At 63.9% G+C, this 95,243-nt stretch carries 76 protein-coding genes and 1 pseudogene; 55 read left to right on the top strand and 22 right to left on the bottom strand.

Features of this window, described 5'->3' with window-relative positions:
• The 9 genes and pseudogenes from H290_RS31325 to H290_RS0125490 form a co-directional block, all read right to left on the bottom strand.
• Positions 1-212, bottom strand: a pseudogene (locus H290_RS31325) (hypothetical protein); the annotation flags it as partial.
• Positions 213-221: 9 nt separating this feature from the next.
• Positions 222-857 (bottom strand): hypothetical protein, encoded by a 636-nt coding sequence (locus tag H290_RS0125525; RefSeq protein WP_020109699.1) that lies wholly within the window; start codon positions 855-857, stop codon positions 222-224.
• Positions 858-921: 64 nt separating this feature from the next.
• The gene (locus tag H290_RS0125520; protein WP_028463695.1) at positions 922-3,162 is read right to left on the bottom strand and encodes a hypothetical protein; all 2,241 of its coding nucleotides are present in this window, start codon (positions 3,160-3,162) and stop codon (positions 922-924) included.
• Positions 3,163-3,186: 24 nt separating this feature from the next.
• Positions 3,187-3,519 (bottom strand): hypothetical protein, encoded by a 333-nt coding sequence (locus H290_RS31320; protein WP_155977058.1) that lies wholly within the window; start codon positions 3,517-3,519, stop codon positions 3,187-3,189.
• Positions 3,520-3,624: 105 nt separating this feature from the next.
• Positions 3,625-4,632, bottom strand: a complete 1,008-nt coding sequence (locus H290_RS0125510; protein WP_020109696.1) for an LLM class flavin-dependent oxidoreductase — start codon at positions 4,630-4,632, stop codon at positions 3,625-3,627.
• Positions 4,629-5,051, bottom strand: a complete 423-nt coding sequence (locus H290_RS0125505; RefSeq protein ID WP_020109695.1) for a carboxymuconolactone decarboxylase family protein — start codon at positions 5,049-5,051, stop codon at positions 4,629-4,631. The genes H290_RS0125510 and H290_RS0125505 overlap by 4 nt, the downstream gene beginning before the upstream one ends.
• Positions 5,048-5,995 (bottom strand): NAD(P)-dependent oxidoreductase, encoded by a 948-nt coding sequence (locus tag H290_RS0125500; protein ID WP_020109694.1) that lies wholly within the window; start codon positions 5,993-5,995, stop codon positions 5,048-5,050. Before H290_RS0125500 ends, H290_RS0125505 begins: the two co-directional genes overlap by 4 nt.
• On the bottom strand, positions 5,992-6,729 hold the full coding sequence (locus tag H290_RS0125495) for an SDR family oxidoreductase (RefSeq protein ID WP_020109693.1): 738 nt from the start codon (positions 6,727-6,729) through the stop codon (positions 5,992-5,994). The genes H290_RS0125500 and H290_RS0125495 overlap by 4 nt, the downstream gene beginning before the upstream one ends.
• A gap of 12 nt (positions 6,730-6,741) precedes the next feature.
• Positions 6,742-8,208, bottom strand: coding sequence for an aldehyde dehydrogenase (locus tag H290_RS0125490; RefSeq protein WP_020109692.1), 1,467 nt, complete (start codon positions 8,206-8,208; stop codon positions 6,742-6,744).
• Positions 8,209-8,274: 66 nt separating this feature from the next.
• Here H290_RS0125490 and H290_RS0125485 point away from each other — a divergent pair, with 66 nt between their 5' ends.
• The 19 genes from H290_RS0125485 to H290_RS0125400 all read left to right on the top strand — a co-directional run bounded on the left by H290_RS0125485 (position 8,275) and on the right by H290_RS0125400 (position 26,945).
• Complete coding sequence (locus H290_RS0125485) at positions 8,275-8,865, top strand: TetR/AcrR family transcriptional regulator (RefSeq protein ID WP_020109691.1); 591 nt, start codon at positions 8,275-8,277, stop codon at positions 8,863-8,865.
• Complete coding sequence (locus H290_RS0125480) at positions 8,862-10,079, top strand: cytochrome P450 (protein WP_020109690.1); 1,218 nt, start codon at positions 8,862-8,864, stop codon at positions 10,077-10,079. Before H290_RS0125485 ends, H290_RS0125480 begins: the two co-directional genes overlap by 4 nt.
• A complete protein-coding gene (locus tag H290_RS0125475; RefSeq protein ID WP_020109689.1) occupies positions 10,079-10,873 on the top strand; it encodes an SDR family oxidoreductase in 795 nt (264 codons plus the stop codon). The genes H290_RS0125480 and H290_RS0125475 overlap by 1 nt, the downstream gene beginning before the upstream one ends.
• Positions 10,870-12,222 (top strand): cytochrome P450, encoded by a 1,353-nt coding sequence (locus H290_RS0125470; RefSeq protein WP_020109688.1) that lies wholly within the window; start codon positions 10,870-10,872, stop codon positions 12,220-12,222. Before H290_RS0125475 ends, H290_RS0125470 begins: the two co-directional genes overlap by 4 nt.
• Positions 12,223-12,251: 29 nt before the next feature.
• Positions 12,252-12,443 (top strand): ferredoxin, encoded by a 192-nt coding sequence (locus H290_RS30980; protein WP_081631718.1) that lies wholly within the window; start codon positions 12,252-12,254, stop codon positions 12,441-12,443.
• A 15-nt stretch (positions 12,444-12,458) separates the two neighbouring features.
• Positions 12,459-13,010 carry a hypothetical protein gene (locus H290_RS0125465; RefSeq protein WP_020109686.1) on the top strand — a complete coding sequence of 184 codons (552 nt, stop codon included), beginning with the start codon at positions 12,459-12,461 and terminating at the stop codon, positions 13,008-13,010.
• Positions 13,004-14,275, top strand: a complete 1,272-nt coding sequence (locus H290_RS0125460; RefSeq protein WP_020109685.1) for a hypothetical protein — start codon at positions 13,004-13,006, stop codon at positions 14,273-14,275. The genes H290_RS0125465 and H290_RS0125460 overlap by 7 nt, the downstream gene beginning before the upstream one ends.
• Complete coding sequence (locus tag H290_RS0125455) at positions 14,272-15,144, top strand: SDR family NAD(P)-dependent oxidoreductase (protein ID WP_020109684.1); 873 nt, start codon at positions 14,272-14,274, stop codon at positions 15,142-15,144. Before H290_RS0125460 ends, H290_RS0125455 begins: the two co-directional genes overlap by 4 nt.
• A gap of 34 nt (positions 15,145-15,178) precedes the next feature.
• A complete protein-coding gene (locus H290_RS30440; RefSeq protein ID WP_020109683.1) occupies positions 15,179-16,060 on the top strand; it encodes a PaaI family thioesterase in 882 nt (293 codons plus the stop codon).
• Positions 16,061-16,351: 291 nt separating this feature from the next.
• Positions 16,352-17,125 (top strand): TIGR03084 family metal-binding protein, encoded by a 774-nt coding sequence (locus tag H290_RS0125445; protein WP_020109682.1) that lies wholly within the window; start codon positions 16,352-16,354, stop codon positions 17,123-17,125.
• Entirely contained in the window at positions 17,122-18,828 is a 1,707-nt protein-coding gene (locus H290_RS0125440) for an acyclic terpene utilization AtuA family protein (RefSeq protein WP_020109681.1), read from the top strand. The genes H290_RS0125445 and H290_RS0125440 overlap by 4 nt, the downstream gene beginning before the upstream one ends.
• The gene (locus H290_RS0125435) at positions 18,829-19,992 is read left to right on the top strand and encodes an acyl-CoA dehydrogenase family protein (protein WP_020109680.1); all 1,164 of its coding nucleotides are present in this window, start codon (positions 18,829-18,831) and stop codon (positions 19,990-19,992) included.
• A gap of 32 nt (positions 19,993-20,024) precedes the next feature.
• Positions 20,025-21,560: an acyl-CoA carboxylase subunit beta gene (locus H290_RS0125430; RefSeq protein WP_051122205.1), complete on the top strand. Its 1,536-nt coding sequence runs from the start codon at positions 20,025-20,027 to the stop codon at positions 21,558-21,560.
• Positions 21,561-21,566: 6 nt separating this feature from the next.
• Positions 21,567-23,537 (top strand): biotin carboxylase N-terminal domain-containing protein, encoded by a 1,971-nt coding sequence (locus H290_RS0125425; RefSeq protein ID WP_020109678.1) that lies wholly within the window; start codon positions 21,567-21,569, stop codon positions 23,535-23,537.
• Between the two features lie 13 nt (positions 23,538-23,550).
• Positions 23,551-24,708, top strand: a complete 1,158-nt coding sequence (locus H290_RS0125420) for an acyl-CoA dehydrogenase family protein (RefSeq protein ID WP_028463693.1) — start codon at positions 23,551-23,553, stop codon at positions 24,706-24,708.
• A 14-nt stretch (positions 24,709-24,722) separates the two neighbouring features.
• Positions 24,723-25,481: an enoyl-CoA hydratase family protein gene (locus tag H290_RS0125415; RefSeq protein WP_028463692.1), complete on the top strand. Its 759-nt coding sequence runs from the start codon at positions 24,723-24,725 to the stop codon at positions 25,479-25,481.
• On the top strand, positions 25,478-26,080 hold the full coding sequence (locus H290_RS0125410; protein WP_020109675.1) for a TetR/AcrR family transcriptional regulator: 603 nt from the start codon (positions 25,478-25,480) through the stop codon (positions 26,078-26,080). Before H290_RS0125415 ends, H290_RS0125410 begins: the two co-directional genes overlap by 4 nt.
• Before the next feature lie 96 nt (positions 26,081-26,176).
• On the top strand, positions 26,177-26,635 hold the full coding sequence (locus H290_RS0125405; RefSeq protein ID WP_020109674.1) for a hypothetical protein: 459 nt from the start codon (positions 26,177-26,179) through the stop codon (positions 26,633-26,635).
• Positions 26,622-26,945 (top strand): metalloregulator ArsR/SmtB family transcription factor, encoded by a 324-nt coding sequence (locus H290_RS0125400; RefSeq protein ID WP_020109673.1) that lies wholly within the window; start codon positions 26,622-26,624, stop codon positions 26,943-26,945. The genes H290_RS0125405 and H290_RS0125400 overlap by 14 nt, the downstream gene beginning before the upstream one ends.
• Here the strand turns inward: H290_RS0125400 and H290_RS0125395 are convergent.
• Positions 26,920-27,141: a hypothetical protein gene (locus H290_RS0125395; protein WP_020109672.1), complete on the bottom strand. Its 222-nt coding sequence runs from the start codon at positions 27,139-27,141 to the stop codon at positions 26,920-26,922. The two genes, H290_RS0125400 and H290_RS0125395, sit on opposite strands and share 26 nt — an antisense overlap.
• Here H290_RS0125395 and H290_RS0125390 point away from each other — a divergent pair.
• Positions 27,140-27,949: a crotonase/enoyl-CoA hydratase family protein gene (locus H290_RS0125390; RefSeq protein WP_020109671.1), complete on the top strand. Its 810-nt coding sequence runs from the start codon at positions 27,140-27,142 to the stop codon at positions 27,947-27,949. The genes H290_RS0125395 and H290_RS0125390 overlap by 2 nt on opposite strands.
• Positions 27,950-28,024: 75 nt before the next feature.
• Here H290_RS0125390 and H290_RS0125385 read toward each other — a convergent pair whose 3' ends face one another.
• The 3 genes from H290_RS0125385 to H290_RS0125375 form a co-directional block, all read right to left on the bottom strand.
• Complete coding sequence (locus H290_RS0125385) at positions 28,025-29,137, bottom strand: NDMA-dependent alcohol dehydrogenase (protein ID WP_020109670.1); 1,113 nt, start codon at positions 29,135-29,137, stop codon at positions 28,025-28,027.
• A 48-nt stretch (positions 29,138-29,185) separates the two neighbouring features.
• Positions 29,186-30,697, bottom strand: coding sequence for an aldehyde dehydrogenase family protein (locus H290_RS0125380; RefSeq protein WP_028463691.1), 1,512 nt, complete (start codon positions 30,695-30,697; stop codon positions 29,186-29,188).
• Positions 30,698-30,875: 178 nt separating this feature from the next.
• Complete coding sequence (locus H290_RS0125375; protein WP_231373833.1) at positions 30,876-32,519, bottom strand: sigma-54-dependent Fis family transcriptional regulator; 1,644 nt, start codon at positions 32,517-32,519, stop codon at positions 30,876-30,878.
• A 186-nt stretch (positions 32,520-32,705) separates the two neighbouring features.
• On the opposite strand from H290_RS0125375, the gene H290_RS0125365 reads away from it, so the two are divergent.
• Positions 32,706-34,394, top strand: a complete 1,689-nt coding sequence (locus H290_RS0125365; protein WP_020109666.1) for a SulP family inorganic anion transporter — start codon at positions 32,706-32,708, stop codon at positions 34,392-34,394.
• A 16-nt stretch (positions 34,395-34,410) separates the two neighbouring features.
• Here the strand turns inward: H290_RS0125365 and H290_RS0125360 are convergent, their stop codons facing one another.
• Complete coding sequence (locus tag H290_RS0125360; protein WP_020109665.1) at positions 34,411-35,997, bottom strand: MFS transporter; 1,587 nt, start codon at positions 35,995-35,997, stop codon at positions 34,411-34,413.
• A gap of 553 nt (positions 35,998-36,550) precedes the next feature.
• Here H290_RS0125360 and rpsL point away from each other — a divergent pair.
• The 7 genes from rpsL to H290_RS0125325 all read left to right on the top strand — a co-directional run bounded on the left by rpsL (position 36,551) and on the right by H290_RS0125325 (position 43,276).
• Entirely contained in the window at positions 36,551-36,925 is a 375-nt protein-coding gene (rpsL, locus tag H290_RS0125355; protein ID WP_023956148.1) for a 30S ribosomal protein S12, read from the top strand.
• Entirely contained in the window at positions 36,925-37,395 is a 471-nt protein-coding gene (gene rpsG, locus H290_RS0125350; RefSeq protein WP_020109663.1) for a 30S ribosomal protein S7, read from the top strand. The genes rpsL and rpsG overlap by 1 nt, the downstream gene beginning before the upstream one ends.
• 47 nt (positions 37,396-37,442) lie before the next feature.
• A complete protein-coding gene (fusA, locus tag H290_RS0125345) occupies positions 37,443-39,548 on the top strand; it encodes an elongation factor G (protein ID WP_020109662.1) in 2,106 nt (701 codons plus the stop codon).
• 157 nt (positions 39,549-39,705) lie between these two features.
• Entirely contained in the window at positions 39,706-40,896 is a 1,191-nt protein-coding gene (tuf, locus tag H290_RS0125340) for an elongation factor Tu (protein ID WP_028463690.1), read from the top strand.
• 142 nt (positions 40,897-41,038) lie between these two features.
• Complete coding sequence (locus tag H290_RS0125335) at positions 41,039-41,890, top strand: hypothetical protein (RefSeq protein WP_051122201.1); 852 nt, start codon at positions 41,039-41,041, stop codon at positions 41,888-41,890.
• A 175-nt stretch (positions 41,891-42,065) separates the two neighbouring features.
• Positions 42,066-42,686 carry a ClpP family protease gene (locus H290_RS0125330; RefSeq protein ID WP_020109659.1) on the top strand — a complete coding sequence of 207 codons (621 nt, stop codon included), beginning with the start codon at positions 42,066-42,068 and terminating at the stop codon, positions 42,684-42,686.
• On the top strand, positions 42,683-43,276 hold the full coding sequence (locus H290_RS0125325; RefSeq protein ID WP_020109658.1) for a ClpP family protease: 594 nt from the start codon (positions 42,683-42,685) through the stop codon (positions 43,274-43,276). The genes H290_RS0125330 and H290_RS0125325 overlap by 4 nt, the downstream gene beginning before the upstream one ends.
• Positions 43,277-43,380: 104 nt before the next feature.
• Here H290_RS0125325 and H290_RS0125320 read toward each other — a convergent pair whose 3' ends face one another.
• A complete protein-coding gene (locus tag H290_RS0125320) occupies positions 43,381-43,764 on the bottom strand; it encodes a helix-turn-helix domain-containing protein (RefSeq protein ID WP_020109657.1) in 384 nt (127 codons plus the stop codon).
• Positions 43,765-43,891: 127 nt separating this feature from the next.
• Here H290_RS0125320 and H290_RS0125315 point away from each other — a divergent pair, with 127 nt between their 5' ends.
• The 12 genes from H290_RS0125315 (at position 43,892) to H290_RS0125260 (ending at position 55,210) form a co-directional block, all read left to right on the top strand.
• Positions 43,892-45,727: an amidohydrolase family protein gene (locus tag H290_RS0125315; protein ID WP_020109656.1), complete on the top strand. Its 1,836-nt coding sequence runs from the start codon at positions 43,892-43,894 to the stop codon at positions 45,725-45,727.
• Positions 45,724-46,344 carry a TetR/AcrR family transcriptional regulator gene (locus H290_RS0125310; protein WP_020109655.1) on the top strand — a complete coding sequence of 207 codons (621 nt, stop codon included), beginning with the start codon at positions 45,724-45,726 and terminating at the stop codon, positions 46,342-46,344. Before H290_RS0125315 ends, H290_RS0125310 begins: the two co-directional genes overlap by 4 nt.
• A gap of 6 nt (positions 46,345-46,350) precedes the next feature.
• Entirely contained in the window at positions 46,351-47,307 is a 957-nt protein-coding gene (locus H290_RS0125305; RefSeq protein ID WP_020109654.1) for an o-succinylbenzoate synthase, read from the top strand.
• 78 nt (positions 47,308-47,385) lie between these two features.
• The gene (locus tag H290_RS0125300; RefSeq protein ID WP_020109653.1) at positions 47,386-48,723 is read left to right on the top strand and encodes a cytochrome P450; all 1,338 of its coding nucleotides are present in this window, start codon (positions 47,386-47,388) and stop codon (positions 48,721-48,723) included.
• Positions 48,723-49,349, top strand: coding sequence for a TetR/AcrR family transcriptional regulator (locus H290_RS0125295; RefSeq protein WP_020109652.1), 627 nt, complete (start codon positions 48,723-48,725; stop codon positions 49,347-49,349). Before H290_RS0125300 ends, H290_RS0125295 begins: the two co-directional genes overlap by 1 nt.
• 8 nt (positions 49,350-49,357) lie before the next feature.
• Entirely contained in the window at positions 49,358-50,986 is a 1,629-nt protein-coding gene (locus tag H290_RS0125290) for an AMP-binding protein (protein ID WP_020109651.1), read from the top strand.
• Positions 50,987-50,990: 4 nt separating this feature from the next.
• Positions 50,991-51,617, top strand: coding sequence for a hypothetical protein (locus tag H290_RS0125285; RefSeq protein WP_155977054.1), 627 nt, complete (start codon positions 50,991-50,993; stop codon positions 51,615-51,617).
• Positions 51,614-52,081, top strand: a complete 468-nt coding sequence (locus tag H290_RS0125280) for a hypothetical protein (RefSeq protein WP_020109649.1) — start codon at positions 51,614-51,616, stop codon at positions 52,079-52,081. The genes H290_RS0125285 and H290_RS0125280 overlap by 4 nt, the downstream gene beginning before the upstream one ends.
• Positions 52,078-52,695, top strand: a complete 618-nt coding sequence (locus H290_RS0125275) for a hypothetical protein (RefSeq protein WP_155977052.1) — start codon at positions 52,078-52,080, stop codon at positions 52,693-52,695. The genes H290_RS0125280 and H290_RS0125275 overlap by 4 nt, the downstream gene beginning before the upstream one ends.
• Positions 52,692-53,219: a hypothetical protein gene (locus tag H290_RS29740; RefSeq protein WP_020109647.1), complete on the top strand. Its 528-nt coding sequence runs from the start codon at positions 52,692-52,694 to the stop codon at positions 53,217-53,219. Before H290_RS0125275 ends, H290_RS29740 begins: the two co-directional genes overlap by 4 nt.
• 42 nt (positions 53,220-53,261) lie before the next feature.
• Positions 53,262-54,467, top strand: coding sequence for an NAD(P)/FAD-dependent oxidoreductase (locus tag H290_RS0125265; protein WP_196809627.1), 1,206 nt, complete (start codon positions 53,262-53,264; stop codon positions 54,465-54,467).
• Positions 54,467-55,210, top strand: a complete 744-nt coding sequence (locus tag H290_RS0125260; RefSeq protein ID WP_020109645.1) for a DNA alkylation repair protein — start codon at positions 54,467-54,469, stop codon at positions 55,208-55,210. Before H290_RS0125265 ends, H290_RS0125260 begins: the two co-directional genes overlap by 1 nt.
• 6 nt (positions 55,211-55,216) lie before the next feature.
• Here H290_RS0125260 and H290_RS0125255 read toward each other — a convergent pair whose 3' ends face one another.
• From H290_RS0125255 to H290_RS0125240, 3 genes are all read right to left on the bottom strand, one after another.
• Positions 55,217-56,266: a ferredoxin--NADP reductase gene (locus H290_RS0125255; protein WP_020109644.1), complete on the bottom strand. Its 1,050-nt coding sequence runs from the start codon at positions 56,264-56,266 to the stop codon at positions 55,217-55,219.
• 53 nt (positions 56,267-56,319) lie between these two features.
• Positions 56,320-56,937 carry a mycofactocin system transcriptional regulator gene (gene mftR / locus H290_RS0125250; RefSeq protein ID WP_020109643.1) on the bottom strand — a complete coding sequence of 206 codons (618 nt, stop codon included), beginning with the start codon at positions 56,935-56,937 and terminating at the stop codon, positions 56,320-56,322.
• A 79-nt stretch (positions 56,938-57,016) separates the two neighbouring features.
• Positions 57,017-57,928, bottom strand: a complete 912-nt coding sequence (locus tag H290_RS0125240) for an alpha/beta fold hydrolase (RefSeq protein ID WP_020109642.1) — start codon at positions 57,926-57,928, stop codon at positions 57,017-57,019.
• A 231-nt stretch (positions 57,929-58,159) separates the two neighbouring features.
• On the opposite strand from H290_RS0125240, the gene H290_RS0125235 reads away from it, so the two are divergent.
• From H290_RS0125235 to H290_RS0125210, 6 genes are all read left to right on the top strand, one after another.
• On the top strand, positions 58,160-59,302 hold the full coding sequence (locus H290_RS0125235) for an acyl-CoA dehydrogenase family protein (protein WP_028463686.1): 1,143 nt from the start codon (positions 58,160-58,162) through the stop codon (positions 59,300-59,302).
• A 129-nt stretch (positions 59,303-59,431) separates the two neighbouring features.
• Positions 59,432-59,545, top strand: a complete 114-nt coding sequence (gene mftA / locus H290_RS30975) for a mycofactocin precursor MftA (RefSeq protein WP_020109640.1) — start codon at positions 59,432-59,434, stop codon at positions 59,543-59,545.
• Position 59,546: 1 nt separating this feature from the next.
• Positions 59,547-59,855, top strand: a complete 309-nt coding sequence (mftB, locus tag H290_RS0125225) for a mycofactocin biosynthesis chaperone MftB (RefSeq protein ID WP_028463685.1) — start codon at positions 59,547-59,549, stop codon at positions 59,853-59,855.
• Positions 59,856-59,943: 88 nt separating this feature from the next.
• Positions 59,944-61,158, top strand: a complete 1,215-nt coding sequence (gene mftC, locus H290_RS0125220; RefSeq protein ID WP_028463684.1) for a mycofactocin radical SAM maturase — start codon at positions 59,944-59,946, stop codon at positions 61,156-61,158.
• A gap of 130 nt (positions 61,159-61,288) precedes the next feature.
• Positions 61,289-62,473, top strand: coding sequence for a pre-mycofactocin synthase MftD (gene mftD / locus H290_RS0125215; protein WP_020109637.1), 1,185 nt, complete (start codon positions 61,289-61,291; stop codon positions 62,471-62,473).
• Between the two features lie 128 nt (positions 62,474-62,601).
• A complete protein-coding gene (locus H290_RS0125210) occupies positions 62,602-63,405 on the top strand; it encodes a mycofactocin-coupled SDR family oxidoreductase (RefSeq protein WP_020109636.1) in 804 nt (267 codons plus the stop codon).
• 81 nt (positions 63,406-63,486) lie between these two features.
• On the opposite strand, the gene H290_RS0125205 is transcribed toward H290_RS0125210, so the two are convergent.
• Positions 63,487-64,578 (bottom strand): CaiB/BaiF CoA-transferase family protein, encoded by a 1,092-nt coding sequence (locus tag H290_RS0125205; protein ID WP_028463683.1) that lies wholly within the window; start codon positions 64,576-64,578, stop codon positions 63,487-63,489.
• Between the two features lie 153 nt (positions 64,579-64,731).
• Here H290_RS0125205 and mftE point away from each other — a divergent pair, with 153 nt between their 5' ends.
• The 4 genes from mftE to H290_RS0125185 are packed head-to-tail and all read left to right on the top strand — an operon-like array spanning position 64,732 to position 68,762.
• Complete coding sequence (gene mftE, locus H290_RS0125200) at positions 64,732-65,463, top strand: mycofactocin biosynthesis peptidyl-dipeptidase MftE (protein ID WP_028463682.1); 732 nt, start codon at positions 64,732-64,734, stop codon at positions 65,461-65,463.
• Positions 65,460-66,950: a mycofactocin biosynthesis glycosyltransferase MftF gene (mftF, locus tag H290_RS0125195; RefSeq protein WP_020109633.1), complete on the top strand. Its 1,491-nt coding sequence runs from the start codon at positions 65,460-65,462 to the stop codon at positions 66,948-66,950. The genes mftE and mftF overlap by 4 nt, the downstream gene beginning before the upstream one ends.
• Positions 66,947-68,287 (top strand): mycofactocin system GMC family oxidoreductase MftG, encoded by a 1,341-nt coding sequence (gene mftG / locus H290_RS0125190; protein WP_231373832.1) that lies wholly within the window; start codon positions 66,947-66,949, stop codon positions 68,285-68,287. The genes mftF and mftG overlap by 4 nt, the downstream gene beginning before the upstream one ends.
• A gap of 49 nt (positions 68,288-68,336) precedes the next feature.
• Positions 68,337-68,762: a PPOX class F420-dependent oxidoreductase gene (locus tag H290_RS0125185; RefSeq protein WP_020109631.1), complete on the top strand. Its 426-nt coding sequence runs from the start codon at positions 68,337-68,339 to the stop codon at positions 68,760-68,762.
• Between the two features lie 18 nt (positions 68,763-68,780).
• Here the strand turns inward: H290_RS0125185 and H290_RS32105 are convergent, their stop codons facing one another.
• From H290_RS32105 to H290_RS0125170, 3 genes are read right to left on the bottom strand one after another with little or no spacing between them, the layout of a single operon-like run.
• Entirely contained in the window at positions 68,781-70,073 is a 1,293-nt protein-coding gene (locus H290_RS32105; protein WP_020109630.1) for an ABC transporter permease, read from the bottom strand.
• Positions 70,066-70,878, bottom strand: a complete 813-nt coding sequence (locus H290_RS0125175) for an ABC transporter permease (RefSeq protein ID WP_020109629.1) — start codon at positions 70,876-70,878, stop codon at positions 70,066-70,068. The genes H290_RS32105 and H290_RS0125175 overlap by 8 nt, the downstream gene beginning before the upstream one ends.
• 4 nt (positions 70,879-70,882) lie before the next feature.
• Positions 70,883-71,947, bottom strand: coding sequence for an ATP-binding cassette domain-containing protein (locus H290_RS0125170; protein ID WP_081631716.1), 1,065 nt, complete (start codon positions 71,945-71,947; stop codon positions 70,883-70,885).
• 266 nt (positions 71,948-72,213) lie between these two features.
• On the opposite strand from H290_RS0125170, the gene H290_RS0125165 reads away from it, so the two are divergent.
• From H290_RS0125165 to H290_RS29725, 5 genes are all read left to right on the top strand, one after another.
• Positions 72,214-72,684: a hypothetical protein gene (locus H290_RS0125165; RefSeq protein WP_155977048.1), complete on the top strand. Its 471-nt coding sequence runs from the start codon at positions 72,214-72,216 to the stop codon at positions 72,682-72,684.
• Positions 72,681-72,905 carry an MbtH family protein gene (locus H290_RS0125160; RefSeq protein ID WP_020109626.1) on the top strand — a complete coding sequence of 75 codons (225 nt, stop codon included), beginning with the start codon at positions 72,681-72,683 and terminating at the stop codon, positions 72,903-72,905. The genes H290_RS0125165 and H290_RS0125160 overlap by 4 nt, the downstream gene beginning before the upstream one ends.
• 211 nt (positions 72,906-73,116) lie before the next feature.
• Positions 73,117-73,575: a hypothetical protein gene (locus tag H290_RS0125155; protein WP_020109625.1), complete on the top strand. Its 459-nt coding sequence runs from the start codon at positions 73,117-73,119 to the stop codon at positions 73,573-73,575.
• A gap of 357 nt (positions 73,576-73,932) precedes the next feature.
• Entirely contained in the window at positions 73,933-82,647 is an 8,715-nt protein-coding gene (locus H290_RS29730; protein WP_155977046.1) for a non-ribosomal peptide synthetase, read from the top strand.
• 150 nt (positions 82,648-82,797) lie between these two features.
• Positions 82,798-95,243: non-ribosomal peptide synthetase (locus tag H290_RS29725; RefSeq protein ID WP_020109622.1), on the top strand; the 12,446-nt coding region annotated here is incomplete at its 3' end.

Below are 95,243 nucleotides of genomic sequence, written 5' to 3'. Positions count from 1 at the left end.
TGTGGCATGTCGATGTGCCAGCCGTGGCGGCGGTGCCAGTCGTCGTGTGCGTCGTGGAGACGGGCGTTGAGTTCGGTGTGGTCGATGGGCGGTGGTGTGTAGGTGGGGCGTGCGTGGGGGAATTGTCGGTAGATGTCTTCGGCGGTGGTGCCTTGGGGTGAGCGCAGGGCAGCCATGATGTGTGGTGGGAAGGTGGGTTCTCTTGTAGTCATCAGATCTGGCTACTCGCTGCTGGCGGGCCAGCCGGGGCTGGGGGTGTGGATGCCCTGTGAGATCGGGGCGGGTGGGGTGATGCAGCCTTCGTTGTGTTTGTAATTTTCGCCGATGCTGTCGAGGATTTTCCAGTCGCCGTAGAGGTTTCGGGTAGGGGCTGGCTGGTCGCCGTGCTGATCTGCGGGGGGTGAGTTACCGGTGCGCTGGTAGGTGAACGCCATGGCGTACTCGACGTACGTGTTCAGGCTGTCTCGTGAGCACACGATGACTCCGCCGAGAGACTCGGACAGCGATGTCCATGGCTGCTGGCCAACGGGGAACGGGGCGACCCAGGCGAAGATGGTGAATGGGGGATTGTTGCGGGGACCCGTGCCACGCCGGTTGCCCCAGTTGTACCAACTGTCCCCGGTGGCGTCGGCCCAGCCCGGGAAGTATGCCGAAAATCCTAGTTCTGATCGCTGGATGTACGACTCGAAGATGGCTCGAACGAAGGTGCCGTCGGGGGTGGTGAGGTCGAGGGTGTCGGTGTCGAACCAGACCACCGGGTAGTCATCGACGGTGCGTACCGAACTTGGCGGGGCCGAAGTATCGCTGGCGTTGTGCGTGGGTTCCGCACAACTCGAGATGGCGAACGTGAACACCATCGCTATCGCCGCGCCGCGCAATAGAAAGGCTACCGGCCATCGTCGTCTGATACCGCCGATCGGCCTAACGTGGTTGTCTGGCAGGGGCATTGGGATTCTCCGGCTTCGATCCGTCGATGCTGTCCGTTGGCCAATCGGGCGCTTGGGTCCCTTTATCAAAACCATCTTCCCAGTCGCTATTCATTCTGCCCACCCAATCGTCGAAGGCGTTCTTATGCTTCTCGCTGTTGACCGTATTCCAGTCCAGCTTTCCGTCGACAAACCATTCGGGCGGCATAGGTGGAGTTCCGAACTCGGCAGTATGTCCGAACTCTGGGTGGGCCGCCATATAGCCCTCGAGTTCGTAGAAGTCGCGAATATTGGGGTCGTTGAGCTGTGCTACCCAGTTGGGATCATTTCCTTGTTTGGATACATCCTCGAGGACGGGCGCTTCGCCAAAGATCGCGTCGGCGAGCGGTTGTTGCATCGCTATACCGGCTTCGCTACCCACCGGCAGCAGTCCGGTCAGATCCTTGACAGTGGAGAATAGCGTCATCTTGCTGTCGTAGCTCGCCGTCCGTTCTGCTAGATCCGTCTCGGAGAGATGGTTTACTGCTTGGCTATTTCCATCTGTCATTGCCTGGCTTAGAATTCCGGCCAGTTCTGAGAAGTGGGCCTGGTCGGTCACTCCGTACTGCAAGGCCATCAAATTCTGCCACTTGTATGCTTCGGAGTTCATAGTCGCAGCGGCCTCGCCATCGGTATTGAGGGAGCGGAATATGTTTTCCAGCTCTCCGGGGTCGAGGCGGTCTGCTCCGTAGGTCGGTGCTCCTGTGCTGGTGGCGTCGATTCCGGTGAAGTCTCCGATGTAGGGGCTCAATGCGTTCGCGTAGATGCGGGCGAGTTCGGGGTTGGTGATGCCGACGTCGTCATTGGTACCCATGTCTCCCGGCGACCCGAGATAATGGGCCAGCGAGCTGGCATTTTCTCGGGACATTTCCGCGTAGAACGGATTGGAAGATCCAACATCTTGACCGATGGTGTCGAAGACGGTGTGTAGGCCGCTGAAGTCTGTCCACTCGTATTCGGAGATGTTGTTGAGATGGATTCCGGCGTTGTACTTTCCGCCGTTGTCGCAGGTAACGTCCATATTTTCGCCGGTGATGAAGTCGTGGGCGGCTATCCTGTCGGAACCACCGACCTTCATGGCGGTATTCAATACCTCGTCGATGGTGTCCAGACTGCCGGGACTGAACGTATCGTGGGCACCCGATATCTCGGATGATTGTTTGAGCAAGCCCCGGTTCACGTCCGACCCGTATCGAGCGTTCTGATCGCCCGCCGCGACGAAGTCGACGAAACTCATAGAATCTGGAAAGTGCGAATAAATAGTTCCGCTGTCGTCCACCGGATTTGTGGTCAAGACTTTACGTACATTCTCGGGTAGTGCTGCCATGCCGCCGCGATCTCCGTTGGAGGTGCTCAGATTTGGGATCCCGAGCAGCTGAGTTGCGTTTGCGAGGTTGTTTTGAATCTCGTTGTGGTGAGCGCCCGCGCCGAGTTTGATGATCTCCTCCATCGACAGTCCGTCAAGGTCGCCGACAATCTCCTTGATGAAGTCGAACTCGCCTTGAGTCATCGTGGCGGACTTCCCGTTCTTGAGCGCGTCGAGCTCGTCCGGGTCGAGATTGGTGCCGGCCTCCAACACACGCCGCTCGAAGTCGCTCAGCTGCTCACCATTTCGGAGCTTCTCGCCTATTTGATCCGCGACGCCGCCTCCGAGCGCAGATTCCAGCGGAGTCAGAGTGGAAATCGAAGAGCTTGCTGTGCCGATGGCCGCGGCGCACTTGGTGTCGGCCTCGTCGAATTCAACCGCCAGCCGCTGTAGCTGCGACGTCGCCGTGGCAGCATTGTTCGCCCGCACACTCTTCATGTTGGCGAGAAGTTCCAACGCCGCATCGTCGTCTTTGTACATGGACTCGGCAAGGGCGTAGTTGTAGCGGTCAGTGACTGTCCAGTCTTCTGCCACGTCGTAACCTGTTTCCTCCCAACCATCGGCTCCCGTTTTGAGGCTCTCAGAGATGTGGCTCATTGACGTGTGGCCATCGGTGATTGCTTTCGAGAGCTCCTCGAAAGCGTCGTCGACCCTGGTGAACTGGACCTGCTCGCGATTGGCGCGCGATACGGCAGCATTCCGAAATGCGCCGGACCAGTCCATTCCGGTGATGGTGCTCTGGATATTGAGCCCGTCGGCCTCGACCTGGTCGCCGATGGTGGTGGCGCCGCCGGCTGCGGTCGGCATATTGCCGAAATCGAAGCCGGACACTTGGCTTTTGGTTGGTCGCACGGGTCACCCCTGCGGGCGCGTGTTGAAGTCGCCCAAGGCTTCTAGGCGCCGGGTGCTCACTTCCTCCGTTGTCTCAAAAGTTTCAGCTGACTCGGTCAGGATCGAGTTCCATTCGCTGATTCGTGCACGCACCACCTCGACTGCCGTCTCGGCCGCATCGCCGGCTGTGGTCAATGCCGTTGCGGTATCCGTCGCCGACATACCTGTTCCGGCGAACCGCAGGGAACTCGTTGCTGTGCTGGGCGAGACACCACCGAATGGGGTCGTGCCTGTTGTTCCTCCGCCGATCTGTCGCGCGGCTTCTCTCAGATCTTCCGGGTCTACCTGTGTTGTCATGAAATTTCCCCCTACGTGCCAGCCAGCACATTCCCCCCAATGAGAATAGCGCCACGATACAGGGGAGTGCCGACAGGCACCTACCGCTACCGGACGACGGAGGGTTCAGCCTCCGAATTGACCAACGGGGTGGGTGCGCAATGCCGGAATCACATGCTCTCCGATGAGTTGCACACTCTCCCATGACGGTTGCTCGGGCATGCCGCCACAGAGTGGGTGGCTGGTGACCAGGCGGAATTCCTTGGTGCGGCAGCGTTCGATCAGTTCGTCCGGGGTGCAGACGACGTAGCCGGTGCCACTGCGCAGTTCGTCGACAGTGGTGGAACTGTCGCGCACATGGGAAGCGTGATCGCCGTGCCAGGCGTCGTAGGCGCGGGCGTCGGCGAGGAGGAACTGACCATATGCGTGCCAGAACTTGTCCGGGTCTTCCGCGCAGAAGACGGTGGACGGACCCGGTGGTGGTGTCATGACAAATCCGGGTTGCCGACCATGTCGGCGGCATTCGTCCTCGTAGACTTCGCGGAGCCCGGGATCTGCCACCTGGGGTTGAAAGCCCAGATCGAGTCGGGCTGCGCGCCGGGCCGCGGCTCGAGAACCACCGCCGTAGAACAAGAACGGATGTGGCTGCGACAGGGGAGTCGGTGTGACGCGGACCCTTCTGCCGTTGTACTCGAACTCCTCGCCTGTCCAGGCCTGGCGAAGTACACCGATGGCGCGCTCGATGTCGTCGCCGCGAGTCGCCCACGGTTTGCCGAGCTGGTCGTATTCCCCACGCAGGTATCCGAGCCCGAGTGTGTACGACGCCCGCCCGCCGCTCAGATGGTCGAGGAGCGCGATGTCCTCGGCCAGCCTCAGCGGGTCGTGGAGGTTCACCACGACTGCCGAGATGGTGAGCGGAATCCGGCTGGTGCAGCCGGCAAACGCGGACGCGACGATCAGGGGATTCGGCAGATAGCCGTCAGGCGAGCCGTGATGCTCCGAGAGCATCACGGCATCCTGATCGTGGGTGTCGAGATAGCTGACCTGCTCCACGGCGCGCTTGAACAGCTCGGCGCGCCCGGTGGGTGTGGCCCCGGGTGCACGAAAGTCGTAGCGCGTCGCGAAGAAGGTCACGTCGTCTTTTTCTGCTTCGCGAGTTTGGCCTCGTGCTTCTGGATGACCGATCCGAACATCATGTTCATCCTCGAACCCTGCGGCCAGCCCACGTAATAGCAAAGGAATAAAGCGATTTCGAGAAGTTCATCACCGGTGAGTTCGCCGTTCGCCAGAGCGGCACCGGCCTGGATCTCGGCCACGTCGATCTGACCGGTTGCGGCCAGAACACCGAAGATCAGCAGGCGACGATCGCGAAAGTTCAGGCCCTCGCGGTTCCAGACGTCGGCGAAGAGATGTTCGGTGAGATAGGCGTAGAAGTCACCCGGCCCGTCCTGCATCTCGAAGCCGTACACCTTGGCCATCGTGTCCATGCCCTTTTGGCGCAGCTCCGATGTCGGTGGCAGGTCGCCGTTCGCGGACGTCTGGTCGGTAGTCATTTCTGTTCCTTTCGACGGGTCGAGCTTCGCTCCGCTGCGTCTCCGCCATCGGTCGAGCTCCGCTTCGCTGCGTCTCCGCCAACGCCCAGGCCGTCGGCAAAACGGTCGAGAGCTATTTCGCCCAATGGAAGGTCTACGCCCAGTTCGCCACCGAGCGCCAGGGCGAGACCGAGATCTTTTTCACCGAGGTCGCGGACGTGGCTCAGGATGTCGTACCAGAAGTCGTCCGGCGGGATCGGAGCTGTGGTGTCCCGCAGGATGATCGAGCCGGCGCCGCCGGTGATCGCATCGGTGTGGCGGACCACTTTGCCGAGTTTGACGATGTCGATGCCGGCAGCTTCGGCCAGCCGTGACGCCTCGGTGGCGGCCGTGAACGAGATGAAGTGCAACAGGTTACGGGCCAGCTTCATCTTGGTTCCGGCGCCGATCGGGCCGGCGTGGATGAGCATGTCGGACATCAGCGAATAGGCCGGCTTCAACTTCAGGTACGCCTCGCGCTCACCGCCGACCATGATCGCCAGACGGCCTTCCTTGGCGCCGCCGGCTCCGCCGGATACGGGTGCATCGACCAGGGAAACACCCTGCGCGGCACATACTTTCTCCAGATCGATCGCGGTCTGTGGACCGATCGTCGAATGGATCGCGATGACCGTTCCCGGTGCGGCGGTCTCGAGGATGCCATGTGGCCCTGCGACGACGGTGTTGACCTGCTCGTCATTGAGAACGGTCACGCCGATGACGGTGGCGGTCTTGGCGACCTCGGCCGGCGAGTCGGCGCGGGTCGAACCCTCGATGGTGGCCTCGGGTCGCGTATCGCAGACCACCAGGCCGCCCGGCCATTTCACCAGGCGCTCGGCCATCGGTGCACCCATGTTGCCCAGCCCGATGAAACCGACCGGGGTGCTCTGTTCCGACGCGGGGTCGGATGCCTGTTGTTCGCTCATGATCGGATGATCTGTCCGCCGTCGACGTTGAAGATCTGTCCGGTGATCCAGCCGGCCTCGTCGGAGAGCAGGAACAGACACATGCCGACCAGATCGTCGGGAGTTCCCATGCGCGACAAAGGAAGCTTGCCGACCATCTCCTTGACCATGCTGCTCGGGGTGGTCGACCGGGTGGCCTCGGTGTCGATCGGTCCGGGCGCGATCGCGTTGACGCGGATCCCGGAACCGCCGAGCTCGGTGGCGAGCTGCTGGGTCAGGCCGTTGACCCCGACTTTGGCGAGACCATAGAAACCGCTGTACAGCCATGCGGCGGTAGAGGACTGGTTCACGATGGCGCTACCGGGCTTCATGTGTCCGTACACCGCGCGGGTCACGTTCAGAGCTCCGTCGAGGTTCACACTCATGAACTTCTTGTAGTAGTCCCATGGGACGGTGATCAGGAAGTCCAGCTGCATACCGCCGTAGATCGCCGCATTGTTCACCAGATAGTCGATCTGGCCGTACGTTTCCAGCGTCGCGTTCGCCAGGGCCTGCGCCGATTCGGGCTCGGCGACATCGGTGTTGACGTACAGCCCGCCGATGTCCGTGGCCACCTGTTTGCCGGCCTCGTCGTTGAGGTCGGCGATCACAACGTTTGCGCCTTCGGCGGCGAGGTGACGGGCGTAGACCTCGCCGATACCGCCCGCAGCCCCGGTGACGATCGCCGTCTTTCCTTCGAATCTGTTGTTGCTCATCGGTCGAACTCCTTATGCCGGTGTTGCTACCGCTTTGATTTCCAAATATTCTTCGAATCCGGCCACGCCCATCTCGCGGCCGATGCCGGACTGTTTGTAGCCGCCGAACGGGACGTCGGCGGAATACCAGATGCCGCCGTTGATGCCCATGGTTCCGGTGCGTACACCGTCGACGACCTTCTTGATCCGATCCGGGTCGGTGCCCCAGACTGCGCCGGACAGTCCGTAGGGGGAGTCGTTGGCGATGGCAATCGCGTCGTCGTCGCCGTCGTGCGGGATGATCACCAGGACCGGCCCGAAGATCTCCTCCTGGGCGACGCGGGCCGAGTTCTCCAGCCCCGAGATCAGGGTCGGCTCGATGAAGTAGCCCTTGTCCTTGTCGGCCGGCCGGCCGCCGCCGATCTCGATGGTGCCGCCCTCATCGCGCGCCAGCTTGAGATATCCCTCGATCCGCTCACGCTGCACGGCGGAGATCACCGGGCCGCAGATGGTTCCGGGATCGGTCGGATCACCCGCCGGGAGTCCGGCCAGCCCGGCCTTGACCAGTTCGATTGCCTCGCTGTACTTTTCGCGAGGAACCAACATCCGGGTTGTCAGTGCGCAGCCTTGGCCGGCGTGGGTCACCACGGAGAAGGCGGCCATCGAGCAGGCGGCGCCGAGGTCGGCATCGTCGAGGACGATGTACGCCGACTTGCCACCGAGTTCGAGGAAGACGCGTTTGAGCGTCTCGGCCGCGGCGACCATCACCTTCTTGCCGGTGGCGGTCGATCCGGTGAAGGAGACGACGTCGACGCGGGGGTCGGATGACAGCAACGCCCCGACGGCGTGATCACTCGACGTGACGATGTTGATGACTCCGGGCGGGAAATCGGTCTCCTCGGCAATCACCTTGCCCACCAACGCCGCACACCACGGTGTGTCGGGTGCGGGTTTGAGGACCACGGTGCAGCCGGCGGCGAGGGCCGGACCGATCTTGGCGAAATTGATCTGGTGGGGGAAGTTCCACGGGGTGATCGCACCGACCACACCGGCCGCCTCGCGCTGCACGGTGCGGTTGGTCTTGATTCCCATCGGCTTGGCGCGGCCGAGGTCGGTTTCCCACTCGTAGCTCTCGGCCAGGTCGGCGAAGTAGCCCAGGTCGTTGATGGGTCCTTCGAGCTGTGGACCGGACGTCAGGAATGCCGGGGCGCCGACCTCGGCGATGGTGATCTGGCGGAGTTCTTCGATGTGGCCGCCGAGTGCGTCCCGGAGTTGTCGCAGGCATTTCGCCCGAAAGGCGTGGTCGCGGGACCACGTGGTGGTGTCGAACGCGGTCCTGGCGGCGCCGATGGCGGCCTCCATGTCCTCGGTCGTGCCGTCGGCGGCATGGCCGATGACCTCTTCTGTTGCCGGATTGATGATCGCGAATGTGCCCCCCGTTCCCGGCACCAACTTTCCATCGATCAGCAGTTCGGAGCTGGTTTCTGGTCTGAGCGCCATCGCTGGTCGCCTCCTTCTGGACACGTGTCTGGACGTTGGTTTGAACGTAGTGTAACGTCAGTGTCCATGTCCAGTCCTGTTTCTTTCGAATCCACGCGCCGCCGGCTCACCACAGCGCAGGCGGAGACCGTCGGCAAGCTGACCGCCGCGGCGGTCGAGGTGCTCCGTGAGGACGGATATGACGCGCTCACCGTGAGGTCGGTCGCCAAGCGTGCCGGAGTGGCACCGGCCACCGCGTATACATACTTCAGCTCCAAGGGCCACGTTGTCGCCGAGCTGTTCTGGCGTCGGCTGGCCGAAAGCATCGTCGAGCCCAATCCGTCCTCACCGCGGGCAGATCGGGTGGCAGTGGTGCTGCGAGGGGTGTCGCTTGCCGTCGAGGACGACAGCCACCTCGCGCGCGCGGTGACCGCTTCATTGCTGGGCTCCGACCCTGATGTCGAGCATCTCCGGGTGCGTATCGGATTGCTGATCCGCCAACGGATCTCGGATGCACTTGTCGGTGACAGCGGTGAGCCTGTCGACGAAGGGGAGCTCGAAGCCCTGGAAATGCTCTACTCCGGCGCTCTGGTTCGCGCCGGTATGGGTTACGAATCGTATTCCGCCATCGCCGATCGGCTGGTTGCCGCGGCCAAACTACTGCTGGAGAAACGATGACAGCGCAGACGCAGCTTTCTTTTGACCCGTACGACTACAACTTCCACGAGGATCCGTATCCCACCTATGCGCGGCTGCGGGCCGAGGCACCGGTTTATCACAACGCGGACATGGACTTCTGGGCGTTCGCCAAGCACGAGGACGTCCGCACCGGGTTCCGCGATGCGGCGCGCCTGTCGAACAGCTGGGGTGTCTCGCTCGACCCGGCCGCCTACGGACCCGATGCACACAAGTCGATGTCCTTTCTGGCACTGGACGATCCGAAGCACATGCGCATCCGCAAGCTGGTGTCGAAGGGGTTCACGCCCAAGCGTGTTGCCGAACTGGCCGACCGGATCGGTGAACTCACACAGCAACATTGGAGTCGCTGCCTGGAGATGGGTGAGTTCGACTACGTCACCGAGTTCGCCGGACTCCTGCCGATGGACGTGGTCTCCGAACTGCTCGACGTTCCGGTCAGCGACCGCGCCCACCTGCGTACCCAGTCCGATCTCCTGATCCATCGCGACGAAGGGGTTTTCGACGTACCCGAGGCGGCGGTCTACGCGTATCTCGAATTGCATCGTTACTACTCGGAGCTGCTCGTGGCGCGCCGTAAGAATCCGGGAACCGACCTGGTGTCCGCGCTGCTCGATGCGGAGATTCTCGACGATGACACCGGTGAGAAGACCCGCCTCACCGAGGACGAGATCATCGGCTTCATGATCCTGATGATCGTTGCCGGCAACGAAACCACCACCAAATTGCTGTCCAACGCGGTGTACTGGGGCTGGCGTTTCCCGGACCAGCTGGCGATACCGATGAATGATCACGAATCTGTGCCGCAGTGGACGGAAGAGACTCTGCGATACGACAATTCAACGCAGATCGTGCTGCGGCGGGTGATCGAGGACGTCGAATACGGCGGCTACACCATCCCGGCCGGTCAGCGGGTTCTGCTGCTCCTCGGATCGGCCAATCGCGATGCAGATGTATTCGACGAGCCCGACCGCTACCTCATCGGCCGGGACAGTTCGCAGACCCTCACCAGTTTCGGCCTCGGGACCCACTTCTGCCTCGGTGCGCATCTGGCGCGACTGGAGGCGAATGTGGCTCTCTCCCAAATCGTCCAGTCGATCAATCAGGTCGACATCGACATCGACAACGCAGTCCGCGTGCACTCGGTGAACGTCCGCGGATTTGCCTCTCTCCCCATGAAGGTGAAGGTGCGCTGATGCCCCGTTTCCCAGCTCATCCCGACCGTCGTCCGGTCATCGTCGCCGGCGCATCGTCCGGTATCGGTGCCGCGACGGCGGTGATGCTCGGTGCCGCCGGGTATCCAGTTGCCCTGGGTGCCAGGCGAGTCGAGAAGTCGCAGGAGTTCGTCGATCAGATCAATGCGGCCGGGGGCGAAGCGGTGGCATTGCCGCTCGACGTCACCGACGTCGATTCGATCGACGAGTTCGTCACCAAGGCGGAGGCGCAACTGGGCCCGATCGAGATCGCTGTGTCCGGGGCCGGCGATTTGGAGCCGGGGCGCGCCCACGAACTCAGCAATGAGGATTTCGCGTCGCAGGTCAACATCCACCTCCTGGGAGCCCAGCGCCTGTTTCGCCGTGTCGTCCCGGAGATGATCAAACGCCAACGTGGCGACTTCGTATTCGTCAGCTCAGACGTCGTCATGTGGCCGCGACCGCAGATGGCGGCGTACGTCGCAGCCAAACGTGGTGTCGAAGGTCTCTCCGATGTCGCGCGAATGGAGCTGGAAGGCACCGGTGTTCGGTCCAGCCTGGTCCGTCCGGGGCAGGTCATGACCGGCATGGGCATGAACTTCACGGCGGAGGTCGCCGAATCGGTTCTCAACGACTGGGTTCCGTGGGGCCTGGCCCGTCACAGCAACTTCTTGAAACCAGAGCATCTCGCAACAGCCATCACGACCATCGTGTCCATGCCCCGCGGCGCGCACATGCGCCTGGTCGAGGTCGAGGCCGAGGCGCCGATCGCACGCAATGGAGGAGACACCAAATGACCCTGACCAAGCCGAAGCGCGTATCCGGTGGAGAAGGCGAACATGGCCACCTCGACGAACTCGCCAGCGACCCGATCGGGTTGTTCTGGCGGGTTCGCGAGGAATGTGGTGACGTCGGGGTGTTCCAGCTCGCCGATCGAGAGGTCGCGCTGGTCTCCGGTGCCGCCGCCAACGAGGTGTTCTTCCGGGCGTCGGAAGAAGACCTCGATCAGGCCGCCGCCTACCCGTTCATGACACCGATCTTCGGTGAAGGTGTCGTGTTCGACGCCAGCCCGGAACGTCGTTCGGAGATGCTGCACAACCAGGCGCTCAAGGGCGCGCACATGAAGCAGCATGCCATCACGATCCCCGAAGAGACCGAGCGCATCATTGCTCGCTGGGGTGACGAGGGTGAGATCGACCTGCTGGAATTCTTCGCCGAACTGACCATCTACACCTCGTCGGCGTGCCTGGTGGGCAAGAAGTTTCGGGAACAGCTCGACGGCCGGTTCGCGCATCTGTACCACGATCTGGAGAAGGGTACCGATCCGATCGCGTACGTCGACGCCTACGCCGACATCGAGAGCTTCCGCAAGCGTGATGCCGCTCGCATCGGCCTGGTGGAACTGGTGCAGGAGATCATGGACACCCGGATCGCAGGTGATCCGCCGACCGACGACGACCGCGATCTGCTCGACGTTCTGATCTCGATCAAGGACGAGGAGGGCAACCTACGGTTCACCGCGGACACGATCACCGGCATGTTCATCTCCATGATGTTCGCCGGTCACCACACCACCTCGGGTACCGCGGCGTGGACATTGATCGAACTCCTCCGGCATCCGGACTACATGGCTCAGGTCACCGCCGAACTCGACGAGATCTATTCGGGTGGAGCCGAATACAGTTTCGGAGCGATGCGGCAGATTCCCAAGCTCGAGTCGGCCCTCAAGGAAGCGCTCCGGCTGCATCCACCCCTCATCGTGTTGATGCGGGTGGTCCAGAACGACTTCGTGGTCGAGGATTTCCAACTCGAGCCCGGACAATCGATCGCGGTCTCGCCGGCCATCTCGAACCGGCTTCCCGAGGATTTCCCGAACCCCGACAGCTTTGACCCGGACCGCTATCTCGAGCCGCGTCAAGAAGATCTGGTGAACCGGTGGACCTGGATCCCCTTCGGAGCGGGTCGGCACCGTTGTGTTGGTGCACAATTCGCTATCATGCAGCTCAAGGCGATCTTCTCGGTGCTGCTGCAGAACTACGAGTTCGAGATGGCGCAGCCGTCGGAGTCGTACAAGAACGACCACTCGAAAATGGTTGTGCAGTTGGCGCAACCCTGCAAAGTCAAGTACCGCAAGCGCACCAGCTAGTGCCCAGAAATGTGGTGGAGGTGGATCCCGTGAGAATCGAAGTGGATTTGGACCTGTGTCAGGGGCACGGGATGTGTGAGATGGAAGCACCCGACATCTTCGAGTCCGGGCGCGATTCGGTGAAAATCCTTGACCCGCAACCAGACAGCAGTCATTCGGCAGACGTGGAGCGTGCTGTGCGTTACTGTCCGACTCAAGCCCTCAGAATTGTTGAAGAATGAAAGTTGGGTATTTCCATGTCATTTGAACGCGCTGAACTCGACGAGATGGTGGAACGCTGGCTGCAGGCCAACGTTGATTGTGAGAAGACCGGCGACTGGCGGCCACTCGCGGAGTTCTACACCGAAGACGCCACGTATGGGTGGAACTACGGGGCGAAGCACGATTTCATGGCCATCGGCCGCGATCAGATCCGGGACTACGCCATCGGATACGAGATGGACGGCCTCGACGGCTGGACCTACCCGTACCAGTCCTGGGTCATCGACGAGAAGACCGGGGACATGATGGGTCTGTGGAAGCAGATCTTCGAGGCCACCCGCGAAGACGGCACCCATTACGGCCTCGAAGGCATCCAGGGCAGCTGGTTCAAGTACGGCGGCAATTTCCAGTGGGCTTGGCAACGAGATTTCTTCGACTACGGCAACGTCACCGCGTTGTTCATGGAGATGATGACGGACGGAGTGATGAGTGCCGGAATGCAGGGCCGCATCGATCGGGTCCTGAATGCCAAAGAGCTACTGCCGGGCTGGTATCCACTGGGTAAGACGCCCGTCGAGATGTGGTGAACACCGCAATGTCGTACGCAGACCTCGATCGCGCAACTCTGGCAAGGCTTCTGCCCGAGCTGCTGTTGTCGGGACAATTGATCGACCGTTCCGGAATGGCTCACTGTATTGGTGCCTTCGGGCGAGAGACGATGGCGCAGATCGCAATCGAAGAGTGGATGGCGGCGAGCCCCGTCTACACGAAGCGGATGCGTGCTGCCCTGAAGATCACCGGTGACGGTGTGGCCGACATGTTCAAATGTCTGCAACTCGATATCGGGGCCCCACCGCAGTTCATGGATTTCCGATACACGATCCAGGACAAGTACCACGGTGAGTTCGTGTTGAATCATTGTGGCGCCCTGATGGATGTCGAACCGATGGGGGATGACTACGTCACCTCCATGTGCCACGACATCGAGGATCCGACGTTCGACGCGACTGCGATCGCCACCAACCGGCGTGCACGCATCCGTCCGATCCACCGGCCACCGCGCCGTCCCTCGGACCAGCACCCGCACTGTGCGTGGACCGTGACCATCGAACCCGACCGCGAGGAACTGCCTTTACCCGAGCAGTCGATCGTCATGTCGGCAACCAAGGCCGCCAACGTCGAGCTGTCTCCCATCGTGCCCGGTGGCGAAGGCCACGACGACTATGTCGGACCAGTATGGGAAGACCTGCGGTTCGCCGACTGGTCGCACTCGGCTCTGATCCGGATGGCGGAAGAGGTTGCGCTGCAGCATCAATTGCTGGCGCTGGGGTTTGTGATGTCGGTGCGGGGGAAGTCGGAGAGCGAGGCGCAGGCCACCGAAATCTTCCGCAAGCAGCTGACGGGCATTTCGGGCCTGACCGCCGATCGGCTACGGCATTGTCTCGGGGTCGACCAGGACGCGGAGTCACTGGCGGCGGTCCTGCGAGTGCATCCGATCCTCGGACCCGATCAGTATGTCGGCGCGCAGGTTTCGGTTCGCGGTTCGGGGGAGAACGCATCGGTTGAGCTGCGACTTCCGGGGAACTCCGATGCGAACGCGGACAGGGGCTGGATCGCGTACATCGATCCCGAGCACCTCGAGCCGGTCCTGGCGATGGCCTCCGCGGTGCATCCCACCTGGTCTGCGGTCTCCGGTCATCGCGACGGAGACGACCTGGTGATCGAGATCGCCCGTGGTGAGGCGATCAAGGAGTCGGGGGAAGTCGCCATCGCACGTTTTAGCGGCGGGGCGACCTTCGAGTTCGCCGACCGCGGTATCCCGTTGTCCATCACACCGGTCTCGGCGGGGTGAGCCCGAGGCCGCTGGCCGGCAAGCGGGCCGTGGTCGCCGGTTCCAGCCGGGGCATCGGTCTGGCAGTCGCGAGCCGACTGGCCGCGGAAGGTGCGTCGGTGGTGGTCAACGGCCGCGACGAGCCGACCGCGAAGGCCGCCGCCGCGCAGATCGTCGGTGACGGGGGCAACGCGGTACCGGTGGCCGGCAATGTGGCCGACACGGATGTCGCGGCGCACATGGTGTCCACGGCGCTGCGCGAGTTCGGGGGTCTCGACGTCGTCATCAACTGTGCCGGCGTGGCCGAAACCGACGGATCCTCGATCCTGACCATGACCACCCGGGACTTCGTTGCCCAGCTCGACGCACACCTGGTGAGCACGTTCGAACTGGTGCGGGCAGCGGCGCCGGTACTCGTCGAACAGGGTTCCGGCGCGGTGGTGACCACCGGCTCGGCGGCATCTGCGGGCAACTTCGGAGGCACCGGGTATCCGTCCGGCAAAGGCGGGGTCAACAGCTTGTCGCTGGCATTGGCAGCCGACCTGCGACCGCACGGTGTCCGGGTCAACGTCGTCTGCCCAGGCGGCAAGACGAGGTTGTCGACCGGTGCCGGATACGAGGCACACATCAGGGACCTGTTCGAGCGTGGTCTGCTCGACGAGTTCACCCGCGACGCCGCACTGGATCCGGCGCCGGCGGAATACGTCGCCCCGCTATACGCCTATCTCGCCAGCGATCTGGCCGCCGGGATCACAGGCCAGATCTACAGTGCTGCAGGTGGATTCATCGGAAAGTACCCGGCCTTCGAGCCGGCGTTCGTGGCATATCGGGGCCATGAGGACGACCCGCCCTACACGCTCGAGGAACTGCGAGGCATCCTCGCCGATTAAATATCGGTGCCCATCGCGTGATAGGCATGATTTCATGACCAAAGATCCCATGGCAACGCTCGGCATCGAGTATGTCACCGATGAACACGGGCGCCGGACGACCAGTCAGCTTCTGGGCAGTGCACTGGTGGACCATCGAGGCCAGATCGGGATGGCGTCGTACGCCACGCTGGCCGAGATCGTCGGGGGCTCGGCTTTCTACAATGCGCAGCCCGCGGGGTCCGCGACGGTGCAGTCGCGACTGTCGTTGTCGGTGGCGAGCCCGGTGAAGTTGGGAATCAAAGCGTCGGGTGCGGGCCGATTGGTCGGAAGTACCGGCGGGCACGGTGTGACGTCTGCCGAGCTGATCGATGACTCGGGTGCTGTCATTTGTGTGGCCACCGGGCGTGGTGTCGTGGTGAGCCGGGCCACGGGTGAGACGCCGCCGCTCGAGACCGGCCGTCCCGCCAGTTCTGTCGCGCCTGTCGAACAACCGCCGTTGCCGGAGCCACTGGATCCGGAACTGACCGGAAGACAGATCTTGTCCGGACTGGTCGACGGCTCGATCCCGGCCGGCCCGATCCAGGTGCTGCTGGGACTGCGCGTGGCTGTTGTCGGCGAGGACACCATCGAGCTGACCGCGACACCCACTCCCGGCATGGCCAACAAGATGGGCACCATGCACGGCGGCATCGTGACGGCGATCCTCGCGGAGGCGGCATCCCTGGGGACCGAGCTGTCGGCCAGAGCGGGCAATCGATATCACGTGGCCGACATCTCCGTGAGTTTCCTGCGGTCACCCGCCATCGATCAGGGTGACCTGACCGTAACGGTGAAGCAGATCAAATTCGGCCGACGTATCAGCTCCGTCTTCGCCACCATGGTTCAACCGGACGGCACAGTGGTCGCCCAGGCGACCGCCGACGCCACCGCCTAGCCACCCATCCGCCGAGCGTGCCGATCCAACCGCCGACCGTGCCAATCCAGCCGCCGGTCCGCCTCGCCACCGATCCGCCGAGCGTGCCGATCCAACCGCCGACCGTGCCTTAAACACCGTCGAGCGTGCCGAAGTTGCAGGTGCACAACCCATTTCGGCACGCTCAGCGGTAACGAGGGCACGGTCGGCGGTAACTTGGGCACGCTCGACGGAGGGGCGGGGGCGTAGGGGTAGGGCTAGAAACAAGCACGAGTGCTTGCTTATGTGGTCGGGTCGTGTCAGGCTGACCGCGTGAGCATCGTTGCCGAGCTTGTGGCCGACCTGTCTGCGGAGACCGACGTCGTCGACCGGATGGTGTCCGGATTGGACGAGAATGGCTGGAACACACCAACTCCCGCTGACGGCTGGGCAATCCGCGAGCAGGTAGCGCATCTGTCCTGGACCGACGCGCAGGCGTTTGCCGCGGCCACGGATCCGGCGGAGTTCGAAAGCGCCCTGGCGGTCGCCTGGCAGAATCCGACCGGTTTTGTCGACGTGGCTGCCCGGGAAGAGGCGCAGAAACCGGTGTCGCAGGTGCTCGATGAATGGCGGCAACGACGCCGTGCGCTCGCCGACGCGCTCGTTGCGGTCCCGGCGGGGCAGAAGCTGCCATGGTTCGGGCCGCCGATGTCTGCGGCGTCGATGGCGACGGCCCGGCTGATGGAGGTCTGGGCCCACGGCCTGGACATCGCCGATGCGCTCGGAGTCGTCAACCAGCCGACCTCGAGACTCAAATCCATTGCGCACCTGGGGGTTCGCACCCGCGACTTCGTCTATCAGGTCAACAATCAAACGCCCCCGGCCGAGGAGTTCCGGGTAGAGCTGCAGGCTCCCGACGGTTCGACGTGGACGTGGGGCCCCGAGGATGCGACCCAGCGAATCACCGGCCCGGTCCTCGACTTCTGTCAACTGGTCACCCAGCGCCGCCGCCCGGGCGACCTCGACATCGTGGCCACCGGCGACGACGCCCGCCAGTGGGTCACCATCGCGCAGTGCTTTGCCGGACCTCCCGGGGGTGGACGATGAGCGACGTCATTCGCATCGGCAATGCCTCCGGCTTCTACGGCGACCGGTTCTCCGCCATGCAGGAAATGCTCAGCGGGGGCGACCTCGACTGCCTGACCGGCGACTACCTGGCCGAGCTGACAATGCTGATCCTGGGTCGCGATCGGCTGAAGGACCCCAAGACCGGATATGCGAAGACCTTCCTGCGACAACTCGAGGCGAACCTCGGTACCGCGATGGATGCCGGCGTCACGATTGTCAGCAATGCCGGTGGGGTGAACCCCGCGGGACTCGCCGCTGCGATAGGCGAACTGGCCGAGAAGCTCGGAATGGCGCCGAAGATCGGGTATGTCGACGGCGACGACCTCGGCGGCCGGGCCGAAGACCTGGGACTGGGAACTCCGTTGACGGCCAACGCCTATCTCGGCGGTTTCGGGATCGCGGCGGCCCTGCGAGCGGGCGCCGACATCGTGGTCACCGGCCGTGTCACCGATGCCTCGCTGACAGTCGGTCCGGCTGCCGCGCACTTCGGTTGGGGCCCTGACGATCTGGACCAGCTGGCCGGAGCCGTTGCGGCCGGGCACATCATCGAATGCGGAACGCAGGCCACCGGCGGCAACTACTCTTTCTTCACCGAGATCAGCGACATGGGGCACCTGGGCTTTCCGATCGCCGAGATCTCGGCCGGCGGCGACGCCGTCATCACCAAACACACCGGGACCGGCGGTGCGGTCACCGTGGGCACCGTCACCGCGCAGCTGCTCTACGAGATCGGCGGTCCCCGCTACCTCGGCCCCGACGTGACGACCCGGATGGACTCGATCACCCTCACCGACCTCGGCGATGACCGGGTACAGATCAGCGGTGTGAAAGGCGAAACTCCGCCCGACACCCTCAAGGTTTCGCTCAATCACCTCGCCGGATTCCGCAACGAGGTGACGATGGTCTTGACCGGACTCGACATCGACGCCAAAGCCGAGCTCGCCCGTCGCCAATTCGAAGCCGAGCTGACCACCCGTCCAGCAGATCTGACCTGGACACTGACGAGGCTCGACCATGACGACGCGCCCAGCGAGCAACAGGCCAGTGCGCTGTTGCAGTGTGTTGCAAAAGATCTCGATCAGAAGGTGGTGGGTCGCCAGTTCTCTTCTGCCGCCGTCGAGTTGGCGTTGGCCAGCTACCCGGGCTTCACCATGACCTCCCCGCCCGGTGCGGGCTCGCCCTATGCGGTGTTCGAGGCCGGATATGTTCCGGCGCATCTCGTCACGCACACCGTGCACCTCGCCGACGGCACGACGGAGGTCATCGAGTCGCGGGTGGCGACTGATCCGGTGGCACCCGAAACGGTGGCCGAGCCGCACACTCCGGTACCGGGCACCCAGTGGGGTCCGACACGTGTTGCGCCGCTGGGCGAGATCGCCGGAGCCCGCAGTGGTGACAAGGGCGGCAACGCCAATGTCGGTGTGTGGGTGCGGAATCGAGAACACTTCGAGTGGCTGGCCGCGACCCTGACCACCGAACTGTTCAAACAATTGATCCCGGAGGCGGAGAACCTCGAGGTCCACCGCCACGAACTACCGAATCTTCTCGCTGTGAACTTCGTGATCGACGGGATACTCGGCCGCGGTGTGGCCGACAACGTCCGCTTTGATCCGCAAGCAAAGGGACTCGGGGAGTGGCTGCGTTCGCGCCACGTCGCGATCCCGATCCGATTTGGAGGATAGATGAAAGTCCTTGAGTCCAAGGTGTGGAACACGTCTGAACGTCAGCAGTTGCGTGACACCGTCCGGATATTCGCCGAGCGGCACATCCTGCCGTTTCAGGATGAGTGGGAGCGCAGCGGTGAGCTGCCGCTCGATCTGCACAAGCAGGCAGCCGAGGCGGGACTGCTCGGACTGGGCTTCCCGGAGTCCGTCGGCGGAAGCGGCGGCGACCTGATCGACGCCACCATCTGCGGTGAGGTGCTGCACGGCAGTGGCGTGTCGGGTGGCGTGTTCTCGTCGCTGTTCACCTGTGGAATCGCGCTACCGCACCTGATCGCGGCGAATGATCCTGAGCAGATCAAGAAGTGGGTGACACCGACCCTGGCGGGTGAGACGATCGGCAGCCTTGCGATCACCGAACCGGGCGGCGGCAGCGACGTCGGGCACCTGACCACATCGGCTGTTCGCGACGGCGACGAGTACATCGTGAATGGCTCCAAGACCTACATCACCTCCGGTGTCCGTGCCGATTTCGTGGTGACTGCCGTCCGAACCGGCGAACCGGGAGCCGGTGGTGTCTCACTGCTGGTGGTCGAGAAGGGCACCCCGGGGTTCACCGTCACCCGCAAACTCGACAAGATGGGCTGGCGCGCATCGGATACCGCTGAGTTGTCCTACGTCGACGCGCGCGTTCCGGTCCGTAACCTGGTGGGCGCCGAGAACTCCGGGTTCTTCCAGATCGCCGGTGCGTTTGTCACGGAGCGGGTGGGACTTGCCGTCCAGGCTTACGGAAGTGCCCAGCGCTGCCTCGACCTGACCCTCGACTGGGTGCGGAGTCGCGAGACGTTCGGTAAACCGCTCATCGCGCGTCAGTCGGTCCAGGAGACGGTCACCGAGATGGCGCGCAAAATCGATGTCGCCCGGACCTATACGCACGCGGTGGTCGATGCCGCGATGGCAGGCGAAACCGATCTCATCGCGGAGGTCTGCTTTGCCAAGAACACAGCGGTCGAAGCTGGTGAATGGGTGGCGGACAAGGCTGTTCAGCTCTTCGGCGGCGCCGGCTACATGACCGGCACCGAGGTCGAGCGTCAATACCGTGATATGCGGATCCTCGGGATCGGCGGTGGCACCACCGAGATACTCAACGGTCTCGCGGGCAAACGGCTGGGGTACCACTCGTGAGTACCGCCGGGGCCGGCTCGGCCGCAGAGACGATGCTCACCAAAATCGGTGAGCTCGAGGAGTTGTTCGCTGCCGCGCTGGCCGGTGGCGGGGAGAAGAAGGTCGCCCGCCACCGCGAGCGCGGCAAATTGCTGGCGCGGGAACGGATCGAGCTGCTCATCGACGAGGACAGCGCGTTCCTCGAGCTCGCTCCGATCGCGGCATATGGATCCGAGTTCCCGGTGGGTGCCTCCATCGTCACCGGTATCGGCGTGGTGGAAGGGGTCGAATGTGTGCTCATCGCCAACGACCCCACCGTTCGCGGAGGCACCTCCAACCCCTGGACCCTGCGTAAGGGGCTGCGGGCCAATCAGATCGCGCTGGAAAACCGGCTGCCACTGATCAACCTGGTGGAGTCCGGGGGAGCAGACCTGCCGACGCAAAAGGAGGTTTTCATCCCCGGCGGGGCCATGTTCCGCGACATCACCCGGTTGTCGGCGGCCGGCATCCCCACCATCGCACTGGTTTTCGGAAACTCCACGGCCGGCGGCGCCTATCTGCCGGGGATGTCGGATCACACGGTGATGATCGAGGGGCAATCCAAGGTCTTCCTCGGTGGTCCGCCGCTGGTGAAGATGGCCACCGGCGAGGTCAGCGACGATGAATCACTGGGTGGTGCACAGATGCATGCCCGGCAGTCCGGTCTGGCCGACTACTACGCCGCCGACGAGCAGGATGCGATTCGACTCGGCCGACGGATCGTCGCCCGGCTCAACTGGCACAAGCAGGGGCCGGGTCCGGTGGCACCGTCCCTCGACCCCAAATACCCCGCTGAGGATCTACTCGGGATCGTTCCCGGTGACCTCCGGATCCCGTTCGACCCGCGCGATGTGATCACCCGGATCGTCGACGAGAGCCTCTTCGACGAGTTCAAGCCCGAGTACGGTTCGTCGCTCTGCACCGGGTGGGCGCGTATTCACGGCTATCCGATCGGGATCCTGGCGAACGCGCAAGGCGTGCTGTTCAGCGCCGAGTCGCAGAAGGCAACCCAGTTCATCCAGCTGGCCAACCGATCCAACACCCCGCTGTTGTTCCTGCACAACACAACCGGGTACATGGTGGGGCAGGAGTACGAGCGTGGCGGCATCATCAAACATGGCTCGATGATGATCAATGCGGTGTCGAACTCGACTGTCCCGCACATCTCGATGCTGATCGGTGCGAGCTACGGCGCCGGGCACTACGGGATGTGTGGAAGGGCCTTCAACCCCCGCTTCCTGTTCAGTTGGCCCAGTGCCAAATCCGCGGTGATGGGTGCAGCCCAGCTCGCCGGAGTGATCTCGATGGTCGCGCGCAGTGCCACCGAAGCCCGCGGCGGCACCGTGGATGAAGAGGCGGACGCCGGGATGCGGGCCATGATCGAGGCCCAGATCGAGAAGGAATCGATGCCGGCGTTCCTGTCCGGAATGCTGTACGACGACGGCATCATCGATCCGCGGGACAGCAGAACTGTTCTCGGACTGTGCCTCTCGGCGATCGACAACGGACCCGTGCAGGGTACGAGCAACTTCGGCGTTTTCCGGATGTGATGGGTGATGACTGACAAGAACGTGACCTCTGTGCTCGTCGCCAACCGGGGCGAGATCGCCCGGCGGGTGTTCGCGACCTGCCGCCGGCTCGGGATCGGCACCGTCGCGGTGTATTCCGACCCGGACAGCGGCGCGCCCCACGTCGGGGAGGCCGACGTCGCGGTGCGACTGCCGGGCAACACCTCCGCCGAGACCTACCTCGATGCCGCGAAGGTGATCGCCGCAGCTCTGGCCGCCGGTGCCGACGCGGTCCACCCCGGCTACGGATTCCTCTCGGAGAACGCCGAATTCGCGCAGGCGGTCCTCGATGCCGGTCTGACCTGGATCGGGCCGGATCCCGCCGCGATCGTGGCGATGGGATCGAAGGTCAATGCCAAGGCGATGATGAGCCAGGCGGGCGTCCCCACCCTGGACAACCTCGACCCGGCCACCGTGACCGCCGACCAGTTGCCGGTCCTGATCAAGGCCTCGGCCGGTGGCGGCGGACGCGGCATGCGCATCGTCCGCGACCTCGGGCAACTCGCTGAACAAGTCGAAGGTGCCCGCCGGGAGGCGTTGTCGGCGTTCGGTGACGACACCGTGTTCTGCGAACCGTTCATCGAACGGGGCCACCACATCGAGGTACAGGTACTCGGCGACAACGACGGCACCATGTGGGCCGTCGGTGAACGCGAGTGCTCGATCCAGCGCCGGCATCAGAAGGTCATCGAGGAGGCACCGTCACCACTGGTGGAGCGTGTCGGAACCGGACTGCGCGACAAGCTGTTCGACGCCGCCCGCGCCGCCGCATCGGCCATCGGGTACACCGGGGCCGGGACCGTGGAGTTCCTTGCCGACGATGACGGCCGGTTCTACTTCCTGGAGATGAACACCCGGCTGCAGGTGGAACATCCGGTGACCGAAGAGACCACCAAACTCGATCTCGTCGCCTGGCAACTGCAGATCGCCCGCGGTGACCTGTTGCCGCCACATCCTCCGCAATTGCGGGGACATTCGATCGAGGTCCGGCTGTACGCCGAGGATCCCGCTGCCGACTGGCAACCGCAGTCCGGACGATTCCATCGGTTCGCAGTTGCTGCCGACGTCCGGTTCGGACGGCTCACCGAACCCGGTGTGCGCGTCGATTCCGGCATGATCGACGGCGGCGAGGTGTCGACCCTCTACGATCCGATGCTGGCCAAGGTCATCAGCTGGGCGCCCGACCGCAACTCCGCGATCAACATCCTGGCCCGGGCGCTGGCGTCGGCGCAGTTGCACGGACCCCGCACCAACCGCGACATGCTGGTGAACATGTTGCGGCACCCCGATTTTCGGAGCGGCAACACAACCACCAAGTTCATCGACGAGGTGGGACTCGATGTGCTTGCGGCTCCGCTGGCCGACGACAGCCAAGTGCGCCTCGCCGCGGTTGCGGTGGCGTTGGCGGACGCCGAGATCAACCGGCGGCGCTCGGGTCGACCGCTGCCCTCGGGCTGGCGCAACCTTGCGTCGAGCCCGCAGTCCAAGAGCTACCAATACGGTGAGCGCGAGATCTCGGTCGACTACCGCCACACTCGCGACGGTGTCGTCCTGCCCGACGATCCAGGCGTCACGGTGACCCGAATCGACAGCGATGCAGTGGTTCTCACCGTTTCCGGGGTGGATCGGAAGTTTACGGTCGGCCGCAATGGTGAGAGCGTGTGGGCCGACTTCGCCGGCGGCTCGGTGGCGCTGGTCCGCCAGGCCAGGTTTGTTGACCCGGCCGAGGTGAATGCGCCCGGCTCGTTGCTGGCGCCGATGCCGGGCTCGGTCATCCGGGTGGCGGTGACACTCGGTCAACAGGTCACCCGCGGCGAACCGTTGATGTGGCTCGAGGCGATGAAGATGGAACACACGATTGCCGCCACCGCGGACGGGATCGTCGAAGAACTCCCGGTGGCACCGGGACAACAGGTGTCGGTGGGAGAAATCCTTGCCGTGATAGCCGAAAGCAACTGAGGGAGAAGACATCGTGAGTTTTGTGGAGACAGCCGAGCAGAAGGCGTTGCGCAGTTCGGTGGCCGCACTCGGTGGTCGATTCGGGCATGAGTACTTCTTGGATTGTGCCCGCAGCGGCCGCAAGACGGACGAACTGTGGTCCGAGGCGGGCAAACTCGGCTTCATCGGTGTGAACCTGCCCGAGGAGTACGGCGGTGGCGGCGCGGGTATGTACGAACTGGCGATTGTGATGGAGGAACTCGCGGCCATCGGCAGCGGTCTGCTGATGATGGTTGTGTCCCCGGCCATCTGCGGCAACGTGATCGCCCGATTCGGCACCGACGAGCAGAAGCAGACCTGGTTGCCGGGCCTGGCCGACGGATCGATCACGATGGCATTCGGGATCACCGAACCCGATGCCGGGTCCAACTCCCACAACATCACCACCACGGCCCGGCGCGATGGCGGCGACTGGTTGCTGTCGGGACGAAAGATCTACGTCTCGGGTGTTGATCAGGCGCAGTCCGTGCTCATCGTGGCGCGCACCGAAGACGCGAAGACCGGACGGCTCAAGCCGGCGTTGTTCATCGTTCCCACCGATGCGCCGAACTTCGAGTTCAATCAGATCGAGATGGATCTGGTCAATCCCGAAAAGCAGTTCCTGTTGTTCCTCGACGATGTCCGGCTGCCCGCCGATGCCCTGGTCGGATCGGAGGACGCGGCGCTGAGTCAACTGTTCGCCGGACTCAATCCGGAACGAATCATGGCGGCTGCCAGCGCGGTCGGGATGGGTCGGTATGCACTGGGCCGTGCGGTCGAGTACGTCAATGAGCGGACTGTCTGGAAGACGCCGATCGGCGCGCACCAGGCCATCGCGCACCCGCTGGCCGTCGGCAAGATCGAGATGGAGCTGGCGAAGCTGATGATGCAGAAGGCGGCGACGTTGTACGACGCCGGTGATGACTGGGGCGCGGCCGAGCCGGCCAACATGGCGAAGTACGCAGCCGCGGAGGCGTGCGTGAAGATCGTCGATCAGGCAGTACATTCCTTGGGCGGCAACGGATTGTCGACCGAATACGGTCTGGCACCGATGCTGAATCTGTGTCGGATCGCGCGGGTCGCGCCGGTGAGCCGGGAGATGATCCTGAACTTCGTGGCGCAGAACAGCCTCGGCCTTCCCAAGTCGTACTGACGGCGATGAGTCCGATGAGCGAAGTTGTCCGATACCGCGTCGATTCTGCGATTGCCACCATCACGCTGGATTCGCCCGCCAACCGCAACGCGATCTCTGCGGCACTGACCGAGCAGCTCGCCGGACGGTTGAGCGACGCCGCCGGTGATCCGGAGGTCCGGGCAGTCGTGCTGACGCATACCGGCGGAACCTTCTGTGCCGGAGCCGATCTCAGTGAGGCGGGGACGGCGCGTCCCGAGGTGATGATTGACCTGATGCGGTTGATCCTCGAGTTGCCCAAGCCGGTGATCGGCCGGATCGACGGTCATGTCCGTGCTGGTGGATTCGGGTTCGTCGGGTCCTGCGATCTGGTGGTCGCGGGGCCGGCGAGCACGTTTGCTCTGACCGAGGTCCGGATCGGCGTGGCGCCGTCGATGATCTCGCTCGCCGTTCTCCCGCGACTGACCTCGCGGGCGGCCGGACGATACTTTCTCACCGGCGAGAAGTTCGATGCGACGACCGCTGAGGAGATCGGCCTGATCACCGTTGCCGCCACCGACTCGGCGGCCGTCGATCAGGTGGTTGCGCAATGGTGCGATGACCTACGAAAGGGGTCGCCGCAAGGTTTGGCGGCCGGTAAGAAGCTGACCACCGCGGCCATCCTGGCCGGGTTCGATGCCGATACACAGCGGTTGGCGTCGGAGTCGGCGGCGCTGTTCGCCTCGGATGAGGCCAGGGCAGGCATGACGGCGTTTCTGAACAAGCAGTCGCCGCCGTGGGTGGTCGAGCGATGACCCGGGGCACCACGCGGTCACCGCAGCAGGATCGCAGCCGAGCGACCCGTCAGCGGCTTCTCGACGCCACCATCGATGTGTTGGCGGCCGATGGATGGGCAGCCTGCAGTGTGGGTGTGGTCGCGACCCGCGCGGGGGTCTCTCGTGGTGCGGCTCAACACCATTTCCCCACGCGCGAAGACCTGATCACAGCGGCGCTCGAGCACGCCTTCGAACTCCTCACGGAGCGCGCCGCTGAGGAAGCCAACCGTTTGCCTCAGGGTGAGAGGCGAATCGAGGTCGCGGTTTCGACCGCCGTCGAGTTCTACACCGGTGTGGAGTTCAAGGCGGCCCTGCAGGTGTGGTGCGCGGCGGCCTCCGATCAGGCGCTCAAGGAGCTGATACTTCCGCTCGAGGGACGATTTGGCGTTGCGGCACATCGGATGACGGTGCAGATGCTGGGCGTCGACGACAGCGATCCGCGCATTCACCGGCTGGTGCAGGCCACCCTCGACTTCGCTCGCGGACTGGGTCTGGCAGACACGTTGTCCGACGACTCCGCACGACGCAAACAGGTGGTGGCCACCTGGGCCCAGGTGTTGCGCGAATCGTTGTCCTGATCGGCGCAGGAGCATTATGCAACCCGGGGGTTGCATGATGAGGGGTGATGTGCAATCATTTGGTTGCAGAAAAAAATTCATCGACCCGAGGAAGCCATGACTGTAGAACTTGATCGCATCGAAAAGCAGATCGACATCAACGCGCCGGCCGGGCGCGTCTGGACACTGATCTCCGAACCGGGCTGGTTCATCAACAACGAAGAGATCACCGACCACCGCATCGAGACGTCGGGGGATGTCAGCATCATCCACGATCCGAAACATGGTTCATACGCATTCCGAACCGTGACGCTCGACCCGCCGAAGTACGCGGCATTTCGCTGGATGGCAGACGTGGACGACGCCGCGAGCGCATCGACTCTCGTCGAGTTCTGGATCGACGAGACATCCGCCGATTCAGTGACTCTCAGGGTTCTCGAGAGCGGCTTTGCCTCCCTGCCGGGTGATGCCGCCGCGCGACGCAAGAGGCTCGACGAGAACACCGAGGGCTGGACCATCGAGCTCGGTGTCGCGAAGCGGTACGTCGAAAATGTGCACGCCGATGCCCGTGGCTGAACCGGCTCTGCCTGTTGTTTTCGCGGCGCTGGCCGATGACACCCGCTGGAATCTGTTGGTGCGGCTGGGCAAGTCATCCGCCTCGGCCTCGGCGCTGGCCGCCGAGTTCCCGGTGTCCCGTCAGGCGATCGCCAAACACCTTGCAGTACTGGAGGAAACCGGGCTTGTCTCGTCGGACAAAGTGGGCCGCGAAGTGCGGTTCACCGCAGTCGGTGCCCGGCTGAGTACGGTTGCCCGCGAATTGGAGGGCATCGCCTCCGGGTGGGATCGCCGACTGGCCGCGATCAAGGAGCAGGCCGAAAACCCTTGACCGTGCCGACAACACCGTCGACCGTGCCCACAACACCGCCGACCGTGCCGAACGGACCGTTGACCGTGCCCTGGTTGCACATCGCGGATCGTGCCACAGTTTCTTTGGCACGCTCGCGGGTGATGTGGGCACGTTCGACGGTCCGTTTGGCACGCTCGACGGATTCTGGGTGGGTGGTCTGGTAGGAACGGTTCATGACGCAAACCCCGAACGCAGACACTGTGGTGACGTGCGACGTGAAAGATGGGGTCGCGCAGGTGCGGCTCAATCGTCCGGACAAGATGAACGCGCTCAACGGGGCGATGTTCGAGCAGCTCACAGCGGTGGGCGAGGAACTCATCACGAGGACCGATGTCTCCGCGGTGGTCCTCGCCGGTGAAGGCCGTGCCTTTTGCGCGGGTCTGGACATGGCGGAGTTCGAGCGGATGGCGTCGGGGGCCGAGGCGGTGGTGATCGAGCGCCCCCGGCTCGGCGCTGCAGCCGCGCTGGGGCAGCAGGCCGTGCACGTCTGGTCATTGGTGCCTGTGCCGGTGATCGCAGCCGTGCACGGTGTGGCGTTCGGTGGGGGATTGCAGTTGGCTCTCGGCGCCGACATCCGGATTGTCGGGCCGGAGACCAAACTGTCGGTGATGGAGATTGTCTGGGGGCTGATTCCCGACATGACCGGAACCCAGATCCTTCCCGAACTCGTCGGCCGCGACGTGGCCAAGGAATTGGTCTTCACCGGTCGTCAGATCTCCGGAACCGAGGCGCTCACACTGGGTTTGGCCACCCGGACCCATGCGAATCCGGTCGTCGCGGCAACAGCGCTGGCCACCGAGATCGCCGGGAACTCCCGAAATGCCCTGGTGCATGCCAAGGCGCTGCTGGAACTGGCCGGCCGGACCGATCTGGCCGCGGGATTCGACGCGGAGCAGGTCGCGATCCGGGAACTGATCGGTTCCCCGGAGCAGATCGCGGTGGTGCGCGCCCGCCAGGAAAGCCTGGCCCGCAACAAGAAGTGAGCCCAGCGTGCAACCCCCACCGAGCTCCGAGGGGTGAGAGCCGATGGGGGTTGCCGAAGGCCGCAGAGGGCCGGGCTATGCGGCGTGGTGGATCACACCGCGAATGTTCTTGCCGTCACGCAGATCCTGGTAACCCTCGTTGACCTCCTCGAGGGTGTAGGTCTTGGTGATCAGCTCATCGAGCTTGAGCACTCCGGCGTCGTACATCCGGAGCAGTTTGACGATGTCGTACTGCGGGTTCATCGAGCCGAACAGGCTGCCCTTGATGGTCTTCTGGTTGAGGGTCAGGTCGGTACCCGACACCTGAACGGTCAGTTTCGCCGGATTGGCGAGACCGGTGATGACCACCGTGCCGCCCTTTCCGATGACCGCGGTCGCGGCCGACACGACTTCCTGATCCACCGTGCCGACCAGGATCAGCGCAGCATCCGCACCCTGGCCCCAGGTCAGCTCGCTCACCTTCTCGGCCGCACTGGCAGCATCGGCAAACGCATGTGTCGCACCGAACTTCAACGCGGTGTCGCGCTTGAGAGCGACCGGATCAACCACCACGACGTACTTGCAGCCGGCACCGACAGCACCCTGAACGGCGTTGATCCCGAGTCCGCCGATGCCGTAGATGACGGCGGTGTCTCCATTGCGCAGATTGCCGGCGTTCACCGCGGTACCCCAGCCCGAGGGGACACCACATCCGACGAGGACCGCGGTTTCCAGGGGAAGCCAGTCGTCGACCTTGACCACCGAGTGCTGCGAGATGGTGGCGCGCTCGGCAAACGTGCCGAGCATGCACATGGCGCCGAAATCCTGTCCGCCACCATGGAATCGGAACGATCCGTCGGGCATCGAACCCTCCAGGATCGTGGCGCCCATGTCGCAGAGATTCTGGCGGCCGGTCGAACAGTAGCGGCAGGTGCCACAGTTCGGGATGAAGCTGCAGACGACGTGGTCGCCGGGCTTGACCTTGGTCACGCCGGGCCCGACTTCTTCGATGATGCCCGAGCCCTCGTGTCCGCCGACGATGGGGAAGCGCGGTGGCAGATCCCCGTCGGTCAGGTGCAGATCGGAATGACACAGACCGGCGGCGGTGTATTTGATCAGAACTTCACCCGCGCCCGGACCGTCGAGATCGAGCTCCATGATCTCGAACGGCTTGCCGACCTCGAGCAGTACTGCTGCCTTGGTTTTCATTGTTCTTACCCTCTCGTGAAATTGACTATCTGAGAATGAAAAGCTTTGTCAGAGCGCGATGTTGACGGCTTTGGTCTCGGTGTAGAGATCGATCGCGGAGCTGCCGAGCTCGCGTCCCCACCCGGATTGCTTGTAGCCCCCAAAGGGCATGGCAGTGTCGAAGCCGTTGTACTGGTTGACCCACACCGACCCGGCCTTGACGGCCCGCGCGGTCTTGTGGGCCTTGGACAGGTCCTTGGTCCAGATGCCGGCAGCGAGACCGTAGATCGAGTCGTTGGCCGCGGCGACCACGTCGTCGCCGTCGAACGGCATCGCGGCGACCACGGGCCCGAAGATCTCCTCGGAGACGATCGAGAAGCTCGGGTCGACATCGACGAATACGGTCGGCTCGACGAAGTAACCCTCGTTGCCCCAACGCTTTCCACCTGTCAAGGCGCGGGCGCCGTCGGCGAGACCCTGCGCCAGATACCCGCTCACCTTGTCGAATTGTTCCTGTGAGATCAGCGGTCCGAGTTCGGTGGTGGGATCGAGGCCCGGACCGATCTTCGCCTTCGATGCCGCTTCGGCGACGGCTGCGGTGAAGTCGTCGAAGATGGGACGTTCCACGAACAATCGGGTTCCGGCAACACAGCACTGGCCGTGATTGAACATCCAGGCCGCCACCGATCCGGCCACCGCCTGATCGAAGTCGGCGTCGGCGAACACGATGTTGGGGCTCTTGCCGCCCAGTTCGAGGGATACCTTCTTCAGGTTGCCCTGCGCGGCCGCGACAATCTTCTTGCCGACCTCGGTCGACCCGGTGAATGCGATCTTGTCGACGTCGGGATGCGCCGACAATGCCGCGCCGGCGTTTCCGAATCCGGTGACGATGTTGACCACACCCGGCGGGAATCCGGCCTCTTCGAAGACCTCGCCGAGCAGCAGCGCGGTCAGTGGCGTCTGTTCGGCAGGTTTGAGGACAACGGTGTTGCCGGCGGCCAGCGCCGGGGCCAGTTTGAACGTGGCCATCAACAGCGGGAAATTCCACGGCACGATCAGTCCGCAGACGCCCAGGGGATCGCGAAGTGTGTAGGCATGGAACTCACCGCCCGGGACGAAGGGCATCGACACGTTGACCGTCGACCCCGTGATCTTGGTGCACAGGCCCGCGTTGTACCGGAAGATGTCAGCCGACCACTGCGTGTCGACGGCGGACGCGATCCCGGCCGATTTGCCGTTGTCGAGCGCTTCGAGCTGACCGAACTCGTCGGCCCGCTCGGAGAGGATGTCGCCGACCCGCCAGATCAGACGTTCGCGTTCGTTCGGCTTCATCCGCGCCCACGGGCCCTCGTCGAAGGCCTGCCGGGCGGCCCGGACCGCGCGGTCCACGTCGGTCGCCTCACCCTGGGCGACATCGGTGATCGGTGCGGCGGTCGCCGGATCGTAGGTGGTGAACGTCTTGCCCGAAGCGGCGTCGGTCCATTCACCGCCGATCAGCATCTGGCGATCACGCGAGACGAATTCCCTCACCCTGGGCAGCAAACGGGGGTCGGCTGTTCGGGTTTCGGTACTGGCGGTCATACACCCTCCTCGTTAACATGCGCAGTCACAAAATGTGACTGCCGTCATAGTCCCAACAATTTGTGGTGCCTAACTGTCCGGAATTTGAACACCACCCCGGACACCCGGAAGTGGTGGGTTTTGGTGAGGCTGACCTGGGGAAATGGTCGCCAAAAGCCACCAGTTTCGGGGGTGGGGATCAGATGTCGAGGGCGCGTAGGCGGGTGTAGAGCGTGCTGCGGCTGATGCCCAGCATCTTGGCGGCATGGACCTTGTTGCCGCCCGCGGCGTTCATCGCCTCGACGATCGCCTGCCGCTCGGCGCGGTCGCGCCCGGACAACCGGTGGGCGCGCGTGGTCGTCTGATACTGCTCGGGCAGGTCGGCCATCGAGATCAATTGGTCGGCGCGCCGGGCGGCATTGTCGGCGGCCGTTTGAAGGACCATCGTCAGTTCACTCAGATTGCCCGGCCAGTCACAGGCGAGCAATGCCTCACCGGCCGCGGCACCGAGTGTGGCCCGCGGTGCCACCCGGGTCAGAACGTCCCCGGCCAAGGCCGGTAGCTCGATGGTCCGGTGGCGCAGCGGAGCGATGTCGATTCGATTCGGGCACAACGAGATCAAGGCCGCCACCGGACCCGGCAGTTCGGGTAGCGGGGGAGCCGTCAGGACGATGGGGACAGCGCCTTTGAGGACCGCTGACCGCAGTGCGGACAGACTCACCGGATCGAGGAGGTGGACGTTCTCGATCACCAGAGCCGTCTCGTCAGACTCGACGAGGATGCCGGCCAGAGCAGCGCGTCCCGAGCCGGTCAGCAAGGCCCCGGCATCAACGGTTCGTACCGGCCGACCGCCGATGAGTGCGGTCGCCGCGGTGGTACGCCCGGTGCCCGGTTCGCCCGTTATCGTCGTGTTCTGCCACGTGGTGTGAGCGGCGGAGGGCACCTGGGCGCCGGCGGGCGTGATTCGGGGTTTGCGCGGTATCGACACGCGGGGCACATCGATCGGGCGCACCCGGAACAGGGCACCACCGCAGCTACCCGGTACCTGGTGGCCGATGGCATCGACGATGTTGCCCGACACCAGGGTGAGCCGGGTATGACGTTCGTGCTCACCGAGATCGGCCGCGAGCGCACGCAGCGTGCCGAAGTCGGCGGAGGTGAGGATGTCCGACGCCAGGGCATTCGTCAGCAGCAGATCGTCGCCGACCGCCACCACCGCCACATCACGCCTCGGCGCCACTCGCTGAAAGGCCTCGACCACCGCGATCTGCCGGGCCCGGGAATTGTCGAGCAGTCGCTGTTCGATGTCACCGGCGATCCGGTCCACAAAGGGAGCGAAGAGCGGATTGACCGTCTGCTCGAGGTTGCTCATGCAGATGATGCCCTCGAGCCGGCGCGACACCGGATGAAGGATCGGCCGCCCGTAACAGCTGACCGCCCGGAACTGTTCGAGGAAGTGGTCCGGGGCGTTGATGACGATGCCGCCGCGAATTTCCAGCGGGGTACCCAGCGCGGTCGTTCCCATCGCGTCTTCGGTGAACTCGGCGCCCGACACCGCGCCCACCGATTCCAGTACGCGTTCTACCCGGACACCACCGAACGTCCGAGAGACCAGTCGGCCGTTGGCGTCGACAAGCAATATGGCGGTGTCGGATTCGGACAATTGGTGCGCAACCTGGTCGAGAACGGGATCGGCGGCCCGAAGGAGGGGGTGGTCGCGAGCGGAGATCTGGACCGGCCGCACATCCGGGGAATCCTCCGGCCGTAGGCCGCTGCGAACCGACCGTTGCCATGATTGCGCGATCACTGGGCGGTCGATCGGGGATTCGGATCTGGTGTTCACTGCCATCCGACGCTACCCCCGCTCGGTGGTGTGTTCCATCAACAATCATCATCTCGGCCGCGCCGCGTGTGATCTGAATCGCGAAATCCCGCTCCGCCAGGCGGGTTCGGGCGACAATGAGCGGATGGCCCATCCGACCGGGTCTGGACCACTCGGACGTTCGGGGATGAAGCCTTGGGAAATGTAGTGACGGACAATCTGGCACGGTTGCCAGGAATCGCGACGGCGCGGGCGTACCGCAAGGAATGGCTGCGCCCGGACATCACCGCCGGGCTGGTTTTGACCGCGCTCCTCATCCCCGCCGGGATGGGCTATGCCGAGGCCGCAGGGCTGCCTGCGTACGCAGGTCTCTACGCCACCATCATCCCGTTGCTGGCGTATGCGGTGGTGGGTCCGTCGAGAATCCTTGTCCTGGGTCCTGATTCGTCGCTGGCACCGCTGATTGCGGCGGCCGTCCTACCGCTGGCGGTGACCGACGATCCCGAAGATGCACTCGCCCTGGCCGGTGTTCTCGGTACCCTCGTCGGCCTGATCCTCCTCGTCGGCGGATTCCTGCGGCTCGGTTTTGTCACCGACCTCCTGTCGAAGCCCATCCGGCTCGGTTACCTCAACGCGATCGCCCTGATCGTCGTCGTCGGCCAGCTACCCAAGTTGCTCGGCTTCTCGATCGACGCGGACAACCTGATCGGCGAGGTCTGGGAGACCTTGAAGGCCATCGCGGACGGCGACATCGATCCCGTCGCCGCTGCAGTCGGTTTCGGCTCGCTGGCCATCATCATCGCGTTCCGTGTCTGGATCCCGAAGGTCCCCGGTGTGCTCGTCGCGGTGGTCGCGGCGATCATCGTCTCGGCCGCACTCGGGCTGACCGATGAGATCGGGATGGTCGGTGCATTGCCCGAAGGAATGCCCTTGCCCTCGTTCGGCGGCGTCGACTGGGGTGACGTGGCCGAACTCATCGGGCCCGCGGCCGGCATCGCGTTGATCGCGTTTGCCGACACCGGTGTTCTCTCCCGCACCTTCGCAGCCCGCAACGGCCAGGACGTGAACGGCAGTACCGAGATGAAAGCGATCGGCATCGCCAACATCGCCGGCGGAATGTTCAGCGGATTCCCCATCTCCGCGAGCGGATCCCGGACCCCGGTGGCAGAACAGAGCGGTGCCAAGACCCAGCTGGCCGGAGTCGTCGGTGCGCTCGCGGTGCTGGTGTTCATCCTCGTCGCACCCGGTGTCACCAAATACCTGCCCGACGCAACGCTGGGTGCTGTGGTGATCGTGGCCGCGACAGCGCTGGTGGATGTCAGCGGGATGATTCGGATGTGGAAGATGAGCCGGATCGAATTCGGCCTCGCCGCTGCCGCATTCCTCGGGGTCGCCCTGGTGGGAGTGCTGCAGGGCGTCCTCGTCGCCATCGGGCTGTCCTTCGTCGCGGTGGTTGCCCAGGCCTGGAAGCCGTACCGCACCGAACTCGTCGAGACGTCCGACCGCCCCGGATTCCACGACCTCGAACGCCACCCGGACGGACGACGTATCCCGGGGTTGGTGCTGATCCGGTTCGACGCTCCACTGTTCTTCGCCAACGGCGACATTTTCGACAACTACGTGCGATCGGTGGTCGCGGCCGCCGCGACCCCCGTCGAATGGGTGGTGGTCGCTTCCGAACCACTCACCGGGCTCGACACCACCGCGGTCGACGAACTCGTCGACCTCGACACCTATCTCGACGGCAAAGGGATCCGATTGGTGTTCGCCGAGATGAAGGGTCCCATCAAGGACACTCTCATCCGGTTCGGATTGAGCGAGCGATTCGATGCCGGGCACTTCTATCCGACCGTCGAGGCGGCCGTCGCCGCATTCCGCAGTCGAGACCGGGACTGAACGGAGCCCGCGGGGATCAGCCCAGAACTGTTTCGGATTTCGGTGCGGGCGGATCCGGCTGCCGGATCATCCGCAGTGAGTTGAGCAGGCCGAGCAACCCGGCCAGGATCGGGATCAACAGGGCAACTTGCAGGGCGATGGGCCGGGCGTCGGTGTTGATCCGGATGATCTCGGCTTTGATCTCGGGCGGCTGATCGACGAGCAGCGCATCGAGCGCGGTGTTGCTCATCACCTCGGCGTCGTCCTCGAGAACCTGCGCCACCTGCTCCTGCTCGGCCGCGGGCAGGACCGTGCTCGAATCCGACATCGACGTGAATGTGAATGACAGCGTGGCCAGCATGATCGCGCCGGCAAACGCGAGCCCGAACGACAATCCGAACGACCCGGCCGCAGAGTTCGTACCGGCGGCCTCGCTCACCCGTTCATCCGAGATGGGGCTGAGTGTGTAGTTGTTGAGCTGTGACACGAGCAATCCCATGCCCGAGCCGGCGACGATCAGCGGGAGAACCAGTGCCCAGCCGAAGTCGGCGCGTGGCACGAGCGGCACGAGTGCCCCGATTCCGACGGTGAGCAGAGAAAATCCCCAGCAGACGATGACGCTCGGACGTTTGTTCCCCAGCTTCTTCCCGGCGAGCAATGCCACCGCGAACATGCTCAGCGACAGGGGCGCGAGCGACAAGCCGGCCTGCATCGCGTTGTACTCGAGCACCATCTGCAGGTAGATGGGGAGCACGATCATGACGCCACCGAGTGCGATCTGCTGAAGCATCTGCTGGGTGATACCGAGCCGAAAGATCTTGGACTTGAACAGGTCTGGATCCAACAGCGGCGTCTTGCCACTCTTCTTGCGCCGCACGAGCCAGTACGACAGGCTGCCCAGGCCAACCGCTCCGGTCGCCAGGAGTGCACCGACTGCCTCGCCGCCTTCCTGCCACACCAGGATTCCCAGCACGACGCCGCCCATGCCGAGCACCGAGAGGGCCGCGCCGACCGTGTCGATGCCCTTGGGGCCGGTGTACGGCACGTCCTTGACGAGCTTGATGCCCGAGAGCACCACCGCGATGATGACCACTTCGAGAACAAATCCGAGGCGCCACGACAGGTAGGTGGTGATGAACCCGCCGATCAGCGGACCCACCGCGGCGGCGATGGCTGCGGCCGCACCGACGAGGGCATAGACCTTCTTCTGCGCGGCCCCTTCGAAGTTGCCATGGATCAGTGACTGCATGGCGGGCAGGAGCAACGATGCGCCGATGCCTCCGAGAATCGCCCAGAAGATGATGATGGCCGTCAGGCTCTGCGCGACCGCCATCGCCGACGCACCCACGGCGTACCCGAGCAGCCCCAGCACGTACGCGCGTTTGCGTCCGATCAGGTCACCGATCTTGCTGCCGATCAGGATGAACGCTGCCGACACCAGTGCTTCGAGGGCGATGGCGGACTGGACTCCGCTGACGGTCGTGTCCAGGTCTTTAACAACGTAGGAGATCGACACGTTCATCAACGAGGTGTCGACGACCAGGACGAACATGGCCATGGCGAGCAGCAGAGGGAGTAGGCGTTTACCGCCGGTCGCTTGCTCGGAACTCGGTACTTCGGTCATCGGCTTCCCAACCCTCACGACAGCGCTGCAATGGTCTGTGCAGCATCAATTGGCGGGCAACTCCGTCCCGCCACGATGACCGTAAGCCCATTGTCGAGGTGAGGTCAGGCAATCGACTCACCGGTGTGATCGGGATCATTCGACAGGCAAACATCGGGAATAGATCTCGCCGAATAGAGGTTGATCACTCTCGAATCCGCCCTCGGCAGGTGATCGTCGAAGTGGCAAAAAGACCGCCACCGACCTGCAGGATTGCTCTGATCTGCGATCGTACGGGGCGATTTTGACCTGGGGTGCCCTGGTCGGTAGAGTTGACCGCTGGTGCTCGGCCTCCGCTAATTCAGATTAGGTCGGGTTCCATCTGCGTGCCTTCACCTGCCGCGCTGGGCAATTTCGACACGCCCGATAGCGGGGTAGGGGAGGGCTCATCTGACCAGGGCTTTTAGGCCTGGTGGGGCGTACTGCGGAGGTTCCGGTGTTTTCGTCGGAAGCTTGCCCGGAGCAGAAACCGCAGCAACAGCAAGAAGAACGCCAACCAAAGGAAGATCTCTCAGTGCCAACTATCAACCAGCTGGTCCGTAAGGGCCGCCATGACAAGCCTGCCAAGCAGAAGACGGCAGCGCTGAAGGGCAGCCCGCAGCGACGCGGCGTGTGCACTCGCGTCTACACCACGACCCCGAAGAAGCCGAACTCCGCGCTCCGGAAGGTCGCCCGTGTCCGCCTCACCAGTTCGGTTGAGGTGACCGCATACATCCCCGGTGAAGGCCACAACCTGCAGGAGCACTCGATGGTGCTCGTTCGCGGTGGTCGTGTGAAGGACCTCCCGGGTGTGCGTTACAAGGTCATTCGTGGCTCGCTTGACACCCAGGGCGTCAAGGCCCGCAAGCAAGGCCGCAGCAAGTACGGCGCGAAGAAGGAGAAGGGCTGATGCCACGTAAAGGACCCGCACCCAAGCGCCCACTGATCAACGACCCCGTCTACGGCAGCCCGCTGGTCACCCAGCTGGTCAACAAGATCCTGCTGGACGGCAAGAAGTCGACCGCCGAGCGCATCGTGTACCAGGCTCTCGAGCAGGCCCGCGAGAAGACCGGCACCGATCCGGTCGTCACCCTCAAGCGCGCGCTGGACAACGTCCGCCCCGCACTCGAGGTCAAGAGCCGTCGCGTCGGTGGCGCCACCTACCAGGTGCCGATCGAGGTCAAGCCCGGCCGTGCGAACACCCTCGCGCTGCGTTGGCTGGTCACGTTCAGCCGTCAGCGTCGCGAGAAGACCATGGTCGAGCGTCTGGCCAATGAGCTCCTCGACGCGAGCAACGGTTTGGGCGCTGCAGTCAAGCGTCGCGAGGACACCCACAAGATGGCCGAGGCCAACCGGGCGTTCGCGCACTACCGCTGGTGACATTCAGCAACAGCTGCAACAACTTTCAATTCAGAGTGAGGAATTAAGTGGCACAGGAAGTGCTCAGCGACCTCAACAAGGTTCGCAATATCGGCATCATGGCTCACATCGATGCCGGCAAGACCACAACCACCGAGCGAATCCTCTTCTACACCGGCGTCAACTACAAGATCGGCGAGACCCACGACGGGGCCTCGACGACCGACTGGATGGAGCAGGAGAAGGAGCGGGGTATCACCATCACCTCCGCTGCGGTGACCTGTTTCTGGAACAAGAACCAGATCAACATCATCGACACCCCCGGGCACGTCGACTTCACCGTCGAGGTGGAGCGAAGCCTGCGTGTGCTCGATGGCGCTGTTGCTGTTTTCGACGGCAAAGAGGGTGTGGAGCCGCAGTCCGAGCAGGTCTGGCGGCAGGCCGAGAAGTACGAAGTTCCGCGTATCTGCTTTGTCAACAAGATGGACAAACTGGGCGCCGACTTCTACTTCACCGTGCGCACCATCGAGGAGCGCCTCGGTGCCAAGCCGCTGGTTCTCCAGCTGCCGATCGGTGCAGAGGATGACTTCGACGGTGTTGTCGACCTCATCGAGATGAAGGCCATCACCTGGCGTGGCGTTGTCGCCACCGGCGCGGAGCCGACCATCGAGGAGATCCCCGCGGATCTGCTCGAGAAGGCGAAGGAATACCGCGAGAAGCTGATGGAGACCATCGTCGAGACCGATGAGGTACTTCTCGAGAAGTACTTCGGCGGCGAAGAGGTCACGATCCCCGAGATCAAGGCCGCGATCCGCAAGCTCACGGTCACCCGTCAGCTGTACCCGGTGCTGTGTGGTTCCGCGTTCAAGAACAAGGGCGTTCAGCCCATGCTCGACGCGGTCATCGACTACCTGCCGAACCCGCTCGACGTTCCCTCTGTCGAGGGTCACGCGCTCGGTAACGAAGAAGAGATCCTGTCGCGCCGGCCGGCGGCCGACGAGCCGTTCGCGGCTCTGGCGTTCAAGATCGCTTCGCACCCGTTCTTCGGCAAGCTGACGTTCGTGCGGGTCTACTCGGGCTACATCACGGCCGGCACCGGCGTGCTCAATGCCACCAAGGGCAAAAAAGAGCGCATCGGCAAGCTGTTCCAGATGCACGCCAACAAGGAAATGCCGGTTGAGGATGCCACGGCGGGCCACATCTACGCGATGATCGGCCTCAAGGACACCACCACCGGTGACACCCTGTGTGACCCGAGCGCGCCGATCGTCCTGGAATCGATGAGCTTCCCGGATCCGGTCATCAACGTCTCGATCGAGCCGAAGACCAAGTCGGACCAGGAAAAACTGGGTGTTGCCATCCAGAAACTGGCCGAAGAGGATCCGACGTTCTCGGTCAAGCTGGACGACGAGACCGGCCAGACCGTCATCGGCGGTATGGGCGAGCTGCACCTCGACATCCTTGTTGATCGCATGAAGCGCGAGTTCAAGGTCGAGGCCAACGTCGGCAAGCCTCAGGTTGCCTACCGCGAGACCATCCGCAAGACGGTCGAGAAGCACGACTACACCCACAAGAAGCAAACGGGTGGTAGTGGTCAGTTCGCCAAGGTCATCGTCAAGCTCGAGCCGCTGGTTGATGCCGAAGACGGCGCAACCTACGAGTTCGTGAATGCCGTGACCGGTGGTCGCGTTCCGCGTGAGTACATTCCCTCTGTGGATGCCGGCGCGCAGGATGCGATGCAGTACGGTGTTCTGGCCGGTTATCCGCTGGTCAACTTGAAGTTCTCTCTGCTCGACGGCGCGTACCACGACGTCGACTCGTCGGAGATGGCCTTCAAGATCGCCGGATCGGCTGCCATGAAAGAGGCAGCCAGGATGGCGGGTCCGGTAATCCTCGAACCGCTGATGGCCGTAGAGGTCACCACACCCGAGGACTACATGGGCGACGTGATCGGCGACCTCAACTCACGCCGTGGTCAAATCCAGGCCATGGAAGAGCGCAGTGGCGCCCGTGTCGTGAAGGCACTGGTTCCTCTGTCGGAGATGTTCGGCTACATCGGCGACCTTCGGTCGCGGACCCAGGGCCGGGCAAACTACTCCATGGTGTTCGACTCGTACGCCGAAGTTCCGGCGAACGTGGCGAAGGAGATCATCGCCAAAGCAACGGGCGAATAATTCACCCGTCGTCTCGGCGATAGCGCCACCGGCGCACAGCAATTAAGAAAACCGCTTGTGCGGGGAAGGGCTTCGAAAAGCCCTTCCCCAACCAAGAAGTAAACACACAGTGACCGGGATTGACCCGGTTGCTCGAGAAGTCCAGGAGGACAATCAAGTGGCGAAGGCGAAGTTCGAGCGGACCAAGCCGCACGTGAACATCGGCACGATCGGTCACGTCGACCACGGCAAGACGACGCTGACGGCGGCGATCACCAAGGTGTTGCACGACAAGTACCCGACCCTCAACGAGAGCTTCGCGTTCGATCAGATCGACAAGGCTCCCGAAGAGAAGGCTCGTGGTATCACGATCAACATCTCGCACGTCGAGTACCAGACCGAGAAGCGCCACTACGCGCACGTTGATGCCCCTGGTCACGCTGACTACATCAAGAACATGATCACCGGTGCTGCTCAGATGGACGGCGCGATCCTCGTGGTTGCCGCTACTGACGGCCCGATGCCGCAGACTCGCGAGCACGTGCTGCTCGCTCGTCAGGTGGGTGTTCCTTACATCCTCGTCGCGCTGAACAAGGCCGACATGGTTGACGATGATGAGATCATCGAGCTCGTCGAGATGGAGGTGCGTGAGCTCCTCGCTGCACAGGAATTCGATGAGGATGCTCCTGTCATCAAGGTCTCGGCACTCAAGGCGCTCGAGGGCGATCCCGAGTGGGTCAAGACGGTTGAAGAGCTCATGGACGCTGTCGACGAGAGCATCCCGGAGCCGGTTCGCGAAACCGAGAAGCCGTTCCTGATGCCCGTGGAGGACGTGTTCACGATCACCGGTCGTGGCACCGTTGTCACCGGTCGTGTGGAGCGTGGCGAGGTCAAGGTGAACGAGGAAGTCGACATCGTCGGCATCCGCGAGAAGACCACCAAGACCACCGTCACCGGTATCGAGATGTTCCACAAGCTGCTCGACTCGGCACAGGCCGGCGACAACGCCGGACTGCTGCTGCGTGGCCTCAAGCGTGAGGACGTCGAGCGTGGACAGGTCATCATCAAGCCGGGTACCACCACCCCGCACACCGAGTTCGAGGGTCAGGCTTACATCCTGTCGAAGGACGAGGGTGGACGCCACACCCCGTTCTTCAACAACTACCGCCCGCAGTTCTACTTCCGTACAACTGACGTGACGGGCGTTGTGACCCTGCCCGAGGGCACCGAGATGGTCATGCCCGGTGACAACACCGAGATGGTCGTCAAGCTGATCCAGCCGGTCGCCATGGACGAGGGCCTGCGCTTCGCGATCCGTGAAGGTGGCCGCACCGTTGGTGCCGGTCGCGTCACCAAGATCAACAAGTAAGCAGTAGTACCCAGCAACACCGAAAGCGCCCGATCCCCTTGGGGGTCGGGCGTTTTTGTGCGTTCTGCGCTGACCGATACGGTCGCTGAATCGTGGGGTGCTGCGCGATACTGATCGCACACCTCGACAGTTCGGAGCGCTGATGAGCCTGTTCGGACTTGGCGGCGACGACTCCGCTGCACCCGGTTTCGTGCGCACTCTGGTGCCGGTGATGGCGTTCACGCTGCTCTGCGGGATCGTCGGGCCGATCTTCCTGGTGGTGTACTTCCTGATCGACGATCCGACTGCCGGATGGATGTTCTACGCCGGGCTCGGCATCACCATCGCCGACGTCGTGATCGGGTTCCTCGTCGCCCGTGGCGTGTACCGGGGCAAACGTCGTCGATACGAGTTGGAGCAGTCCGGCCGGCTCGCGATCGCCGACGTGATGTCATACGAGCAGACCAACGTGCAGATCAACGATCAGCCCGTGATGAATCTGACGCTCCGAATCCACGGCGGAGGTGTGGCACCCTTCGACGCGACCAAACGGGTGGTGGTGCCACTGATGAACCTGGCGGCGCTGAGCTCCCGGCGACTGGTTGTCCTGGTCGATCAGTACTCCGGTGAGTTCGAGATCGACTGGAAGCGAACGGCACTGGTGTCCGGGGCGGTGCCGGCCCGCTTCACCGATACCGACACCGGCCGAGAGTTCGACCTCTCGGGGCAGTCGGATGCGCTGCTGGAAATCCTGCGGGTGTTCAAGAGCAACGACATCGAGTTCGGTGGCACCGTCGACCTGCGATCCAATCCGGTTGCGCGCCGGCAGGTGATGGACATCGTCCACCGGATCGGGAGGTCGGAGTCTGATGTCGCCGACCTCACCAAATCCCCGCCGGATCCGCCACGCAGCACCGGTCAGCGGCTGGCCGAACTCGAGGCGCTACGTGGCGCCGGCAACATCAGCGATGCCGAGTACCAGACGGTCCGCAACCGCATCCTCGACGACCTCTGATCCCTCGACCGTGCCCAACAAACCGTCGAGCGTGCCCATCAAACCGTCCAGCGTGCTCAACAGACCGTCGATCGTGCCGTAATCCCCGAGCAGCTCTCGGCAGAACTGCTTGGGGCAGAACTGCCTTGGGCAGCAATCGCTTTCGCACATGGCACCGCTCCGGCACGCTGGCTCCATGAACAGCACTCCACAGAACATGAACAGCACGATCGACGACGAGTTGGTGGTCAGGCTTTTCCACCAGCGTGTTGTTGTCCTCGGCGATCAACTGGATCAGGCGCTGGGCAACCGCCTCTGCAGCCAACTACTTTTGTTGTCTGCCGAGGACTCACACAAAGACATCAGCTTCTGGATCAATTCGCCGGGCGGTTCGGTTCCGGCGATGCTCGCGATCATGGACGTCATGCGGGCCATCCCGAACGACGTGAGCACTCTGGCGCTGGGAATTGCCGCGAGCGCGGGCCAGTTCCTGCTTTCGGCCGGTACGCCGGGCAAACGGTATGCGCTGACGCATTCGCGAATCCTGATGCATCAGGGGTCATCCGGGATCGGTGGCACGGCTGTCGATGTCGAACTGCAGGCCGACGATCTACGGCACACCCGCGACACGGTCCTCTCGATCATCGCAGCCAACACCGGGATGCCGCTCGAGCGGATCGTGAACGACTCCCTGCGCGATCGGTGGTACACCGCCCAGCAGGCCGTCGACTATGGATTCATCGACCGAGTTGTCGACGGGGTAGAAGACATCTATCCCGCATTCGCGCGTCCGGTTGCGTTGGGCGGTAAGCGATGAGCAGCTACACAGTGCCCTATGTAATCGAGAAGACCGCCGGCGGCGGCGAGCGCTCATTGGACGTCTACAGCCGATTGCTCACAGAACGGATCGTGTATCTCGGAACGGAAATCGATGACGGCGTGGCCAATGTCCTGATCGCGCAGATGCTGCATCTCGCATCCGACAGTGCCGGCCAACCCATCAACCTCTACATCAACTCGCCAGGCGGGTCCCCGTCGGCGATGCTGGCCGTCTACGACACCATGCGTTTCATCAGCTGCGATGTTGCGACCACCTGCGTAGGTCAGGCGGTCGGTGCGGCGGCCGTTCTGTTGGCGGGGGGAACTCCCGCACAGCGGGGGATTCTCCCTCATGGACGAGTTGTGTTGCATCAGCCCGCCATCGAGGGGCAGGGAACCATTCCAGACCTGATCATCCACGCCGATGAAGTACTGAGAGTGCGGGGTGAATTGGAGGAGTTGTTGTCGCGTCACACCGGGAAAGATGCCGAGACCTTGCGACACGACACCGACCGAGATCTCATCTTGCGCGCCGACCAAGCCGTCGCCTACGGCCTGGTGGACCAGATCCTGGAGTCCCGCCTGTAGTTCGGTTCCAACTACCCCAGGAAACACGGCAAAAGCTGTGTACTGCAAGATCTTTGAGAACTGAATAGTGTGAGGGCCCGCGCTGTGGTGACGTGGCGGGTCGCTCAGGAGACCATGCGGAGGCTCACGTGACCGCTCTGGCGGTGCGTCGTTGCGGTCGTGCGCTGGATTCCGCCGATTGCCGTCACGGCAGGCCGTGGGCGGGCCATGGCTTCGAGCGCATCCGCGACACCGCGGGTGATCTGGAGGAGGGAGAGGCCGAGGGCGCCACTGACAGCGGCGAGAATCTCGGATGACGGTTCTTTGCGACCTCGTTCGATCTCGGACAGGTATTGCGGTGACACCCCGGCCTGCGCGGCGATGTCGGTAAGGATGCGCTGTTGGTCGGTCCGTACCCGCCGGAGGAATGCGCCGAGCGCCTCGCGCCAGAGCAGTTCGGCCGACGCTGGGTCGTCGGCGTCGGCAACGCGCGTGAGATGTGGGCCCATGGGTCCGACGATAGTCAGCACCACGCAGTGCAGTGGCCGGATCTGCTGTCGGCAGAATTCATAGATTTTGGCGAGCGGGCACTCGCTATGTTATATTGGGTGGGATATTTAGTGATGGAGGTCACAGATGAGCGTTCATCTCGACAATACTCACGACGCCCAGGATCTCGGCGGCCGGGCTTACGACATGGTCGTTCGGGGCGGAACTTGGTTCGACGGAACAGGGGCGCCGGGCCTGACACGTGATCTCGGGATCCGCGACGGACGTGTGGTGGAGGTTTCGGCCCGGCCGCTACAGGTTGGACCGCAGACGCGAGTGATCGAGGCCCACGGCCAATGGGTGATGCCCGGATTCATCGACGTCCACACCCACTACGACGCCGAGGTACTGGTCGCCCCGGGTCTGGGCGAGTCGGTGCGCCACGGGGTCACCACGGCGTTCATCGGTAACTGCTCACTGTCGACCGTCTACACCACTCCGATCGACGCCGCGGATCTGTTCAGCCGGGTCGAGGCCCTACCGCGGGATCACGTCATCGCCGCACTCGAGGGCGGCAAGACATGGACCGATCCGGCGACCTACATCGACGCGATCGAACAACTGCCGCTGGGCCCCAACATCGCGGCGTTCCTCGGCCACTCCGACATCCGCACCGATGCGATGGGCCTGGGGCGGTCCACGGATCGCGCACATCGGCCGAGTCGGACCGAGATGGCAAAAATGCTCCGCGCGGTCGAAGATGCTCTGGATGTGGGCTTCCTCGGGGTGTCCGCGATGAGCAATCCCTGGGACAAACTCGACGGTGATCGGTACCGGTCGCGGTCGCTGCCGTCGGTCTACGCGCGATGGAGTGAGCGGCGCAAGATCAACAAAGTGCTGCGACGGCGCGATCGGGTGCTGCAGACCATCCCGAACCTCAACACCAAATACGACATCCTCTTCTTCCTCGCCTCGAGTACCGGTCTGGGACGAAAGCCGCTCAAGACCTCGGTGTTGGCTGCCGCCGATGCGAAGGCCGATCGGTGGGTGCGGCGGATCTTCGGCCCGATCGCCACCGTCGCGAACAACTGGGGCCGCGGCGCGCTGCGGTGGCAGCATCTGCCGATCCCGTTCCAGGTGTACAGCGACGGTATCGACCTAGTCGTGTTCGAGGAGTTCGCGTCGGGCCGCGCGGCCTTGCATCTTCGAGAAGAGATGGGGCGCAACGATCTTCTGAAGGACCCCGAGTATCGGCGGTGGTTCCGCGAGGACTTCGAAAAGAAGTTCAGTTCGCGGATCTGGCACCGCGACTTCGACGACGCGGAGATCACCGAATGCCCCGACGAATCGGTGGTCGGCAAGACCGTGGAACAGGTGGCCCGCGAACGGGGCATCCACAGCACCGATCTGTTCCTCGACCTGGTCGTCGAGTACGGCACGGCGTTCCGGTGGCGCACCGTCATCACCAACGACCGCCCCGACATCGCCGACTGGTTGATCAATCAGAACGGCGTGACCATCGGTTTCTCCGATGCCGGCGCGCACCTGCGCAACATGGCGTTCTACAACTACGGCATCAGGTTGCTCCAGCGGGTGAAGGAGGCCCAGGGTGGGGCGCGGACCCCGTTCCTCACAGTGGAGGCCGCCGTTCACAAGCTCACCGGTGAGCTCGGTGAGTTCTACAATCTCGACGCCGGATTCTTGCGGGTGGGTGATCGAGCCGACCTGGTGGTCGTCGACCCGGACGGATTGAACGACCAGACCAAGGAATATGCTGAGGCCTCGATGTCCGAGTTCGGGGACATCAAACGCATGGTGAACCGAAATGATGAGGCGGTGAGCGCGGTAGTGGTGTCTGGTGAATATCTGTATGGCCGCGGTCAGTTTGCACCCGGATTCGGCACCACCACGCGGAGTGGACAGTTCTTGCGGGCCGGTGTCACAGGTGACAAGAAGCCCAGTGTGGCAAAGGTCCTGTCGTGAGCTCGACCTCTGATACCGAACACGAGACAGTCCAACCACCACGGCGAACTCAGGAACAACGGCGCAACGCCACGAAGGCGCGGCTCGTGCAGGCCTGTGTCGAGTCATTGTGTGAGCTCGGCTATCAGCGCAGCACCATCAGTGAGATCTGTACGCGCAGTGGTGTGTCGCAGGGCGGTCTGTTCCGGCACTTTCCGACCCGCCTCGACCTGGTGATCGCAGCCGCCGACGATGTGCGGCACAAGCAGTTCGAGGCATTTTCGCAGTCGCTGGGGTTACTCGGAACCGGGACGCTCGAGGACTGTCTGTTGCTCGTGCGGGCGGCTTGCCGGGCCCCGATGAACGGTGCCTGGTACGAGCTGCTCGTCGCGGCGCGCACAGACCCCGCATTGCGGGAACAGCTCGCGCCCCTGTTGTCCGAGTACCACGACCAGATCGCGGCATTCGCGCGCACGTTGCCCGCTGTTCAGTACCTACCCGAGGGGCAGATCGAGCTCGTCGCGTTGACGGTGGTTCATCTGTTCGACGGCGAATCCGTTGCGGCCGCGGTGAATCCGCAGCCGGCCCGCGATGACGCCAGACTCGAGTTGATGCTCCGATGGCTGTCGGGTGAATGAGGTCTGATGACCTCCCTTCCGTCCTTTGCGGAATTGGCCGATACGGCCATTGTTGTTTCACTGCCGATGAATGTGGAATTCCGGGGCATCACCACCAGGGAAGTGCTGTTGTTCCGGGGTCCGGCCGGCTGGGGCGAGTTCGGGGCCTTTCCGGAGTATGACGACGTCGAGTCGTCGGCGTGGCTGGCGGCCGGCATCGAGGCCGCGTACCTCGGACCGCCGGAGTTGATCCGTGACACCGTTCCGGTCAATGCCACGGTGCCGGCGATTCCGGCAGGCGATGTTAAGGCACTGCTCGAGCGTTTCCCCGGAGCGACCACCGCCAAGGTCAAAGTCGCACAGGAAGGCCAGACTCTCGACGACGACGTCGCCAGGGTGGCCGCCGTTCGCGAACACATCCCCACGGTCAGGGTGGATGCCAATGCGAAATGGTCTGTTCCGCAGGCGATCACGGCTCTGCGTGCCCTGGGGGAGCTGGAGTATGCCGAGCAGCCCTGCGCCACGTTGGAAGAACTTGCCGAAGTGCGGTCGGCGGTTCGCACCCCGATCGCCGCCGACGAGAGCATCCGACGGGCCGAGGATCCACTGCGCGTGATCGAGGCCAAAGCCGCCGATGTCGCGATCTTGAAGGTGGCGCCGCTGGGCGGAATGCGCCGGGTCTTGGATCTGGCCGCCCGGATTCCCATCCCGGTGGTGATCTCGAGCGCGCTCGATTCGGCGGTGGGCATGTCCGCCGGTGTCGCTGCGGCGGCGGCGTTGCCGGTGGCGCCACCGGCGTGCGGGCTGGGAACCGGCGGGCTGTTCGTCACCGATGTCGCCGAGCCGTTTGTGCCCGACGGGGGACTGCTCAGACCCCGCCGGATCGAGGTCGACGTCGCCTCCGCCCCGTTGGCCTCGGATGAGCGTCGGCGCTGGTGGATGGAGCGACTGCGCAGGTGTCACGCGGTGCTGGCGGCAAGCTGATCGGACCTGGGTCTGGATCGCCGCCCACTATGAAGATACAATTTCTTCGAAACGTTCCATTAGCGGAGGTTGTAACCAATGACGGTCATCCTGGCGCCAGCGCCGCCCGACAGCGATCTGAAGCCCGTAGAGGGTTCAACCACCAACGGAGTGATCCAGATTCTCCGGATGCGCCGCGATCCGTTCGCGTTCGCCGCCGCACAACAGGCAGAGTTCGGCAACGTCTCGTTCATCAACGCCTTCGGCCAGCGGATAGTCACGTGCCGTGGTCCCGTGGCCGCCGATCAGATCCTGATGAACAAGCAGAAGGCTTTTGCCAACGGACCCGCATGGAACTTCTTCATCGGTCCGTTCTTCAACCGCGGTGTGATGTTGCTCGATTTCGATGAGCACCGGCATCACCGGCTGATCCTGCAGCAGGCCTTCACGCCACCGGTCCTCAAGGGCTACATGCAGGCGATGCAGCCGATAATCGCCGAGCGCATCAAGCAGTTCCCGGTCGGCGACGTGAAGCTGTTCAGCGAGTTCAAGGCGCTCACACTCGACGTGGCACTCGAGGTCTTCATGGGCCTCGAACTCCCACAGGCCGAGGCCAACCGGATCAACAAGGCGTTCATCGAAACGGTGCGCGCCAGCACATCGATCGTTCGCAAGCCGGTCCCCGGTGGTCGCTGGAGGAAGGGACTGAGGTCACGCAAGATCCTCGAAGAGTTCATGATGAGCCATATCCCGGCCAAGCGCGCGGCGCAGACACCCGACCTGTTCTCGGTGCTGTGTCACGCGGAAAGCGAAGAGGGACACCGGTTCACCGACGAGGACGTCGTCAATCACATGATCTTTGTGCTGATGGCCGCGCACGATACCTCCACCATGACCATGACACAGATGGCTTACCACATGGCCAAGTCGCCGGAGTGGCAACGACGGGCCCGCGAGCAGTCTCTCGAACTCGGACCGGATCTGGCCTATGACGATCTGTCCAAACTGACCGACATCGACCTGATCATGAAGGAGTCGCTGCGGATGTGTGCCCCGGTTCCGGGACAGCCGCGGATGGCGGTGAAGGACACCGAGGTGATGGGGCACTTCATTCCCAAGGGCGCGATCGTCTCGGTGCCGGGCCTGACGAATCACTACGACACCGAGTACTGGAAGGAACCGTTCACATTCGATCCCGAGCGGTTCACTCCGGAACGGGCAGAGGACAAGTCGCATCGCATGGCGTGGCATCCCTTTGGTGGCGGCGTCCACAAGTGCATCGGCCTGTACTTCGGTCAGCTGGAGATCAAGACGATCATGCATCACCTGCTGCGCGGATTCGAATGGTCCGTTCCAGACGATTACGTGATGCCGATGGACTACAGCGCGCTGCCGGTTCCCAAGGACAAACTGCCTGTCAAGGTGCGGCGGGTGTGATGGCGCAGCACGTGCCGGGCACGGCGGAGCGCGTGGGTGGAACCCGAAAGGTCCGCAACACCGAGTCGCCGCAGGAGCAGGAGGACGCGATCCTGACAGCGGCCCGTAAAGAGTTCGAAGAGAACGGGATTCGCAAGACCGGTGTCGACGATGTCGCCCAGCGGGCCGGGGTCAGCCGCAGTACCCTGTATCGACGTTTCCCCAACAAGGAAGCGCTCCTGATGGGCGTCGCCGAGCGCGTATACCTCGACGGGATGCGCATGCTCGAAGCGGCAACCGTCGGATACGGTCCGCAGGACAGCGTGGTCGAGGCGTTTGTCGCCGGAGCGCAGATGGTCAACGACGATCCGCTGATCCGGCGGATGATGCTCGACGAACGTGATGCCCTGCAAGGGATCACGAAGTCGGTGACCGGTCTGTTCATCGAGATCGTCACCGGCCGGATCATGCAGACGCTGCGTGGTGCCGGTGCGCAGATGCCGGACGATGATCTGCATGCGGTCACCGAAATCCTGGTGCGCCTGGTTATCTCGTTTCTCGACACGCCGCCTCTCGATGAAGGGCGGCAGTCCCCGGAGTCGGTGCGCGAGTTCGCGCAGCGCTACCTCGCACCCATGGTCAGGTGAATCGCCGGATGTCGAAATTGCACAAGATACGGACCGAGATATCTGCGGCCCGCGAGTTGCGGCGTGCCGGAGCATTGCCCAGCCCGAAACTGTTGCCGCAGATAGCCAAACTGCGTCGCGCTGGGGGCGAGGCCGCGGGTCCGTCGGTCTACGGGTTGATGTACGGCGACCGGGTGGCGATCATCGATCCCCACGGGTCTCTCACGTACACCGACCTGGCGCGCACGTGCAACGGGGTGGTCAATGATCTGCGCACGGTGTTGCCGACCGACAAGCATCCGACCGTGGGTGTCATGTGCCGCAACAGCCGGTACGCCGTGATCGGTCTGCTCTCGGCCACCGGCCTCGGCGCCCGCGTGGTGCTGCTCAACACCGACCTCGGTGCCAAGCAGATGGCGGAGGTTGTCGGGCGCGAACACGTGGACGTGATCCTGCACGATGCCGAGTTCGCTCCGGTTCTGGAACTGATCGATCCGAGTGTTCGGCGTTACGTCGCGTGGACCGACGAACCCGTCGACACCGCTGATACCAAGACAATTGACGTGCTGGTCGCGAGTGCGTCGACGGAATTGCCGGCAGCGCCGGCGTACACGTCGTCGTTGGTGATCTTGACCAGCGGCAGCACCGGCGCCCCCAAGGGTGCGCGGCGCAATGGTGCACCCGCGATGTCGTTGCCCGCGGGTTTTGTTTCGAAGATCGCGGTTCGGGGCACCGACCGCGTATTGATGTCCGCTCCGGCCTTCCACGGCTGGGGTCTGCTGGCGACGATGGTCTGTCTGCTGACCGGGGCCACCGTGGTCATGGACCGCCGCTTCCAGGCAAAGAGTTCGCTCGAGCTGCTGATCGAACATCGTTGTACCGCAGCGATGATGGTCCCGACCATGTTGCGGCGGCTGATGGATCTCGATACCGACGAGTTGTCCGGGGTCGACCGTTCCACGCTGCGCCTGATCGCGTCGGGTGGAGCCAAACTCGATGAGTCCCTGGTGCGTTCGGTGCAGGAGCAGTTCGGGCATGTGCTGCACAATCTCTACGGCGCCACCGAGGCGTCGTACATCACGATCGCGACACCGGAAGACCTTGCGGTGGCCCCGACCACCGCCGGGCGACCGCCGCTGGGTGTCGAGGTCGCCATCGTTTCGGGGGGCGTCCGGTTGCCCGCGGGGCAGACGGGTCAGATCTACGTCCGGTCGGGCAGCCAGATCAGCAAGTACACCAACGGCACATCCAAGGAGACGCTCGACGGGATGCTCAACACCGGCGACACCGGCCGACTCGATGCTGCCGGCCGCTTGTTCGTCGAGGGGCGCAGCGACGGGATGATCATCTCGGGCGGCGAGAACGTCTTCCCGGAAGAAGTCGAACTCGCGCTCGGCCGTCATCCCGACATCTCCGACGTCGCGGTGGTGGCTGTTGCCGACGACGACTTCGGTCAACGCTTGCGCGCCTTTGTCGTCCCGCGTGACGGCGTGAGCCTCGACGAGGCGGACGTGAAAACGTATGTCAGCACCGAACTCTCGCGGTCGAGAGTTCCCCGGGATGTGCTGATCGTGCCGGAGCTGCCGCGCGGTGCGCAGGGCAAGGTCACCAAGTTGGCGCTCGATGCTCTCGTCGCGCGCAGCGAGTCACTACGATGAACCGGTGCTCAACGTTCGCGCGCTGCTGACCGCTGCTCCCGCATCGCAGCGTGCCCTGATCAAAGCCGATACAGCGGCGCAGTCCGAGTTGCGTGACGCCCGCACCGCGTTGGCGGAGCTGGAGATCGAACTCGGCGACCGGGAACGGGAGAAACGCCCGAAGTGGTTGCTGATTCTTTCTGCGCTGGTGGTGATCGCAGCGGTGGCAGCGGGCGTCGGTGTATTCCGCTACGCCGAGTCCGACAGCGGTTACAGCGACGACGACTACATGCGGGCAGCGGCGGCTCGCGTTCAGGTGCTGCTCACCCCCGATGGCGGTGACCCGAGATCGGCGCAGATCCTGGCCGGGGCCACAGGTGAGTTCGAAGACGAGTTCGCCCAATCGGTCGATGCGTATACGCAATTCGTCACGCAGATCGGTGCGGTGGGGACCGGCACGGTCGACGGGGTGGGGATGTCATCGAGATCGGGTGACCGAGCCACATTGATCGTGACGGCCGCGATCACCGTGCGCAGCGACCTCACGGACGCCGGTTCGGCCGAGCCGGTGCCACGCCGGTTCCGCGTCCAGGTGGACATGGTGCCGGACGGCGGTTCCCTGAAGATCTCGGCACTGGAGTTCTTCGGATGAGCCTTCGTAAGCCGATCATTGCGGCTGTCGTCGCGGTGCTGATCGTCGTCGTCTGTTCGGTGGCGTTGGGCGCCGCCTGGCAGCTGCATGCCCGGGATCAGCAACTGTCCGACAACCGGGCCGAGGTCGCCCGGCAGGCGGGTCCGCTTGTGGCCCAACTGTTTTCTTCCACTGCCGACCCGGACGACCGGGTTCAGGCCCGGGCGGCGGTGACCGACGAGTTTGCGCAGCAGTATGCCGCCGTCCTGGCCGGCGAGCCTCCCGCCGGAGTCTCCATCGTGTGGAATCCGGTGCACACCGGCATCTCCGCGGTTGCCGAAGACAACGCCGACGCCGTGGTGTCCGCGCTGGTCACCGAGACGGTGCCGGGCGCCGAGGCGACAACGGTCACCAAGGTGGTCGATGTCCACCTCGAGCGAACCGGCGGTCAGTGGAAGATCGCCCGTGCGGACGAGGTGTTGTGAGCGAACAACCAATGTCCGCGGCCTCGCACCGGGTCGACAAAGCGCGGCAGCGCGTGGCCCTTGCCGGTACCGCGGCCAAGCAGGCCCGGGCCGCGGCAGCGCCGGCGATCGAGGCGCGCACCGAACGTCGACGGGGCCGACTGTGGCTGACCGTCGTCGCCGGTGCGATCGTGGCGCTGGTTCTGGTGGTCATCACGATTGTCCTGCTCATCGCGCATCACGGCGCGGAAGCCGACCGCGACCGCGATGAGGCCGTGCTCGACGACACCCGCTCGGCGGTGGCGACGATGCTGACGATCGATCCGTCGCATCCCGAGGAGTTTGTCGATCAGGCAATCGCGGTCACCTCCGGCGAGCAACGCCAGAGGCTGGAGGACTCGCGTGAGCAGCTGGTCGAGGTGATCGGTGAACTTCGGGTCCCGAGTACCGGACAGGTGCTGTCCGCCGGGATCGTCGGTGAGGTCGACGGTGGAAGCGCCCAGGTGCTGGTCGTGGCAGAGGGCACCAATCCGACCGTGCTGGGTGCAGATCCTTCGCAGAGTCGCGTGGCCTTGCTCGTGACCATGAAGGATTCCGGTGACCACTGGACCATCGATCGGACCGAGCTGCAATGAAACCTGTCTCCGCCCTACGCGCCATGCCGGCGCGCCGACGGGTCGTCGTCGCACTGCTGGTCGTCGCACTGATGGTGCTCTCGGCGATTGCGGTCGTCGGGTTCATCGGACGTCCCGTGTCCGGGCGCGCCGACGAAGGCGAACGTCAAGAAGTGCAGCTGGCGACTGCCGACGCGGTGACCGCGTTGATGACATTCCGGCCGGATACGCTCACCGCCGCGCAGGAGACCGTCGGTGATCGGCTCACCGGCCGGTTGCTGTTGGAGTTCCGGAGCCAGGGCCCCGGCGTGGTGCTGCCGACCGCGGTCGAGTCCGGGGCGCAGATGACTGCGCAGGTTCTCGCCACGGGGGTGGCCGACATGGACGACAACAGCGCCCGGGTGCTGGTGTTCGTGAATCAGGACATCACGTTGCCCGCGGCACAGCCGCAACAACAGGTGGTGGCTGTCACGAGGTGGGCGGACATGCGTAAGGTCGACGGCAATTGGCTGCTTGCCGGGCTGCAACCTGTTGGGCCGGGCTAAAGCGGGCGGATCAAACTCCAAGTAGGGATGCGAGGTGTGGCGATGAGTGCCGCGATTGTGATTGTCGGAGCCGGACTCGGTGGTGCACGGGTGGTCGACGACCTCCGCAGCGAAGGCTATGAGGGCGACCTCATCCTGATCGGTAAAGAGGACTACGCGCCGTACGACCGGCCCCCGCTGTCCAAGTCGGTACTGGTCGGGGAGCAGGACCGGGTCGACCTCAAGCCCGACGACTTCTATGTCGAGAACAAGATCGACCTGCGGACCGGAACGCTGGTCACCGCGATCGACACCGCTGCCCACACCATCACGGTGCAGCCCGCAGTCGGCGGCGAATCGGAAACGATCGCCTACAGCTCGCTGGTCCTGTCGACCGGCCTGGCTCCGCGGAGTCTGCCGTTCGCCGAAGGGCTGGCCGGCGTCCACGTGCTGCGCACCGTCGACGATTCCCACTCACTGCGTTCGGAGATCGACGGCGCCACCCGCGCGGTGGTTGTCGGCGCCGGATTCATCGGTTGTGAGGTTGCCGCGAGCCTGACGACGCGTGGTCTGGAGGTCACCGTGGTTGAGCCGGCTCCGGCTCCGATGGCCGTGGCGTTGGGGGAGAAGGTCGGCAACATGGTCGGCCGCATCCTCACCGACCGCGGCATCGAGGTCCGCACCGGAATCGGCGTGACCGGCCTGCCCAGCGAAAACGGCAAGGTCACCGGCGTCGAGCTGTCCGACGGGACCGTGCTGCCGGCCGACATCGTGGTGCTCGGCATCGGATCGACACCGGTCATCGACTACCTCGACGGCTCCGGCATCGAACTCGCCGACCGCACCGTCGGCGGCGGTATCGCCTGCGACAGCGAAGGCCGGACCAGCGCGCCCGATGTCTACGCACTCGGTGATGTCGCGAACTGGAAAGATGCGGCCGGTGTGCCGTCGCGGGTCGAGCACTGGAACAACGTGGTCGAGCAGGCGAGCAAGGTTGCCAACGCAATCCTCGGTGTTGTGGTCGAGAATCCGCGGCCTGCTGTCGCGTATTTCTGGAGCGATCAGTTCGAGGTGAAGATTCAGGCCCTGGGCCATCCGTCCGGCGAGGACGATGTGCACGTGGTCCTCGAAGAAGACGGCAAGTTCGTGGTCTACTACAGCCGCGACGGCATCTTCACCGCGGTGGTCGGTGCGGGCAAGCCGGCCGCGGTGATGAAGATGCGCGCCAAACTGCTTGTCCAGACCCAGATCTCGGACCTCCTGGGCTGATGTCGCGGGCCGCCCCGGCCGACCGCAGGCACAGCGCCGCCGCGGTGAAGGCGGCCATCGACGCGCTCGGTGACCCCGACCGCGCACTGCACTCGGCCGGGTTCTTCAAGACCGCCCCCGGGCAATACGGCGAGGGCGACCGCTTCGTCGGCGTGACCGTACCGGCTCAACGCCGGGTCGCCAGGCAGTTTCGCGGTCTGGATCGAGATGGCGTCCGCACATTGCTGGACAGCGATGTCCACGAACATCGTCTGACCGGATTGTTCTTGTTGCGCAGTGGATTCGAGAAGGCTGCGACCGCCGAGGACCGTCAGGCCTGGGTGGATTTCTACCTGCAGGCGGTGTTCGACGGGCGGGTCAACAACTGGGATCTGGTGGACTCCTCGGCCGAGTACATCCTGGGGGCGTCGATGGTGGGACACGACTTCGACGGCCTGCTCGACCTCGTCGCGGAGAAAGACCTGTGGCGCCGGCGCGTGGCCATCATCGCGACGGCCGCATTCATCAAAAACGGCGACGCCGCACCGATTCTGGAACTGGCGCCGCGGATCCTCGACGACCACCGCGACCTCATCCAGAAAGCGGTCGGCTGGATGCTGCGTGAGATGGGCAAGAGGGTGGACCGGGCGTTGCTTCTCGATTTTCTCGAGGACCATGCCGCCCAGATGGGCCGTACCGCACTGAGTTACGCGACAGAGCACCTCGAGCCCGGGCAGCGAGCCCACTATCGCGGACTCCGGTGACCGGTGTCAGAACTCGATCTTGAGGACCGGTGACGTCGGCCGTGCCTGACACCCGAGGATGTAGCCGTCGGCGACGTCCTCTTCGTCGAGGGCTCCGATGTGCTCCATGTCGACAGTTCCCTCGGTGAGGGTGCAGGCACATGATCCGCACTCGCCCTCGCGGCACGAGTAGGGCACGTCGAGACCCGCACTGAGCATGATGTCGACCAGCGTCTGGCTTTTGGGCCAGGACAATTGGTGAACTTCGCCGTCGAGTTCGACCTCGACGGATGCCGCGTCGGCGAGCTGCTCCTCGGTGAGTTCCGCGGGCGCGACGTCCTCGAAGGGGTCGCCGGCCAGCGATGTGAAGACCTCGGCATGCACTTGATGGTGCGACATCTCCACGGCGGCAAGGGCTTTGTGTACGGCATCCATGAACGGGCCGGGACCGCACATATAGGCGTGATAGGCCTTGAACGGCCGGAGCAGCGTGGCGAGTTTCTCGGCGGACGGCAGCCCCTGCACCGATTCGAGCCAGTGGACGATGGTGAGCCGCTGCGGGTACCGGTGCTGCAGATCCTTCAGTTCGGACCCGAAGATCACATCGTTCTCGCCGCGATTGGCGTAGACGAGGACCAATCGGCCGCTGCCCTTGGCGAGTACGGATTTGAGGATCGACATCACCGGGGTGATACCGCTGCCGGCGCCGAGCAGCAGGATCGGTGCATCGAGGTCGGTCGGTGTGAAAACACCGGACGGGGGGAGGGCCTCGATCTGGTCACCGGCAGCGACGTGGTCGCAGATCCAGTTCGATCCGTAGCCATCGGCCGTCCGCTTGACAGTGACCTTGGGCTTCTCATCGCCGAACGGAGACGATGACAGGGAATAGCAACGGGCCACTGATCCGGTCATCTCGCTCGGGATCCGAAGCGTCAGGAACTGCCCTGGTCGGTAGTCGAACCGGTCGGCGGCATCGTCGGGGACGTCGAAGACCAGAGACTTCGCGTCACTGGTCTCGTCGACCACCTCGGCCACGGTCAGCACAACACTGCGGGTGCTGTGTGGGGTGACTGTCACCGGCGTACCTCCTCGAACCACAAACTCTGGATGCCACAAAACAGGAACACGTTCTAGTTCAGATTAGCAGCAGCTGAGATCGATGCCAGCGCACTGTTCAATCCATCACTCAACACCCGGGTACCGCGTGTGAGCAATTCGTCGAGATCGGAATCAGGGTCGGCCAGCCATTGCTCGTAGGCAGCGAGCGCGGTGGCCAGGAGCGTCCACGCGACGGTCTGCGGTACATGATCGCCAGGCCGCGTACCGGTGCGCGAGGCCACGAACTCGGCGACGACCTCTCGCCAGCCGGTGTACATCAGCATCGAATGTGCTTGCAGCGCAGGGACACCCAAGAGCAGGCGCATCCGTTTACGGTGGTGATCGCGGTAATCGGCCGGTACCTGATTGAAGGCCAGCAGGGCTTTGCGCAGCGCTTCGGACACGGGCATGTCGGCGGGGACCTCGGCCAGTAGGCGGCGCATGTCGTGGAGGTGCTCGTCGAAGTCACCCCAGGCGATGGCGTTCTTCGACGGGTAGTACCGGAAGAGGGTGCGCCTGGCGATGCCTGCTGCCGCGGCGACGTCATCCACGCTGGTCTCGTCGAACCCGGCTTCGGTGAACAGGTCGATCGCCGCATCGGTGATCTTCGACTTGGTGGTCGTCGGACGGCGGCCGATGGGGGCGGTCACGGCAACCGTGATGTGTTGATCAACGCATCATCTCCGTTCGCCTGACCAGCATCTTGCATGGGAGATCCATGGTAGTTCGTCATCGGTCGATGAAGTCGATCACCGCAGACGTGAAGGCGTCGTTGCTGTCGCCCGCGGCGGTGTGTCCGGCGCTCGAGAGCTCCGTCACCTCGAGGTCGGGGATGAGCTCGCGGAATGCGTCCACCGATTCCTTGCTCACGACGTCTGAGAGCCGGCCGCGGATCAACTGGATCGGGATGGTCAGTCCCACCGCTTGCTTCTCGAACATGTCGCTGGGCAGCACGACGGAGCCGTCGGCCGGGTTCAGGAATGCCGGATCCCAATGCCAGTACCACCGGCCGTCCTCCCGGCGGCGAAGGTTCCGTTTGAGACCCTCTGTTGCCCCCGTGGTCGGGCGGTGCGGCAGGTACTCGGAAATCGCTGCGGCGGCTTGTTCTAGATCGTCGAAGCCGCCACCACCGGACGCCATGAAATCCCGGATCCGAGAAGTTCCACGTTCTTCCGGCCGGGGTACCACGTCGACGAGGATGAGACGGTCGACGGTGTTCGGTGGCGCCATGGCGGCCACTCCGATGCCTGTCAGCCCCCCGAGGCTGGCGCCGACGATCGTGACCGGCAGTTGTCGTCCGGTCACATCGGGTAACTGTGCGAGCACGCCGAGTCCATCGGCCTGCAGGGCTGTGGCGCTGTAGTCCCCGTCGGGTGCCCAGTCGCTCTCACCGTGCCCACGGGTGTCGAGAGAGATCACCTCGTGGCCGTGAGCCGCGAGCAGCGCTCCGGTGTTCTTCCAGGAGAATCGCGTCTGGCCGCCGCCGTGCATGAGGAGCACGATCCGTGGCGACGGTGTGCCCACCGCACCGTCGGCTGCCCGGTCCGTTGATGCGGGGGACCAGTGGTCGGCGACCAGTCTGATGCCGCCCGACCCGGTGAACTCGACCTGCTTGGGCGCAGGGGGTGTCGTCGTCTGCACGGATGGAACTCCTCTCGGGGGTCGCTTCGACTGTGTCACCCCAGGTCCTCCACAGCTCGCCAGGGTGGCTGATATCGGATCCGCGGTGCCGCGAGCACTGCGGCGTTGCCGCAGTCGGGGCCCCTCAATTCCTTGGAAACGGCCGTGACCAGCATCTTCGGCACCTATCATGGCAGCGGATGCCGCATCGCACATCCGAACATACCGGCAAGTGGCAAGGGGCGGAAGGCAATGCGCAGGATCGTCTTTGAGACCGAACACGAGCAATTGCGGGAGACCGCAAAGCAATTCATCGAGCGTGAAATCGCACCCCATGCGGCGCAATGGGAATCCGATCGATTGGTTGATCGATCGGTCTATGTCGCCGCGGGCAAATACGGACTCATCGGCTTCAACCTCCCGGAGGAGTACGGCGGCGGTGGGATCGACGATTTCCGGTTCAACGCCGTGATCGTCGAAGAACTGGCGAAGTTCGGTTCGGCGTCCCCGGCGCTGAGCCTGCAGAACGACATCGTCGGCCCGTATATGGCCAATCTGACGACGACCGAGCAGAAGGAGCGCTGGCTGCCGGGATTCGCGTCGGGTGAGCTGATCGGTGCCATCGCGATGAGCGAACCCGGGGCCGGCAGTGACCTCGCCGGTATCAAGACCTCGGCGGTACTGGACGGCGACCATTGGGTTCTCAACGGTGCCAAGACGTTCATCTCGGCCGGCATCAATTCGGATCTGGTCATCGTGGTCGCGCGGACCAACCCGGAAGCCGGCCACAAGGGATTCACGCTGCTGGTCGTCGAGCGGGGTATGTCCGGATTCGAACGCGGTCGCAAGCTCGACAAGATGGGCCAGCACGCCCAGGACACCGCCGAACTGAGTTTCACCGATGTGCGGGTGCCGGTGGCCAACGTATTGGGGGAGGTGGACAAGGGTTTCTATCACCTGATGCACAACCTGCCCTCGGAGCGGTTGTCCATCGCGATCGCGGCCGTCGCCGGAGCCCGCAAGACGTTCACCGAGACCCTGCAATACGCCAAGGACCGCAAGGCTTTTGGGCAGTCCATCGGGTCGTTTCAGCACAACCGGTTCCAGCTCGCGGAGATGGCAACCGAGCTCGACATCGCCGAGCAGTACGTGGACCGCTGCCTGCGGGCAGTGGTCGATGGTGAGCTGACGGCCGTCGATGCGGCAAAGGCGAAGTGGTGGACGACCGAGCTTGCGAAACGGGTGATCGATGCGTGCGTGCAGTTGCACGGTGGGTACGGGTACATGAACGAGTATCCGGTCGCCAAGGCCTACGTCGATGCCCGGATCCAGACGATCTTCGGTGGCACCACCGAGATCATGAAGGATCTCATCGGTCGGGATCTCGGCGTCTAGTGTGCCGCTGGTACCTGGCCGTTTGGCCAGATTCGACAGAATTTACAAAAAAATGTAACCGATCGCTGGCATTAATGCACTGAGTGCCATTATGGTGAGGCTCACACCAATCAACAGGAGGTAGTACAGATGGCAGCCCAGAATCCTTCCGTGTCGGCCGACAGCACCAGCACCGAGACCGATCTCGTCTCGGAATCGTTGGTCGAAGAGGTGTCGATCGACGGCATGTGCGGCGTCTACTGACATGTCCGCTCCCACAACTGGTCGAGCGCCGGCTTCGCCTGTGACGTTTGACGTAGACCAAGCGTGGGTTCTGAACTCTTCGGTCGCTCTGCGACCCGAACCGTTCGGCGCGCTGCTGTACCACTTCGGCACTCGTAAGCTGTCGTTTCTGAAGAATCTGACAGTGGTCGAAGTGGTGCAGTCGCTCGGTGACCACGACAACGCGGGTGATGCACTGGCCGCTGCCGGTATCACCGACAATGACCGCTCGTTGTACGTCAATGCGCTAGCGGCACTGGCGACTTCGGGAATGATCGTCCCCAGAACCTGAGTTCGGTGTGATGTCCGGCGCCGCAGCCCTCGGCGCCGGCGAGACACCCGGCGTCAGCCCACGCCCTGTATCCCCGTGAGGAACCCCCATGACTTCCACTTTGGAGCGCCCCGCAGCGCCTCGTCAGCCGGTCGGCCGTCTGGTCGATCAATTCGAGAAAGGCCTCGACGCCCCGATCTGCCTGACGTGGGAATTGACCTACGCCTGCAACCTGTCGTGTGTGCATTGCCTGTCCTCGTCGGGCAAGCGTGATCCGCGCGAACTCGACACCGAGCAGTGCAAGGCGATCATCGACGAGCTGCAGCGGATGCAGGTCTTCTATGTGAACATCGGTGGCGGTGAGCCGACGGTCCGCCCGGATTTCTGGGAACTCGTCGACTACGCGACGGATCACCAAGTGGGCGTGAAGTTTTCGACCAACGGCCTGAAGATCGACAAGAAGGTGGCCGAGCGACTCGCCGCCAGTGATTACGTCGATGTGCAGATCTCGCTCGACGGTGCGACCGCGGAGGTCAACGACGCGGTGCGTGGGCCGGGTTCCTATGCGATGGCCATCAAGGCGCTCGAGAACCTGCATGAGGCCGGCTTCGCAGATGCCAAGATCAGCGTGGTCGTCACCCGTCAGAACGTGACCCAGCTCGACGAGTTCAAAGCGCTGGCCGACAAGTACGGTGCCACACTGCGCATCACCCGCCTGCGCCCGTCGGGCCGCGGCGCGGACGTGTGGGATGACCTGCACCCGTTGCCGGAACAGCAGCGCGATCTCTACAACTGGTTGGTCGAACACGGTGACCGTGTCCTGACCGGTGACTCGTTCTTCCACCTGTCGGCGTTTGCCGAACCGGGACAGGGTGCGCTGCCGGGGCTGAACCTCTGCGGGGCGGGCCGTGTTGTCTGCCTGATCGATCCGGTCGGTGACGTCTACGCCTGCCCGTTCGCGATCCACGAGAACTTCCTGGCCGGAAACATCCTGTCGGACGGCGGATTCAAGACGATCTGGCAGCAGTCCGACCTGTTCCTCGAACTCCGTGAACCGCAGAACGCCGGAGCCTGCACCAAGTGCCAGCACTTCGACGCCTGCCGCGGTGGCTGCATGGCAGCCAAGTTCTTCACCGGACTGCCGCTGGCCGGCCCCGACCCCGAATGTGTGCAGGGTTTCGGCGAATCCCTGCTCGCCGACGACCGCACGGTGCCCTCGGCCAACAAGGACCATTCCCGCGGCGTGCCGCTGACCTTGATGACCAGGCCGCCATCGCGTGACTGCGATGAGAATCCATTGGCCGGGTTCGCACCCAGCACCTGACAAGGCCGCCGGCGACCCCATCCGGCAGCCAGGTAGGCGAGCCGGAGTGATTCACACTCCGGCTGGCCTACTCGACAACCCCAAAAGAAGAACCCCCGGCAGTGCAGCCGGGTGAGAAAAGGATGAAGTAATGAACCCCTGGTTCGAGACGGTCCTCGAAGCCCAGCGTCGGGCGAAGAAGCGGCTCCCCAAGTCCGTCTACTCCTCGCTGATCTCGGGCAGTGAAAAGGGCATCACACTCGCAGACAACGTCGATGCGTTCTCCGAACTGGGCTTCGCGCCATATGTGGTCGGTGCGCAGGCCGACCGCGACCTCTCGACATCGATCATGGGGCAAGACATTTCGTTGCCCGTCATCATCTCGCCGACCGGCGTGCAGGCGGTGGACCCCGAAGGCGAGGTCGCCGTTGCGCGTGCGGCCGCCGCGCGTGGCACCGCGATGGGACTGTCGAGTTTCGCCAGCAAGCCCATCGAAGAGGTCGCCGCGGTCAACGACAAGGTCTTCTTCCAGGCGTACTGGCTCAACTCCCGCGAAGAGATCCTCAAGCGTGCGGACCGGGCCCGCGAAGCCGGTGCCAAGGGTCTGATCGTGACCACCGACTGGTCGTTCTCGATGGGACGTGACTGGGGCAGCCCGGAGATCCCGGAGAAGGTCGACTTCAAGGCACTGCTGAAGCTGGCACCGGAAATCGCTCTCCGGCCCAAGTACGCCTGGGACTGGTTCAACAAGGGCAAGATCAACATCCCCGACCTGACCGCACCCAACGTCGCCGACAAGGGTGAGCCGGGTCCGACGTTCTTCGGCGCGTACGGGCAGTGGATGCAGACCCCGCCTCCGCGCTGGGAAGATCTGGAATGGCTCCGCAAGGAGTGGGGTGGCCCCTTCATGGTCAAGGGCATCACCCGGGTCGACGACGCCAAGCGGGCGGTCGACATCGGTGCCACCGCGATCTCGGTGTCGAACCACGGTGGCAACAACCTCGACGGAACCCCGGCCACGATCCGTCTGCTCGGCCCGATCGCCGACGCCGTCGGTGACGACATCGAGGTGCTCCTCGACGGTGGCATCCGCCGCGGCAGCGACGTTGTCAAGGCACTCGCACTCGGCGCCGACGCCGTCATGATCGGCCGCGCCTACCTGTGGGGCCTCGCCGCCAACGGTCAAACCGGTGTCGAGAATGTCCTCGACATCATGCGCGGCGGTATCGACTCGGCGCTGATGGGCCTGGGACGCAAGAGCATTCACGAGCTCAGCCGCGAAGACATCATCATCCCCGAGGGCTTCGAACAGAGCTTCGGTACACCCAAGGTCTAGCCACGCCGCCACGACCACCCGTTCCGGTCACAGCCACCTGTTGCACAACATGTGGGCCCGACCGGAACGGGTGGTTTTGTATTCGGAGACTCTGGGCAAACGAGACTAGAACACGTTACAGTTCGTCTATGGGAGATTTTGACGGCAAGGTCGTCTACATCACGGGTATCGCCCGCGGGCAGGGCCGCAGTCACGCGATTCGTTTCGCAGAGGAGGGTGCTGCCGTCATCGGCCTCGATGTCTGCCGATCGGTCACCGCCACCGGATATCCGGCAGCCACCGCGGAGGATCTCGAAGAGACTGTCCGCCTGGTGAAAGCGGCCGGCGGGAGCATCCTGGCCCGGCAGGCCGACACGCGCGATCTTGTTGCCCAGCAACAGCTCGTCGCCGATGGGGTGGCCCAGTTCGGACGCCTCGACCTCGTGATCGCGAACGCCGGTGTGCTCACCTGGGGCGGCGTAGCCGACCTGAGTGAGAGTCAGTTCACCGACGTCATCGACATCAACGTGAACGGCACTTGGAAGACACTCAAGGCAACCATCCCGGCCATGATCGAGGCCGGCAACGGCGGCTCGATCGTGATCATCTCCTCGGTGGCCGGGATCAAGGCGATGCCGATGCAGGCCTCGTACTCGGCGTCCAAGCATGCGCTGGTGGGGTTGGCACACACCACGGCAAAAGAACTGGGACAGCACCGGATTCGCGTCAACACCGTTCACCCCTACGGTGTCGACACCCCGATGTGCATCGAGGACACCGACGCGCTGGCGGTCTTCGAGATGCCGCAATACCGGGCACATTTCGAGCCGATCCTCTCCGGGATGGCCAAGTCCGATGACATCACCGATGCGGTGATGTACCTGTGCTCGAAGAAAGCCCGGTTCATTACCGCGTCATCGATCGAGGTCGACATGGGTGCCACCAAGGTCTAGAAAACACAAACGAGCCGGTTGTACAAAGACGAGCCGCATATACGCGGCTCGTCTTTGTACAACCGGCTCGTTTGTGGTCGGTCAGTCGAGCCAGAGGGTCGCCGGGTCGGTCGCGGTGCGGGCCGGCGCGGCCGGGGTGTCCGGGACTGTCCGCGAAAAGCGCGGGGCCACAGCAGGTTGCGTGACACCGTCGAGTTCGATGAGTGTCTGGCGGGCAACGAGGTGCTTGTTCTCGGTGGCCTCGTTCCAGTCGAGCACGGGGGACGCGCAGGCGTCGGTGCCGTCGAAGATCGCGGTCCACTCGTCGCGGGTCTTGGACTTGAACACCTCCGCGAACTTGACCTTCATCGCGGGCCACTGCGAACTGTCGAGCTGGTGGGGCAACGTCGCGTCGTCGGCCAGACCCATGCCGTCGATGAGGAGCGCATAGAACTGCGGTTCGATGGCCCCGACAGCGAAGTATTTGCCGTCGGACGTCTCGTAGACGTCATAGAAGGGTGCGGCGGTGTCGAGCAGGTTTGCCGCGCGCTTGTCCTGCCAGAAGCCCGTGCCGCGCCAAGCCCACATCATCTGGCCGAGCACCGAGACGCCGTCAACCATTGCGGCATCGATGGTCTGGCCCTTGCCGGACTTCTCGCGTTCGAGCAGTGCCGCCAGGATGCCCTGCACCAGGAACATCGATCCGCCACCGAAATCACCGAAGAGGTTGAGCGGAGGGGTGGGAACCTCGTTCTCCCGGCCCACAGCGTGCAGCAGGCCGGTCAGCGAGATGTAGTTGATGTCGTGGCCTGCAACGAGCGACAGGGGCCCGTCCTGCCCCCAACCGGTCATCCGGCCGTAGACGATGCGCGGGTTGACCTTCGCGACGTCCTCGGGCCCGAAACCCAGGCGCTCGGTGACACCGGGCCGAAAGCCCTCGATGACCACATCGGCCTTGGCGATCAGGTTCATGATCGCCTCTTTGTCGACGGGATCCTTGAGGTTCGCCTCGACGATGGTCCGGTTGCGCAGGAGCTGGTCGGCGACCTCACCTTCGGCGGGAAGCTTTCCGGCACGTTCGATGCGCACGATGTCGGCTCCGAGGTCGCCGAGCATCATCGCGGCGTGCGGTCCCGGCCCGATCCCCGCGAACTCGATCACCCGTGTCCCGCTCAGCGGCCCGTTCTTAGTCATTCGCTGCCCCTCATCGTTGAATGCTCTTGTCCCGCGTGTCGCGGGCGCGTTTCGTAACCAGGTACGGTCGGTGTCCCAGTAAACCAGGTACCGAGCGATTGCTCGGGCGGTAAACCCTTCAAGCGTTGCCCGATACGGACTAACATGATCGGAATGACACCGGCGGGCGAGCTCGGATTCCGGAGCTGGACCGAGCTGGACGAGCGATCAGCAACGGTTATCGTCCCCTTGGGATCCATCGAACAACATGGACCACACCTGCCACTCGACACCGACGTCCGGATAGCGGTGGCCGTCGCGCAGGCCGCGGTTGGATCCGGCGGCGCCGGGGGTTCGGACGCCGAAGGTCGCAACTTCCTGCTCGCCCCTGCGCTCAACTACGGCGCCGCGGGTGAACACGAGGGCTTCCCCGGCACGATTTCGATCGGTCAGGAGGTTCTGCATTCGGTGCTGGTCGAGTACGGTCGAAGTGCTTGCCGGTGGGCTCCCCGGGTGTTGTTCGTCAACGGCCACGGGGGCAACGGCCGGACCCTGGTGTCCGCGGTAAGGCAGCTACGTTCGGAAGGACGTGACGTCGCTTGGTTTCCCTGTGCCACGGCGGGTGGCGATGCACACGCGGGTTACACCGAAACATCGCTCCTGCTTCACATTTCACCACATTCCGTACGGGCGGACGAGATGGTTGCCGGCAATGTGACTCCGGTCGCGGAGCTGATGGCACCGATGCGGGCGGGTGGGGTGGTTGCAGTGAGTGACAATGGGGTACTCGGCGACCCGATGGCGGCCTCGGCGGCCGATGGAGGGCGTATGTTGAACGAGATGGCCGCGAAACTTTCCGAAGCTCTCGAGCTGTGGCAGGCCGATGCGAACGGAATGCTGCGGTGATCTCGGAGCAAGACAACCGTCCCGACGAGCGAGTGATCGCTGCGCCGGTGGACCCGGCTGCTCAGTTCCCGCCCGTGGGATTCCAGGTACAGATCGACTCCCATTGCACGGTGTCGTCCGACCGCCGCCATATCGTCGGTGGCTCGCCGTTACGGTTGCTGAACCTGTCCGAGGTCGCCGGCAATCTCCTCGACGCCGACGGCCGCCTGACCGTCCGCGATCAGCTCACGTCGCGGCTGGCCCGCAAACTTCTCGATGCCGGAGTGGGGCATCCCCGGCCGATGTTCGGTCCCACGGATTCCGATGTGACCGTGGTGATTCCCGTGCGCGACAACCAGTCCGGCATCGATCGGCTGCTGTCCGTGCTCGACGGCCACAAGGTGGTCGTGGTGGACGACGGCTCCGCGATCCCGATCACGGCGGCCGGTGCAACGGTGCTGCGGAATGAGACGAGCTGCGGTCCGGCTGCGGCGCGCAATCGTGGCGCCGCCGAGTCCACCACCGAGTTGGTGGCGTTTCTCGACTCGGATGTGGTTCCCGAACACGACTGGCTGACCAAGCTCCTCGGCCACTTCTCCGACCCCAAGGTGGCGCTGGTGGCGCCGCGGATCGTCGCACTCGACCCCGGCGGTGGCGCGATGTCGCGGTACGAGGCGTTGTGCTCGTCGCTCGACATGGGCTGGCGTGAGGGCCCGATTGCGCCGCGGTCGCGTATTCCTTATGTACCGAGTGCAGCGATGGTTGTGCGGCGCAACTGTTTCGACGGATTCGACGAGTCGATGGAAGTCGCCGAGGATGTCGACCTCTGCTGGCGCCTGCACCAGCATGGCTGGACGCTGCGCTACGACCCTGTCGCCACCGTTGCCCACGACCACCGGCAGCGGCTCGCGACGAGTCTGGATCGCAAGCGGTATTACGGCACCGGGGCAGCACTGCTGTCCGGCCGCCACCCCGGGATGGCCGCGCCGCTGGCATTGACCATGCCGATGGCGGCGGCGATGGCGGCGTTGGTCACCGGCACCGGTTGGGGCGTGCTGGTGGCCCTGGCAGTCTTCGGTGTGGTCGGCGGGCGCCTGCATCGCCGGGTGGCGTCGATGCCAGATGCGGCCCGGATGGCTGCCAAGCTCACCGCACAGTCGGTGGGGTTCGGACTCCTGCAGTCGGCGTCGGCGATGTGCCGGCACTATTGGCCGCTGTCATTCCTACTTGCCTTGGTGTCCAAGCGATTCCGGACGTTGCTTCTTGCGGTCGCGGTGGGTGAGGCCGCCTACGAATGGGTGCGCCTCGAACTGGTGAACCCCGAACCGGGGGCCAGGGTCGGCTGGTGGCGGTTCATGGTTCTCAAGCGCCTCGACGACCTCGCCTACGGAACCGGGCTCTGGCAGGGTGCGTTGACCGGGCGCAGCATGGAAGCGTTGTATCCACAGATCGGCAATACGGCCGTTGTTCCGCCACGTCCGCAGGCCGCGCCCAGCGCTGCCGGGTGAGTGCGGTTTCCGCGGCGCGATCTCGATTGATGCCGGGTGGCGCGGACGTGATCGTTGTCGGCGCCGGAAGCAGCGGATGCGTGGTGGCCGAACGTCTCTCGCGTGATCCTGCTCGCCGGGTGCTGTGGCTGGAAGCGGGTGGTGACAAGGCCGCAGCGACCGAGTTGAGGCTTGATCGACTTCCTGTCGCAGCGGGGTCGCAGCGTGTGGTCCACTATCCGAGCCGCCAGGGTTTCGACCTGCCCCGCGGCCGGGGCCTCGGTGGATCGTCGGCCGTCAACGGCGGTTACTTCATGCGCTGGCACAAGGCAGATTTTGCCGGTTGGCCGTGGCCGCAGCAGGAGATTGCGGCTGCCTACGACCGGCTCGACGGCGGCGAGGCGGGTGGCGGCAGTATGCACGTGGCGGCGTTTGCCGACGACGAACTCCACGAGTATGCGCGGGCATTCGAAAATCATTGGCACGAACAGGGTTTCGGTGATTCAACGGCGCCCTGGCCGGATGTCGGTGTGGTACGCGTTCGATCGAACCGTGATGGCTGGCTACGCCGGAGCGCCGCGGAGTCGATAGCGCAGCGCATCGAGGGCCGGAAGAATCTGCAGTTGATGACCGATAGCGAAGTGATCGGACTGCGCCGTTCGGGAGACCGGGTCACCGCTGTGGTGGTCGGAGAGCAGGTCATCGCCGCCGATGAGGTGATCCTGTGCGCCGGCACGCTGGGTACCGCGCAGCTCCTGGCCCGCTCGGGCATCGTCGGTGCACAGAGCATCGGGGTCTGGGAGCATCGAGAGGTGCTTGTCCGGTTCACGCCGGCAACACCACCTGCACCTGCCGCCCGGGCGCTGTTGCAGTCGGTGCTGCACACCGACGATGGAATCGAAATACGCTGCTATAACGGAGATTTCGCGGACTTCATCTCCGGTGTCCCGGCGACGGGACCGGCCATGGGGGTGGCCCTCATGCATACCAGGGAACCGGGATCGATCGCCTGGGATCTGACCAGCGGTCTGGTTGTCGATCTGGGGGAGGTGAGCCGATCCGATCGCGAGAAACTCGCGGCATGGGCCGAGCGCGTCCGGGAGATGCTCGACGGTCCGCGCTTTGCCGCGCTGGTGGACCGCAGTGGTGGCGGAGCGGTGATCGACTCGGTGGTCCGCACCTCTCAACATGCGTGGGGAACCCTCCCGATGGGGGTCGACACGGACTGGCTCGGTCGCGTCACCGCGGTGTCGGGTCTGCGGGTTCTCGATGCCTCGATTCTGCCGACTGCAGGGTCGAGCGGACCGCATGCAACTGTGATGATGGTGGCCTCATACATCGCCGATCAGATCGCGTGAGCGTGACGAACGTCGACATCGCCCGGCGAATCGTCGGTACCGTGAAACGATGACCTCACTTTCTGATCCCGCGATCCGGACGTTTCTCGAAGAGGGAACGAAGACCGGTCACCTCGGATACACCGCATCGGACGGCAGGCCGCTGGTGGTGCCGATCTGGTTTGTCGTCGACGGAGATCGATTGGCATTCAACACCGGAGCGGACACCGCAAAGGGTAAGGCGGTCATCCGGGACGGTCGCGTTGTGCTGTGCGTCGACTTGCCCGAGCCGCCCTACGGCTTCGTCCAGGTGCAGGGCACCGCCCGCGTCAGCGACGACCTGACCGAGGTGCACCGGATCGCCACCGCCTGCGGAGCCCGTTACATGGGTGCCGATCGGGCCCGGGAATTCGGCGACCGCAACGGTGTGCCGGGCGAACTGGTGATCTGGATCGAACCGACGAAAGTCATTGCGTCCCTGAATATGACGGAGTGAGGACACGCCGACGGCGTCTCAGCCGTTAGGCGACGACGCGGCGCGTCGGTAACCGCGAATGGCGGGATAGGCGAACACGGCGACAAGCAGGATGCTCCAGGCGATTGTCTTGATGAGGTTCTCGGCGATCGGACCACCGACCGCCAGCGAACGCATGACTTCGATTGCGCAGGACATCGGTTGGTTCTCAACGATGGGCTGCAGCCAGGCGGGATAGGCGATCGTCGGTATGAATCCAGAGTTGAAGAACATCAGCAGGCTGCACACCAGCGTCATCAGCGGAACCAACGGGATGTTCGAACTCGTCAGTGCAAGCGCAAGAACAAGTGTCGAGAATGAGATCCCGAACAGCAAAGCGACACCGTAGATCCCGACACCTGCTAAAAATCCCTGATCGAACCGGAAGCCGATCGCGAACCCCGCGATGGTGAGTACAACGGCTGCGAGCAGAATCCTTGCCATCTCGGCGATGAGGCGCGCGCTGAGATCGGCGCCGCGATGGATCGGCATCACATAGAGTCTCGTCAGTAATCCGGCACTTCGTTCCTGCATGAGCTGAACACCTGCGGCAAGCGAACCGAACATGGCGGCGACGAGGATCACGAGGGGGACTGTGCCGTATGCGCTGTTTTGTCCGGTGAAGGTGGAAACGGCATCCCCCAGAACGACTTTGAACATGATCATGCTGAGGGCTGGGAACATCAGGCTCTGGAACAGGGTCGGGCGATCCCGCAACCACACCAGCATCTGCCGTCCGGACAGAATCTTGGTCTGGCGGGCATACGCCGCCGTCCCTTGTTCCGCGGGATGGATGTCGAGTGGGAATGTGGTCGCGACCGCAAGTGCGGTACGGGTTGGGGGCCGGTGGTGAGGGGGCCCGCCGGGGGTCTCACCGAGGCGTGTATCGCTGTCGGGATCACCGGAGTCGCTTTCGTCGGCAGGGGCTCGGTGCCGGCCCGGCTGACTGATTGATCGAGGGTTGGAGATCGTCTTGAGTGCAGCACTTGAGGCGTCCAACTCGTCGATGTTGTCGAACTGGTGATGCGGGCCGTGCTCTGCCGCGAGCCGGGCGGGATCGACGTCCTCGATGGCTTGCCACGGATCGACGACAGCACGTACCGCACCGGTCCCCGGAAAGTGCACCTCGGGATAGGCCGTGGAGCCGTCGTCATTCCTGCCGGCGAACTGATGCCGATCGTGTCCTCCGTCGCGACGCCACCAGTGATTCAGGTCGGCGGAATCGGCCGCCCGGTGGCGCGGCCTGGACACCTGGGTGGCCGGCTGATCCGTCGTCCTCGTCGCGTCATCCATGGTGGCTCCGCACGGCGGCAAACGCTGCGCCGGCGTATGCGCACACCAGGATGCCGGCTGCCCATAGCGTTGCGGGCAATGCGATTGCCCACGTGGGATTGCCCTCGTCGAACGAGCGCAACACGTTGGCGAACTGCGAGACCGGTTGGTTGCGGGCGAAGGGCTGGATCCATTCGGGAAACAGGTTCTCGGCGAGGAACCCGGTGGACAGCATGCCGAGGATCAACTGCGGTAGCGCGAGCGCCTGGCTGGTGGCCTTCGGGTCTTTCATCAGAACTCCGATGACGTCGGCGCCGAAGGCCAGGAGAATGCCGATCACCAACGCGGTTGCGAAGAATCCGATCGTATTCGCCACACCTTCCGTTGGGCGCCAGCCGATCACGAGTCCCGACAGGCCCGCCCACACCAGCGACACCACCAACAGCACCGTGTTGGCCGCGAGCCTCGACAGGATCGGGACGGCTGTCGGTAAGGGCAGACTGCGAAGGCGGGCCGAGACGCCGCTGTCAAAATCCATCGCCGATCGCATGGCGGCCGAGGTCGCGACAAATCCGACCGACTGCAGGCAGATGACCGGCATCAGGTACTGCGCGTAATCCACGCCGATGTAATCGCCCATGATCGTTCGCAGCGGCACATAGAAGCACGCGGTGAGCAAGACCGGTGCGGTCATGCACAGGAAGAACTCGTAATGCCGGTTCATCGTCAGCAGCGCACGCGAAGTCAGTGCCATGAACTGATCGAACGGCCGGGTTCGCGGCGCGGTACCAGAGACGATCATCGGTGACGTGAGCGCAAGGTTCACCGGGTCACTCGCCTTCTGCCGGTGCCGCGGTGAGCTTGAGGAAGACGTCGTCCAGCGATGGCCGCCGCAGGCCGACATCGGTCAATTCGATTCCCGCAGAGTCTGTTCGACGCACGATTTCGATGAGTGTGCTCGACCCGTCCGCTGGGACGGTCACCGAATTCCTGGTCTGATCGACCCGGATCTGCTCGTGGGGGACAACCGTGGCCAGCAGTTCGACGATACGTGAGATGTCGCCGGCGAAGCTCGGAACTATTTCGCAGTAGGTACCCGCCACCTGGGTCTTGAGTTCGTCCGCGGTGCCCTCGGCGATGACGCTGCCCCGGTCGATGACCACGATCTGGTCGCTGAGCAGATCCGCCTCTTCGAGGTACTGGGTGGTCAACAATGTCGTGATGCCCTGATTGCTCAGAGCCGTGACCATGTCCCATACGTCCTGCCGGCTCCGCGGATCGAGTCCTGTGGTCGGCTCGTCGAGGAAAACCACCTCCGGCCGGACGACCAGGCCGCAGGCGATGTCGATCCGGCGCCGCATACCGCCGGAGAACTTCGCGACCCGGCGATTGCCCGCATCGGTGAGCGCGAACGCTTCGAGGAGTTCGTCGGCGCGCTGTTTGGCCGCGGCCTTCGTCAGACCCATGAGCCGACTGAACAGGATGAGGTTCTCCCGGCCGGTCAGGGATTCGTCCAGGGCTGCGAACTGGCCGGTCAACATGATCGATTTGCGGACGGCTGCAGGATCTTTGACGATATCGAAGCCCGCGATCCGGGCGCTTCCGCCGTCGGGTGCCAGCAACGTGGACAGCATGTTCACCACGGTCGTCTTACCGGCACCGTTGGGCCCGAGGAGACCCAGCACGGACCCGGTGGGAACCGTGAAGCTGACGCCGTCCACCGCGGTGAAATCACCGAACCGTTTGACCAATCGTTCCACCACGACCGCGGCCTCGGTGGAGTCGACCGCCTGAATCGGTGGAGGCGGAGGTTTGTCCTGCGGCCATGCCGGCCCATCGCCGAGAGGCGGTGCGTCCGCATTGCCGGCGCTGTGGCGCTCCCGCGTGGATCGCATGATCGGGTCCCCTGTTGTCGCTTGATGAATCCGGTGAATCGGGCCTGTGATGTTCACGAACTTATCCGACAGATACTCATGTCGATACCCGTGTAACGCATTGGCTACCCGGTCACGATATAGGCACAGAAGCTGAAATCGGTCGAGTTGAATGTCAATTCGTTCGAATGACATCGCAGGCGAACGCTAGGTCGTTCGGAGATCTTGTGGCAACGTCTGGAATACGATGTCCTAATGCGCCTTCGGGGCAGTGGGAGGAGAACAGCGTGCATGTTCAACTTGCTTCCGGAAATACGAGCCAGACGCCCGGTCTTCGGTTGGTCCCGTCCAACCCTGACTTGCTTCGTCTTGCCGAACTCGTCGATATCGCAGGTCAACGTTGGCCGACAACGACGGCGGTCGGTTCAGGTGACGCGATCCTGTTGTTCAGTGAGCTCCGGTCCCGGGCGATGGCGGCCCGCAAGCTCCTCGGAAACCTGAAGGCATGTTCGCCGGCCGCGCTCGAGGACTCGGCAATCGCGATGGCTTTGATGACGAGTGTTCCGGGTCTGGCGGATTCCGGGCCGGACGGCTTCGCGGCCGCACTGTCGACTGTTCGTCGAAACGCTGCGAAGGCCTTGACCGATCACAAGCTGCCTGGAGGAAATGCCGAAACTCTGGAATTGTCACCCCTTGACGGTGGTCCGCGCAGGCGGCACCGCCGGACATCCCTTCGAGTTAGGACAGCAGACGTATGAGCAATCCCTTCGATGACGAAGACGGTCGGTTCCTGGTGCTCGTCAACGATGAGAACCAGCACTCCCTCTGGCCGACGTTCGCCGATGTACCCGCCGGCTGGCGCAAGGTTTTCGGGGAGGCGTCGCGGGCAGAGTGCCTCGACTACGTGAACGAGAACTGGACCGACCTGCGGCCACAGAGCCTGATCGATGCGATGGAGTCGGATTCCTCGTCCAGCTGACAGTGTATGAAGGCGGCGCGTGTAGCCTGGCTACACGCGCCGTTTGCTGTATAGGTTGCCGATCGGGTGATTGCACGCGACTATGTCACGAAGCCAATGGCGAACCGGTAACGATTGGACACGGTCCCATGGTCTGTACGGTGCCGCCTGTGAAGATTGGTATAGAAGTGGCAGTTGTGGCCAATTCGGGGATCGAAGGGTCGATGTGAGTATGACTTTGACGCCTCCTGGTTCGAACGCGCAACCAGCGAAGACGACGGCAACCAGCGACAACGGCGGCGCTGACTCGGCGAAAGTGCGGCCGGTCGAGCTCGTGGCTGCTCTCGCACGTGTCTCGTCGACCACTCCGGAACGGATTGTCACCCGTTACCGCCAGCGTGCCCTGTGCTACCGCGAATTGTCCGATGTCGTCAATCAGCTCATCACTGTGACCCGAAGTCAGCAGATGGACGACGGGGCCGCCGTGGTGGCCGCCATCTTCGCCCGCTTACCGGAACTGGCGACCGAATCCGATCACGAGATCGTTGCATCCGTCGTATCCGGAGCCCTGGGCCGTGTCTGGGCCGATTTCGCCGACGTCACCGGGATGTCCGATTCGAGCGCTATAGGCGAAAAGCGAGATTCCGATCCGATGGATGAGGGCGATATCGGCGCTCCATTCGCCGTCTGATCTGGCAATTTCTCTTTTGTCAGCAAACCTACCTAGTACCCATTAAGTTGCATAACTAAACCTATGGTTTTGTCAGCAAAACTTAAGCCGTCGCATGCCACTCTCGATTGTGCGATTCCCCGCCTCACCACCGGCATGTAACGTCCGCATCGGAGCGCTCGATATGGTCATATGTACGTCTTGCTCCAATCGCGGGTTATGTCGTTCATTCGCTTGAAAATTCAGCCTAAAGCGGTGTTGTCGAGTGCGTGATCCGGAAAGATTGAAGCAGGAATAGCGTTTCGGTTTTGTCCAGCTGACTGGTCACTCGGCGGTACGTTAGCTGAGCACCGGTCGTGTCGCGATCAGGAGTAGATCTTGAATGCCGCAGGAGGGAGCAGGCTCACGCAGACCGAAGCCAACGCCATTGATGACGCAGGTAAGGTCGGGCGGTTCCCGCTCTCCGCTGCACAGCGCGGAATGTGGTTCGCCCAGGAACTGGCCGGTGACGTCCCGATTGCGATCGCACAGTACGTAGAGCTCCGCGGTGCGCTCGATGTGGGATTGCTCAATGACTGCATGGTGAGTGCGGGAAAGGAGTTCGGGTCGGGCTTTTTGCGCCTGACAGAGGAAGACGGTGACCTGTACCAGTTGGTCGACCGCGAGATCGATGACGCGCTGACGTACGTCGATCTACGTGATGAGGATGATCCGGTCGCGGCGGCCATGTCGTTCATGACCGGGGAATACAGCGCACCGATCGACATCCTGACCGATCGCCTGGTGGTCGCCTACGTTTTGCAACTCGATACCGAACACTTCTACTGGTACAACAGAATTCATCACGTCGCGCTCGACGGCTTCGGCGCGATGGCAATCACGCGCCGGGTGGCCGAGCTCTATTCGGCCGCGGTCGCCGGCGACGATCCTCCGGCGTCGAAAGCAAGTGATCTCTACGGCGTGTATCTCGAGGATGCGAAGTACCGGGATTCGGAGCGCTTTGTCAACGATCGGGCGTACTGGGCCGAGAAGACGCGTGAGATGCCGGATCCACCGTCGCTGTCCGAGTCCGCCGCACCGATCTCTTCGCCCGCACTTGTTGCAGGTGGCGCGATTTCGTCCTCGCTGATCAAGAAGCTCGAGGAACGTGCGGTCGACCTGGAGAGCGCCGTCGCACCGCTGGTCGTCGCGGCTTTCGCCACTTTTCTGGCCCGGATGACCGAACTCGACGACATCGTGATGAGTCTGCCGGTGTCGGCCCGCACCACCGCTGCGCTGCGTCGCTCGGGCGGCATGGTCTCGAACGTGGTGCCATTGCGATTGCAGTTGCCGTCCCACGCCACCATCCGCGACGCCGTATCGCAGGCCCAGCTGGAACTGACCGGAGCCCTGCGGCGCCAGCGGTATCGGTACGAGGACATTCGCCGCGATGCCGGCGAGACCAGGACCCGCCTCGGTCTGTTCGGCCCGTCGGTCAACATCATGCTCTTCCACAACGAGCTGAACCTCGGGCCGATGTCCGGCCACTTCAACGTGCTGGCCACCGGTCCGGTGGAAGATCTGGCTCTGAACATCTATCACGGTGCCGATACCACCGAGATGCACATCGACTTCGAGGCCAACCCGCAGCGATACGAAGCAGACGGCTTGCGGATTCACCGTGATCGTTTCGTCCACTTCCTCGAGCTTTTCATCGAGCGCCCATCGCATTCGTCGGTCGGTGAGATCGATCTGGTCAGCGAGTCGGAACGGGCTCGCTTTGTGCCCGCTCGCGGTGTCGTGGGCGAGAAACCGCAGCGGCTCATCGATCTGATCGCCGAGGCGGTGACGACGGCCGGGGACCACCCGGCGTTGAGCACCGTTGACGGCGAGGTGAGTTACCGAGACCTCGACGCGATGTCCAATCGGCTGGCGCGATTCCTGATCGAGCGAGGCATCGGTCCGGACATGCCGGTCGCAGTGGCGCTGCCGCGATCAGTTGACTACGTGAAGTCGGTCTGGGCAGTCGCAAAGGCGGGCGGTGCGTTCCTTCCCGTCGACCCCGCCTATCCGGCCGATCGGATCAGCCACATCCTGAGCGACTCCCATGCTCGCTGGGGACTGACCGTTCGGGAACTGCACTCACAGCTACCCGACTCCGTGGACTGGATCGTCCTCGACGACGACATCGTGGCGTCGGTGGTCGCCGACCGCCCCGCCCACCAGGTATCGGACGCCGACCGCACCGGCATCGTGCGACCCGACAACATCGCGTACACGATCTACACCTCGGGATCGACCGGGCTTCCCAAGGGCGTTGTGGTCAGCAACGTGGGTTTGGCCAACATCGCGGCCGATATGCGCGATCTCTATCAGGTCCGGGCCGGATCACGGTCCCTGGCGGTGGCATCACCGAGTTTTGACGCGTCGGTCTTCGAGCAACTGCTGGCCCTGTCGTCGGCCGGCACCCTCGCGCTGGCGCCCGTCGGTGTTTTCGGCGGCGAGGAGTTGTCGAACTTCATTCGCGCGCAATCGATCACGCACATGGTGATCACTCCGGCAGCGCTCGGATCACTCGAGCCCGATGGGCTCGACAGTCTGGAATGTGTGATCAGCGCCGGTGAGGCACTGCCGCCACAAGTTGCCGCCCGCTGGTTCGAGCGCACCCGGTTGTTCAATGCCTACGGTCCGACCGAGACAACGATCATCGCGTCGGTGACACCGCCGATCACCAGTGCGTTCAAACCGACCATCGGTGCTCCGGTGCGTGGTCTGAGTCTGGTTGTCCTCGACGACCGCTTGCGGGCGGTGCCGGTCGCGGTGGTCGGCGAACTTTATATCGTCGGCGATGGTCTGACCCGTGGATACATGAACAAATTCGGGCTCACCTCGACCCGCTTTGTCGCCAGCCCGTACAGCAAGCCCGGTTTGCGGATGTACCGCACCGGCGATCTCGTGCGCTGGACGTCATCCGGAGAGTTGCAGTACGTCGGGCGCGCCGACAACCAGATCAAACTCCGAGGCTTCCGTATCGAACTCGGTGAGATCGACGCCGTGATCGCCGGCCATCCGGCCGTGCGTTCGGTGGTCACGGTTGTGCATACCTACCATCCGGCCCCGCCCGAACGTGATCGCCGCGGTAACGACGACGGGCCGTTCGCCGGTGTGGTGCGCCTTCTGCAGCAGATCGACGGCATCACGCTCGATACCGCTGATGAGCCGCCGCCGGTGCGCGAGGTACTCGTCTCGTATGTCGTGATGGAACCCGGACAGACTTTTGATCGTCGCGCGCTGCAGCATTTCGCGACGCAACAACTACCCCCGCACATGACACCGACCTCGATCGTTGTCCTCGAGTCGCTGCCGGTCACCGTGAACGGCAAGATCGACCGGAAGGCGTTACCCGACCCGGTCATGGAAAAGATCGAATTCAGGGCTCCGGCAACGGTTGTCGAACAGATCGTGGCAACGGTGTTCGGTGAGCTGATGGGTATCGACAATGTCGGCCTCGACGATGACTTCTTTGCGCTCGGCGGCAACTCGCTGATCGCCACCAGGGCGGTCGCGCGGCTCGGTGCAGAGCTGAAGGCAGATGTATCGGTGCGCCACATGTTCGAAGCGCCGACCGTCGGAGCCCTCGCCGCGCGGCTGGCCGCCCAGGCGGACAGCGGTGGGCGTCTCCCACTCGTCCGGCGTGACGGCGCCGGCGATGTGCCGCTGTCATTCGCGCAACAGCGGATGTGGTTCCTGAACCAATTCGAACCCGACTCGGCGGCCTACAACATTCCGTTCGCCGTGCGCTTGCGCGGTCGACTGCAGACAGATGCGCTCCGGGCAGCCGTCGGTGACCTGATCGAGCGACATGAGGCGTTGCGGACGTCGTTCCCGAACAACGGGTCGGCACCGGTCCAGCATGTGCACCCACCCGGTGAGGTCGTTCACGAACTCGTCGAGGTCCGGGTGGAGGACGACGCCGAGTTCGAGGCGGGTCTGTTGGAGCTCGCCGGGTCGACGTTCGATGTGTCCGCGGAGGTCCCGCTACGCGTCCGACTGTTCAGTCTCGACGCCGAGCACCACGTGCTGGCCATGGTCGTCCACCACATCTGTGCGGACGGCGCCTCGATGGCACCGCTGGCTCGCGATGTGATCGAGGCCTACAGCGCACGATGCTCGGGTGTCCCACCTGCGTGGACCCCACTGCCGGTCCAATATTCCGATTACACGGTGTGGCAGCAAAAGGTTCTCGGGACACCGGAGGACCCCGACGCGTTGATCACCCGGGAACTCGACTTCTGGGTGGACGCACTGTCCGACGCACCCGGAACCCTCGACCTGCCGACCGATCGACCGCGACCGGTCCGATCGAGCCACCACGGCGCCAACCACGACTTCGTGATCAGCGCCGACCTGCACCGCGCAGTGCTGGATCTGGCAGGCAGCCAGAACGCCACGTTGTTCATGGTGATGCACGCCGCGCTGGCCGCCACCCTGGCGAAGTTGGCCGGCAGCGACGACATCACCATCGGTACACCGATCGCCGGTCGAGGTGAGGCCGCGCTCGACGCGATGGTCGGAATGTTCGTGAACACCCTCGCACTGCGGACGAAGGTAGATCCGACCTCGTCGTTCAGCTCACTCGTCGAACGGGTACGTGACGTCGATCTGGCCGCGTTCAGCAATGCGAACATCCCGTTCGAGCGCATCGTCACGGCGCTCAATCCGGAACGCTCGGAGTCCTACCACCCGGTGTTTCAGGTGATGCTGGCGTTCCAGAACGTGGATGCCGCCGAAATGGAGATGAGTGGACTGGCGCTGACGCCGGTCGAACTCGATCTGGAGCTCGCGAAGTTCGATCTCCAGCTGACGCTCACCGAATCCGCAACCCTGATCGGTTCGCCCACAGACATCGACGCCAGGCTGACCTTCGCCACCGATCTTTTCGACCGCGATTCGGTGGCGGCGATCGCGAGCAGGTTCGTGCGAATGCTCGAGGCCGTCGTCGCCGATCCCTCGGCTGCGATCGCCGATGTCGACGTCCTGGGGTCAGAGGATTCGCAGTTCATTCCCGGTGACGACCGCCCCGGCCTGGCCGATGAACGCCGGAACCTGGTCGAACTCCTCGACGCACAGATCGAGAGCACGCCTGATGCGGTCGCCGTGGTCGCAGACGGCAGCACGCTGAGCTACCGGGAGTTCGGCGCGCGGTCACATCGATTGGCGAGGTGGCTGATCGACAACGGCGTCGGACCCGAGCAGGTTGTCGTCGTGGCCTTGCCGCGCTCGATCGATCATCTGGTCGCCGTTCATGCGGTGTTGAAGGCCGGTGGCGTATACGCGCCGGTCGATCCCGATCAACCCGCGATCCGCAACGACCGGGCGATCTCGACGTCGGCCGCGATGATGGTCCTGGCAAGTTCGCGGGAGCCGTTTGAGACGTCCATCGATGTCCGGGTGATCGAGGTCGAAATGCTTGATCTGGCGGGTTACTCGCCGGCTCCGGTGCGCGATTCCGAGCGCACGTCGCCGTTGCGGCCGGCCAATGCCGCGTACATGATCTTCACCTCGGGATCGACCGGTCTGCCCAAGGGTGTCGTGGTCAGTCACAGCGCGATCGTGAACCTGATGACCTGGACGAGTGATCGCTACGGGATAGATCACAGGGACATGGTCCTGGTCAAAACACCTGCGACGTTCGATGTTTCGCTGCTGGAGCTCTTCTATCCGCTGCAGACCGGCGCGAGGGTTGTCATTGCCGAACCGGGGGGTCATCGCGATCCGGCGTACCTGCGACGGCTGATCGCCGAGCACGGCGTCACGGTGACCCAGTTCGTACCGTCGATGCTCACGGTCTTCCTGAACGAGCTCGACGAATACCCGACCGACGTGCCGGAGTTGTCGTCACTTCGCATGCTGTTCGCCGGTGGCGAGGCGCTGCCCGCGGCCACGGCGCGACGATGTGCCGAACTACTGCCGCACACCGCCCTTCACAATCTCTATGGTCCGACAGAGTCGGCGGTCCAGGCATTGTTCCACGACAACGTGACCGACCACTCCATCGACGTTCCGATCGGGCGGCCGGTCGGCAACACCGGTGCCCGGATCCTCGACACCCGATTGCATCCGGCTCCGCGAGGGGTCACCGGTGAGCTGTATCTGACGGGTGTCCAACTGGCACGCGGATATGCGGGCCGGGCCGACCTCACCGCCGACCGATTCGTGGCAGATCCGTATGCAGAGCACGTCGGCGCCCAGATGTACCGCACCGGAGACCTGGTCCGCCAGCGGGGCGACGGTGAAATCATCTACGAGGGCCGAACCGACTTCCAGGTCAAACTCCGCGGGTTGCGCATCGAACTCGGTGAAGTCGAGTCGGCATTGCTCGAACAGTCGGTCGTGCGAAACGCCGCGGTGCTGATGCGCGACGACAATCTCGTCGGGTACCTGGTACCCACCCCCGGTGCTCACGTGGATCGGACAGAGCTGCGTCGCGCGATGGCCAAACTTGTGCCGGCATACATGATCCCGGCTCACTATGTGGTGCTCGACCAGCTTCCGCTCACCGCCAACGGAAAGCTCGATCGGGGCGCTCTACCCGACCCGGTCATCGAGGTTCAGGCCTACCGGCCGCCACGCAGCGGGTTGGAAAAGGTCGTGGCCTCGGCATTTTCTCAGATTCTTCATCGTTCACCGGTCGGCCTCGACGATGATTTCTTCGCCCTCGGCGGGAATTCACTGGTGGCCACCCAGACGGCCTCGCGCATCGGAGCGGTCCTGGGTGTGGAGATACCGATCCGAACGTTCTTCGACGCGCCCACCGTCGGGGAGTTCGCGAGCCGGATCGCGGACGCGCGTCGACAACTGCGGCCCGCGCTGATCGCGCGCCCGCGTCCCGAGGTGATCCCGCTCGCGCTGGCGCAGCAACGGATGTGGTTGAGCAATCGCATTGAGCCTGATTCGGCCAAATACAACATGCCGCTGGCGTTGCGGCTGCGTGGTCCACTCGACCTCGCGGCGTTGCGTGCGGCTGTTGCCGACGTGATCGAGCGGCACGAAGTCCTGCGCACCATCTACCCAGACGTCGAAGGGGTGCCCCGCCAGCAGGTGATGGCGGAGCACGAGCACGGTGTATCGGTCGGCATGGAGATCATCGAGGAGGACCGGGTATGGGACTCCGTGGTCGAGTTCGTCACCCGGCCATTTGATGTCACGTCGTCGGTTCCCCTGCGGCTCAATCTTTTCCGATTGCCTGACGGGGATCATGTCCTCGCTGTTGTCGTGCATCACATCGCGGCCGACGGGTTCTCGCTCCGGCAACTCGGCGGCGACATGATGGCCGCCTATGCGGCCCGGACCGACGGCGCCTCGCCGCAGTGGGATCCGCTGCCGGTCCAGTATGCCGATTACGCACTGTGGCAACGAGATTACGCCGGATCGATCACCGATGAGGGTTCGGTGGCAAGCGCTCAGCTCGCATTCTGGAAACGCGAACTCGAAGGCATTCCGGCTGAACTCGACCTTCCGCGTGATCGTGAGCGCCCCGCAACACCGAGCCGGGTGGGTGCCTCGGTGCACTTCTCGCTCGATTCGGACGCCGCCGACCGTCTTGCCGACACTGCCCAGCGCTTGGGCGTGACACGATTCATGATCATCCACTCCGCCCTGTCGGTGGTGCTGTCGCGGTTGTCGGGATGCGCGGATGTGGTGATCGGTACCGCGCATGCCGGCCGCGGCGCTGCCGAGCTCGACTCCCTGGTCGGTATGTTGGTGAACACGGTGGCCTTGCGGTTGCAGCTCAAGGAATCCGAACCGTTCACCGATCTGCTCAAGCACGCCAGGGAGGTCAGTCTGCAGGCGTTCAGCATGACCGATGTCCCCTTCGAGAGCGTGGTCGATGCGGTGTCGCCGCATCGTGACGCTTCGATGCATCCGATCTTCCAGACGATGCTGTCGTTTCAGAACTTTGATTCGGTTCAGTTGGCACTTTCGGGTTTGACGATCACCGAGATGGAGAATCCGTTCGATCCGGCAGATTTCGATTTGATGCTGACCGTCGACGACTCGCGTGCCGACGGCGAGGATCTGGCGATGAAACTCACCTATTCGGTCGACCTCTTCGACCACGACACGGTGGACACGTTCAGCGCACACTTCACCTCGATTCTCACTGCAGCCGTGCAGGATCCGGATGTCCGGGTGGGTGATCTGCCGCTCGCTGCGATCGATACGCCCGTGGCCGAACCGGCCGGCGTCGACAGCGGATCTCGGGGAGGCACGGTGCTGTCCCTGTTCGAGGCTTCGGTGGAAGCAGATCCGGGTGCGCCCGCGATGGCGGGTGGGGCGGGCGAGACCACGTTTGCCGAACTCGATGCCCGAGCGAACCGGCTGGCGCGAATGCTGGCCGAGTACGGCTATGGGCCCGGGCAACTCGTCCATGTCGAAACCGAGTGTCTGCGCGAGGCGCTTCCGCTGTGGTGGGCGGTCCTGAAGGCGGGAGCGGGTTTGGTGCTTCCGGCAACCGATGCCGAACTACCCGCGAGAACCGATCTCGTGTTCGGCGTCGATCCGTCGTCGGAGGCAGGCAATGCGCATGCCGACGTGAAGCATCTCTTCGAATTGCCGGGACAGGTGAGCCGATTCAACCCGCGACCGTTCACCTATGCCGACCGCGTTCGCCCTCTGGTTCCCTCGAGCCCGGCACTGTTGGTGCCGGAGTCCGGTACCTGGGCCGAACTGTCGCATGAACGACTCGGACAACGGGTTGCGGCCGAAACAGACCGCCTGGGAATGAACTACGAGTCCAGACTGCTGGCCACCGCAGAGGTCTCGCCTGCGGTCACCGTGTTCGAGGCTCTCCTCGCCGGAGCTGCCGGGGCCACGGTCGTCGTGCCGACGTCCGACGAAGAGACCGACCTGATGGGATTGCTCGCCGAGGAATGGGTGACCCACGTGTTCATCCGGCCCGGCCAGTTGCCTGCTGTCACGGGCGAATCGCTGGAAGATCTGCAAGTCGTGATCAGCGAGGGAAATCCGGCCGCATTGCCGGCGGACGCCGAGGCGACCGTCGAACTCATGACCGTCGACTCGGTGCAGTTGAGGACGTCGGAATGGGGTTGAGCCCGATCGTCGACATGTTCGACCGACCGCCGGCGCCGCCGTTTCGAGTTCAGTGGGTTCTGATCGCGGCGGGAATCAGCATCTGAACGCCGACGCAGCGCATGCGTCGGCGCGTACGTGTGAATCTGGCACTCGAATGAGGAGCAGGGGATGACCGAGGAAGCTCATGGAGGCAATGCTCGCGGGGAGCGGGGCAACCGAAAGGTCGGTCGACCGCCCGCACGGACACGGCGACCACGGCCTGCGAAGAGGGTTCCGACACTCGCGCAAATCCTATCCACCGCAGTCGAATTCAATCCGGACTCGATTGCGGTCGTGGCGGTCGACGGCACCCTGACCTATCGTGAGCTCGACGAGCGCTCGTCTCGACTCGCCCGGATTTTGATCGCTCGTGGCATGGGTACCGAATCCGGTGTCGCGCTTGCCAACACCCGCTCGGCGTCCATGATCGTGTCGATCTGGGCGGTGGCGAAGACCGGAGCTTTCTATATCCCGGTCGATCCCGGATATCCGGCAGAACGTATCGAGTTCATGCTCGACGATTCGGGTGCGACGTGCGGGATCACCACGACCGAGTTTCGTTCCGTACTGCCTGATTCGGTTGATTGGATCGTGCTCGGCAACGGTTCCGATGAGGAAGCGATCGCCGGTGAGGCGGCAGACCCGGTCGGGTATGCGGACCGGCTGCGTCCGATAGCGCCGAACAATGTCGCTTATATGATCTTCACATCGGGATCGACCGGGCGGCCGAAAGGTGTTGAGGTCACGCATTCCGGCTTGTCCGGTCTCGCCGAGACGATCCGGGACCGGTGTGAGATCGACCGATCGTCGCGAATGCTGGCTGTGGCGACCCCTAGTTTCGATGTCTCGGTGTTCGAGATGCTGGGAGCATTCAGCTCTGGGATACCGCTGGTCATCGCGCCGCCGGACGCATTCGGTGGAGAGCCGCTGACGGAGTGGCTGCGAACAACCGGAGTGACACACGCGTTCATCACGCCGTCGGTGCTGCAGACCCTGGTGCTGGACGGACTGACTGACCTACGCACGGTGGTGGGAGGCGGTGAGGCGGTCAGTCCGGAATTGGTGACCCAGGTCGCCAGAGACGGCCGCCGCATGTTGAACGGGTTCGGGCCCACAGAGACAACGGTTGTGACCAGCCTGGTGGAACTCCTTCCGGGGGAACCGGTCTCGATCGGTGGCCTACTGCCCGCGGTCACCGCGCACATCCTCGACACCATGCTGCGGCCGGTTCCGGCCGGTGTGGCCGGCGAGCTGTACATCGCGGGGGTAGGGCTGGCACGTGGGTATCACAACCGGCCTTCGCTCACGTCGGAACGATTTGTGGCCAGCCCGTTCGGCGAACCGGGAAGCCGGTTGTACCGCACCGGCGATGTGGTTCGCGGTCGCGCGAACGGGGTGATCGAATACCTCGGCCGTAGCGACTTCCAGGTCAAGGTCCGTGGTTTCCGCATCGAGCTCGGCGAGATCGACTCGGCGCTGGCGGCCCATCCCGGGGTCGGTTTCTCGGTCACCATCGGCCATCAGCTGGCAGACGGCTCCATGACGCTGGTGTCCTATGTGATGCCTCGTCCGGGTGCCGATATCGACCCCGACGAGTTGACAGCGTTCGTCGGGAAGTCGTTGGCGGCCTATATGGTTCCGGCGGAGATCGTTCGGATCGACGAGGTGCCGCTCACCCCGGTCGGGAAGCTCGACCGTGCCGCACTACCGGCTCCGACCATCGGGACCTCACGCAAGGAGTACCGCGAACCGCAGTCCGAGACCGAGCTGGTGGTCGCGTCTGCGCTGGCAGATCTGCTGGGGATCGAACGGGTCGGCCTCGACGACAACTTCTTCGAACTCGGTGGCAACTCCCTGATCGCGACGCAGGCGGTTGCCCGTCTCAACGCCGCAGTCGGATCGACCAGTGGGGTCCGGGAGATCTTCGAATCGAGAACCGTCGCCGAACTCGCTGCCCGCGTGGAGGCAAACCGTGGCGGAAACATCAGACCGGTGCTCGAACGCCGACCGCGGCCTGACGTCTTGCCGCTGTCATTCGCGCAGCAGCGGATGTGGCTGACAAATCAGTTCGACACAACATCTATCGCTTACAACCAGCCGATTGCCTTGCGAATCAGCGGGAGTCTCGACATCGGTGCGCTGGAGCAGGCGTTCGGCGACCTCATCAGGCGTCACGAGCCGTTACGCACGGTGTACCCCGACACCGACGACGGTCCGGTGCAGGATATCCGGCCCGCTTCCGAGGTGACATTGCCCCTCGTGAGCGAACAGGTCGAGGAGTCGGAGCTCTGGACGACCGTCACCGGTTTCATCTCCCGTGGTTACGATGTGTCCTCGCAGACACCATTGCGCGCCCGCCTGTTCCAGCTCGCGGAGGACAGTTGGGTGCTGGTGGTGGTGTCTCACCACATCGCCAGTGACGGTGGATCGCTGACACCACTGGTTCGTGATCTGATGCTGGCGTACTCGGCCCGGATGCAGGGTGTCGATCCGGAGTTCGCCGAACTGCCCGTGGAGTACGCCGATTACGCCTTGTGGCATCGAGAGATGCTCGGAGAGGAATCGGACCCCGAGAGTCTGATCGCGCGCCAGATCAGTTTCTGGAAGGCTGCACTGGCGGGATCTCCCGAGGTTCTGGAGTTGCCCGCGGACCGCCCGCGACCCGACAAGCCTTCCGGCCGCGGTGACCTGGTCGATTTCGAGATCAGCCCAGACGTCGCGCAGCAGTTGAATGCCTATGCCCAGCATGCGAATTCGACGCTCTTCATGACAGTGCATGCAGCACTGGCGGTGCTGTTGTCGCGTTTGGCGGCCACAGACGACGTGTCGATCGGCACCCAGATAGCGGGTCGGGGTGAACAGTCCCTCGATGACCTGGTCGGGATGTTCGGCAACACCCTGGTGCTGCGTTCGTTCGTGTCGCCGGACCAGCCGTTCGATGCATTCTTGTCCGATGTCCGCTCAACTGATCTGCAAGCACTCGGCGAAGCAGATGTCCCGCTCGACCGATTGATCGAGATCCTGCGTCCGGCTCGATCTTTGGCCTACACCCCGCTCTTCCAAGTGCTGCTGATGTTGCAGAACTTCGAGCGCACCGAAATCCGGTTGCCCGGGGTGACGATCGAGGTGATCGACGACGTGGAGGCGGCGATCGCCAAACTCGACCTGACCATCACCCTGGTCGAGGAGTTCAACGCAGACGGTTCGGCGGGCCGGATCCGCGGCTCGCTGCTCTATGCCACGGACCTGTTCGACCGTGGAACAATGGTGGCGTTCGCCGGTCGGTTTGTCGAGATGCTGGCGGCAGTCGCCGCCGATCCCTCGCGGCCGGTGGGCGATTTGCCGCTGTTGTTGCCCGAAGAGACGGGGCAGCGCGATCTGATCGGCTCGGACCTTCGTCCGATGCCGGATGAGACCTTGGTGGACGGGTTCCGGCGGGCGGTGGCCGCCAACGGTTCCCGGACCGCTGTTGTCTTCGAGGATGAGCAGGTCAGTTACCGCGACTTCGGTGAGCGGGTGTTCCGGCTGGCCCACCACCTCGTGGGCATCGGAGTAGGCCCGGAGGTCACGGTCGCGGTGGCGGCTCGCCGTTCGATCGACATGCTGGTCGCCATCTATGCGGTCCTCGAGGCCGGTGGCGCGTATGTGCCGATCGACCCGGATCATCCGGACGAACGCAACGAGTACGTGCTGGCCAGCGCGCGGCCTGCGGTCGTCCTGACCACCACACGCGATCGTGCCGACCTGCCCGTCGCTGAATCGATCGTTGTCATCGATGAGCTCGACCTGACCGGGCACCCGGCCGGACCGATCGCCGACACCGACCGGCCCACGCCGCTGCGGGCGCGGAACACCGCCTACCTGATCTACACCTCGGGCTCGACCGGAAATCCTAAAGGTGTTGCAGTCGAGCATCGTTCGGTTCTCAACCAGTTGCTCTGGATGCGGGAGAGGTACGACCTCGACCACGACGATGTGATGCTGCACAAGACGCCGGTGACATTTGACGCCTCGGTGTGGGAACTGTTCCTGCCGCTGCAACTGGGTGCGACTCTGGTGATCGCGCGGCCCGAAGGTCATCTCGATGTCGGATATCTTCTGGACCTGACAGTTCGGCACCAGTTCGCGATCCTCGAGTTCGTTCCGTCGATGCTCGAACTGTTCATCACCGAGGCAACGGCGGACTTGCCGCCCTCGTTGCGGTATCTGTCGATCGGTGGCGAAGAACTGTCTGCCGATCTGGTGCGGCGGGCGGCCGACCACAGTTCGGCAGTCCTGGACAACACCTATGGCCCGACCGAGGCGACAGTCACATCGACGGTGTATCGAACCTCGGCCGCCGACACTGTCGTGCCCATCGGTAGTCCGATCCGCAATACCGGTGCACGGGTGCTCGATTCGCGGCTGCACGAGGTGCCGGTCGGCGTGCCCGGAGAACTGTATCTGACCGGGGTGCAGCTGGCCCGCGGGTATCACGGCCGTGCGGATCTCACCGCGGAACGATTTGTCGCCGATCCGCTGACACCGGGCACGCGGATGTACCGCACCGGGGACCTCGTGGTGGTCAGAGCAGACGGCGGGCTCAGGTTCCTCGGGCGCACCGACTTTCAGATCAAACTGCGCGGATTGCGGATCGAGCTCGGCGAAATCGAGTCGGCGCTCAGCGAGCACGAAGACGTCGCGCGAGCGGTGGCGATCCTGTACTCGCATCCCTCGACCGGCGATGCGGTCGTCGGATATGTCGTCCCGGCACCGGGCACGACGCCGGAGCCACACCAACTTCTCGAGTTCGTCAGTCGCAGACTGCCGGCGTACATGGTGCCTGCGCAGATCCTGCCCCTCGACCAGATCCCGTTGTCGCCCAGCGGAAAACTGGACCGACGAGCGCTGCCGGCGCCGGCCTTCGACGCCGGAGACCGAGAGTATCGGGCACCGGGCACGATCAGCGAGAAGCTCATCGCGGACGTCTTCGCGGCACTGCTGGATGTTGACCGCGTCAGTGTGGACGATTCATTCTTCGAACTGGGCGGGCACTCACTTCTCGCCATGCGCGCGGTGGCGCGGATCAACGACGCTCTGTCGGCGTCGATCGGCATCCGTGAACTGTTCGAGTCTCCCACCGTTGCGCGCCTGGCGGCCACAATCGACACCCGATCGGTGACGGCTCGCCGCCGTCCGCCGTTGGAACCGTGTGTTCGCCCCGCGCGGATCCCGTTGTCTCCTGCCCAGCAGCGGATGTGGTTCGTCAACCAGTTCGACACCGGCTCGGCGGCCTACAACATCCCTCTGGTGATCCGCCTCACCGGAACCATTGATGCAGACGTGCTGCGGCTGGCGGTGGCGGACGTACTGGCCCGGCACGAGACGCTGCGGACGACATACCCCCACGCCGATGGCACGCCCTACCAACTCATCGGTGAGGCACAGTCGGTCGCGGACCGGTTCACAATCGAAGACCTCGACGAGACGATGGTGGCAACGCGGGTCAGCGCACTGGTCACCGCGGGATTCGATGTGACAACCGAGGTTCCGGTGCGTGGAGCACTGTTGCGGATGTCACCGAACGAGTCGGTGCTGGTCTTTGTGGTCCACCACATCAGCGCCGACGGCTACTCGATGTCGCCGCTGGCTGCCGATGTGATGGCCGCCTACGCTGCGCGGACCTCCGGTGCGGACAACCAGTGGCCGCCGTTGTATGTGCAGTACGCCGACTTCTCGATCTGGCAGCGCCAGATGCTGGGTTCCGAGTCGGACGTGACATCTGTTGCGGCCGAACAGGAAAAGTATTGGCGCGCACAGCTGGCCGGACTACCCGAGCGGATCGACCTGCCTCTCGACCATGTCCGCCCACCGATCTGGTCGGGCGCCGGTGGCGCGGCGGCGCTGGTGATTGACGGTGAACTCCACGACGGCCTCGATGAGCTCGCGCGCAGTCAAGGTGCGACCCTGTTCATGGTGGTGCACAGCGCATTGGCCGTACTGCTCGCCAGGTTGAGTGGATCCGAGGACATCGCCATCGGTGCCCCGATCGCCGGGCGTGGTTCCGAAGCCCTCGACGGACTCGTCGGCATGTTTGTGAACACGCTGGTGCTGCGGACGAATGTCGATGCCGCCGACCGCTTCTCCGATCTCGTGGCGCAGGCGAAGGCCGTCGATCTGGACGCCTTCGCACATGCCGACATCCCGTTCGAGCGTTTGGTGGAAGTTCTGGCGCCGGCGCGGTCCACCGCACATCACGCGCTGTTCCAGGTCGGTCTGGCCTTTCAGAATCTGGAACGCACCCGATTCGAACTCGGGGATCTGGTGGTCGAACGCTACGAATCAGGTGTGCACCCGGCGAAATTCGACCTGTCGTTGGAGATCGTCGCGCTCGGTGAAGGATCCGGACGCCTGGGGGATCTCTCGGTCGAAATCACCTACGCAACCGATCTGTTCGAATCGGCCACGGTGCAGCGCTTCGGCGAACGTCTGGTCGAGGTCCTCGCCGCGGTTGTCGGACAACCGGACATCGCTGTCGGTGACATCGACATACTCGGAGATGTCGAGCGTCGCGCCATCCTCGGAGAGTCGCAGGGGTCTGTCGCGGGTGTCCCGGATGCGTCGACATTGCCCGAAATCCTGGCTGCGGCAGTCCGGGCGAATCCGGACGGTGTCGCCGTGGTCGCCCGCGAGAAGGCGCTGACCTATCGCGAACTCGACGCGCGCTCAACGCAGTTGGCACGAGTCCTCATCGAGCGCGGTATAGGGGCGGAGTCGATCGTCGCGTTGGCGTTGCCGAGGTCGGCAGCGCTTGTCGAGGCGATCTGGGCCGTCGCGAAGTCCGGGGCGGCATGGGTGCCGGTGGACCCGAAATACCCGGCCGACCGTATCGAATTCATGCTCAGCGATGCCGGCGCCCGCGTGGGCCTGCGGGGTGCTGCAGACGGACACCTTCCCTCCGGACGCGTGGAATGGCTGTCGATCGATGACCCCGAATTCGCGGACGAGGTCGGTCGGCAGGTGTCGATCGCGATCACCGACGCCGACCGCGTGCGGGCGGTGTCGGTGGACAACACCGCGTACATGATCTACACCTCCGGTTCGACCGGCCGTCCCAAAGGCGTGGCGGTGACCCACTCGGGTCTGACCGCGCTCGTTGCCGAGCAACGTGAGCGGTACGGGATCGACGGGTCGGCGCGGGTGCTGGCAGTGGCCTCGCCGAGCTTTGACGCATCGGTGTTCGAACTGTTGATGGCGGTGGGTTCGGCTGCAACGCTGGTGGTCTCACCGCCAGAGGTGTTCGGTGGTGACGATCTCGGTCTGCTGCTCGCGCGCGAGCGGGTGTCTCACGCCGTGATCACCCCGTCGGTTCTCGAGTCGGTGGATCCGGGGCTGCTGCCGGAGCTGCGGGTGGTGGTGACCGCAGGTGAGGCCTGCCCGCCGGACCTCGTGCGGCGCTTTGTCTCCGGCGGTCGGCGGATGTTCAACGGCTTCGGTCCGACCGAGTCCACCATCATGTCGAACTGTGCGCAGTTGGTACCGGATGCTGCCGTGACCATCGGTGGTCCGATTCGCGGTGCCACCACCCGAGTACTCGATCAACGCCTGGCGCCGGTGCCCCGGGGCGTGGTGGGCGAGTTGTATCTCAGTGGCGTCGGGCTGGCGCGGGGATACCATCAGCGCCCGGATCTGACGTCGGATCGTTTTGTGGCGGACCCTCTTTCGGCGGTCCCGGGCACCCGTATGTACCGAACCGGCGACCTCGTCCGGATGGGTGCGGACGGATCGCTGGAATATCTCGGCCGCACGGACTTCCAGGTGAAGGTCCGCGGATTCCGCATCGAGCTCGGCGAAATCGACTCGGCACTGACCCGGCACCCGGATGTGACCTTCGCCGTGACATTGGGCCACCAACTGCCGGACGGGACGAGTGCTCTTGTCGCTTATGTGGTGCCGCTGACCGGCACCGGTGTGACCGCGGCAGAGCTATCCGCATTCCTGCGCGGCACACTCGCCGAATACATGGTGCCGGCGGAGATCATGGTGATCGATTCGGTTCCGCTGACGCCCGTCGGAAAACTCGACCGTGCTGCGCTGCCGCAGCCGGGTCTGGGTACCAGCGCAGTGGACTACCGCGAACCTCGCACCGAGGCCGAACGAATCATCACCGATGTACTGGCCGGTGTGCTGGGTGTGGAGCGGGTCGGGCTCGACGATGACTTCTTCGCCCTCGGAGGCGACAGCATCGTCTCGATCCAACTCGTATCCCGGGCGCGCGCCGCAGGTCTCGTACTCGAACCGCGTGACGTCTTCGAACATCGAACCGCTGCCGCGCTCGCCGCGGTTGCCCGGCCGGCCGGCACCGGTGTCGAGCCACTGCGTGAAATCGAAGGCGGTGGGACAGGTACCCGGCCGCTCACACCGATTGAGCACTTCATGATCCGGCGGGGCGGTGCATACCGCCGCTTCTCGCAGGTGGTGGTGCTGGAGATACCGGCGGCAGCCCAGAACGCCGCCGTCGCAGCGACTGTTCAGGCGGTCATCGATCGCCATGACATGTTGCGCGCCAGGCTTATCGACGATGGGGACGGCCATGTCGTCGAGACGGCCCCACCCGGCAGCGTGAATGCCTCGGAGCTGATCAGCCGGGTGGACCACGACCCCGCGATCGCGCACGGTGAGCTCGAGCGGATCGCCCGCGAGGCCCTTGATGCCGCGCTCGATCGACTGTCGCCGGCCGATGGCCGCATGCTGCAATGTGTCTGGCTCGCACCAACCGGCTCGACCGAGCCCGGGCGCATGATCGTGGCAGCCCATCACCTGGCCGTCGACGGAGTGTCCTGGCGGATCATCATTCCCGATCTCGTCACCGCTGCGATGGCGATCGATTCCGGCGCAGAGGTCATCCTGCCGCCGACAGGTACCTCGATGCGGACATGGGCGACCCTCTTCGCCGACAAGGCGGTTCGGGGTGACTACGCAGATGAACTCGACTACTGGCAGCGTGTGATCGCCACACCGGATCCACTGCTCGGTGCCCGCGCACTCGACCCGCAGATCGACGTCGCGGCGCGGACCGAGAAGATCTCGGTGACCGTGCCCGCCGACGTCAGCGATGTGGTGCTGACAACGACGCCGGCGAAGTTCCGCGGCAACGTGAACGACGGCCTGCTCGCAGCCCTCGCGCTGGCCGTGGCCCGACGCCGGCGTGAGACGGGCACCGAGTCGCAGTCGCTGCTGTTGCGGCTCGAGGGCCACGGCCGCGAATCCGATCATCTGCCCGGCGCAGACCTGTCCCGCACGGTCGGCTGGTTCACCACCAGTCATCCGGTCGCACTGGATCTTTCATCGATCGATGTCGATGACGCCTTTGCGGCCACCTCTGAGGCAGGACGCGCGGTCAAACTGGTCAAGGAGCAGCTGAAGGGCGTTCCCGGGCAGGGTTTGGGATACGGCGTCCTGCGGTACCTCGATGTGACCGCCGGTGAGCTGCTGGCCGGGCCCGCCGGACAGATCAGTTTCAACTATCTCGGGCGGGTATCGACCCCGGAACTCCCGGCCGGAGTCGCGGGCATCGGCTGGACCCCGGCAACTGACATCACCACACTCGGGGACGTTCGGATGGACGCGGACATGCCCGCCAACGCGGTGCTGGACATCAACGCCATCACCGTCGGAGACGAGCTGACCGCGACCTTTGCATTCCCGAGCGACATCCTCACGCGAGGCGAGGTCTCGCTGATCGCCGACTATTGGGTCGAGGCGCTGCAATCGATCGCCGACCATTCGGTCACCGATACGGCCGGGGGGCTCACCCCGTCCGATGCGGCGCTGGTCCGGTTGTCGCAGAACGACATCGATCGGCTCGAATCGCAGACTCCCGCGATCACGGATCTGTGGCCGCTGTCCCCACTGCAGGCGGGACTGTTCGTCCACTCGACGATGCAGGGCGACGCACCGGACGTGTATGTGGTCCAGATGGTGCTCGAACTGGGCGGTGATGTAGATGTTCCGCGGCTGCGGGACGCCGCTCGGGCGCTGCTCTCGCGGTACGACTCGTTGCGGGCCACATTCGCCACCACCGCCGATGGCGTTGCAGTGCAGGTGATCTCCGACATCGGCGACGTCGCCTGGCTTGATCACGATCTCGATGCCTCCACGGCCGAGTCGGAGATCGCGCGACGACTCGCCGCCGAACGGGCACGTCCCTTCGATCTGGGCACGGCACCGCTGGTCCGCTTCATGATGCTTCGCACGGGAGACCGGCACGTGCTCTCGATCATGGCGCACCACATCGTCATCGACGGATGGTCGATGCCTCTGCTGATCAAGGATCTGCTGACGCTGTATGCCGTCCGAGGTGATGCGGCGGCGCTGCCCAATACCGAGTCCTACCGCGGGTACCTCGCCTGGCTCGCACGTCAGGATCGGCAGGCGGCAATCGGCGCCTGGACCGATGCTTTCAGCGGTAGCGAGGATCCCACGCTGCTGTCGGGTATAGCGGATCCGACTGCCTTGTCCTCGGATGCTGACACCATGGACGTCACGATCGAGGAGGCCACCACCGCCCGGTTGGCGGAACTGTCATCCCGTTTGGGTATCACCCTGAACACCGTCATCCAAACGGCCTGGGGACTGTTGCTGGCTCGATCGTTGAACCGTGATGATGTCGTTTTCGGCACCACGGTTTCTGGTCGGCCGGCCGACCTTCCGGGCGTGGAGACGATGATCGGGTTGTTCATCAACACACTCCCGGTCCGGATCGTGATCGATGAATCCGAGACCATCTCAGAACTCTTGGTGCGCGTGCAGACCGAGCAGAGGGCCCTGCTCGATCACCACCACCTCGGCCTTGCCGAGATCATCACGGCCGTCGGCCCCGGTGCCGCATTCGATTCACTCTCCGTGCTGGAGACATATCCGGTCGACGAAGAGGGCCTGAGGTCGGCCGCCTCCATCGATGGGATGGCGGTGACCGGCGCGAATGTGCTTGATGCCACGCACTATCCGATCTCGATCATCACCTTCGCCGACTCCACGATCAGGACAAAGCTGCGCTACCTCACCGATGCGTTCTCTGCGGACGAAGCGGCCAGGATCGGTGCGCGGCTGGTGACGATCTTGGAGGCGGTGGCTGCTGATTCGTTGGTGTTGGTTCGTGATGTTGATGTTTTGGATGGTGTTGAGCGGGAGTTGGTGGGGTCGCGGTGGGCGTTTGAGGGTGGGCCGGTTGATGGTGTGTTGACGTTGCCGGATGTGTTGGATCGTGGGGCGCAGCGTTTTTCGGGTGTGGCCCGGGTGGTTTCTGGTGGTGTGGAGTTGTCTTTTGCCGATTTTGATGTGCGGGTGAATCGGTTGGCGCGGTGGTTGATCGGGCGGGGTGTGGGTCCTGAGTGTGCGGTGGTGGTGGGGATCCGTCGGTCGGTGGAGTTGTTGGTGGCGGTGCATGCGGTGGTGCGTGCGGGTGGTGTGTATGTGCCGGTTGATCCTGATCAGCCGGTTGAGCGTAATGGGTTTGTGGTGGGTGTGGTTGATCCGGTGTGTGTGTTGGTTGCTGGTGGTGTTGATGTGGGTGATGTTGGTTCGGTTCCGGTGGTTGATGTTGGTGGGTTGGATCTTTCGGGGTTGTCGGGTGTGCCGGTGTCTGATGGTGAGCGGTTGGGTCGGTTGCGGGCGTCGAATTCGGCGTATGTGATTTTCACGTCGGGGTCGACGGGTCGGCCGAAGGGTGTGGCGGTTTCGCATGGGTCGATTGTGAATTTGTTTGCGTGGGTTGGGGATCGGTATGGGATCGGTGTGGGTGATGTGGTGTTGCAGAAGACTCCGGTGACTTTTGATGTGTCGTTGTTGGAGTTGTTCTTTCCGTTTGTGGTGGGTGCTTCTGTGGTGGTGGCGCGGCCGGATGGGCATCGGGATCCGGAGTATTTGGTGTCGGTGATGGCTGATTGTGGTGTGACGGTGGTTCATTTTGTGCCGTCGATGTTGTCGGTGTTTGTGGAGATGTTGGGGCGTTCTGGGGTGGGCGCCGAGGGGTTGTCGGGGTTGCGGATGGTTTTTGCTGGTGGTGAGGCGTTGGCGGGTTCGGTGGCTTCTCGGGTGGGTGAGTTGTTGCCGGGGGTGGCTTTGCACAATTTGTATGGTCCGACGGAGGCGGCTGTGCAGGTTGGGTATTTTGATGATGTTTCTGGTGGTGGTGTGGTTCCGATTGGTCGTCCGGTGTGGAATACCGGTGTGCGGGTGTTGGATTCGCGGTTGCGTCCGGTGGGTGTGGGGGTTGCGGGTGAGTTGTATTTGTCGGGTGTGCAGGTGGCGCGGGGGTATGCGGGTCGGGCGGATTTGACGGCGGCGGGGTTTGTGGCTGATCCGTTTTCGTCTGTTGGTGGGCGGATGTATCGCACGGGTGATGTGGTGCGGTGGCGGGCTGATGGTGAGTTGTTGTATGTGGGTCGTAGTGATTTTCAGGTGAAGATTCGGGGTTTGCGGATTGAGTTGGGGGAGATCGAGGCGGCGTTGGAGTCGGTGGGTTCGGTGGCGTCTGCGGTGGTGGTGGTGCAGTCGGGTGCCGGTGGTCAACTGCTGGTCGGCTATGTTGTGCC

This window comes from Nocardia sp. 348MFTsu5.1 (genome assembly GCF_000383535.1).
GTDB lineage: Bacteria > Actinomycetota > Actinomycetes > Mycobacteriales > Mycobacteriaceae > Williamsia > Williamsia faeni.
This window is presented reverse-complemented; position numbering and strand designations above follow the sequence as displayed.

Bases quoted from the DNA above. Each gene is read 5' to 3' on its own strand.
- H290_RS0125525 (WP_020109699.1), bottom strand. From the start codon at position 857: ATGGTGTTCACGTTCGCCATCTCGAGTTGTGCGGAACCCACGCACAAC.
- H290_RS31320 (WP_155977058.1), bottom strand. From the start codon at position 3,519: ATGACAACACAGGTAGACCCGGAAGATCTGAGAGAAGCCGCGCGACAG.
- H290_RS0125505 (WP_020109695.1), bottom strand. From the start codon at position 5,051: ATGACTACCGACCAGACGTCCGCGAACGGCGACCTGCCACCGACATCG.
- H290_RS0125500 (WP_020109694.1), bottom strand. From the start codon at position 5,995: ATGAGCGAACAACAGGCATCCGACCCCGCGTCGGAACAGAGCACCCCG.
- H290_RS0125495 (WP_020109693.1), bottom strand. From the start codon at position 6,729: ATGAGCAACAACAGATTCGAAGGAAAGACGGCGATCGTCACCGGGGCT.
- H290_RS0125490 (WP_020109692.1), bottom strand. From the start codon at position 8,208: ATGGCGCTCAGACCAGAAACCAGCTCCGAACTGCTGATCGATGGAAAG.
- H290_RS0125485 (WP_020109691.1), top strand. From the start codon at position 8,275: ATGTCCAGTCCTGTTTCTTTCGAATCCACGCGCCGCCGGCTCACCACA.
- H290_RS0125480 (WP_020109690.1), top strand. From the start codon at position 8,862: ATGACAGCGCAGACGCAGCTTTCTTTTGACCCGTACGACTACAACTTC.
- H290_RS0125475 (WP_020109689.1), top strand. From the start codon at position 10,079: ATGCCCCGTTTCCCAGCTCATCCCGACCGTCGTCCGGTCATCGTCGCC.
- H290_RS0125470 (WP_020109688.1), top strand. From the start codon at position 10,870: ATGACCCTGACCAAGCCGAAGCGCGTATCCGGTGGAGAAGGCGAACAT.
- H290_RS0125465 (WP_020109686.1), top strand. From the start codon at position 12,459: ATGTCATTTGAACGCGCTGAACTCGACGAGATGGTGGAACGCTGGCTG.
- H290_RS30440 (WP_020109683.1), top strand. From the start codon at position 15,179: ATGACCAAAGATCCCATGGCAACGCTCGGCATCGAGTATGTCACCGAT.
- H290_RS0125440 (WP_020109681.1), top strand. From the start codon at position 17,122: ATGAGCGACGTCATTCGCATCGGCAATGCCTCCGGCTTCTACGGCGAC.
- H290_RS0125435 (WP_020109680.1), top strand. From the start codon at position 18,829: ATGAAAGTCCTTGAGTCCAAGGTGTGGAACACGTCTGAACGTCAGCAG.
- H290_RS0125430 (WP_051122205.1), top strand. From the start codon at position 20,025: ATGCTCACCAAAATCGGTGAGCTCGAGGAGTTGTTCGCTGCCGCGCTG.
- H290_RS0125425 (WP_020109678.1), top strand. From the start codon at position 21,567: ATGACTGACAAGAACGTGACCTCTGTGCTCGTCGCCAACCGGGGCGAG.
- H290_RS0125415 (WP_028463692.1), top strand. From the start codon at position 24,723: ATGAGCGAAGTTGTCCGATACCGCGTCGATTCTGCGATTGCCACCATC.
- H290_RS0125410 (WP_020109675.1), top strand. From the start codon at position 25,478: ATGACCCGGGGCACCACGCGGTCACCGCAGCAGGATCGCAGCCGAGCG.
- H290_RS0125405 (WP_020109674.1), top strand. From the start codon at position 26,177: ATGACTGTAGAACTTGATCGCATCGAAAAGCAGATCGACATCAACGCG.
- H290_RS0125400 (WP_020109673.1), top strand. From the start codon at position 26,622: ATGCCCGTGGCTGAACCGGCTCTGCCTGTTGTTTTCGCGGCGCTGGCC.
- H290_RS0125390 (WP_020109671.1), top strand. From the start codon at position 27,140: ATGACGCAAACCCCGAACGCAGACACTGTGGTGACGTGCGACGTGAAA.
- H290_RS0125395 (WP_020109672.1), bottom strand. From the start codon at position 27,141: ATGAACCGTTCCTACCAGACCACCCACCCAGAATCCGTCGAGCGTGCC.
- H290_RS0125385 (WP_020109670.1), bottom strand. From the start codon at position 29,137: ATGAAAACCAAGGCAGCAGTACTGCTCGAGGTCGGCAAGCCGTTCGAG.
- H290_RS0125380 (WP_028463691.1), bottom strand. From the start codon at position 30,697: ATGACCGCCAGTACCGAAACCCGAACAGCCGACCCCCGTTTGCTGCCC.
- H290_RS0125360 (WP_020109665.1), bottom strand. From the start codon at position 35,997: ATGACCGAAGTACCGAGTTCCGAGCAAGCGACCGGCGGTAAACGCCTA.
- rpsG (WP_020109663.1), top strand. From the start codon at position 36,925: ATGCCACGTAAAGGACCCGCACCCAAGCGCCCACTGATCAACGACCCC.
- H290_RS0125335 (WP_051122201.1), top strand. From the start codon at position 41,039: ATGAGCCTGTTCGGACTTGGCGGCGACGACTCCGCTGCACCCGGTTTC.
- H290_RS0125330 (WP_020109659.1), top strand. From the start codon at position 42,066: ATGAACAGCACTCCACAGAACATGAACAGCACGATCGACGACGAGTTG.
- H290_RS0125325 (WP_020109658.1), top strand. From the start codon at position 42,683: ATGAGCAGCTACACAGTGCCCTATGTAATCGAGAAGACCGCCGGCGGC.
- H290_RS0125320 (WP_020109657.1), bottom strand. From the start codon at position 43,764: ATGGGCCCACATCTCACGCGCGTTGCCGACGCCGACGACCCAGCGTCG.
- H290_RS0125315 (WP_020109656.1), top strand. From the start codon at position 43,892: ATGAGCGTTCATCTCGACAATACTCACGACGCCCAGGATCTCGGCGGC.
- H290_RS0125305 (WP_020109654.1), top strand. From the start codon at position 46,351: ATGACCTCCCTTCCGTCCTTTGCGGAATTGGCCGATACGGCCATTGTT.
- H290_RS0125300 (WP_020109653.1), top strand. From the start codon at position 47,386: ATGACGGTCATCCTGGCGCCAGCGCCGCCCGACAGCGATCTGAAGCCC.
- H290_RS0125295 (WP_020109652.1), top strand. From the start codon at position 48,723: ATGGCGCAGCACGTGCCGGGCACGGCGGAGCGCGTGGGTGGAACCCGA.
- H290_RS0125290 (WP_020109651.1), top strand. From the start codon at position 49,358: ATGTCGAAATTGCACAAGATACGGACCGAGATATCTGCGGCCCGCGAG.
- H290_RS0125280 (WP_020109649.1), top strand. From the start codon at position 51,614: ATGAGCCTTCGTAAGCCGATCATTGCGGCTGTCGTCGCGGTGCTGATC.
- H290_RS29740 (WP_020109647.1), top strand. From the start codon at position 52,692: ATGAAACCTGTCTCCGCCCTACGCGCCATGCCGGCGCGCCGACGGGTC.
- H290_RS0125265 (WP_196809627.1), top strand. From the start codon at position 53,262: ATGAGTGCCGCGATTGTGATTGTCGGAGCCGGACTCGGTGGTGCACGG.
- H290_RS0125260 (WP_020109645.1), top strand. From the start codon at position 54,467: ATGTCGCGGGCCGCCCCGGCCGACCGCAGGCACAGCGCCGCCGCGGTG.
- H290_RS0125235 (WP_028463686.1), top strand. From the start codon at position 58,160: ATGCGCAGGATCGTCTTTGAGACCGAACACGAGCAATTGCGGGAGACC.
- mftA (WP_020109640.1), top strand. From the start codon at position 59,432: ATGGCAGCCCAGAATCCTTCCGTGTCGGCCGACAGCACCAGCACCGAG.
- mftB (WP_028463685.1), top strand. From the start codon at position 59,547: ATGTCCGCTCCCACAACTGGTCGAGCGCCGGCTTCGCCTGTGACGTTT.
- mftC (WP_028463684.1), top strand. From the start codon at position 59,944: ATGACTTCCACTTTGGAGCGCCCCGCAGCGCCTCGTCAGCCGGTCGGC.
- mftD (WP_020109637.1), top strand. From the start codon at position 61,289: ATGAACCCCTGGTTCGAGACGGTCCTCGAAGCCCAGCGTCGGGCGAAG.
- H290_RS0125210 (WP_020109636.1), top strand. From the start codon at position 62,602: ATGGGAGATTTTGACGGCAAGGTCGTCTACATCACGGGTATCGCCCGC.
- H290_RS0125205 (WP_028463683.1), bottom strand. From the start codon at position 64,578: ATGACTAAGAACGGGCCGCTGAGCGGGACACGGGTGATCGAGTTCGCG.
- mftE (WP_028463682.1), top strand. From the start codon at position 64,732: ATGACACCGGCGGGCGAGCTCGGATTCCGGAGCTGGACCGAGCTGGAC.
- H290_RS0125185 (WP_020109631.1), top strand. From the start codon at position 68,337: ATGACCTCACTTTCTGATCCCGCGATCCGGACGTTTCTCGAAGAGGGA.
- H290_RS32105 (WP_020109630.1), bottom strand. From the start codon at position 70,073: ATGGATGACGCGACGAGGACGACGGATCAGCCGGCCACCCAGGTGTCC.
- H290_RS0125170 (WP_081631716.1), bottom strand. From the start codon at position 71,947: ATGCGATCCACGCGGGAGCGCCACAGCGCCGGCAATGCGGACGCACCG.
- H290_RS0125160 (WP_020109626.1), top strand. From the start codon at position 72,681: ATGAGCAATCCCTTCGATGACGAAGACGGTCGGTTCCTGGTGCTCGTC.
- H290_RS0125155 (WP_020109625.1), top strand. From the start codon at position 73,117: ATGACTTTGACGCCTCCTGGTTCGAACGCGCAACCAGCGAAGACGACG.